This is a genomic window from Shewanella spartinae (assembly GCF_019457555.1).
Lineage (GTDB): Bacteria > Pseudomonadota > Gammaproteobacteria > Enterobacterales > Shewanellaceae > Shewanella > Shewanella loihica.
Window position 1 is genome coordinate 2,647,650 of sequence record NZ_CP080418.1, and the last position, 115,343, is coordinate 2,762,992.

The 115,343-nt window shown below is 54.6% G+C and carries 101 protein-coding genes (2 of these 101 cut by a window edge); 33 read left to right on the top strand and 68 right to left on the bottom strand.

What is annotated here, in order from left to right; translation table 11 throughout:
* From dnaX to K0I31_RS11710, 6 genes are all read right to left on the bottom strand, one after another.
* Positions 1-847, bottom strand: partial view of a DNA polymerase III subunit gamma/tau gene (gene dnaX / locus K0I31_RS11685; protein WP_220078493.1) — the start only. Its footprint begins 2,357 nt before the window's first position; 847 of the gene's 3,204 nt are visible here — the first part of the coding sequence; it begins with the start codon at positions 845-847; the stop codon falls past the left edge of the window.
* 383 nt (positions 848-1,230) lie between these two features.
* Positions 1,231-1,785, bottom strand: coding sequence for an adenine phosphoribosyltransferase (gene apt / locus K0I31_RS11690; protein ID WP_083764354.1), 555 nt, complete (start codon positions 1,783-1,785; stop codon positions 1,231-1,233).
* A 159-nt stretch (positions 1,786-1,944) separates the two neighbouring features.
* Complete coding sequence (locus tag K0I31_RS11695; protein WP_220078494.1) at positions 1,945-2,313, bottom strand: YbaN family protein; 369 nt, start codon at positions 2,311-2,313, stop codon at positions 1,945-1,947.
* Between the two features lie 332 nt (positions 2,314-2,645).
* Complete coding sequence (locus tag K0I31_RS11700) at positions 2,646-3,389, bottom strand: HvfC family RiPP maturation protein (RefSeq protein WP_220078495.1); 744 nt, start codon at positions 3,387-3,389, stop codon at positions 2,646-2,648.
* The gene (locus K0I31_RS11705; protein WP_220078496.1) at positions 3,390-4,226 is read right to left on the bottom strand and encodes an HvfB family MNIO-type RiPP peptide maturase; all 837 of its coding nucleotides are present in this window, start codon (positions 4,224-4,226) and stop codon (positions 3,390-3,392) included. It abuts the gene before it with no gap.
* A gap of 102 nt (positions 4,227-4,328) precedes the next feature.
* Positions 4,329-4,769, bottom strand: coding sequence for an HvfA family oxazolone/thioamide-modified RiPP metallophore (locus K0I31_RS11710; RefSeq protein WP_011866039.1), 441 nt, complete (start codon positions 4,767-4,769; stop codon positions 4,329-4,331).
* A 442-nt stretch (positions 4,770-5,211) separates the two neighbouring features.
* Between K0I31_RS11710 and dusC the strand changes: the two genes are divergently transcribed.
* Together dusC and K0I31_RS11720 are read left to right on the top strand one after the other, a co-directional pair.
* Positions 5,212-6,141, top strand: coding sequence for a tRNA dihydrouridine(16) synthase DusC (gene dusC / locus K0I31_RS11715; protein WP_220078497.1), 930 nt, complete (start codon positions 5,212-5,214; stop codon positions 6,139-6,141).
* Between the two features lie 252 nt (positions 6,142-6,393).
* Positions 6,394-6,750 carry a TraR/DksA family transcriptional regulator gene (locus tag K0I31_RS11720; RefSeq protein ID WP_220078498.1) on the top strand — a complete coding sequence of 119 codons (357 nt, stop codon included), beginning with the start codon at positions 6,394-6,396 and terminating at the stop codon, positions 6,748-6,750.
* Between the two features lie 205 nt (positions 6,751-6,955).
* Here K0I31_RS11720 and K0I31_RS11725 read toward each other — a convergent pair whose 3' ends face one another.
* The 7 genes from K0I31_RS11725 to rnm form a co-directional block, all read right to left on the bottom strand.
* Positions 6,956-9,634, bottom strand: a complete 2,679-nt coding sequence (locus K0I31_RS11725) for a TonB-dependent receptor (protein WP_220078499.1) — start codon at positions 9,632-9,634, stop codon at positions 6,956-6,958.
* Positions 9,635-10,224: 590 nt separating this feature from the next.
* Entirely contained in the window at positions 10,225-11,139 is a 915-nt protein-coding gene (locus tag K0I31_RS11730; RefSeq protein ID WP_220078500.1) for an exo-alpha-sialidase, read from the bottom strand.
* Between the two features lie 391 nt (positions 11,140-11,530).
* Entirely contained in the window at positions 11,531-12,397 is an 867-nt protein-coding gene (rluB, locus tag K0I31_RS11735; protein ID WP_220042662.1) for a 23S rRNA pseudouridine(2605) synthase RluB, read from the bottom strand.
* The gene (scpB, locus tag K0I31_RS11740) at positions 12,397-13,008 is read right to left on the bottom strand and encodes an SMC-Scp complex subunit ScpB (RefSeq protein ID WP_220045285.1); all 612 of its coding nucleotides are present in this window, start codon (positions 13,006-13,008) and stop codon (positions 12,397-12,399) included. Before scpB ends, rluB begins: the two co-directional genes overlap by 1 nt.
* Positions 13,009-13,023: 15 nt before the next feature.
* The gene (locus K0I31_RS11745) at positions 13,024-13,812 is read right to left on the bottom strand and encodes a segregation and condensation protein A (RefSeq protein WP_011866046.1); all 789 of its coding nucleotides are present in this window, start codon (positions 13,810-13,812) and stop codon (positions 13,024-13,026) included.
* Between the two features lie 163 nt (positions 13,813-13,975).
* Positions 13,976-14,596 carry an L-threonylcarbamoyladenylate synthase gene (locus K0I31_RS11750; RefSeq protein WP_011866047.1) on the bottom strand — a complete coding sequence of 207 codons (621 nt, stop codon included), beginning with the start codon at positions 14,594-14,596 and terminating at the stop codon, positions 13,976-13,978.
* Positions 14,593-15,453, bottom strand: a complete 861-nt coding sequence (gene rnm, locus K0I31_RS11755; protein WP_220078501.1) for an RNase RNM — start codon at positions 15,451-15,453, stop codon at positions 14,593-14,595. Before rnm ends, K0I31_RS11750 begins: the two co-directional genes overlap by 4 nt.
* Positions 15,454-15,898: 445 nt before the next feature.
* On the opposite strand from rnm, the gene K0I31_RS11760 reads away from it, so the two are divergent.
* From K0I31_RS11760 to K0I31_RS11795, 8 genes are all read left to right on the top strand, one after another.
* On the top strand, positions 15,899-17,452 hold the full coding sequence (locus K0I31_RS11760) for an anthranilate synthase component 1 (protein WP_220078502.1): 1,554 nt from the start codon (positions 15,899-15,901) through the stop codon (positions 17,450-17,452).
* Positions 17,449-18,057 (top strand): aminodeoxychorismate/anthranilate synthase component II, encoded by a 609-nt coding sequence (locus K0I31_RS11765; protein ID WP_220078503.1) that lies wholly within the window; start codon positions 17,449-17,451, stop codon positions 18,055-18,057. The genes K0I31_RS11760 and K0I31_RS11765 overlap by 4 nt, the downstream gene beginning before the upstream one ends.
* 2 nt (positions 18,058-18,059) lie before the next feature.
* The gene (trpD, locus tag K0I31_RS11770) at positions 18,060-19,109 is read left to right on the top strand and encodes an anthranilate phosphoribosyltransferase (RefSeq protein WP_434086899.1); all 1,050 of its coding nucleotides are present in this window, start codon (positions 18,060-18,062) and stop codon (positions 19,107-19,109) included.
* A complete protein-coding gene (gene trpCF, locus K0I31_RS11775) occupies positions 19,109-20,560 on the top strand; it encodes a bifunctional indole-3-glycerol-phosphate synthase TrpC/phosphoribosylanthranilate isomerase TrpF (RefSeq protein WP_220078504.1) in 1,452 nt (483 codons plus the stop codon). The genes trpD and trpCF overlap by 1 nt, the downstream gene beginning before the upstream one ends.
* Before the next feature lie 51 nt (positions 20,561-20,611).
* The gene (gene trpB / locus K0I31_RS11780; protein ID WP_220080834.1) at positions 20,612-21,820 is read left to right on the top strand and encodes a tryptophan synthase subunit beta; all 1,209 of its coding nucleotides are present in this window, start codon (positions 20,612-20,614) and stop codon (positions 21,818-21,820) included.
* Positions 21,813-22,616 (top strand): tryptophan synthase subunit alpha, encoded by an 804-nt coding sequence (gene trpA, locus K0I31_RS11785; protein WP_220078505.1) that lies wholly within the window; start codon positions 21,813-21,815, stop codon positions 22,614-22,616. Before trpB ends, trpA begins: the two co-directional genes overlap by 8 nt.
* A gap of 292 nt (positions 22,617-22,908) precedes the next feature.
* On the top strand, positions 22,909-23,514 hold the full coding sequence (locus tag K0I31_RS11790; protein WP_220078506.1) for an HAD family hydrolase: 606 nt from the start codon (positions 22,909-22,911) through the stop codon (positions 23,512-23,514).
* A 93-nt stretch (positions 23,515-23,607) separates the two neighbouring features.
* A complete protein-coding gene (locus tag K0I31_RS11795) occupies positions 23,608-24,138 on the top strand; it encodes a CIA30 family protein (protein ID WP_220078507.1) in 531 nt (176 codons plus the stop codon).
* A gap of 89 nt (positions 24,139-24,227) precedes the next feature.
* Here K0I31_RS11795 and K0I31_RS11800 read toward each other — a convergent pair whose 3' ends face one another.
* Entirely contained in the window at positions 24,228-25,412 is a 1,185-nt protein-coding gene (locus tag K0I31_RS11800) for a cyclic di-GMP phosphodiesterase (protein WP_220078508.1), read from the bottom strand.
* A gap of 386 nt (positions 25,413-25,798) precedes the next feature.
* Between K0I31_RS11800 and K0I31_RS11805 the strand changes: the two genes are divergently transcribed.
* The 3 genes from K0I31_RS11805 to xthA are packed head-to-tail and all read left to right on the top strand — an operon-like array spanning position 25,799 to position 27,476.
* A complete protein-coding gene (locus K0I31_RS11805) occupies positions 25,799-26,344 on the top strand; it encodes a septation protein A (protein WP_011866058.1) in 546 nt (181 codons plus the stop codon).
* Complete coding sequence (locus tag K0I31_RS11810; protein ID WP_011866059.1) at positions 26,344-26,643, top strand: YciI family protein; 300 nt, start codon at positions 26,344-26,346, stop codon at positions 26,641-26,643. The genes K0I31_RS11805 and K0I31_RS11810 overlap by 1 nt, the downstream gene beginning before the upstream one ends.
* A 23-nt stretch (positions 26,644-26,666) precedes the next feature.
* Positions 26,667-27,476: an exodeoxyribonuclease III gene (xthA, locus tag K0I31_RS11815; RefSeq protein ID WP_220078509.1), complete on the top strand. Its 810-nt coding sequence runs from the start codon at positions 26,667-26,669 to the stop codon at positions 27,474-27,476.
* Positions 27,477-27,551: 75 nt separating this feature from the next.
* Here xthA and K0I31_RS11820 read toward each other — a convergent pair whose 3' ends face one another.
* The 7 genes from K0I31_RS11820 to K0I31_RS11850 all read right to left on the bottom strand — a co-directional run bounded on the left by K0I31_RS11820 (position 27,552) and on the right by K0I31_RS11850 (position 35,321).
* Complete coding sequence (locus K0I31_RS11820; protein WP_220078510.1) at positions 27,552-29,000, bottom strand: methyl-accepting chemotaxis protein; 1,449 nt, start codon at positions 28,998-29,000, stop codon at positions 27,552-27,554.
* Positions 29,001-29,071: 71 nt separating this feature from the next.
* Entirely contained in the window at positions 29,072-29,566 is a 495-nt protein-coding gene (locus K0I31_RS11825; protein ID WP_144202875.1) for a DUF1097 domain-containing protein, read from the bottom strand.
* A gap of 234 nt (positions 29,567-29,800) precedes the next feature.
* Positions 29,801-32,044, bottom strand: coding sequence for a xanthine dehydrogenase family protein molybdopterin-binding subunit (locus tag K0I31_RS11830; protein WP_220078511.1), 2,244 nt, complete (start codon positions 32,042-32,044; stop codon positions 29,801-29,803).
* Entirely contained in the window at positions 32,041-32,547 is a 507-nt protein-coding gene (locus tag K0I31_RS11835; protein ID WP_144202869.1) for a (2Fe-2S)-binding protein, read from the bottom strand. The genes K0I31_RS11830 and K0I31_RS11835 overlap by 4 nt, the downstream gene beginning before the upstream one ends.
* 79 nt (positions 32,548-32,626) lie before the next feature.
* Complete coding sequence (locus tag K0I31_RS11840) at positions 32,627-33,373, bottom strand: NTP transferase domain-containing protein (RefSeq protein WP_220078512.1); 747 nt, start codon at positions 33,371-33,373, stop codon at positions 32,627-32,629.
* Positions 33,370-34,500 carry an XdhC family protein gene (locus tag K0I31_RS11845; protein WP_220078513.1) on the bottom strand — a complete coding sequence of 377 codons (1,131 nt, stop codon included), beginning with the start codon at positions 34,498-34,500 and terminating at the stop codon, positions 33,370-33,372. The genes K0I31_RS11840 and K0I31_RS11845 overlap by 4 nt, the downstream gene beginning before the upstream one ends.
* 176 nt (positions 34,501-34,676) lie before the next feature.
* The gene (locus K0I31_RS11850) at positions 34,677-35,321 is read right to left on the bottom strand and encodes an MBL fold metallo-hydrolase (RefSeq protein ID WP_220078514.1); all 645 of its coding nucleotides are present in this window, start codon (positions 35,319-35,321) and stop codon (positions 34,677-34,679) included.
* A 186-nt stretch (positions 35,322-35,507) separates the two neighbouring features.
* Between K0I31_RS11850 and K0I31_RS11855 the strand changes: the two genes are divergently transcribed.
* From K0I31_RS11855 to K0I31_RS11865, 3 genes are all read left to right on the top strand, one after another.
* On the top strand, positions 35,508-36,797 hold the full coding sequence (locus K0I31_RS11855; protein ID WP_220078515.1) for an alpha/beta fold hydrolase: 1,290 nt from the start codon (positions 35,508-35,510) through the stop codon (positions 36,795-36,797).
* 885 nt (positions 36,798-37,682) lie between these two features.
* Positions 37,683-38,255, top strand: coding sequence for a hypothetical protein (locus tag K0I31_RS11860; protein ID WP_220078516.1), 573 nt, complete (start codon positions 37,683-37,685; stop codon positions 38,253-38,255).
* A gap of 975 nt (positions 38,256-39,230) precedes the next feature.
* Positions 39,231-40,322, top strand: coding sequence for a type II restriction enzyme NmeDI-related protein (locus tag K0I31_RS11865; RefSeq protein WP_220078517.1), 1,092 nt, complete (start codon positions 39,231-39,233; stop codon positions 40,320-40,322).
* Between the two features lie 50 nt (positions 40,323-40,372).
* Here the strand turns inward: K0I31_RS11865 and K0I31_RS11870 are convergent, their stop codons facing one another.
* The 8 genes from K0I31_RS11870 to K0I31_RS11905 all read right to left on the bottom strand — a co-directional run bounded on the left by K0I31_RS11870 (position 40,373) and on the right by K0I31_RS11905 (position 49,729).
* On the bottom strand, positions 40,373-41,500 hold the full coding sequence (locus K0I31_RS11870) for a DNA cytosine methyltransferase (protein WP_220078518.1): 1,128 nt from the start codon (positions 41,498-41,500) through the stop codon (positions 40,373-40,375).
* 726 nt (positions 41,501-42,226) lie between these two features.
* Positions 42,227-43,090, bottom strand: coding sequence for a DODA-type extradiol aromatic ring-opening family dioxygenase (locus K0I31_RS11875; protein WP_258406484.1), 864 nt, complete (start codon positions 43,088-43,090; stop codon positions 42,227-42,229).
* The gene (locus K0I31_RS11880; protein ID WP_258406485.1) at positions 43,065-44,096 is read right to left on the bottom strand and encodes a glutathione S-transferase family protein; all 1,032 of its coding nucleotides are present in this window, start codon (positions 44,094-44,096) and stop codon (positions 43,065-43,067) included. Before K0I31_RS11880 ends, K0I31_RS11875 begins: the two co-directional genes overlap by 26 nt.
* Before the next feature lie 78 nt (positions 44,097-44,174).
* Positions 44,175-44,615 (bottom strand): DoxX family protein, encoded by a 441-nt coding sequence (locus tag K0I31_RS11885; RefSeq protein WP_220078519.1) that lies wholly within the window; start codon positions 44,613-44,615, stop codon positions 44,175-44,177.
* A 283-nt stretch (positions 44,616-44,898) separates the two neighbouring features.
* On the bottom strand, positions 44,899-45,807 hold the full coding sequence (locus tag K0I31_RS11890; RefSeq protein WP_220078520.1) for a LysR family transcriptional regulator: 909 nt from the start codon (positions 45,805-45,807) through the stop codon (positions 44,899-44,901).
* A gap of 219 nt (positions 45,808-46,026) precedes the next feature.
* Positions 46,027-46,407 carry a cytochrome c3 family protein gene (locus K0I31_RS11895; RefSeq protein WP_220078521.1) on the bottom strand — a complete coding sequence of 127 codons (381 nt, stop codon included), beginning with the start codon at positions 46,405-46,407 and terminating at the stop codon, positions 46,027-46,029.
* 67 nt (positions 46,408-46,474) lie between these two features.
* Positions 46,475-48,133 (bottom strand): HAL/PAL/TAL family ammonia-lyase, encoded by a 1,659-nt coding sequence (locus K0I31_RS11900; protein WP_220078522.1) that lies wholly within the window; start codon positions 48,131-48,133, stop codon positions 46,475-46,477.
* Between the two features lie 36 nt (positions 48,134-48,169).
* Positions 48,170-49,729 carry a flavocytochrome c gene (locus tag K0I31_RS11905; RefSeq protein WP_220078523.1) on the bottom strand — a complete coding sequence of 520 codons (1,560 nt, stop codon included), beginning with the start codon at positions 49,727-49,729 and terminating at the stop codon, positions 48,170-48,172.
* Positions 49,730-49,924: 195 nt separating this feature from the next.
* Between K0I31_RS11905 and K0I31_RS11910 the strand changes: the two genes are divergently transcribed.
* The gene (locus tag K0I31_RS11910) at positions 49,925-51,448 is read left to right on the top strand and encodes a sigma-54 interaction domain-containing protein (protein ID WP_220078524.1); all 1,524 of its coding nucleotides are present in this window, start codon (positions 49,925-49,927) and stop codon (positions 51,446-51,448) included.
* 113 nt (positions 51,449-51,561) lie between these two features.
* On the opposite strand, the gene K0I31_RS11915 is transcribed toward K0I31_RS11910, so the two are convergent.
* Positions 51,562-52,719 (bottom strand): porin, encoded by a 1,158-nt coding sequence (locus K0I31_RS11915; protein WP_144202830.1) that lies wholly within the window; start codon positions 52,717-52,719, stop codon positions 51,562-51,564.
* 315 nt (positions 52,720-53,034) lie between these two features.
* On the opposite strand from K0I31_RS11915, the gene K0I31_RS11920 reads away from it, so the two are divergent.
* Positions 53,035-53,229 carry a DUF4250 domain-containing protein gene (locus K0I31_RS11920; RefSeq protein WP_041407236.1) on the top strand — a complete coding sequence of 65 codons (195 nt, stop codon included), beginning with the start codon at positions 53,035-53,037 and terminating at the stop codon, positions 53,227-53,229.
* 46 nt (positions 53,230-53,275) lie between these two features.
* Here K0I31_RS11920 and galE read toward each other — a convergent pair whose 3' ends face one another.
* From galE to K0I31_RS11940, 4 genes are all read right to left on the bottom strand, one after another.
* Positions 53,276-54,286, bottom strand: coding sequence for a UDP-glucose 4-epimerase GalE (gene galE / locus K0I31_RS11925; protein ID WP_220078525.1), 1,011 nt, complete (start codon positions 54,284-54,286; stop codon positions 53,276-53,278).
* Between the two features lie 27 nt (positions 54,287-54,313).
* Complete coding sequence (locus tag K0I31_RS11930) at positions 54,314-55,873, bottom strand: sodium/sugar symporter (RefSeq protein ID WP_220078526.1); 1,560 nt, start codon at positions 55,871-55,873, stop codon at positions 54,314-54,316.
* A gap of 96 nt (positions 55,874-55,969) precedes the next feature.
* Positions 55,970-57,163 (bottom strand): galactokinase, encoded by a 1,194-nt coding sequence (galK, locus tag K0I31_RS11935; protein WP_258406486.1) that lies wholly within the window; start codon positions 57,161-57,163, stop codon positions 55,970-55,972.
* Between the two features lie 40 nt (positions 57,164-57,203).
* Positions 57,204-58,310: a UDP-glucose--hexose-1-phosphate uridylyltransferase gene (locus K0I31_RS11940; RefSeq protein WP_220078527.1), complete on the bottom strand. Its 1,107-nt coding sequence runs from the start codon at positions 58,308-58,310 to the stop codon at positions 57,204-57,206.
* A 477-nt stretch (positions 58,311-58,787) separates the two neighbouring features.
* Here K0I31_RS11940 and K0I31_RS11945 point away from each other — a divergent pair, with 477 nt between their 5' ends.
* Entirely contained in the window at positions 58,788-61,997 is a 3,210-nt protein-coding gene (locus K0I31_RS11945) for an NPCBM/NEW2 domain-containing protein (RefSeq protein ID WP_220078528.1), read from the top strand.
* A 98-nt stretch (positions 61,998-62,095) separates the two neighbouring features.
* Here the strand turns inward: K0I31_RS11945 and K0I31_RS11950 are convergent, their stop codons facing one another.
* Together K0I31_RS11950 and K0I31_RS11955 are read right to left on the bottom strand one after the other, a co-directional pair.
* The gene (locus K0I31_RS11950) at positions 62,096-62,566 is read right to left on the bottom strand and encodes a DMT family transporter (RefSeq protein WP_220078529.1); all 471 of its coding nucleotides are present in this window, start codon (positions 62,564-62,566) and stop codon (positions 62,096-62,098) included.
* A complete protein-coding gene (locus tag K0I31_RS11955) occupies positions 62,566-63,126 on the bottom strand; it encodes a DMT family transporter (RefSeq protein WP_220078530.1) in 561 nt (186 codons plus the stop codon). The genes K0I31_RS11950 and K0I31_RS11955 overlap by 1 nt, the downstream gene beginning before the upstream one ends.
* Positions 63,127-63,254: 128 nt before the next feature.
* Here K0I31_RS11955 and K0I31_RS11960 point away from each other — a divergent pair, with 128 nt between their 5' ends.
* Positions 63,255-64,154: a LysR family transcriptional regulator gene (locus tag K0I31_RS11960; protein ID WP_220078531.1), complete on the top strand. Its 900-nt coding sequence runs from the start codon at positions 63,255-63,257 to the stop codon at positions 64,152-64,154.
* A gap of 70 nt (positions 64,155-64,224) precedes the next feature.
* On the opposite strand, the gene K0I31_RS11965 is transcribed toward K0I31_RS11960, so the two are convergent.
* The 3 genes from K0I31_RS11965 to K0I31_RS11975 form a co-directional block, all read right to left on the bottom strand.
* Positions 64,225-65,808 (bottom strand): tryptophan halogenase family protein, encoded by a 1,584-nt coding sequence (locus K0I31_RS11965; RefSeq protein WP_220078532.1) that lies wholly within the window; start codon positions 65,806-65,808, stop codon positions 64,225-64,227.
* A 113-nt stretch (positions 65,809-65,921) separates the two neighbouring features.
* Positions 65,922-67,940, bottom strand: a complete 2,019-nt coding sequence (locus K0I31_RS11970; protein ID WP_258406487.1) for a glucosidase family protein — start codon at positions 67,938-67,940, stop codon at positions 65,922-65,924.
* Positions 67,941-68,402: 462 nt separating this feature from the next.
* Entirely contained in the window at positions 68,403-69,278 is an 876-nt protein-coding gene (locus tag K0I31_RS11975) for a helix-turn-helix domain-containing protein (RefSeq protein WP_220078534.1), read from the bottom strand.
* Between the two features lie 333 nt (positions 69,279-69,611).
* On the opposite strand from K0I31_RS11975, the gene K0I31_RS11980 reads away from it, so the two are divergent.
* The 3 genes from K0I31_RS11980 to K0I31_RS11990 all read left to right on the top strand — a co-directional run bounded on the left by K0I31_RS11980 (position 69,612) and on the right by K0I31_RS11990 (position 76,365).
* Positions 69,612-72,416 carry a TonB-dependent receptor gene (locus tag K0I31_RS11980; protein WP_220078535.1) on the top strand — a complete coding sequence of 935 codons (2,805 nt, stop codon included), beginning with the start codon at positions 69,612-69,614 and terminating at the stop codon, positions 72,414-72,416.
* Between the two features lie 280 nt (positions 72,417-72,696).
* A complete protein-coding gene (locus tag K0I31_RS11985; RefSeq protein ID WP_220078536.1) occupies positions 72,697-74,271 on the top strand; it encodes a PEGA domain-containing protein in 1,575 nt (524 codons plus the stop codon).
* 150 nt (positions 74,272-74,421) lie between these two features.
* Positions 74,422-76,365, top strand: a complete 1,944-nt coding sequence (locus K0I31_RS11990; protein WP_220078537.1) for a glycoside hydrolase family 97 protein — start codon at positions 74,422-74,424, stop codon at positions 76,363-76,365.
* A 139-nt stretch (positions 76,366-76,504) separates the two neighbouring features.
* Here K0I31_RS11990 and K0I31_RS11995 read toward each other — a convergent pair whose 3' ends face one another.
* Entirely contained in the window at positions 76,505-78,511 is a 2,007-nt protein-coding gene (locus K0I31_RS11995) for a DNA topoisomerase III (RefSeq protein WP_220078538.1), read from the bottom strand.
* Between the two features lie 163 nt (positions 78,512-78,674).
* Between K0I31_RS11995 and K0I31_RS12000 the strand changes: the two genes are divergently transcribed.
* Entirely contained in the window at positions 78,675-78,950 is a 276-nt protein-coding gene (locus tag K0I31_RS12000; protein ID WP_144204485.1) for a hypothetical protein, read from the top strand.
* A 159-nt stretch (positions 78,951-79,109) separates the two neighbouring features.
* Here K0I31_RS12000 and K0I31_RS12005 read toward each other — a convergent pair whose 3' ends face one another.
* From K0I31_RS12005 to trmJ, 20 genes are all read right to left on the bottom strand, one after another.
* A complete protein-coding gene (locus tag K0I31_RS12005) occupies positions 79,110-81,227 on the bottom strand; it encodes a methyl-accepting chemotaxis protein (protein WP_220078539.1) in 2,118 nt (705 codons plus the stop codon).
* A gap of 230 nt (positions 81,228-81,457) precedes the next feature.
* A complete protein-coding gene (gene purF, locus K0I31_RS12010; protein WP_220078540.1) occupies positions 81,458-82,972 on the bottom strand; it encodes an amidophosphoribosyltransferase in 1,515 nt (504 codons plus the stop codon).
* Between the two features lie 87 nt (positions 82,973-83,059).
* Complete coding sequence (locus tag K0I31_RS12015; protein WP_011866100.1) at positions 83,060-83,548, bottom strand: CvpA family protein; 489 nt, start codon at positions 83,546-83,548, stop codon at positions 83,060-83,062.
* A 218-nt stretch (positions 83,549-83,766) separates the two neighbouring features.
* A complete protein-coding gene (gene dedD / locus K0I31_RS12020; protein ID WP_258406488.1) occupies positions 83,767-84,465 on the bottom strand; it encodes a cell division protein DedD in 699 nt (232 codons plus the stop codon).
* Positions 84,466-84,471: 6 nt separating this feature from the next.
* Positions 84,472-85,770, bottom strand: a complete 1,299-nt coding sequence (folC, locus tag K0I31_RS12025; protein ID WP_220078542.1) for a bifunctional tetrahydrofolate synthase/dihydrofolate synthase — start codon at positions 85,768-85,770, stop codon at positions 84,472-84,474.
* A gap of 58 nt (positions 85,771-85,828) precedes the next feature.
* Positions 85,829-86,614 (bottom strand): tRNA pseudouridine(38-40) synthase TruA, encoded by a 786-nt coding sequence (truA, locus tag K0I31_RS12030; protein ID WP_220078543.1) that lies wholly within the window; start codon positions 86,612-86,614, stop codon positions 85,829-85,831.
* A gap of 261 nt (positions 86,615-86,875) precedes the next feature.
* On the bottom strand, positions 86,876-89,569 hold the full coding sequence (locus K0I31_RS12035) for a FimV/HubP family polar landmark protein (RefSeq protein WP_220078544.1): 2,694 nt from the start codon (positions 89,567-89,569) through the stop codon (positions 86,876-86,878).
* Between the two features lie 200 nt (positions 89,570-89,769).
* Positions 89,770-90,786: an aspartate-semialdehyde dehydrogenase gene (locus K0I31_RS12040; protein ID WP_220078545.1), complete on the bottom strand. Its 1,017-nt coding sequence runs from the start codon at positions 90,784-90,786 to the stop codon at positions 89,770-89,772.
* A gap of 2 nt (positions 90,787-90,788) precedes the next feature.
* A complete protein-coding gene (locus K0I31_RS12045) occupies positions 90,789-91,919 on the bottom strand; it encodes a 4-phosphoerythronate dehydrogenase (RefSeq protein ID WP_220078546.1) in 1,131 nt (376 codons plus the stop codon).
* Between the two features lie 144 nt (positions 91,920-92,063).
* Positions 92,064-92,495, bottom strand: coding sequence for a nucleoside-diphosphate kinase (ndk, locus tag K0I31_RS12050; protein ID WP_011866107.1), 432 nt, complete (start codon positions 92,493-92,495; stop codon positions 92,064-92,066).
* 201 nt (positions 92,496-92,696) lie between these two features.
* Entirely contained in the window at positions 92,697-92,888 is a 192-nt protein-coding gene (iscX, locus tag K0I31_RS12055) for a Fe-S cluster assembly protein IscX (protein ID WP_220078547.1), read from the bottom strand.
* Positions 92,889-93,007: 119 nt separating this feature from the next.
* Entirely contained in the window at positions 93,008-93,343 is a 336-nt protein-coding gene (gene fdx, locus K0I31_RS12060) for an ISC system 2Fe-2S type ferredoxin (RefSeq protein WP_011866109.1), read from the bottom strand.
* 8 nt (positions 93,344-93,351) lie between these two features.
* Positions 93,352-95,214: a Fe-S protein assembly chaperone HscA gene (gene hscA, locus K0I31_RS12065; RefSeq protein ID WP_220078548.1), complete on the bottom strand. Its 1,863-nt coding sequence runs from the start codon at positions 95,212-95,214 to the stop codon at positions 93,352-93,354.
* Between the two features lie 72 nt (positions 95,215-95,286).
* Entirely contained in the window at positions 95,287-95,808 is a 522-nt protein-coding gene (gene hscB, locus K0I31_RS12070; RefSeq protein WP_220078549.1) for a co-chaperone HscB, read from the bottom strand.
* Between the two features lie 15 nt (positions 95,809-95,823).
* A complete protein-coding gene (iscA, locus tag K0I31_RS12075; protein WP_011866112.1) occupies positions 95,824-96,147 on the bottom strand; it encodes an iron-sulfur cluster assembly protein IscA in 324 nt (107 codons plus the stop codon).
* A 14-nt stretch (positions 96,148-96,161) separates the two neighbouring features.
* Complete coding sequence (gene iscU, locus K0I31_RS12080) at positions 96,162-96,545, bottom strand: Fe-S cluster assembly scaffold IscU (RefSeq protein ID WP_011866113.1); 384 nt, start codon at positions 96,543-96,545, stop codon at positions 96,162-96,164.
* Positions 96,546-96,581: 36 nt separating this feature from the next.
* Entirely contained in the window at positions 96,582-97,796 is a 1,215-nt protein-coding gene (locus tag K0I31_RS12085; RefSeq protein ID WP_220078550.1) for an IscS subfamily cysteine desulfurase, read from the bottom strand.
* A gap of 77 nt (positions 97,797-97,873) precedes the next feature.
* Entirely contained in the window at positions 97,874-98,335 is a 462-nt protein-coding gene (gene iscR, locus K0I31_RS12090) for a Fe-S cluster assembly transcriptional regulator IscR (RefSeq protein ID WP_011866115.1), read from the bottom strand.
* Between the two features lie 196 nt (positions 98,336-98,531).
* On the bottom strand, positions 98,532-99,353 hold the full coding sequence (gene cysE / locus K0I31_RS12095; RefSeq protein ID WP_011866116.1) for a serine O-acetyltransferase: 822 nt from the start codon (positions 99,351-99,353) through the stop codon (positions 98,532-98,534).
* A 4-nt stretch (positions 99,354-99,357) separates the two neighbouring features.
* Entirely contained in the window at positions 99,358-100,116 is a 759-nt protein-coding gene (gene trmJ / locus K0I31_RS12100) for a tRNA (cytosine(32)/uridine(32)-2'-O)-methyltransferase TrmJ (protein WP_220078551.1), read from the bottom strand.
* Between the two features lie 157 nt (positions 100,117-100,273).
* Here trmJ and suhB point away from each other — a divergent pair, with 157 nt between their 5' ends.
* The 6 genes from suhB (at position 100,274) to K0I31_RS12130 (ending at position 104,840) form a co-directional block, all read left to right on the top strand.
* Positions 100,274-101,077 carry an inositol-1-monophosphatase gene (gene suhB / locus K0I31_RS12105; RefSeq protein ID WP_220078552.1) on the top strand — a complete coding sequence of 268 codons (804 nt, stop codon included), beginning with the start codon at positions 100,274-100,276 and terminating at the stop codon, positions 101,075-101,077.
* Between the two features lie 347 nt (positions 101,078-101,424).
* Positions 101,425-102,597, top strand: coding sequence for an NnrS family protein (locus K0I31_RS12110; protein ID WP_220078553.1), 1,173 nt, complete (start codon positions 101,425-101,427; stop codon positions 102,595-102,597).
* 107 nt (positions 102,598-102,704) lie between these two features.
* On the top strand, positions 102,705-103,109 hold the full coding sequence (locus tag K0I31_RS12115) for a phosphate-starvation-inducible protein PsiE (RefSeq protein WP_011866120.1): 405 nt from the start codon (positions 102,705-102,707) through the stop codon (positions 103,107-103,109).
* 315 nt (positions 103,110-103,424) lie between these two features.
* Positions 103,425-103,727 (top strand): PilZ domain-containing protein, encoded by a 303-nt coding sequence (locus K0I31_RS12120; protein WP_011866121.1) that lies wholly within the window; start codon positions 103,425-103,427, stop codon positions 103,725-103,727.
* Positions 103,728-103,840: 113 nt separating this feature from the next.
* On the top strand, positions 103,841-104,509 hold the full coding sequence (locus K0I31_RS12125; RefSeq protein WP_011866122.1) for an AAA family ATPase: 669 nt from the start codon (positions 103,841-103,843) through the stop codon (positions 104,507-104,509).
* Positions 104,496-104,840: a hypothetical protein gene (locus tag K0I31_RS12130; protein WP_011866123.1), complete on the top strand. Its 345-nt coding sequence runs from the start codon at positions 104,496-104,498 to the stop codon at positions 104,838-104,840. Before K0I31_RS12125 ends, K0I31_RS12130 begins: the two co-directional genes overlap by 14 nt.
* 35 nt (positions 104,841-104,875) lie before the next feature.
* On the opposite strand, the gene K0I31_RS12135 is transcribed toward K0I31_RS12130, so the two are convergent.
* A complete protein-coding gene (locus K0I31_RS12135) occupies positions 104,876-105,118 on the bottom strand; it encodes a YecH family metal-binding protein (RefSeq protein WP_041406649.1) in 243 nt (80 codons plus the stop codon).
* A gap of 157 nt (positions 105,119-105,275) precedes the next feature.
* Here K0I31_RS12135 and K0I31_RS12140 point away from each other — a divergent pair, with 157 nt between their 5' ends.
* The 3 genes from K0I31_RS12140 (at position 105,276) to K0I31_RS12150 (ending at position 109,236) form a co-directional block, all read left to right on the top strand.
* Complete coding sequence (locus K0I31_RS12140; protein WP_220078554.1) at positions 105,276-106,973, top strand: sensor histidine kinase; 1,698 nt, start codon at positions 105,276-105,278, stop codon at positions 106,971-106,973.
* Entirely contained in the window at positions 106,970-107,680 is a 711-nt protein-coding gene (btsR, locus tag K0I31_RS12145) for a two-component system response regulator BtsR (protein WP_220078555.1), read from the top strand. Before K0I31_RS12140 ends, btsR begins: the two co-directional genes overlap by 4 nt.
* 119 nt (positions 107,681-107,799) lie before the next feature.
* On the top strand, positions 107,800-109,236 hold the full coding sequence (locus tag K0I31_RS12150; protein ID WP_011866127.1) for a carbon starvation CstA family protein: 1,437 nt from the start codon (positions 107,800-107,802) through the stop codon (positions 109,234-109,236).
* A 135-nt stretch (positions 109,237-109,371) separates the two neighbouring features.
* Here K0I31_RS12150 and K0I31_RS12155 read toward each other — a convergent pair whose 3' ends face one another.
* The 7 genes from K0I31_RS12155 to tgt form a co-directional block, all read right to left on the bottom strand.
* Positions 109,372-109,911, bottom strand: coding sequence for a YaeQ family protein (locus K0I31_RS12155; protein ID WP_220078556.1), 540 nt, complete (start codon positions 109,909-109,911; stop codon positions 109,372-109,374).
* A 68-nt stretch (positions 109,912-109,979) separates the two neighbouring features.
* Positions 109,980-110,891: a precorrin-2 dehydrogenase/sirohydrochlorin ferrochelatase family protein gene (locus K0I31_RS12160; protein ID WP_220078557.1), complete on the bottom strand. Its 912-nt coding sequence runs from the start codon at positions 110,889-110,891 to the stop codon at positions 109,980-109,982.
* A 70-nt stretch (positions 110,892-110,961) separates the two neighbouring features.
* The gene (locus tag K0I31_RS12165; RefSeq protein WP_011866130.1) at positions 110,962-111,279 is read right to left on the bottom strand and encodes a putative signal transducing protein; all 318 of its coding nucleotides are present in this window, start codon (positions 111,277-111,279) and stop codon (positions 110,962-110,964) included.
* 172 nt (positions 111,280-111,451) lie between these two features.
* Positions 111,452-112,399: a protein translocase subunit SecF gene (gene secF, locus K0I31_RS12170; protein WP_011866131.1), complete on the bottom strand. Its 948-nt coding sequence runs from the start codon at positions 112,397-112,399 to the stop codon at positions 111,452-111,454.
* 13 nt (positions 112,400-112,412) lie between these two features.
* Positions 112,413-114,263 carry a protein translocase subunit SecD gene (gene secD / locus K0I31_RS12175; protein WP_220078558.1) on the bottom strand — a complete coding sequence of 617 codons (1,851 nt, stop codon included), beginning with the start codon at positions 114,261-114,263 and terminating at the stop codon, positions 112,413-112,415.
* A 39-nt stretch (positions 114,264-114,302) separates the two neighbouring features.
* Positions 114,303-114,635, bottom strand: a complete 333-nt coding sequence (yajC, locus tag K0I31_RS12180; RefSeq protein ID WP_041406650.1) for a preprotein translocase subunit YajC — start codon at positions 114,633-114,635, stop codon at positions 114,303-114,305.
* Positions 114,636-114,662: 27 nt separating this feature from the next.
* Positions 114,663-115,343: the 3' portion of a tRNA guanosine(34) transglycosylase Tgt gene (gene tgt, locus K0I31_RS12185; protein ID WP_011866134.1), read on the bottom strand. 444 nt of this gene lie beyond the right edge of the window; only the last 681 of its 1,125 coding nucleotides appear in the window; its start codon lies beyond the right edge, outside the window; it ends in the stop codon at positions 114,663-114,665.

The window sequence follows — 115,343 nt, forward strand, 5'->3', positions numbered from 1 at the left end:
GCAGTACCTCATGGGGATCGGCGCCAAAGGAGAGCACTTCTCCGGTCACCTTCATCAGCTGATCCACGTCGCCATCACACAGGGCTTTGAGCAACACAATCACATGGTGCTCATCTATGGTGCCTAGCATGGTCTGCACCTGAGTGAGCCTGACTTGACCAGCCCCGAAGGCGATGGCCTGATCCGTCAGACTCAAGGCGTCACGCATACTGCCGTTAGCGGCCTTGGCGAGTAGTTTTACCGCGCCATCGTCATACCCAACCTGCTCCTGCGCCAAGATATGGCCAAGCTGCACGCAGATCTCATCGAGTGTCAGACTCTTAAGGTTAAATTGCAGACAGCGGGAGAGTACGGTTACCGGCAGGCGCTGGGGATCTGTGGTCGCCAGCAAGAACTTAACATGCTCTGGGGGCTCTTCCAGCGTCTTCAACAGCGCATTGAAGCTGCTGCGCGAGAGCATGTGCACCTCATCGATGAGATACACCTTGAAGCGGCCGCGTGTGGGGCGATACTGAACGTTGTCCAGCAGCTCACGGGTGTCGTCAACCTTGGTGCGCGACGCGGCATCCACCTCGATAAGATCGACAAAGCGGCCCTGGGCGATCTCGACACAGCTGGCACACTGGCCACAGGGCGTGGCCGTTACCCCTTGCTCACAGTTCAGTCCCTTGGCAAATAGCCTGGCCAGACTCGTCTTACCTACCCCTCGGGTACCGGTAAACAGATAGGCATGATGTAGACGGTTTTGCGATAAGGCATTGGTAAGGGCATGCAGCACATGTGACTGACCGACAACTTGCTCAAATGTTGCAGGGCGCCATTTTCTGGCTAACACCTGATATGACATGGAACTCCCCAAGGTTGGTAACTATTACGAAGCACACTTCATTAATCAGCAAACAATAACATGCCAAGGTCCATCTCGCTAGCAAGCTAAGCGCTTAGCGCGCCTTAATTTATCTTTGTTAAGCCAGCTTGCTTCATGTTTAACCTATCACCCGCTTTGCCCGCCCAAATGAGGCCTAATGCTAAGCCATCTTGAGCCACTCTTTAGTCAGTCTTTAGCGAGTTGACAGGGCAATGCTAGCCATCTCCCCTCGCCCTTCAGTCCCATTCGATAGACACCAGGCTCACATATCTCATCGCCTAACATCACAGGGGCAGATAGCAAAATGCCGCGGCATAGCCACGGCACTTAGATGCTCGACATGAGCGATCCATTAGATGGTATTACTCGCCTTCAAACTCACACAAGGTCATCAGAGAAAGCCCCATCTCGGCTAGACGATGCTCGCCGCCAAGCTCTGGCAGAGAGATCACAAACGCCGCATGCTCAACCTCACCACCGAGCTGACGGATAAGCTTTACTGTCGCTTCGATAGTGCCGCCTGTAGCCAGCAGATCGTCGACAACTAATACCTTATCGCCCGGCTTAATGGCATCCGTGTGGATCTCCAGCATGTCATGGCCATACTCCAGCTCATAACTCTCAGAGATGGTTTCGCGGGGCAGTTTACCCGGCTTACGCACGGGCACGAAACCGACACCCAGCTCTAACGCCAGCGGCGCGCCGAAGAGGAAGCCACGCGCCTCGGTGCCCACTACTTTGGTCACGCCAAGATCCTTATAGCGCTCAACAAACAGGGCAATCGTCGCCTGATAGGCCGCTGGGTCTTCCATTAAACTGGTTACATCGCGAAACATGATCCCTGGTTTCGGATAATCTGGAATTGTCTTAATGCTCTGCTTGATCAAGGCTAACTTGTCTGTATTCATTACTACCATCTTTTTCGTTTGAGCCCTTAAAAAGGACAAACTGGCCATAGGGCCAGTTTTGACTAGAATTTTCGGCTAAAGCTTAAGCTCCTTTGATATGGGTTGCAACAGCGAATGTCACAAAGCTTAACCAAACTCACCGCCAGGGTTCACAACCTAAGTCCACAATCAGTCGTCTAATTCGGGAATTTGCCTGAGATAAAGCAGCAAGCCTGTCAACATGGCCAGCAGCATCAGCTTCACCCACAGCAGCGGCACCAAGATGATACTCACGCTAAAACTTAAACAGGTAGCGACATAGGCCTTGCGCTTCAAGCCGCGGCGAATGGCGCGCTCGCTATGCCAGTTCTGCAGCGCATCGGCAAACCAAGGGTGGGTCATCAGCCAGTCATGCAGGCGCGAACTCGAGCGGGCAAAACAAAAGGCCGCCAGCAAAATAAAAGGCACGGTCGGCAGCAGCGGAAGGGCAATGCCAAGCAGGCCGAGAAACAGACTGCTAAGGCCTAGGAGTAGATAGAAGCCCCGCTTGATAACCATGAATTCCTCGCATAAAAAACCACTCAAGAATGAGTGGTTAGTATACCCGACTTAGCCCGCTAAGCTAGCTGCTTAACCGCTTAAGGCTAATGCTTAAGGCTAACGCTTAAGAGATCAGGTTTAGGTGTTTCAACCATGACAGGGTAGCTGGCAGCGTAGGCAACATCATTACCAGCAAGAAACCAAGAAAATAAACAAAATTAAACGGGTCTTTAAACGGCTGACTCATACTTTCCTCACTCATGATTGACAACTTTTATTGATCTAGATCAATTTTCGCCGCCATTATAGTGACAAGCCAGCACGATAGAAAGGCCTAATTTGGACAAATTTTATCTCGCGGCGACCACTATGCCCCGCTCGGCCATATCCAGCAGCAACTGCCGACAACCCTCTACTATCTGAGGCCTCGGCATCTGCCGATAAAGCGCCGCGAGCCAGTCGCATAGCGCGGCAAACTCCACCCCCTCTTGCTGCTCGATATAGGCCAGCACCTGGGCCGCAAGGGGGTTGAGCTGCAAGAAACAGACTTCATCGTCAGCATCCCGGTAGATACAGAAAAAGTTAGGCTGCTCGCTTGGCGCCTCGGGGCGATAGTCGGGGCTGATACGCTGCACCTCAAAATGGTATTGGGCCACCCTGGCGGCCAAGCTTAACCCCAGGGGCTGGGTTTCCAGTCTCTGCTCGTCAAGACGTTGCGACTGTTTGTCATCGGCCGCTGTGGCCACCACCAGCTCCAACCATTCGTAGTGAGCCAGCTCCAGCATGAAGGCAGGATCTTCCTCGCTCATCTGATACTCGTTTTGCAAGAACAGCAAAAACTCCTGAGCGATTTCGATAAAGATCGGCGTCTGGCAATCATGGGTCACAAAAAACTGCTGCACCAGCGCCTGCCAGTCATCTTCTTCATACAAGGAGCAGAGCACAGGAAACCCGCTGGCGACAAACCCCTTCACATTATTAAAAAACAGTTCGCGATAGATCCCCATACGCCTGGCATCGGTGCCTTGAGGCAGGGGCGATGAAGGGTCTTTGATGTAATCGATAAACGACTGCTGAACTTGGGTAAAACTCATCTAGGCGCTCCGATGGCTGGGTTGTAGAGCCTTAGTCTGATAGTCATGTATCTTGTTGATCTCTTTGAGCAACTCTGAGGTGGCTGGAATATTAAAGTCACGCTCAAGCAAGGTTGGAAACACACCATGGGTCTGATAGCAGATCGCTAACAAACGCCACACGGGGTCGATCACCTCGCTGCCATGGGTATCGACCTTAAGATCTTCTGCCTCATCGTAATGACCGGCAATATGCAGATAGGCGATACGCTCACTGGGCATGGCCCTTAAGAAGGCTTCGGCGTCATATTGATGATTGATCGCGTTAACATAGATGTTGTTTACATCCAGCAGCAGGCGGCAATCTGCCTCTTCCAGCACGGCGCTGACAAACTCGCACTCACTCATCTCGCTCGCGGGCGAGGCGTAAAAAGATACGTTTTCCAGAATAAAGGGACGCTCTAAGATATCCTGCACCTGCTCGATACGCCTTGCCACGTGTCGCACCGCCTCATCAGTAAAGGGGATTGGCATCAAGTCATACAGATGGCCCTTGCCCGAACAGTAGCTTAAATGCTCCGAATAGATCTCTATGTCGTGATGATCGAGAAAGTGCTTCACCTGTTTAACGAAACGGGTATCTAGGGGCTCAGGCCCACCGATAGAGAGCGACAGTCCGTGGCAGAAAAACTTGTGCTTCTCGGTTAACTGCCTAAATTGACGGCCAAACTTACCACCAAGTGTCATCCAGTTCTCGGGCGCCACCTCGAAAAAATCGATGGCACCAGGGACAGACTGGCAAAACTCATCTAGCATCTCGCGGCGCAGGCCGAGCCCCACCTTAGCTTGTGTCATCATCACCTCACCTCTAGTGAACAAATTGACGCATTTACCTTATGTAAAAAGAATTAGGCCAGTGAAAACTGGCCTAATCGACATGGGCAATTGCCTTAAGGCCTATTACTTATGGCCACCACACTTGCCTTCTTTGCCCTTCTTCATATCTTCGCCACACTTGCCCTCTTTGGCCTTCATGTTCTCGCCACACTTACCTTCTTTGGCTTTCATGTTTTCGCCGCACTTACCCTCTTTATGGGCCTTCATCTGGGCGCCGCATTTACCTTCGCCACACTTACCTTCTTTGGCACCTTTCTTCATGCCTTCGCCACATTTACCCTCTTTGGCTTTCATGTTCTCGCCGCACTTACCTTCTTTGGCGCCTTTCTTCATGTTCTCGCCGCACTTGCCTTCGCCACACTTACCTTCGCCATCGGCGATCTGGTAACCAGCTTGCATTTCACTGTAACCAAACGGATTAGCTTGAGCCTGCGCCGCAAACGCGCTACCAACAAACACAGTGCCTAACGCTACAGCAACAGCAGTATTCTTAACTAATTTCATAATCTCTTCCTTTGTTGATCTCTTATATGCAATGGTTTGCCAACATCAGTGCGTTGCTGGCTCGGATAATATGACCCGGCCCCCTAGATTTTTATTTCAAAAAACTTATCAGGCATCACATTTATGACCCAAATTATGTGTTAGCGCAAGCATCTAAACAGCAGTAATCGATTGATCTCACGTCTTTATTGACTAAAAATCGATAAGCCAGTCATCAATAACAAAAGATGCTCGTATCTGACTCATAAGTTTGGCTGGGCGCAGCCGTTATCCCCACACCTTCCCGCACGCACACAGGCTTTGTATCTGCCAGGCGCTTGGCGTAGAATAAGCGCCCTTTTACCCGGCCCGGGCAATGCAGTACTCAAGCAGTACGTACACCATGGCCGACAGGTTCACCTTTTTAGGCTCTGCGCCTTGAATTAATGAGAAAACGAGAATCATGCGTGTCATCTTAGCCCCGATGGAAGGCGTTGCCGACGCCCCGATGCGAGCCCTGCTAACCAGCGTTGGTGGCTATGACATGGTGATCAGCGAGTTCATTCGTGTCGTCGATCAGCTGCTGCCGGAAAAAGTCTTCTACCGACTCTGCGCCGAGCTTAAATACCAATGCAGAACCGCCTCGGGCACTCCGGTGCGCCTGCAATTGCTGGGTCAGGAGCCCAACTGGATGGCCGAAAATGCCATTCGCGCGGTCGAGCTCGGTTCTCGCGGCGTCGACCTTAACTATGGCTGCCCAGCCCCTATGGTCAATCGCAGCAAGGGCGGCGCGGCGCTGTTAAAAGAGCCCGAAACCATCTACCGGGTGACCCAGGCCGTGAGGCAGGCGGTGCCCAAGGACAAGCCTGTGTCGGCCAAGATCCGCCTGGGATGGGATGACAAGAGCCGCTGCACCGAAATCGCCCAGGCTATCGAGGCGGCCGGCGCCACCGAACTCACGGTGCACGCCCGCACCAAAGAGGAAGCCTACCGACCGCCAGCGCACTGGGAATATATCGCGCAGATAAAATCTGTCACTCGCCTGCCCATCATCGCCAATGGCGAGATCTGGGGCAGAGAAGATTACCTCAAATGCCGCGAGGCCAGCGGCTGTGATGACGTCATGCTCGGGCGCGGCGCCCTGACCATCCCCAACCTGGCCCACGTCGTTAAAGGCGAGCAGGCACCTATGCCCTGGCCCGAGGTGCTGGCGCTGCTGCTGCAATATTCAGAATTTGAGATAGTCAGCGAGAAAGAGAAGTACTATCCGGCGCGCATCAAACAGTGGCTGAGGTTTATCGCCCGCCACTATGAGGAGGGCGAAGCCCTGTTCCGCCAGGTACGCGTACTGAAAGATACCCAGAGCATCTTGTCCCTGCTACGCAGTTGCTAGCAAGATACTTGTGCCTGACGGTCGCATCTGTAGGCTCTATGATGCTTCAGGGCATCAGGCACTGCTAACCTTCAAGCCTTCCCTATCTCAAGGCGCGACAAATAGCCAGCCCAGTCGCGCCTTAACTGGTCTGATCTTCACATCCCTCAACGCGATTCACCATAAAAGTCACCGACTTTTGATCTTAGTCATAGCCAATACGCCCAAGCGGTTTAGACTGATTATCTAAGAATATCAACTAGGCAATGATTTGTGAGCAGATCCCATATCAGACATGAACTGTCGGTGCTTGAAGCGAATCTCAGGAAAGAGTTAGGTACCCTGCTGGCATTACATCAAATAACGCTCGATACCCAGCAACTCTCGCTGACCTCCCTCATCGACGAGATGACCGCAGCCAAACTGACCGACGAGCCCCTGTTTATCAAGCTGACCCAACTCGATGCGGCGCTGTGCCAGCTGGATCTGGGTCTCTACGGCTTGTGCTCAGACTGCGAGGCCGATATCGAAGCCGAGCGGCTCAACGCCAATCCGCTCGAGCAGCGCTGCACCCAGTGCGCCGCCGATTACGCCCACGAGCACAGACACGAGCTCAGGCTCACCCACTAAGCCACATCCCTAAGCGGGCTGCTTGCTAATCGAGCGGTTCGCTCAATCGCGCCAATTGAGTTAGTCGCGCTAGCCAAGGTTAGTCGCGCTAGCCGCGCCAGTAGACGCTTAATTTAAAAGACAGTCCACTTAATAACGCCCATAAAAAAAGCCTCCTGAATCAGGAGGCTTTTATCGTTAAGTCACAGGGAGGGTGAATAACGATTTAGAACTTCTGGTTAATACGCAGATAGAAGGTACGACCCAATACATCGTATAGGTTGGTGTTCACATCGCGATAACCCGCATAGTCATACCAAGTCGGTGCTTTCTCGTCGAACAGGTTGTTCACACCCACTGTGATGGTACCGTTCCAATCATGGGTATAACCCACCTGGAAGTTATGCTTGAAGTAGCTTGGTGTGTCGATGATGTAGTCGTAACCAAGGTCGCGCCACATTGCACCTGACTGACTACCGATATACACGGTTGTCCAAGCCGCGCTGAAATCGTTGTAGTACCAAGCCGCGGCGAAGTTACCACGCCAATCAGGATAGTCTTGCGTACCTGAGTAATCGATCTTCTCTGATTCGGCATCGGCCTGCTCTTTAAAGTCGAGGATGTGAGTAACATCTAGCTTAAGGTTGAAGTCACCGAAGCCTGTCTCGAAGTTGTATGAAGAAGCAAAGTCAAAACCAGATGTTTCCAGCGATGCCTTGTTCACATAACCACTTTCAAGGTACTCAATCTTACCATCTGGGCCACGAGTCACGAAGTCAGAGCCACCGTTGATCTTCTCATCACGGATCACGTCTGATGCGCTAACGGCTTCAATCTTGTTGTCATAAGTGATTGAGTAATATGACAGTTCAACACTCCACGCATCGGTCACGTTCCAGACGCCACCCAATGTCAGTGAGTTACCCTCTTCCGCTTCTAGATTCGGGTTACCACCAAACCAAGTCTTGTGCTGGTTACCTGTAGCACAGTAGTTGGCGTCAGAGTTGTTGTTGGCTTCACACCAAACCGAATCGTAGGCCTTCTCGAAGCTCAGAGATTGCGACGAGAACATCTCACCCATATTTGGTGCGCGGAATGAATCACCGTAGCTAGCACGAAGCAGCAACGAATCGACAGGGCGCCAGCTCAAACCAAACTTAGGTACAACAGCATCGAACGTAGAAGAGTTAGTCACCTGACCTTCTGCCCCCGTCAAGGTACCTTCCTGCTCATAACGCTCATAACGTAGCGCCGCTGACAGTTCGAAGTTGGCAGGTAGTGCCATCTGGATTTCGGTATAGGCAGACTGACGTGTACGCTCAGCATCAACATCGTCACCACCCGAACCACCAGAGATAATGCCAGAAGCCGACTCTGGATCAGAGGTTTGCTTGAAGTTGATCATCTCATACTCTAAACCACCTACGATGGCCACTGAGAAATCACCTTGTTCATACAGCATGGTGCTGGCAAGACCGTCGATCTGCGTGCTGTCGAACTTACCTTGGTATACCCCTGTGTGATTAGCGGCAGAATACAGTGCAGTCATCTGCTGCTCCCACTCTGCATAGCTCATACCTGAGGTATTGAAGACATCATAGTTGCCAGTATCGATCTCGCTCTGAATGATGTTGTCATTGATCAGGTTGTAGTTAAAGGCGTTAGTGGTCGATGCAGAATGCTGCGCGTTCAGCTCCCAATCGATACCATTACCCACGTCGGCATAACCCACGAAGCCACCTAGGATATCGAAACTGTTTGTTTCGGTTAGGGTGTCACGCTCACCAATCTGAACAGAGCGCATGTACAGCGTCATGTCCTTACCCGTTGGGTTATATTGGTTATCCGCGCTCATCACAGGATAGTTAGTCGATACGGGTGTACCGGCATAACGTGTGTTGGTTTCGCTCAAAGATGCGGTACCACGACCACGGAAGCGAATGTTATCCGTGATGTCATAGTTAAAGTTGGTCATGAAAGAGTTGCGGGTCATGTCGCCAAATAGCTTGGTTACCGCGCCATAGCTGTATAGACAGCGACCATTGTTCTGACCATCTGTGGTATCGGCAACGTTATCGGTATCGGCACACATCTCAGAGTTTGAGTAGAATGCATAGATATCATCGCCATCGGCATCTTTCTCGCCGGTGTTATAATAGCCATTCGGCACAGAGCTAAAAGAGCTGTAGTCACCATAGCTAGGATCATCCATGTTCCAGATGTCACGGTCCATCACAGCCTTAGTGTCATAGTACTCATAGGTAAAAGTCACATTACCTTTCTCAGAGTTGAAGCCAGCCGCAATAGAGAAACGATTGGCATCACCGCCTTCTACGCTAGGCTGCTCTGTGCTGAAGTCGACTTGGAAGCCATCAAACTCTTTCTTGGTAATGATGTTAATTACACCTGCTACGGCGTCTGAGCCATAAACTGCAGATGCACCATCACGCAGGATCTCGATACGTTCAACGATTGCTAGTGGAATCTGAGATGTATCTGCCTCGGCACCCGAGCTAGAGCTGGTACCAGGCATACGACGGCCATCAAGCAATACCAAGGTAGCCTGAGAACCTAAACCACGCATGTTGACTGTTGAAGTCGCACTCGCACCCGAACCATAACCCGAAGTACCACGCCAAGAACCAAAGGCGTTGATAGAAGAGTTATTCAATACGTCGGCAACAGTTTTTTCACCGGTCAACGCGATATCTGCCGCACTTAATACAGTCACAGGAGACGAAGTCTCCATATCAACTTGCTTAATACGCGAACCAGTTACTTCGATGCGTTCAACTTTATCGCTTTGCTCTTCAGCAATTGCGATACCAGAAAATGCAATGCTAGATGTCGCGGCGGCAAATAAGCCTACGCGAACCGCTTTTGCTGTTAAGGTCAAAGAGTTCATATGTTTCCCTCACAATACGAAACCAGACAATCTGAGTTTCGATCATTAATTTATTTTTTATTTTTAAAATAAGAAGAATGTCCTTCGGTGAAGATATTGTGAAAAAAGATAAAATAAGTCAACGCAGTTAACATGAAAATAACCACAATGATAAACATTGATACAACTCGATAATAAAAACCGATAACCCTCAACCGCCAAAAACAACACATACACTTGATTTACAACGAGTTTTCATAACAACCAAGATTATCAGAAAATGTAAAAATGAAAAAACAATCAGACGATACAAATTAATACGCCTGTACCAAATATGTTTAATAGTTTAACGAAAGATCAATTAAATATAAAAAACAACCACAAAAGTAACAATGTAAAATAATGTATCTCGACAGTAAGAAATGGTAAACAACAATTTTAACAACAAAAACATTAAAATTTATCTATTACGCACCTTAACCTTTACCTTAAAAATAAATTAAAAATCCACAGAATTAGAAAGAATTGACATTCAGGATATTTGACTAAACAAAATGCGAAAATACAGAAGTGATAAAGACCAAATGATGTCTCACTCGGTCTTAAATAGGTTAAAGGGCAATTTTAGCGAAATAAATGGCGCAGTCGCCTTCGTGGGAGGAGTAATAACTGACCATCAAGATATTGTCACAGAGCACGACACCGGCATAACTGGTGTCGCCGCCCGAAGGCAGGGTGAGCAACTCCGCTATTTGCGCGCTTTGTCTGTCGATCGCCACCAGAGCGGTACGCACACGACCATCATAGAGGCGCACCACGCCATAAAGCTGACCTTGATAGAGAAAGGTTACGGGTCCCCCTACGCGGCAATTCGCCGTTTGCCAATGCCACTGGGTATATGGAGGCGCTGACTCGCCCAGCAATGCACGCTCATCGGTCTGCCACAGTGGATCCCGGCGCAGCAGACAGATGGCTTTGTCTGCCTCGTCGAACACTAGACCTGACTCATTGACATAACCGGCCTGACTAAGCTTCTCCACTAAGGGATGAAAATCGGTATTAGCGTCGCTCTTATACAGCGCCGCATAGCCATCATGTTCATGACAATAATAGGCTATGCCATAGAAATGGCCCTTATGGGGCGTGATGCGCCACAGCCACTCTCTCTCTTTTACCAGCGCCCTTGGCGCAGACCAATGTATCCCATCATCAGACTGCCAGCAGTAAGAGCGCATGCCTTCACCCTTGCCCTCATGCATAGCGGCGCCGCCAAACAGGAATAGGCTATCCCCCTCGACCACCAGCTTACCGTCCCTGAGGTCGGCAAAATCGGCCTCGATGAGGGCAACACTATGCCAGTCTTGTCCATCATTATCGGTGCATAGGATCCGCAGCGCACCATCAGGTGAGACATGGGCACCGGCTTCCCTGAATACGCAATAGAGTTTGCCGCGAAAGAGAGCAAGATCGGTAAAGGCATTGTGAGCCGACTTATCCCATATTTTGGTGACTGAGCATAATTTCATCTTGCGCTTCCTGTTGCTAATAAGCTTCATCATGGCTGACGACGACAGATGACTCAAGTCTGTGAGGCTTAGGGAAGGTGCGAATCAGTCCAGTGCTTGCTCTGCGTGTGCTTAAAGTGGGTAGATACAAGGCACAGTTTGCAGCGAATGGCCCTAGTCCTTCGCAAGAACTGTAACGCAGCAAATACCACTGTAAGCCTCGCCCTGCGGGGCTTTGATAGCAACACCATTTCGGCGTTATTCAACTTCAGCAGTCCTCAGTTGAATGCCTTGAACTGCCGCTGCTATCAAAGCCAGAGCTGTGCGACGACTTGTTCGCACCTTCCTTAGGCAACACTAGAAAAAGGCATAAAAAAAGCCGCACAAGGCGGCTTTTACTACAATCTCTATTTTAGCTTCTTTGGCGTGGCGTTTTACCCGCTGTGGTCTTGTGCTTACGCACTGCGCGGCGGATCTTGGCGCTTTTCACCTTGGCGCGGGCCACACTGTGTTTGTCTGTGCCCAGCAGGGTGCGCGTCTCCTCATCCATGCCGGCCAGCTTACGCAGATAGTTCACCTGCTCGATTGGCAACTCGACCCAACCACCGCGAGGCAAGGATTTAGGCAGATCTATCATGCCGTAGCGAATACGGATCAGGCGGCTCACCTGCACTTCCTGGGATTCCCATAGGCGGCGAACCTCGCGGTTACGACCTTCGGCCAGCGACACATGCCACCATTTATTCATGCCCTCGCCACCAGCAGGCTTCACCTTGTCAAAATGGGCTGGGCCATCTTCCAAGGTTACGCCGCTGCGCAGACGCTGAATGCAGGCGTCGGTCACCTCACCAAAGGTACGCACGGCGTATTCACGCTCCACCTCATGGGACGGGTGCATCAGGCGGTTAGCCAGCTCACCGTCTGAGGTAAACAGCAACAAGCCTGAGGTGTTGATATCCAGGCGACCTACCGCCACCCAGCGAGAATCTCGGGTCTTAGGCAGACGGTCGAATACCGTCGGACGCCCTTCGGGATCTTTGCGACTGCAGATCTCCCCTTCAGGCTTGTGATAAGCGATCACGCGGCATACCAAGTCGTCTTCCGACTTAATCGATACCGTACGACCATCAATACGCACCTTGGCATCGGCCTCAATACGATCGCCAAGTTTGGCAATTTCACCGTCTATACTAACTCGGCCTGCAGCAATCCATGCCTCCATCTCACGACGGGAGCCATGGCCTGCACGGGCCAAGACTTTCTGCAATTTTTCACTCATTAGGTAGACTCTTCATCGGTTTGAGGCGCTGTATTGTCAGGGGTCGACTCGACCGCCTGGGTTTGTCCAAACAGCGCCGCTAGTGACTCGGCATCGGATAAGGGAGGAAGGTCCGCTATCCTGTCCAAGCCAAAATAGGCTAAAAATTCATTTGTGGTCGCATAGAGCGCGGGCCTGCCCGGTACCTCTTTATGACCAACAATCTTAATCCAGTGTCTATCGGATAGACTCTTGATGATATGGCTTCCCACCGCCACACCACGTACAAACTCAATATCGGCGCGGGTAACCGGCTGACGATAGGCGATCACCGCCAGGGTCTCCAGGGTCGCCCGGGAATATCTCGGCGCCTTCTCCTGCCACAGTGGCTGCAGATAGGGACTCAAGGTCTCGATGGACTGAAAACGATAGCCGCCCGCCACCTTGACTAACTCTATGCCGCGCCCCTGATAATCCTGCTGCAACTCCTCTATGGCGGCCTTCACCTTGGCGCGGGAGACACTAAAGTTTGCCAGCACACTTTCATTTAAGTGCTTGATAGAGACAGTCCTAGCCATCACAAACAGACTGGCTTCAATCAACTGCTTGAGTTGATCCGGGTTTATTTGCAGTTTCTTACTCGACAATCAATAGGCCCTAACATGTATGGTCGACAGCGGCTGCGCCTGAATAAGGTCGACCAAAAGCTCTTTTACCAGCTCCATCAGCGCAAGAAAGCTCACGACCACGCCGGCTCGCCCCTCAGAAACATCAAACAGCTGCTCGAAAGGCACATAGGACTTGCCTTCTAGCATAGCCAATATTTGCGTCATGCGTTCCCGTGTCGACAGATGTTCACGCTGCACATGGTGATGCTCAGTGGCCTCGACCCGCTTTAACACGGCGGCGAAGGCACCGGCCAACTCCACCAGGGAAACCGACGGCGGCACTAATACCGGCTTGATATCAGGCGCGGGCAACACCTTAGCCTGAAACACATCTCGCTCGAGTCGCGGCAAGGCATCTAGCCTTTGCTGCGCGTCTTTAATCACCTCGTAGGCCTTAAGCTGCCTGATCAGCTGGGCACGAGGATCGGCCTCATCTTCCTCTGCAAGCTCGGGTCTTGGCAGCAAGAGGCGCGACTTGATCTCGGCCAGGGTTGCGGCCATCACCAGATAGTCGGCGGCCAGCTCCACCCTCGCCCCCTGCAACAGCTCGATATACTCAAGATATTGATCCGTCACCGGCGCAATGGCCATCTCGACCACATCCAGTTTCTGCTTACGGATCAGATAGAGCAGCAGATCCAGCGGGCCTTCGAAAGACTCAAGAAACACCTCTAGCGCCTCGGGCGGAATAAAGAGATCCGCCGGCAGCTCCTTAACGGGCTCGCCCCTGACCACGGCCAAAGGTAAACTTTGCTGAGTCCCCTGCATCCGCTCTCCAAGTCAGCAGACAGGCAATTTCCTGCCACAGGCTAAAGGTTAGATCATAACGATAAATTACCGCCATTTAGGGCGAATAATCACCCGTTTCTGGCGAGGCTAATCGACACCAAACGCGCGATTATACCTGCAAATTTGACCAATAGACAGGGCTTTAGCCAAACTGGCTAACATCACCTGCACCTTCACGTAAAATCTCGATATCGCCCTCTGAAAGATCGATAACCGTCGTCGGTTTCTCACCCAGATAACCGCCATGTATAATCACGTCTACCTGATGCTCGAGGATGTCACGGATATGCTCGGGATCTGACTCGGTAAACTCTTCACCCGGCAGGATAAGACTGGTAGACATCAGCGGTGCATCGAGTGCCTCCAGCAGCGCTAGGGCAATCACATTGTCTGGCACGCGAATACCGATTGTCTTCTTCTTCGGGTTCTGTAGGCGCTTAGGCACCTCTTTGGTGGCCTTGAAGATGAAGGTAAAAGGACCAGGAGTGTTGTGCTTGAGCACTCTATAGGCCTGGTTATCCACCCTGGCATAGGTCGCCAGCTCAGACTGATCACGCACCATCAACGAGAAGTTGTGATCGTTCTCGATCTGACGAATACGCACTATGCGGGTCATCGCATCTTTCTCACCCAGCAGACAACCTAGGGCATAGCCAGAGTCTGTGGGATAGACCACCACGCCGCCCTGCTTAATCACATTGACCGCCTGATTAATCAGACGAACCTGAGGATTTTCCTCGTGTACATAAAAAAATTGACTCATGGGTTTCCCATCCAATTATCCATTTGCCACACCCAATCGACACCTTGGGGTTGGAACATATTTCTACCTAACTCGAGCCAGCTACCGGGAAAATGAAAATCGCTTCCCAGCGAGGCATGCAGTTCATTTAGCCGACTCAAGGCAATTAAATTGTTACGATCGTCCAGGGTCTGCTGACCCAGCACCACTTCCATGGCATCGCCACCGGCGGCCTTAAATTCACGTACCAGACGCTTTAACCATTTGGCCGACAACTTGTAGCCGCTGGGGTGTGCCAGCACGGCGACGCCGCCCGCCTCATGAATGATGGCGATAGCGGTTTCCATGTCAGACCAATTGTTGGGCACATAGCCTGTCTTGCCCCGGGCCAGGTATTTCTTAAACACGGCGGCGGCATTGGTGGCATAGCCGTTGTCCGCCAACCAGCGCGCATAGTGGCCGCGACTCAGCGCCGCACCTTCGGCTAACGCCTTAGCCCCTTCATAGGCGCCGCTGATACCCGCCTTCTCCAGGCGCACGCCTATCTCCATCGCCCGCGCCTCACGCAAGGCACGCTGCTGGGTCAAGAAGGCATCCAGCCCCTGATGTTCAGGATCAATATTTAAGGCGACGATATGAATATCGAAATTATTCCAGCGGGTAGAGATCTCGCAGCCGTTAATCAGAGTCAAAGGCTCTGCTTGACTGTCGTTGAAGCTGTGGGCTTCCTTAAGACCGGCTAAGGTATCGTGATCGGTAATGGCCAGCATCTGCACCCCATTGTCCAGGGCGCGGGTCACTAATTCTGACGGGGTTAACTGGCCGTCGGATGCCGTGGTGTGGCTGTGAAGATCGATTAAACGCGTTTCATCTGTCATCCCTTTATTCTACTCGACTTTGTTATTAGAAACATCTAATTGGATGAAAATGGACGAAATTGCATGAGATTCGTTAAATCTTCTCGGTAATCACTGCAGATTGTGATCCCAAAATGATAAATACGCCAAATAGAAAAATATTCAATTGACAAGGCAACGGAGGGGATGTTTTTATATAGCCATCAACAAGATTTTACCTTTACATGAGATAGACACTGAAATGACGACGCAGCTATTCAACAACATCAACTGGTGGTGGCACTTCCCAACATAGCGGGTGGTGTGAATTTCTGTGCTCATGTAAAAGAGACAAGATTTAAACAAAAAGCCCGCACTCGATGCGGGCTTTTTGCATTTAATCGCCTAATTTTATTAATAGATTTATACACGACTAACCCAAACGCATAAACAAGTTAGTCTACTATCGGCAAGTAGGAGCGCAAATATGGGGCAAGAGTTTCTGGCCAGCGTCAACACCATAAAGGAGCGGATCACCTATCATGATGATCCTCTCCAGCTGTATCAGCACCTGACGCAGGATGCGGCACATACCATGTTGCTGGAGTCGGCTGAGATCGACAGTAAGGACCACCTTAAAAGCATCATCATGACCCACGCCGCCCTGGCCATACGTTGTGAAGGTTACCAACTTAGCTTCACCGCGCTGAGCGACAATGGTCAGGCGCTGCTGGTTCCCATTGCCCGCTTCTTCGGCGAAGATGAAAGCCTGGTCGATGGAAAGACACTCAACTTACTCCTGCAAAAAGACACCTCGCTCCTGGATGAAGATGCCAGATTAAAATCTACCTCACCGCTCGACGGCCTGCGCAGCCTGATAAAGCATATCGACATGGGCAATGATGCCCAGTTCGAGAGCCTGTTCCTCGGTGGCGTGCTGGCGTTCGATCTTATCGACACGGTAGAGCCGCTGCCAAAGGTGAACCAAAGCACCAATACCTGCCCTGATTACCTCTTCTACCTGGCCGAGACCCTGATCCTGGTCGATCATCAAGCGCGCAGCGCCGATATCATCAGCCATGATTTTACCCAACAGGCAGATGTTAAGGCGGCATTAGCCGAGCGAGTCGCCCAGCTGCACCAGGCCTGCAGCAGCCTTCCCGATATCGCCCCGCTCTGCCCTGTGGATGCCGAGACCCAGGTTAATGTGTCAGATGATGAGTTTAAGACCATAGTGACAGATCTTAAGTCTCATATCGTCGCCGGCGATATCTTTCAGGTGGTGCCATCGCGCAGCTTCAGCCTGCCTTGCCCGAATGCCCTGGGCGCCTACCGCGCCCTGAGACTAACCAATCCCAGCCCCTACATGTTCTACTTCAGAGGCGATGACTTTACCCTGTTTGGCGCCTCGCCAGAGAGTGCCCTCAAATATGAGGCCAGCACCAACCAGGTGGAGATCTACCCCATCGCCGGCACCCGCAAACGCGGCAAGACCGCGAGCGGCGAGATCGATTTCGATCTCGACAGCCGCATCGAGCTGGAACTGCGTCTGGACAAAAAAGAGCTGTCCGAGCACCTGATGTTGGTGGACTTGGCCCGTAACGATGTGGCCCGCATCAGCCAGAGCGGCACCCGCAAGGTGGCCGAGCTACTGAAAGTGGATCGCTACTCCCATGTAATGCACCTGGTCAGCCGGGTCACTGGCCAGCTTAGAAGCGATCTCGATGCCCTGCACGCCTATCAGGCCTGCATGAACATGGGCACCCTAACCGGTGCCCCTAAGGTAAGCGCGGCCCAGCTTATTCGCGGCGCCGAAAAGACACGTCGCGGTAGCTATGGCGGGGCCGTAGGCTATCTCAACGGCCTTGGTGACATGGACACCTGCATAGTGATCCGCTCCGCCTTCGTTAAAGAGGGCACGGCCCATATTCAAGCCGGCGCAGGTGTGGTGTATGACTCAGATCCCCAGGCGGAAGCCGACGAGACCCGCCAGAAGGCCCAGGCGGTCATATCAGCCATCAAGATGGGAGGCGGACAATGAAGCTCTACCTACTGGATAATTTCGACTCTTTTACCTACAACCTGGTGGATCAGTTCCGCAGCCTGGGCTTCGAGGTGGTGATTTACCGCAACGACTTAGATGCCCAGTTTATCGCCGACAAGTTACTGCAAGAGCAAGGCAAGGCGGCGCTGGTGTTGTCACCCGGCCCGGGAGCGCCCCATGAAGCGGGCTGCCTGATGGCACTTATCGGCCTGTTAGCTGGCAAGGTGCCCATGCTGGGGATCTGTTTGGGCCACCAGGCGATGATCGAACACTTCGGCGGCAAGGTGGAACGCGCCAAGCAGGTGGTTCATGGCAAGGCCAGCCCGACAGAGCATAACGGCCAGGGGATATTTGCCGGTCTGCCCTCGCCGCTACCAGTGGCCCGATACCACAGCCTGGTGGCGACACAAGTGCCAGACTGCCTCGAGGTGATCGCCACCACAGAGGAGATGCCTATGGCCATCTCCCACAAGAGCGTCAAGGCGGTGGGCTTTCAGTTCCATCCCGAGTCTATCTTGACCACGCTCGGCAGCCAGTTGCTGACCCAGACATTGACCTACCTGACCCAAGATGCCCAACTAAGCAGCGGCCAAGGAGTATAGTAATGAGTGAACTACAGCCGATTTTCGACAGGCTTTATCAGGGGCAAACCATCAGCCGCGAAGAGACCAAGGCGCTGTTTAGCGAGATAGTCGAGGGCAAGATGGATCCCGTGGCCATGGCCGGCATGTTGGTCGCGATGAAGATGCGCGGCGAGACCATAGATGAGATCTCAGGCGCCGCCGACGCCCTGCTGCAAGCCGCCAAGGCGTTTCCCGCCCCCAGTGAGGCGACACGCACCCAGGGCATAGTGGATATCGTGGGTACGGGCGGTGACGGTCACAACACCATCAACATCTCGACCACCTCAGCCTTCGTGGCCGCCGCGGCGGGCGCCAAGGTGGCCAAGCACGGCAATCGCAGCGTATCAAGCAAGTCTGGCTCGTCTGATCTACTGGCGCAGTTTGGTATCGATCTCACCATGGCGCCCGAGACCGCAAGAGACTGTCTCGACGACTTGGGGCTCTGTTTCCTGTTCGCGCCCCACTATCACGGCGGCGTGCGCCACGCGGTGCCTGTACGTCAGGCGCTGAAGACCCGCACCCTGTTTAACGTCTTAGGTCCATTGATCAATCCAGCCCGGCCCGACTACATGCTGCTGGGGGTCTATGATCCTATGCTGGTGCGTCCTATCTGCGACGTACTCAAGGCGCTGGATGTAAAACGCGCCATGGTGGTTCACGGTAGCGGCCTGGATGAGGTTGCGGTTCACGGCGAAACCTTAGTCTGTGAGCTGAAACAGGGCGAAATTGTCGAATATTACCTTTCACCCGAGGCCCTGGGGCTCAGCCGCGCCGAGATAAGCGATCTCGCCGGCGCAGGACCTGCAGAAAACGCCGAAATCACCCGCGCCATATTGCAAGGCAATGGCCAGTTGGCGCACACTGAGGCGGTAGCTGCCAATGCGGGCTGCGCCCTCTATGTATCCGGCTGCTGTGACAGCCCACAGCAAGGCACGGCGCTGGCGCTACAGACCCTCGCCAGCGGCAAGGCATACACCTTACTCGAGCAGCTTGCTAGCGCGAGCCAAAGTGACAACCTAGGAACAAACTGATGCAAGCGAGTGTAAACAGTCAAACTAGCGCTTCTAAAACAAGCAGCAACGTGCTGACCCGTATCGTCGACACTAAACCGACTCATATCGCCGCCCTGAAACAGCGCTTCCCCGAGGCCTCGCTAACGCCCAAGGTGTCGGATCGTAGCCTGTACCAGGCACTCAAGGCGCCCAATGCCGGCTTCATCTTCGAGTGCAAGAAGGCCAGCCCCTCTAAGGGCCTCATCAGACAAGCGTTCGATGTCGAGGCTATCGCCGATGTCTACAAGCATTATGCCGCGGCCATCTCGGTACTGACCGACGAGCAGTTTTTTCAAGGCGATATGGATTACCTGCCCAAGGTACGCGCCCGGGTGAGCCAACCCATCTTATGTAAAGATTTCTTCGTCGATCCCTATCAGGTGAAACTGGCGGCCCACCAAGGCGCCGATGCCATACTGCTGATGCTATCGGTACTGGATGATGAGCATTATCGCCAGCTGGCGAACCTGGCTGCCCAGTACCAGCTGGATGTGCTGACCGAGGTCAGCAATGAAGAAGAGCTCAAGCGCGCCATCGCCCTTGACGCCGCCATCATAGGGATCAATAACCGCAACCTAAGAGATCTCACCACAGACCTGGCAACCACAGAGGCGCTCGCGCCGCACATCCCAGCAGACCGCGTGGTAGTGAGCGAATCAGGCATCTACACTCAGCAGCAGGTAAGACGCCTGAGCCCCTTGGTAGATGGCTTCCTGGTGGGCAGCTCCTTGATGGCCGAGGCCGATCTTGATCTCGCCTGCCGCGCCCTGACCCTTGGCCACAACAAGGTGTGCGGCCTGACCCGCAGTGAAGATGTGCGCGCCGTCATTGACGCCGGCGCCCTCTACGGCGGACTAATCTTTGCCAAGAAATCGCCTCGCTACGTGACCCCAGAGCAGGCACTAGACATAGTCGAGCAGCAGCGAAGCAGTGGCAAGGGGCTGAATTTTGTCGGCGTCTTCGTCAACGAAGAGCTCTCCATCATCGCCGAGCTGGCCAAACGTTTAAACCTGTTTGCGGTGCAGCTTCACGGCAGCGAGAGCGAATATGATATCGATCAGCTCAGACTTAAGCTAAATGAACTTGATTGCCAGACCCAGATCTGGAAAGCGGTAGCCGTCAGCGTCGATAGCGACGATTGCCAGGCCCCCTCCACGCCAGACAATGCCGATCGCCTGCTCTACGACAGCAAGACAAAGGCGGCAAACGGCGTGCAGTTTGGCGGCACGGGCCATGCCTTTAACTGGCAGCAGCAACTGCCTAGTAAGGCTGATGCCATGCTGGCCGGTGGGCTTAACGCAGGCAACGCCTTCGACGCCGCCCGGCAGGGCTTCTTTGGCCTGGACTTTAACTCGGGCCTCGAGTCGGCTCCCGGCGTCAAGGATGCGGAGCTTATCAAGCAAGCCTTTACCGCCCTTAGAGAATATTAACGTTTTGCGGCGCACCGAAACGACGCCGCCCCATACAGAGAGAGCTTTATGATGACTAAGCTGGACCCTTATTTCGGCGAATATGGCGGTATGTTTGTGCCGCAGATTTTGATGCCCGCCCTCAAGCAGCTCGAAGCCGCCTTCGTCGATGCGCAGAACGATACGAGCTTTCAAGCCGAATTTACCGATCTGCTGAAAAACTACGCCGGCAGACCGACCGCCTTGACGCTGACCCGTAACCTCAGCCCCAATCCTCTGGTGAAGATCTACCTCAAGCGTGAAGATCTGCTCCATGGCGGCGCCCACAAGACCAACCAGGTATTGGGTCAGGCCCTGCTGGCCAAGCGTATGGGTAAGAAAGAGATCATCGCCGAAACCGGCGCCGGGCAACACGGCGTCGCCACGGCCCTGGCCTGCGCGCTATTAGGCCTCAAGTGTAAGGTCTACATGGGCGCTAAAGATGTCGAGCGTCAATCGCCCAACGTGTTTCGCATGCGTCTGATGGGCGCCGAGGTGATCCCCGTCACCTCAGGCTCAGCCACCCTGAAAGATGCCTGTAACGAGGCGATGCGCGACTGGTCAGCCAGTTACGACAAGGCCCACTACCTGCTGGGTACCGCCGCTGGCCCCCATCCCTTCCCCACCATAGTGCGCGAATTCCAGCGCATGATTGGCGAAGAGACCAAGGCGCAGCTCCTAGAGCGTGAAGGACGTCTGCCCGATGCGGTGATCGCCTGTGTCGGCGGTGGTTCTAACGCCATCGGCATGTTTGCCGACTTTATCGACGAGCCTTCGGTAAAATTAATCGGTGTCGAGCCTGCCGGACTCGGCATAGACACGCCTAAACATGGCGCGCCCCTCAAACACGGCAAGACGGGGATCTTCTTCGGCATGAAGGCGCCGCTGATGCAAGATAAAGAGGGCCAAATTGAGGAGTCTTACTCCATCTCCGCAGGCTTGGACTTCCCGTCTGTGGGCCCGCAGCACGCCCATCTGGCGGCGACCGGTCGCGCCACCTATGAGTCGGCCACAGATGATGAGGCGCTCGCCGCCTTCCAACTGCTGGCCCGCAGCGAAGGGATCATCCCCGCGCTGGAATCGGCCCATGCCCTGGCCTATGCCATCAAGCTGGCCGAGGCCGCCACCGAGGAGACGCTATTGGTGGTGAACCTCTCAGGCCGCGGCGACAAGGATATCTTCACCGTCGCCGACATCTTAGAGAAACAACAAGCAAACAACGAGGAGAGCGGCAATGAGTAACCGTTATCAGGCAGCATTTGCCGCACTTAACGCAAGCGGGCGCGGCGCCTTCGTGCCTTTCGTCACCATAGGCGATCCCAACAGAGAATTGTCGCTGAAGATCATCGAGACCTTAGTGGAAAACGGCGCCGATGCCTTGGAGCTGGGCTTTCCCTTCTCCGATCCCCTCGCCGATGGCCCTGTGATCCAGGGGGCAAATCTGCGCGCCTTAGCTGCGGGCACTACTCCGGGTGGCTGTTTCGAGATCATCACTGCGGTGCGCGCCAAGTACCCAGAACTGCCCATCGGCCTGCTGCTATACGCTAACCTAGTCTATGCCAACGGCGTCGAAGCCTTCTACGCCAAAGCCAAGGCCGCCGGCGTGGATTCTGTGCTTATCGCCGACGTGCCGGTGGAAGAGGCAGCCCCCTTTATCGCCGCAGCCAAGGCACACGAAGTAGCGCCAATCTTTATCGCGCCGCCCAATGGCGATGCCGAGACGCTGCGCCAGGTCGCCGAGCAGGGCCAGGGCTACACCTACCTGCTATCACGCGCCGGCGTCACGGGCACAGAGTCGAAGGCAGGCATGCCGCTTGATGATATCCTGACCCAGCTCAAGGCCTTCGATGCCCCGCCGCCCCTACTGGGCTTTGGTATCGCAGAGCCGGCTCAGGTCGAGGCTGCTATAGCTTCGGGCGCGGCAGGCGCCATCTCGGGTTCTGCCGTGGTGAAGATCATCGAGGCCCATCAAGACGACGAGCAGGCCCTGCTCAGCGCCCTGGGCCAGTTTACCCGTGAGATGAAGGCGGCGACCTAAGCCTAAACGTCTAACCCCCTTCTCATCCAATCTAAAGTCCCCGCACCAGCGGGGATTTTTTTATCCGCTACTCCCCATTACTGATCCATTAGTCGCCGGGCGCCGTATATCCTCAATCAAACCAAAAGGGAGCCGGCGCTTGAAACGCTCGCTAATGTCAACCTGACAGGAGTGACAGGCGGCTACTGGCTATACTTATAGCTATTAAGCCAGCGACTTTCTAAACAACAGCCTTCTTAACATCAGCCTTCTTAACAACAGCCTTCACCTTCAATCTAGATAAGGACACACCATGCAGAGCTTTAATAACTTGTTTAAGGGAGTGATCTTCGACCTCGACGGCACCTTAGTGAGCAGCTCCCTCGACTTTAAGGCCCTCAAGCAGGCGGTCGGCTGCCCGTTAGACCAGGATATTCTCGCCTTCGTACAGCAACTGCCAACAGAGCGTGCCAAGAAGGCCCATAGCATCATCACTCAGGCCGAGCACTTAGATGCCCTGAGTGCCAGGGCGATGAGTGGCGCCTTAGCCCTGCTGGATTTTTTGTTGCTGCAACAGATCCCCACGGCAATCGTCACCCGCAACAGCCGCCAGGCGGCCGAATTAAAGATAGAGCGCTGCGCCCTGCCAATCGATCTCATTCTCAGTCGCGACGATGGCCCGGCCAAGCCAGATCCCAGCTGTCTGCTGGCGCTAGCAAAGTTGTGGCAGCTGCCGCCGTCGCAGATAGCCTATGTGGGCGACCATCACTATGATATCCAGGCTGCCAAACGAGCGGGCATGCCATCTGTGCTAGTCAGCGAGCAGAGAGCCTATGGCGAGCAGCATGGCGCCAGCTACATCTTCAGGGATCTCATGGCGCTGCACAGGGCCTTACCCTCCATCTCTCTGTGCGCCTGAGCTTGCAAACAATAAGCAGCGCACATGAAGATGCTACTTGGCTTGACCTTGCTAGGCCCTTACCTTCTCACTATCCAAGGAGTCGATACTAAGATGGAAACATTAGCCTTACTGACTCACCCAGGTCACTGGCAAATCGTCAACGATGGGGTAATGGGCGGCCGCTCCCAGAGTGAACTGAGTGAGTTCCTCAACGCCAATCAGCAATATCGACTGCGCTTTAGCGGCAATGTCTCTCTCGAGAACAACGGCGGCTTCGCCTCTGTGTCGCGCACCCTGAGCCAGGAGGAGCAACAGATTTTACAACAGGCTCATCCAGGCGGCATTCGCCTCACCACCTTAGGCGATGGCAAGCACTACCAGCTCAGGCTCAAAGTGCTTAAACAGGGCGAGCTGGTCAGCTACAAGGCAAACTTCGATACCCAGGCGGGCAGACTCGAGCAGTGGACCTTTGCCCCAGGGGAGTTTATCGAAACCTTTCGCGGCGCGGATTACCCAACGCGGCCCTACCCAGACCTGACTCAACTGGTCGCCGTTGGTCTCTTGATTGGCAATGGCCAGGCGGGAGATTTTGAGCTGCAACTCGCCGAGCTGGCTATTCAATACACACAGGCCTCTCAATGATCCAGGAAAACCCTATTAACTCAGGTCGTTAAAGAGCTAGGGGTTAAGTGGCTAAGGCGTTAATAAGCTAGCGCTCGTCCAATAAAGCGCTAGCCCTCGTGGGAGAGAAACTCGATGATCTCATCCATGTTAAGGTCGAAATCATCCGCGCGCACATTCTTGACTATGATGTCATCACGCATCGCCGCCAGATCGATATTGGCGGAGATCTCGAAATGATTGGGATTCAGGCTATAGAAGGGCTTCACCTTGGGGCGGATAGGGTCTTGATGGTTATGACTCTCGACAATCGCCAGACGGTTAGATTCCAGCTGCACCAGAGAGCCCACGGGATAGACTCCCATGCACTTGATGAAGTGATCCACCAACTCGGCGTCCAGCTCGTTATTCTCCCCCAGGGCGCGCAGTATGCTAAAGGCCTTCACCTGAGGATAGCCCGCCTTATAACAGCGATTGGCGGTCAAGGCGTCGAAGATGTCACAGATGGCGATCATCCGGCCAAAACGGGAGATCGCTTCGGCACTGACGCCAAAGGGATAACCCTTGCCGTTGAGCTTCTCATGATGCAGCCTGGCGACCTCAAGGCTCAGCGGGCTGATGTTGGGCGTATTCTCTATGATGCGAATGGAGTGATTGGCATGAGTCTTCATCACCTCGAACTCCTCGGTCGTCAACCGACCCGGCTTGTCGAGAATGCTTGGGGGGATCATGATCTTACCCACATCGTGCAGGAAGGCGCCGATCGCCAGCTCACTCACTATCTCTTTATCTATCTTGAGATAGCACGCAAAAATCGTCATCAGCACAGAGACGGCCACCGAGTGTTCCAGCAAGTACTGATCTTTATGGCGAATGTTGATCACGCAGGCCAGCGCATCGGGATTATCGAATATCGCCTCGATAGACTGATCCGTGACCCGTCTCACCGGCTCCAGCGTCAGGGGCACGCCAGCTTGGGCATCGTCAAACAGGCGTCTCTGTATCGCCTTAGACTCGTTGAACAACTGCTTGGCCTGACTCAGTCGCTGTTTAAACAGTCCAGGCGTTTTCGTTAGCTCGGCGGCTTGTTTAACCTTGGCTGGTTCAGCTGGTGTCACACGCTGTTTGCTGCTGTCGACTAACAGCTTCTCAATGCCTTTACGCTTAAAGCCATCGATCACCTGCTGTTTAGTGATCCATCCCTGCTCCGCCAGTTGAAACTTGTTCTTGGGCTGAGTGATCTCAACCACATACATGCCAACGGCCAGTTCAGAAACATCCAGTTCCACTTTCATATGCTGTACGCCTGCCCCCAGGAGGAAATTCGCTGCTTGCTCTGAGACGCCAAGGTTTTCATAAACCTACTTGGAATCATCTGCAAAAATGTAACACAAGCTTAAACAAAAAACTGCGCCTCAATAGCATCAAGATTTGAGACAAATCAAAAATCTCACTAATAATCATTAACATACAAACAACAAATGTGCATTAAGACTAGCCTGACTGCGCAAAAGAGCAACAGCCAGGTCACTTGATTATCAAACACCAGGTGTGCGCTAGCCCAGATTAAGGGAATTTCATCCCAATTGCGCCGCTTTCACCGCGCCCCAACGTTTGCCCCACTCAAGAGGCATGTTACACTGCCAGCCATCTATATCCCTTGTTTGGTGAACTAGCCTACATGAAACAACTGCTCGACTTTTTACCTCTGGTGATCTTTTTCGCCGTCTATAAATTTTTCGACATCTATATCGCTAGCGGCGCCCTGATCGTGGCCACCGCCCTGCAGTTGGTAGTCACCTATCTGCTCTATAAGAAGATAGAGAAGATGCACCTGATCACCTTCGCCATGGTGAGCTTCTTCGGCACCCTCACCTTGGTCTTTCACGACGATGCCTTTATCAAATGGAAGGTCACTGTGGTCTATGCCCTGTTCGCCCTGGCGCTGGCCCTGAGCCAATATCTGAAGAAGCCGATCCTCAAGGGGATGCTGGGTAAGGAGCTTATCGTCGCCGACAAGATCTGGTCGCGGGTCACCTGGTATTGGGTCACCTTCTTCCTCGCCTGTGGCCTGGTTAACATCTATGTCGCCTTTAACCTGTCTCAGGAAACCTGGGTCAATTTCAAGGTGTTTGGCCTCACGGCCCTGACACTGATCAACACAGTGATCACTGTGGTATACCTCTACAAACACATGCCTGAAGAACATAAAAAGGAACTCAAATAATGTGGTACATGATCTCATCTCAAGATGTTGAAAACAGCTTAGAAAAACGCCTTCAAGCCCGTCCTGACCACCTGGCACGCCTGCAGGAGCTCTCTGACGAGGGTCGCCTGATGATCGCCGGTCCACACCCAGCTATCGACAGCGACAACCCAGGCGAAGCCGGCTTCACAGGCTCTCTGGTGGTTGCCGAGTTCGACTCACTGGAAGCGGCGCAGGCCTGGGCAGACCAAGACCCATACGTGGCCGCCGGTGTCTACCAAAGCGTCATCGTAAAACCCTTTAAGCGCGTACTCCCTTAACCAAAATCGCAGGAAGCAAGCACTTGAAAATAGTTTCATTTAACATCAATGGTCTCAGGGCCAGACTGCACCAGCTACAGGCGCTGATCGACAGCCATAGCCCGGATATCATCGGCCTGCAGGAGACCAAGGTCCACGACGAGGCCTTCCCCCTGGCCGAGGTCGAGGCCATGGGCTATCAGGTGCACTACCATGGTGGTAAGGCCCACTATGGCGTGGCCATGCTCTCCAAACTGCCACCGGTCAAGGTACAGAAAGGTTTCCCCACAGATGATGACGAGGCCCAGCGCCGGATGATCATGGGCACCTTTACCCAGGCCAACGGTCGTCAACTGACGGTGCTCAACGGTTACTTCCCCCAGGGCGAGAACATCAGCCATGAAACCAAGTACCCGGCCAAGCGCAAGTTTTACCAGGACCTGATGCTCTATCTGCAGCAGCACCATAGTCCAGATGAAGATATCGCCATCATAGGCGACATCAACATCTCGCCAATCGATTTGGATATCGGCATAGGTGAAGTCAACGCCAAGCGTTGGTTGAAGACGGGTAAATGCAGCTTCCAGCCCGAAGAGCGTGAGTGGCTGCGGACGCTGCTGGACTGGGGATTAGTAGACACCTTCCGTCAGCTGCATCCGACACGCTCTGAGCGCTACTCCTGGTTTGACTATCGCAGCAAGGGCTTCGACGATAACCGCGGCCTGCGCATCGACGTGATCCTGGCAACGCCTTCTCTGGCCGAGCGTCTGACCGAATCTGACGTAGATTATGATCTGCGCGGTATCGACAAGCCATCCGATCATGCGCCCATCTGGAGCTGCTTCAAAGATTAGTTCGTGATGGATCGAAAAAGGCGCCGAGGGCGCCTTTTTTATTGAGTCACTTTTATAGACTATTGATTCATCTAGCTACTGCAGGCGATATTGCGACAGTATTCCATCCAGCTCAGTGGAGGATTGCTGCAGCTCGCTGGCTAGGACGACCGAACGCTCGGCGGTCTCCTTGATGGTCTGAGACTGGTCACGGATCTCATTGAGCTGGGAGGCAATATCACGCGCCGACACGCTCTGCTCCTCCGCCGAAGCCGCGATCTGCGAGCTCATGTCGAACACCTGATCGATAGAATCGGCCATGGTATCCACATCGCTGCCCACTGACTCTATGGCCGCGCGGCCAAGCTCGGCCTGCTCGACGATCTCATGGGTAATATCCGCCAGCTGACCCGAGCCCGACTGCAAGCCCTCGATCATCGACTGTATCTCCACCGTCGCCTGCTGGGTGCGTCCCGCCAGGGTGCGTACCTCATCGGCCACCACGGCAAAGCCACGGCCCTGCTCACCGGCACGCGCCGCCTCGATGGCCGCATTCAGCGCCAGCAGGTTGGTCTGCTCGGAAATACCGTTGATGGTGGTCACCACGGCGCCAATCTCTGTGGCGTTGCCCGACAGCTGATCCACCGCGCTGGAGGCCGCATCAATCTGGCCGGTCAACTGGCCGATACGGCGCACCGCCTCGGCGATACGCTGCTTACTGTCAGCAGCGGCCGTCGCATTATGCTTGGTATGATCTGAGGTGTTGGCCGCGTTATGGGACACCTCTTCGATGGCGGCGGTCATCTGATCCATCGCCACGGCGACGGTATCGAGAAACTGATGCTGGAACTGCGCCAGCTCATCGTTCTGTTTTGCCTGCAGATTAAACTCATCGGAAGCATTGGCGAGCGTTCTGGCGTTGTTGCCTATGGCCTTGACCATCTCACTCATGTTGTCCGCGTTTCTGTCGATCTCCCTGGCGATAAGGCTGAAGTCATCCTTACCGAAGAAATTGAGTCTGAAGGAGAGATCGCCATCGGCTAAGCGCTTGATGGCGATATACATGTCCCACAGGCCGCCGCCCAGGGAGGTGGAGATCCAGTAACTTAGCTGATACAGCGGATAGAGGGCGATAAGGGCGACCCACAGCATCCACCAGGCATCGCTCTTGCCTTCGGCCTCCCAGGCGGTCACCTCCTGGCTCAGCTGCAGATATTGACCGGCGACCGGCGCGCTGGCGGTCACGCTATCACCGCGGCGCGACTGCTCATCGCGAGATGCCAGCCTCAGGCCGTTGTCCTGGGCAAAACGCCCCAGCGCCTCACCACTTAAGCCCATCTGGCTCGCCACCTTGGCATAGGCATCGACGCTCGCCTGTACCCGGGCCGCCGAACCGGCGTGAAGTTGGTTGTTAGCGGCATTAAGGTTCAGCAAGGCGATGGTCAGGGTAATGGCCGTCACCATAGAGCAGACCACCCAAAATTTACCGTTAAGACTGAGTTTGATCAGCAAGGCATCTATCTTTCTAAACTGGATAGCTTTCATGGAAACCCACTTGTTTATCAGGCTAAATTGACAATTTCTTTCGACCTACAGAATCAAGTTAAGCACAATTTTTATTGTTGAGCCTTGATTAGACGTAACTTTATGGCAGGTATGGTCTTGGCGGTAAAAGCCACCATCTGCCCCGTTAGGAGTGTCATGGCATAACCCAGCAGCGCACCTATCACGAGTGGTGGCAGTATGCTTGCCATATCGCCACCCAGGGCGAAGGTGATGCAGCAGCCGATGAAGGCGCCGGGAATGAAGGCGAGTCTTTGATAACTGGCTTGCAGGCACATCAGACTAGTGACGATACCCGTCAGCAGATAACCCACAAGCGGCGTATCGAAATAGCTACCACCGGAGATCACCACCCAGGCCCAGAACACACCGGAGAGATTAGTGAACCAAGTCATTAACACTCCTTGAAAACCCGCCTTTGGCTGAGCGAAGAAAGTGCTACACGCGAGAAAGCCAACCCAAGTGACTAAGTGAAATGCATCGGCGACCCCTGCCCAAACGGCAGCAAGTAGCCCTGCAGATAATGCGACCTGCATACGATTTTCCATGTATGACCCCTCATTACATTGGAATATTATTTTTGGTTAAATTACTCCAAATTGAATGACAAAAACAGGATCTAGGCCAAATAAACCGGATTAAATGTTATTGAATTGAAAAACCGGCACCATTTGTAGTAAAAGAACCAAAAATCGTGTCACAAATGCATAAGAACGGCGAGAAAAAAGCCAGTCGATATAACGACTGGCTCTAATGGTCTACAGCGTATCTATGGATAGCGACTAGATCTTGAAATGATCACTCAGGGGCAGATCGCGAATGCGCCTGCCACTGGCCGCAAAGATAGCGTTGACGATACTGGGCGCGATGGGCGGCACACCCGGCTCGCCCACCCCGGCGGGCGGCGCCATAGATGGCACCAAGATGGTCTCTATCTCGGGGCATTGACTCAGACGCAGCAGCGGATAGTCATGAAAGTTAGACTGCTCTACCCGTCCATCCTTAAAGCTAATGCGCCCCATCAGGGCGATGCTCAGACCAAACATCACGGCGCCTTCGAGCTGAGAGGCCACCCGGTCGGGGTTGACCAGGGTGCCGGCGTCGATGGCGATAACCGTCTTAAGCACCTTAAGCTGCTTATCCTGAGTCACCTCAACTAGGCTCGCGGCCGCCACATAGGCGGTAAAGCTGCGGTGCACCGCAAAGCCCCACCCCTGGCCTGCTTCAGGCTTAGCCATCTGCTTCACCTTCTGCTCCACCGCTGAGATCACCCCTTTATAACGGGCGGTGTCCACAGGGTGACGCTCTAACGTCTCGCCATAGTTGCCATAGTTGAACTGCTGATCGCTAAAGGTCTCCTGCCTGTCCTTACCCAGCAACTCGCGCCACATGGTATAGGTATCCAGGCCGCGTTTGTTCGCCAGCTCATCGACAAACACCCCGATGCCGAAGCCATGCTGAATGTTGCACACAGAGCGCATCCAGCCGATACGGGTATGGGCGCTGGCTTTTACCGACTCACAGCGCAGGCTGTCGATGGCCAGAGGCACATCCACGAAGCCCAGATCCAGCTCGGAGGCGCTGGGTTCATCCACACCCTCGGCGAAGGTAGAACTGATACTGGGGAAGCCAGTGCGCTGCAATATGGCCTCGACCGCCTTGTCGCCGACTCTGGCCTTGAAATACTGGGCGCTGATGGCATGCAGGTAACCATTTTGCAGCTCATCTTCCCGGCTCCAGCACACCTTGACCGGCCGCCCGGTTTTTTGGGACAACAGCGCCGCCTCGACGCAGAAATCTGGCTTAGACTTGCGACCAAAGCCGCCCCCCAGCAGGGTCACATGCACTGTCACCTGCTCGGCCTGCAGCCCCAAGGCTGCGGCAACTGTGCCCTGGGCACTCTGAGGCGTCTGGGTCGAGGCCCAGATCTCGGCGCCCTTGTCGGTCACGCTGGCGGCCGCCGCCGGTGGCTCCATCATGGCATGGGCCAGATAGGGCACGCTGTAGACCGCCTCTATGGTCTTGTCCGCCGGCCAGCTCTGGCTCTGCTCGCCGAGCTGCCTGACGGGCTTGCCACTCTTCTGCACCGCGCGCTTCAGCTGCGCCAGATAAGCGCTGGAATCGTGCCCATGGTTTGGTGAGTCGCTCCAGCTAATATTAAGCGCCTTACGCCCCTGGGCCGCACTCCAGGAGTTAGTGGCCAGCACGGCGACGCCGCCCAGCGGCTGAAAGCTTGGCGCCCCCTGATGTCTCGGCAGGGTAATAACATCCACCACGCCGGCGACGGCGCGTGCCGCCTTATCATCGAGCTTGTCCACCTTGCTGCCCAGCACCGGCGGGCGCACTACGCTGGCATAGAGCATGTTTTCCAGCTGAATGTCGTAACCATACTCGGCGCTGCCGTCTAAAATCGCCTCCATATCCACTATGGTGTGGCCCTTGCCGATATGGGTAAAGGCCTTGGCGGACTTGAGTTTAAGGCCGGTCACCTCGGGCAGCGGCAACTTGGCGGCTGCCATGGCCAGCTCACCGAAGCTGAGGCTGCGGCCGGAGGCCGAGTGAGTGACCTTGTTATCGGCCGTGCTCAGCTCGGCTATCGGCACCTTGAGACGTTCGGCCGCGGCCTGCTCCAGCATGGTACGGGCCATGGCGCCCATCTCACGCATCTTGTCGAACCCCTTGCGTATGCTGCGGGAGCCATCGGTGTTCTGACTGCCGTAGCGTTTGTCCGCCAGCCCCTGCACCACCACTACCTTGTCCCAGTCCGCGCCCAGCTCGTCCGCCAGCACCTGAGGGATGCCGGTGCGGATCCCCTGCCCCATCTCGGAGCGGTGACAGGTGAGATAGACCCTGTCATCTTCGCCGATGGCGATAAACAGGTTGAGGCGCGCCTCGCCGTTTTGGGCCAGCGCCATCGGACTCCAGGCAAGGCCACTGGCTCCGAGGGCCAGACCGCCACCGGCGGCGCCGAACAGCTTTAATACGTCCCGGCGACTGAAATTTTGTACCGCGCTGAACTGACTCATGCCTCGACCTCCCTTTCGCTCACATCCCTTTCGCTCAGATCAAGCTGAGCCGCTGTGCCGCTCGCCTGTTTGATCGCCGCCTTGATGCGGGTATAGGTGCCGCAGCGACACAGGTTGCCCACCATAGCCTCCTCTATCTGGGCGTCGTTTGGCTGAGGATATTGACTCAGCAGCGCCGCCGCCGACATCAACTGCCCCGCCTGACAGTAGCCGCACTGGGGCACATTATTGTCGCGCCAGGCCTGCTTAAGGCCATCGGCCGCCAGCCCCTCTATGGTGGTCACCTGCTTGCCCTGCACCTGCTTTAGGCTGGTCAGACAGGCCCTGGCGGGCTCGCCATCGACATGTATGGTGCAGGCGCCACAGAGTCCGGCGCCGCAGCCATATTTGGTGCCAGTCAGCCCCAGGAGATCCCTGATGGCCCAGAGCACGGGCATATTGGGATCGGCATCTAAGGTGTAATCTTTTCCGTTTATCTTGAGTCCTAGTTTCGATTGGGACATCAGTTTCTCCTTGTTGACCAATAGGCTATGGTTAACGGCCTTGCTTTAATATGAATAGCTTTAATTTGAGTCAGTTGTGTCATTGGGCGCCCGCCTTGCTCCTCGCCAAATACGCCATTAGCTGAGATCGGGTATCGATATCGACGCTGGCATCCTCCATCGCCATGGCGATGAGGCTGCCCTCCTGGTAACGTCGAGACAAGAGGGCCTTGGCGCCGCGATCGCCGCGAAGACTCGACAACGCCTCATAATCGTCAAAATGAAACAGCGCCGGCGCCCCCAGAGTTAACTCATAATAGGCACAAACCCGGGTGTTTGCCCGGGCGCGGGCGCGAAACAGCCCAAGGTAATCATCAGCCCCCAGTAGCAGCTGATCCCCAAGGGCAATCAATAGCGTCTCGGCGCGCTTCGACCTGGCCTCCTTGGCCGCCGCGGCGATAGAGTGACCAAGCCCCCCTTTCCAGTCAGGGTTATGCACTAGCTTAGCCGATGGCGGCAAGCAGGCTGCCACCGCCTCATGGTAGGCACCGGTGATCACACAAAGACTCGCGCCTAATCTGGCTGCCACCTCACTTAGCGCATGAAATTGGTGACCTATCAGGGTCGTCGGGGATGGACCGGCAACGTAATGAGCCACTATGTTTTTAGATTCAGTCGGCTTAGGTTCTGACGAAGCACTTGCTAGGTCATTAGCGATTAAGTCATCACTCGCCAAATCATCATTTGTTAGGGACTGCGCCAGCTTCACGCCGCCGAAACGCTGGCTCTGCCCCGCCGCCAGCAGGGCGATCATCACCTTACCTTGGATACAGGTATCAGGCTTCACGCCATCACCTCTTTGAGGGCGACCCGCTTGGCGCCGTGCAGCACGCCGTGACATTCGGACAATATGGAGAGGGCTATCGAAGATGGCAGCTCGCCCCCCAGGGCCAGTCCGGCCGGCGCCGAGAAATAGGCGTTAAAGCTTGCCGCGTCGAGCCCGGCAAGGGCCAGCACTCTGTCACGCCTATGGCCCGGCCCAAGCAGCGCTAGGTAGCTAAGCTGCTGCGCATGTTGATGAATTGCCGCCAGGGCCTGGGCATCCAGCTCTAGGTTATGCTGCATGACGATGGCGCCATCGAGGCGAGTCCAGAATTTCTTGGGCAGCTCGTTGACCGGTAGCTTGATGATGTTGGCGCCGACAAAGTCATACTCCCTGGCATAGCTGGTGCGACGGTCGACCACATCCACTCGCCAGCCCAGCTGCTGGGCAATCTGACACACGGGCTGGGCGTCCAGGCCGCCGCCGAAGATCGCGATGCGATGACGCTCACGCAGGGGAACGACTAAACTCGCAGACTCACCTTGTACCGACTCACCTGGCACTGACTGGCCTTGCACTGACAGGCCCTGCACTGACTGGCCCAGCACTGACTGGCCCGGTAAAATGCCGGGGCGGGGAAAGTCGCTCAATTGCCAGCCCGCCTTGGCATCATCCAGGGCCTGCTGGCTGGTCCACACCTGGGCGCCAACTGAATCTGAGGAGCCAGCAGCGCTAGGCGACAGCGAAGCATCGACAAGATCTAACTGATAATGGCATCGCCCCTGGCTGGCGAGCGCGGCCTTAAGCGCCTGAAAATTCAGATAATGATTGGCGACGCACAGGGGCACCAGCATGAGATGAACGAGTCCGCCACAGCCCAGCTGATAACTGGCATCGGCCTCGTCGGTGGCATCGTAACAGACGCTGGCGGCCTGCCCCGTCTGGATCACCTTCTGGGCCCGGCGGCGCAGGTCGGCCTCCAGGCAGCCGCCGCTCACCAGGCCGACACTCTTACCCATACCGTGGATCAGCATCATGGCGCCCACCTTTCGATAGGCCGAGCCCTCCACATGGGTCACCACGGCCAGCACCCAATCATCTTGGGGCGCCGCCGACCAGGCGTTGAGCAGATCTTCGATGTGATGTGACATATCCCTGTGTCTCTTAGGCAAAATTAAGGGCTAATGCCTTAACCTAGCAGACACAGAAATAAAAAACAGACTCAAAGCGTTGCAAAAGATTTCACAACGAAAAAACGGCGATTCGAATGAACCGCCGTCTTAAAACAAGTATTTAGAATCCTGATTATCAAGATTAGTTAGTGAGATCAGTTCAGCAGTTGATCCGCCACGAAGGGGTTTTGCTGCCGCTCGGCGCCGAAGGTCGAGATAGGCCCATGGCCGGGAATAAAGCTCACCTCACGCCCCAGCGGCCAGAGCACCTGGGTGATGGAATTTATCAGATCCGTATGACTCGACTGAGGAAAATCGGTGCGGCCGATAGAGCCCTTAAACAGCACATCACCCACCCAGGCCAGCTTGTCGGCCTCACTGTAGAACACGATATGGCCCGGCGTATGCCCAGGGCAATGCAGCACTTCCAGGGACTGTGCGCCCACTGTGACGCGATCGCCCGAAACAAGATACTGGGCCGGCTCGAAGGCGGCCACGGGCAGAAAACCAAAGTGCTTGCTCTGTTGCGGCAGGGTCTCAAGCCAGAAGGCATCGTCCTTATGGGGGCCTATGATGGGCACACCCGCCGCGTCGGCCAACGCCTTGGCGCCGCCCACATGGTCGATATGCCCATGGGTGAGCAAGATCTTCTCCAGGGTCAGGCCGTGATGGGCCAGCTGCTGCTGGATCCGCTCTATGTCGCCACCCGGGTCGACCACGGCCGCCTGTTTGGTTTTTTCACACCAGATGATGCTGCAATTTTGCTGAAATGGCGTCACAGGCACAATTTGATACTTCATCTTATTCTTTCCACTTTCATCCACCCCGGCATAGGTTAAATCATCGGGTTGGGATTCTCTAACGGCACTGACAAAAAGATTGATCTAGGATAACCTATCCGCGTCATTTAGTACCCTATTGCCTGACATTAGCGCACATTTATTCATCAAAAAGCATTACCAACAAGAATCAATTAAAGGCTCATCATGTCCGATCTACAACGCCTCGCCGGCATCCATTGCCGCAAACACTTTTTTTCGCTGCCATTGGATCACCAAGCCCCAGATGGCGAGTGCATCACTGTCTTCGCCCGGGAGTTAGTGGCGCCTGAACACACAGATAGCAATCTGCCTTATCTGGTCTACTTCCAGGGTGGTCCGGGCTTTGGCGCCATCAGACCCGCGGCCAACGGCGGCTGGATAAAGCGCGCCCTGCAGGAATATCGCGTCTTGCTGCTGGATCAGCGCGGCACAGGCCTCTCGAGCCCGATCAACTATGCCTCACTGGCCCATCTGGACTCACAAGCCCAGGCCGACTACCTCAGCCATTTTCGCGCCGACAGCATCATCCAGGATGCCGAGCTTATCAGGGCACAGCTGATTGGCGATGAGAAGTGGAGCATACTCGGTCAAAGCTTCGGCGGCTTCTGCGTGCTGAAATACCTAAACGATGCGCCCCATGGCCTGCATGAAGCCTATATCACGGGCGGCATCCCTTCGCTGACCCGCAGCGCCGATGAGGTCTATCAGGCCACCTACAAGCGAGTGCTGGCCAAGAACCAGGACTTCTTCGCCCGTTTCCCAGACGCGCAAGCACTGGTTAAACGCCTGGCCGCCTACCTGCAACAGAACGAGGTGCGCATCGCCACTGGCGAGCGTCTCACGGTGGAGATGCTGCAACTACTTGGGATCAACATAGGCATGGAGCAAGGCGGCGAGCCCGTCTATTACCTGCTGGAACAGGCCCTGATAGAGACGACCCAGGGCACTCAGGTCAACCCACTGTTTTTGGCTCACTTCTGCCAGCTGCTGGACTTTAACACCAACCCCATCTTCGCCCTGCTGCACGAGAGCATCTATTGCCAGCAAGACGCCTCGAGCTGGGCGGCCCATAGGGTAAGACAGACTTATAACGAGTTTAACTATCAGGCGGACAAGCCCTTCCTGTTTACCGGTGAGATGGTCTACCCCTGGTTCTTCGACCAGTTCACTAACCTCAAGCCGCTGAAACACGCGGCGCACCTGCTGGCCGACAAGGCCGACTGGCCCATGCTGTACGATCCCGCCAAGCTGGCCGACAACCAGGTGCCTGTGGCCGCGGCCATCTACAGCGAAGATATGTTTGTGGAGATGAATTACAGCCTGGAGACGGCGGCTCAGGTGGGTAACCTGCAGTACTGGCTCACCTCTGAATATGAGCATAATGGCATCCGTATGGATGGTGAGCATATTTTGGATAGGTTGATTGGGATTAATCGAGGGGAACGACTCAGGTAAATCTTCTAGGGGGCGTATCGCTCGCCCCTTTTCCCTGCTCTATCTCTTGATCATTTCCTGTTTCATTCGGCGGCTCGAACATCGAGGCTTTTTCACATTTCTAGCATGATTACTTTCGCCGTTGGTGGTGTTGGCGTTTGTTGAGATGATTTGAAGGTCGCACCTTCATGGCTGTTAATTGCCTGCGGCAGGCTTATGTGCAGATACGCCTGTGAGACGCCGTGAATAAATCCCTTTAGGCTCTACCGAAACATCCCTGTTTCGGAAGCTCACCGGCGTATCTACACTCGGTATCCAACGTCTCTTCGATTTGGCTTCATTTGCTACGGGTAGTAATTTGTAACTGTTCATTTGTTAAGTGAATTGGGAGTCGAACCTTTATCTCTATCAGTTGCTGCCGCAGGTGCGGTTACATTTGCTACACGCCGACTCTTTGTTTTAAAGGGAGTCCTCCATGGAGGCTCGACGATGGCATCTGACCTACATGGATATTGGGAATGCCAAAAAATGTTAGGAACATTTTTGGCCCTGCCATCGACGTCCGCAAATGTATCTACACCGAGTATCTATCGTTTCTTCGATTTAGCTTCATCTGTTTCTCGTTGATATAAGCTATTATTTTTAAGGAAAACAGCGCATAAAATATGACGCGTCATGTTGAATACCAACTATAGATTAGATTAAAGTTTCACCAGTCAAGGACAGAGCTAGGCCAACTCGATTCAAACATCGACTACGCCATACAGGGAATGAAAAAACCAACAAGCACCAATCAAATCCCTCAATAAGTTAACTCTGACCCCATTGAATTAAGAAAACAGCCGGAAATCAGGCGGCTGTGCTTTATGGACAGTCTTGGCACATTAACACAGTGGAGCATTCAGTTTGATTAAGTTAAGAATGTTAGAGGCGTTGTGTTCGCTATTATTCGGCGCTGCACTGTTTTACAGTGCAGCGCCCGGGGATACTGGTGTCTCTTTTTTCCCTATGTTGCTGGATTTGGAGCCGCTCTACATATGCTTTGCTATCTGGCTGATATTATCCGGTCTTATCGCTTGGTATTTCGGGCCTGCTAAATGGCCGAATATGTTGATTTTTGGGACCATAGGCATGTTGTCTATTGTCGTGTTATATCCTGTTGAAAAAAGAGTCTATCAGCCCCCAAGCAAGATAGTTGCCGCGGCGAAACAGTATTTGGATGACAACAATGTCTTATATAGCGATTTCGAGGCAATTGAACGGACTAGAAGCTTGTTTGATCCTTTTAGACCTCATTATTGGACTATTAGTGTTTACGCCAATAATAAATTTCCCAGTGAAGTAGAAACTGATGATTCCTGGGATCTAGAAAAGCATGGGCAGTTTGCGGTGTATGTTAGAGAATCATTTTGGGGAACTCTGGATATTAAAAGTGGAACATGGTCATCCGATCCCTCATTTTTTTGGCATAAGAAGTAAATTGCATAAATTATGGATACCATCCAACAACACTTCAACATCACTCAAGCCCGTCTCTAGAGCGCAAAAGAAATTAATCGGGCTAGCCATATGATATGTGGAGTCAGTGATATGTGGGGTCAGAGTATACTTTATTTGATTACCATATTTTTCCTCACCCCCAGCTTTAGAGTTCATGCTCTATCGCATTTCTAGCATGATTACTTTCGCCGTTAATGGGATTGGCGTTTGTTAAGGTGATTTGAAGGTCGTACCTTCATTGCTATTAATTGCCTGCGGCAGGCTTATGTGCAGATACATTTGCTACACGCCGTAAATCCGTCCGTGGAGGCTCGACGATGGCATCCCTGCCATCGACGTCCGCAAATGCATCTACACCTAGTATCTATCGTTTCTTCGATTTAGCTTCATCTGTTTCTCTTTGATGCAAGCTATTATTTTTAATACAGAAAGCGCATTAAAAATGTGACGTGGCATGTTGAATACCAGCTACAAGATAGATTAAAGTATCACCAATCAAGGACAGAGCTAGGCCTACTCGAATCAAACATCGACTACGCCATTCAGGGAATGAAAAAAACCAACATTCGCCAACCAAATCCCGCAAAAAGTTAACTCTTACCCCATTTATTTCTTTCACCATTAACGCGATGAAAAATTCCAGAGAACCGCGATTCATTGCCGTAGAACTTGACTGATACTACGCGTATAAATCGATCTTCCCGCAGGAGACGAATAGCTAAGCTGTTACTAGCCCCAATCGTCACCAGAAGGGACAAGACGTTGCGCAACACACTTAGGCATGATGAAACCGCCGATAAGAGGGAAGCACGACTGAAGGCGATGGATGTGAAATAAAGTAGATTGAAGCTATAACAATACTATCAGACAGACGTTTTATTATTAAATAACAGTGCTTTACTAATTAATGACTTTACTTTAACCTGCAATTGGTTACAAAGGGGAAGATTATTTATGCAGTACAGTGACTACACGGCAACAAACCTCGCAAGGGCAATCGATAGTCTAGACCGAAGAACGATCTACGACTACCCAACAAAAACAACCAAAAGCAGATTGAGAATCCTTCAAGTTACGTTACCTGAAGGGCCAATTTTGATAGAAAGAATAACCACACCCAAAGGGAAAAAAGAGCAAAAGAAAGAAGAGATCAGTATTTCCGTGGATATGATCCAGCGCCTGGCCAATGCGATCAAACCAAACAGGCCTGTTAACGTGGATCGGGTATTCGGTGGTAGTTATAATACGCGCTCAGCTTTAGAAACCTTGTTGTTACACACTGAGTATTTCTATCTGTGTTACCCAGGCAGAATTCAATACGTTGGTCAAAGCACTAAAATAAAAAACGGCCACAAACATCTCATTTATTGTCCAGATAACCCACATAGCGCAGGGATCATCGAAACACAAGAAGTACATAGTATGTGTATTATCGAAGCAGACCGAGATATTCAAATTGATGCACTTACATCTAATAAACCACAGCTTAAAGGAGCAGAGGCGGAGCTACAACGCGAGCACGAACAGATGCAGGTACTCTTGGTAAAATGCGCCGAAGCGCTTGGGTTGAAGGCATGGATTGCCAAGAATGATCATGGTGTCCAATACAATGGGAAGCGACTTATCGAGCAAGAAAACGTAATCAAAGACCTACGGAAAGTCGCAGCACTGCAAGGTTATATGGGAGCACCAAAAGCTGGGGAACTCATCGATTGCATTTGGTTCGATAAGGAAGGCCGAAATATACCGGCAATCATTGAGATCGAGCACAGTACCGGGGTTACTTCCGGACTAACCCGGATGAAAGGATTTATGGAAGCAGCTCCACGGCTGATGGATATGACCTATGTTATAGCGGCGCCTGATGACAAATACAGAACAAAAATCAACCAGAAAGCCAACGAACCCCAATTCAGAGAGCTGAACATTAAGTACCTACCTTACTCAGCAATTCTTGATTTATACCACCTAACAAGACGGAGTATGTGTGGGATAGACAATATCAAGTTCCTGCATACATTTTTAGAAGATCCATTAGCAGGCTGAAAAAGCTTCGCCTTAAATGCGAAGCTTCCTCGGTCAAATTAAGAAATAACTCATTTTATTCGATGAATAAAATCATTAATAGTCTTAGCTACCCCCAAAGCCGCAACATACGGTACACCATTACCAATGGTCTTGAACTTATCGCTCAACGTCATGGTGGCAGGCAGCTCAAACTCTTTAGGCAGAGACTGGATAGCCAATGCCTCTGCAGCACTTAAACGACGGGCTTCGTAGGGATGAAGGTGAACTTCGTTATTGCCATACGCAGCCGTCGGAGAGTAACGCCAGCGGTGCAGGCGCTTGAACGACTTTTTACTGGTATCACCTTCATCGACAAGCTTGAACTTCTCTGACTTAGGCTTGAAGAAAGCATCTGCATTGGGGTGGTTGAGAACATCGTTTTTCTCAAACCAATGCTCTATCGTCAACGGTTGGATAACACCTTCGGGCATAGGGGATTCAACACTTTCGTTAAACCGTGCAATCTCCGGCCATGACGGTACTTTCAGCGCCTCGTCACGCCCGTATTCCATATGGGACTCCCAGTCGAACAGCGAGTCTGGAATGGCCATTGCTTCAAGAGATTGAGTATCAAGCTTGGAAGCTACATTCTCCTTCCTGATCCCGAACATCAAAATACGGTCACGATCCTGTGGTGCGCCATACTGGATACAATTCACCAGATGGTCGGTCAGCACATACCCCGCATCACGCAGATCAGATTTAAGCTGCTCGTAAAATTCGCGGTGGCGCTTGGTGCGCCAAAGGCCCTTAACGTTTTCGAACAAGAAAAAGTCCGGCTTGTGCTGGATAATAGCATCCACGTAGGTACGCGAAAGGCGCCCATTTTCACCCTCGTGCCCCTTGTTCTTACCTCCTACGGAAAAATCAGGGCAAGGCGGGCCGCCAATAAAACCGACCATTTCACGCTTAGACTGTAGCTGACTGACTTGATCCTTTAGCCGCCCAACATATTCACCGTCACCGATGAACTCCTCGATACTACAATGGTAATGGCCAAACTTAGGCTCAGGCAAAGACATGACCTTTCGCGAGTGTTTGTATGCGTCAAGGAACGGCAGGTGATATTCATTCACAGCCGCTGTTTCAAACCCAGCCTTCTCGAACCCTAAATCCAGAAAACCTGAACCTGTGAAAAAAGAAAATATACTCGCCATAAAAAGCCTTAAAACAATAACCAAAGCGATAACAAGGATGGGGGATTCTACACTGTATGTACGTACAATACAAAGGTGCTAATACTAGCCTAACATACCTTTTTCTTAGACCTTCACTATTCCTTCCTTAGCTGTCTTCCAGCTCTTATGACACATGACGGCCAGATCACATATAGTACACTGCGAAGGGGAGCATGGCTTGGATATGTCGAGGCAGAGTAGACTTTATTTGATTACCATATTTATCCTCAACCTCGCCCAGATTTAGACTCCTTGCTCTATCGCATTTCTGTCCAAGAATATTTTAAAGCTGGACTGTCCTGTAACGTCAAATCGAAGAGACGATAGATACTGGTGTAAACACATTTGTGACCTTCCTATGTATGCCAAAAAATGTTCCCGACATTTTTTGGTATTCCCTCTTTCCTTGAAGGTCAGATGCCGAGGTAGAGCTCACAGGGAAGTGCTCGAACAACATCCATGTCTAAAGGCCAGTTCGGCATCCATGCCTCTCGTTCGTATGCACGAAGCTAGGCTTCACTCACCGTATCACAAATGTGTTTGCACATGGGGCCTGCTGCAAGCAATTCAACACCATGAGGGTCAAGGCTAGCATCGGCGAAGTAAAAACCTTTACGGCTAGATGTTTCAAGCCAAAAAGAAAAAGCCTTCATTCGAAGGCTTTTTCTAATCAAAAACAACTTACGGCAGGTCTATGCCGGGAAATCACTCGAGCCAGGCGTAGGTGTCTAGGGCGAGGATCTGTAGTTCGATGCTTTGGTGTAGTCGCAGAGGGGGCTTGGTGGCCTCATTAACTCCGTCGCCCTGCCCTGCGCCTAGGGCGACGTAGAAGGGCATCAGGTGTTCTATGCTGGGGTGGTTGAACCGGGCGTGTGGGGCCTGGCGCTCGACATCCAGCAGAGCGGGCAGATCTCCTTGGGAAAGCTTATCGGCGATCCAATTCACGAAGCTCTGCATCTTTTCTACCTTCTGCGGGTCGCCGGGGCGGCGAAACAGCTCGCCCAGGTTGTGGCTGATGCCGCCCGAACCCAGCACCAATACGCCGTCAGTGCGCAGGGATTTTATCGCCTGTCCCAGGCGGTAGTGATAGTCAGCGCCCTGGCGGCTGTCGATAGAGACCAGCACCAAAGGGATATCCGCCTCGGGATAGAGACGGCAAAGCGGCGTCCAGAGGCCGTGATCCCAGCCAAGCTTGTCATCTAACTCGGCGTCAAACCCGGCGGTTTGCAGAAGATCCGCGACCTCGGCGGCCAGCTTAGGTGCGCCAGGGGCCGGATAGTTAACTTGGTAGAGGGCGTCGGGAAAGCCATAGAAATCATGCACTGTGCGCGGGGCATCGTTTGAGGTGATACGCACCTTGCCACCTATATCCGTGTGGGCCGAGAACACCAGTATCGCCTTGGGCCTTGGCAGCAGCTGGCCCAGCTCGGCGAGAAAAGCGGCGTTGTCGCTGTCATCCAGGGCCAACATGGGCGAGCCGTGGGAGACGAACAGGCTCGGCATTACACCTGCACTGGTTGCAGTCTTTAGCCGCTCACTCACTTCAACGGAAATCTGTCTTGAACTCATATTTGTGCTCACTTTTAAACTCTTTACTGAACTCATAAGCTAACCTGGGGCCGACAGGCACTATGCCTGTTGGATTCAGCGCCTTGATCGAATAATAACCCTGCTTGATATGCTCTATGTTGACCGTGGCGGCGATGCCATCGAGGGCATAGATGCGCTGCAGATAGGCCTGTAGCTGCGGCTTCTGGGCGATCAGCTCACGGTTGCACTTGAACAGGCCATAGTAGGCGACATCGAAGCGCACCAGGGTCACGAAGGCGCGAATATCCGACTCGGTCAGCTGCTCGCCAAGCAGGTAGGATCGACCATCGCTCAGGGTCTGCTCCAGCTCATCGAGCAGGCTAAAGATGCCTTGATAGGCCTCTTCGTAGGCAAACTGACTGGTGGCAAAGCCCACCTTGTAGACGCCATTGTTTAACTCGTGATAGAGACGCTCATTCAGGCTATCGATAGCTTGATGCAGCCCCTCTGGATAGAGGTCCAATGCCGGATTTAGCGCCGAGTCGGTAAGGTGATCGAAGGCGGTGTTTAACATGCGTATGATGTCTGCCGATTCGTTATTCACTATCACCTGGCGCAGCTTATCCCAGAGCACGGGTACGGTCGCCCTGCCGGTAAAGCGTGGATCCACCTGGGTATAGAGCTGATGCAGATACTTGTGGCCATTTAGGCTGTCGCTGTCACCAGCTACCTTGCTATCAGGCGCGCCGCCAAACTGCCAGCCCTGCTCCGAAAGCACGGGGTTGACCACGCTGACGCTGATATGCTCGTTAAGGCCCTTGAGCGCCCGCACCATCAGGGTACGTGAGGCCCAGGGGCAGATATAGGCGACATAGAGATGATAGCGGCCAGACTCCGCCTTGAAACCGCCCTCACCCGTAGGACCTGCCTCGCCTGTCGGTGTTATCCAGTTGCGAAAGCTAGAGATCTGACGCACGAAACGCCCCTCATCATCCTTCGCCTGCACCGGCTGCCAATCTCCATTCCAACGACCATCGACTAACATCTGCTTCTCCTTCTAAACCCGTAACAGGATGCGGGGCATAGTCTCCTACACCCGCCCCTACCGTAAAATTGGCTAACCTTAGAGACGACCGGTCAGTAGCTTGTCGACCGAGTAGCGTCCGCCGCCCTGCACCGCCAGGGATAGCGAGGCCGCCAGCAATATCAAGGCAAACTCGTAGCCATTGTTAGAGACAAACAGGCCATTGCCCACGTGCAACGTCATGGCCACCGCCATGGTGAAGGCGGTCAGCGCCGCGGCGGGACGGGTCAGCAGACCCAGCACCAGTGCCAGACCTCCGAAGAACTCGGCGCTACCGGCCAGCAGGGCCATCAGGTAACCGGGTTCGAAGCCGACGCTGGCCATCCACTGTCCAGTGCCTTCCAGGCCATAGCCGCCGAACCAGCCGAACAGCTTCTGGGCGCCGTGAGCGGCAAAGATGAGTCCTAGGGGTAGACGCAGTACCAAGGGGGCCAGTCCTACATCGCTGTTAAGTAGTTTGATTAACGTTTGCTTGTTCATAATGCTCTCCTCAAAGATGTTTGGTTTGCAGCCTTTGGCTTGGATTAGGTATTAGCCATTCGCTGCCGATGAGGTAAATGTAGCTCTCAACGTTAAATTGATAAACATCACTATCATTTAATGATTAACAACAAAATGGCGATAATTGGCCTGGACGGCAGATGAGCTTGGGCTCGGAAAGCTTGAGAACGAGAAAGCTGGTTAATGCAAGAAAGCTAACTAGAGCGAGAAAGTTGGCCAGAGCGAGAAAGCTGGCTAATGCGAGGAAGCAGGCGTGAGCCAGCTAGTCGTCTATCGCATCCCAGTAAGGGGTCTTGCCATAGTATTGGCTCAGGGCGTCGACGAAACAGCGCACCTTGCTGGCGAGAAACTTACGGTGCACATAGACGGCGTACAGGCCGAAGGGCTCTGGCGTGTAGTCGATGAGGATCGCTTTGAGCTTACCACTACGCAGGGCCTTGCTCACCAGAAAGGTGGGCTGCACCACAATGCCGCGACCGGCGATGGCGGCCTCCACCAGCATGTCGCCGTTGTTACAGGCCAGATCGCTTGGGATCTTCAGCGCCGAGAAGTGCTCGCCGAAACGACCGAATGCCGCGCCAAGATCCGAATAGCTAAAATGCAGGTAGTTGTGATGGATAAGATCCGCCGGGGTCTTGGGCTCACCGCGCTCGGCAAGATACTCGGGGGAGGCGCAGACAACCAGCTTGATCGGGGTGAGCTTCTTGGCGATAAGCGAAGAGCTTGAGAGCTGACCGATGCGCAGCGCCACATCGACGCCATCCTCCAGCAGATCCACCTTCTTGTCCGTTAGGGTGATATCCAGCCTGACATCCGGATGTTGCTGCTGAAACTGCACCAGGGCACTGGGCAGATGGTGAATACCGAAGGACATGGGGGCGCTGACCTTAAGCAGACCCGAGGCGGTCTCGCTGAGGTTGGTCAGGGCGTTGTCCATCTCCTCGATATCGATAAGCACCTGCTGACAGCGCTCGAAGTAGGCCCTGCCCGCCTCGGTCACGTTGACCCGCCGCGTGGTGCGATTGAGCAGACGCACCTTGAGATGCTCCTCGAGCTGAGACACATACTTGCTGACCAGCTGTGAGGAGAGCCCTAGCCTGTCTGCCGCCTTGGTGAAGGAGCCCTCCTGCACCACGGCGGTAAAGGCCTTCATGGTATCGATTCTATCCAAGATAAGCTCCCCTATTCGTTCTTAATCAGTCGCCAAATTAGTCATCAGATGTTGATAATCAAAGACAAAGTAGCCTATTTACTAGAATAACTGAAGGTAATTGCTGGGAAATTGCGGGGAAGAGGCAAAGAAAAAGCAAAGAAAAAGGCCACAGCAGCGGGAGCGTGCGCTGTGGCCCTTGTCCCCAGACTCGGCACTGGGCGCCCTAGCCGAACTTGGCTAACGTTTCATCTTAGGGTACTTAAACTCATGACACTGGTTACAGTACACCTTGCTCTCCTTGTGCTCCTGATGACAGTAAGTACAAGGAAGATCGCTGCCATAGTGCAGGCTGTCGTGGGGGTTTGGCTCAACGCTGTGGCCTGCCCCCTCGGGGCGCTTGGTCAGCTCCGCCATCTCGGCCGCCGTGCCGTGGCAAGACTCGCAAGCACTCATCTTAGGAATGCTCTTGCGTTTCGCCTCCCCATGACAGGCGCTGCACTCGATCTTGCCCTGCTCGTTGGTCATGATCTCTTGGTGATAGTCTTTTAACTTCATGGCCTGTGCGCCCGGCGCGCTCAGTAGCGCCGCCAAACAGAGGACCGATAATACTCTTAACATCTTGAATCCTTATTGTGGGGCGACCAGCGCCCCAGCTAATAACTTGCTTAGGCTAACGCCCAATCCATCAGTACTTGACGATGAAGTCGTGTGACGCCTGAATGTCTGGCGTGAACGGACGGTCAAGCTCGACGAAAGGCACCTGCTGACGATACGCCTGGTACATGGCTTTAGTCGCCTTACCTAGCTTAAGGTCGGCGTTGTCGGCCTTGCGCAGGTCGACCGCCTGGGTAGAGTGCAACAACTCCAGGCCATACATGGTGTTGATGTTGTCGACTATCTGGATCAGGTTGTCGCTCGCCAGCTTAAGGTTGGTAAAGGTGTCTTCGATGTTACCGGCGATCTGAATGCCGTCGAATGACACTGGGGTTGCCAACATCTTGTTACGCACCTGCATATCCACGAAGGTCTTCTGGATGGCGCCGAAGGCGTGACCATTGTTACCCGGCGCGCTCAGGAAGCGTGGCAGATGGGTAAAGTGATCGTCCGACAGGTGAATGGTGCGCATGGCGCTATTGTGAGACACATGGGTCAGGGCCACACTCAGTTGCTGCACCGCCAGGGCCACAGGGAGCGGCTCGAAGTTAGTAGTCGGGAACACACCGCCCTTGCCTTCGACCAGATACTTGGCCACCTGAGAGTTTTCGGCGTACTGCTTGCTTGCGCCCAGGATCACCCCAGGGTTATCGTCTGAGTGGTTGATCTGAATGTCGATCACCTGACCGAGATCAGACAGCGCCTTCTGGGCACTCGCCAGGGTATAGGCGGTGGTGCGATAGCTCAGCGGGTCTTGCAGCGGACGCTCGCTGTTGAGATCCCACAGGTAGCTGCCAGAGAGTGAGCCCAAGATATCCTCAGTGGTCGCCTTCAGATAAGGGAAAGGACGAATATCATTGGTCTGTGGCAGGAATGGCGCCACGTTACCGTTTAGCCCTTCCAGGCTCAGGCCAAACACGGTTGGCGAGACCTGCAGCAGATGCTCGGCGTCCTGATAACCTTGCATGGCGTAGGCCACGGCGACCGAGTTGTTCGACAAAATAGAGAGCGCATCTTTACCGATAGGCTTAAGCGGCTTGACGCCTGCCTTGCTCATCGCATCGACACTGCTCATGCGCTTGCCTTGATAGAACACGTCCCACTCGCCGATCATCGCCAGGCCCACGTGGGATGCCAGCAAAATGTCCGCCTCGCCTACTGTGCCCAGCGATGGAATCACAGGCGTGATCCCCTTGTTCAGGTAGGCCTTGTAGATCTCGGCCACATAGGGCTGCACGCCGGTGTGACCAGACAAGATGGTATTGAGGCGTACCGCTAGGGCGACACGGGTGAGTCGCACCGGCATCGGCTCGCCAACGCCCGCGCTGTGTGCTCTTAGGGTGCTGTAGTTAAAGGATTTAGAGGCCGCCATCACCTCGGCGCTTAGCTCGCCGTTGGCATCGAACAGCTTGTGGTCCTTGTTCAAGCCAACGCCTACTGTGAGACCATACACAGGCTTACCCAGACGCGCCGCTTCCATCAGCAGATCGTGAGCCTTCACCAAAGCGGAGGCCGCCTGAGGCGCGATATCTACCTTGGCACCATCGGCGATTGCCCAGGCCTGAGCCTGAGTCAGATGCTGACCGTCCAGCACCACGGTATCGCTTGCCATGGCGGCGCCAGAGGTCATCGCCAGGGCGCTAGTTGCCAGGGCGGTAGTTGCCAACAGAGTGTTTACTTTTTTCATCATCAATTCCTTAATATTTTTCTCGGCTGCACACCTGTGCTAAGCCTGTTTTAATTCGATTGCCGCGCTCGCCGCGCAGATACGACCGGCGTTTCTGCCCGTCACCACACCTTCTGCCACGGCGCAGGCGCCGAGACGGCTCGCCCCATGGATGCCACCCGTCGCCTCGCCGGCGGCATACAGGCCGTCGATCGGCTCGTTGCTCACCAGATGCAGCACCTGAGACTGGGTATTCACCTTCACGCCGCCCATGCAGTAGTGCACCTTGGGCCACATGCGCACGCCGTACCAAGGGCCCTCTTCCAGCGCCATGGCCTTCTGCATGGGGCGACCAAACTCCTTGTCTTCGCCGGCTTTTACCGCGTCGTTCCAGCGCGCCACCTGGGCCTTCAATGCCTTGGCGGGGATCTGATACAGAGCCGCTAACTCTTCCAGGGTGTCCGCCTTCTGGATCACCTTGTACTTAAGGCCCCACTCCAATGTCTGGGCCTGGGCCGCGCCCTTGGCATTGGTAAAGCCCACGGGATAGACGGGATTACCCTGGTCATCACGGCGGGTCATGATGGCATCGGCGCGAGCCTTACGGTCGGCCAGCTCGTTGAAGAAACGCTCGCCGGTACGCACATCCACCACTATGCCGCTTGGATAGGTGGCGATGGTGTTGAACTGAGAGGCGGTGCCGAAGCCCTTCTCGTCCGGTGATGCCCAGGGGCCGAGCTGGATCTGATCCAGATGGATCGGGTTGGCGCCGATCAACATCATCTGCTTGAGGGCCTCGGAGGTCGCGCCGGGATGGTTGGTCGAGTCGAGATCGCCATTTAGTTCAGGCTGCTGCATTTGACGATACTCGAGATCGCGGGAGAAGCCGCCGGTGGCCATGATCACCCCTTTGCGTGCGCCGATAAGACGTATTTTACCCGTGCGCTCCTGCGGGAAATAATAGCCATCGCGAACTTGGACACCGATCACGCGACCGGCCGGATCTTTCACGAAAGATTCGAGCTTGGTCTGATTTCGCATCTCGATACCATGCTGCTTCGCCGCCTTGATCAGGGGGCGAATGATGCCGGCGCCAGAGCTCTGCACCGTCTGTAACACGCGCGGCAGCGAGTGGCCACCGAAGTGCTGCACAAAAGGCTTCCACTCGACGCCATAGGCCTCCAGCCACTGACAAGACTCGGCGGTGCCGTTACACACCAGCTTGAGCATCTCGACATCGTTCATGCCGCGACCCGCCTTGAGCATGTCGGCCACCATGGTATCGACCGAATCCTTGATCCCTTCCTTGGCCTGCAACTTAGAACCGGCCACCGCCATGGCGCCGCCATTGATGGTGGAGTTGCCGCCAAACACGGGCATCTTGTCGATCACCATGACGCTGGCACCGGCCTCTTTGGCCTGCAGCGCCGCCGACATGCCGGCGAAACCGCTGCCGATCACCAGCACATCGACTATCTCATCGAACCTGGGCGGCGTGTCACCACTACACTCGGCCGCCTGGGCGCTCATGGCACCCAGTCCCGCCACACTGACGGCCATCGCGGCGCCGCCTTTTAACAGCTGGCGACGACCCGGGCTTATCAGATCTTTCTGTTTCATTTTTAATTTTCCTTTCGACCATTTGAGCAAAGTAGAATCGGGGGAATTCGCCTCGATTTCATGCAGATAAGATTGCACCCGGCATGCCAACTACCTAAAAAGAGGGGGATAAGCAACAATTTATGAAGGGGGGCACAGAATCACGAAATATGATGATCTACAATCACGAAACTTCGTGATCACCGTGACATTTCAATGCAAAAACAATTCTATTTCGAAGCCACCCAGCGACTCTGTAGCAGCCTGGAGCTGGAGCAGTCCCTGCGGGCCTACTTCGAATATGTCAGGCAACACCTGCCCATCGACGGCATCTACCTCAATATCTACCGCCCCGAATATGGCGACATCCAGTTTCTGGCCCATGTGGATGAGGCGCAGACCACGGCGCTGAATAAACAGGTGAAGATCTCCGCCGAGATGCAGGCCCTGCTGAGCCAGCCCGACCGTCCGGTGATCCGCATAATCAACGATCTCGAGCACGATCAGGTGACAGGCTTCGTCGCGCCCCAGGTGATCCCCAATATCCAGTCGGTAATTCTGCTGCGCATGCTCAGCGGTAACACCCATCTGGGGGTGGTGGGTTTCTATGCCAAGCAGAAGGCGCAGTTTTGTCATCGCCACGCCGAGCTTATCGAGCCCCACAAGGACACCCTGTCGCTGATCACCGCCTTTAATCTCAAGGGGCGTAATCTGCTCAGGGCCAATCAGGCGCTCACCCAACAAAACCGCCTACTCAAACAGGCCTTCAACCCCTGCGGGGTGATCGGCGCCGATTCTGGCCTCAAGCGGGTAATGACCCAGGTGGAGGCGATCGCCAAGCTGCATACCAGCGTGTTGATTCTGGGGGAAACCGGCTGTGGTAAGGAGGTGATCGCCAACGCCGTTCACTGCAAGTCACAGCGGGCCGACAAGCCCTTCATCAAGGTCAACTGCGGCGCCATCCCAGAGAGCCTCATCGACTCTGAGCTGTTTGGCTATGAGAAAGGCGCCTTCACCGGCGCCGAGCAGCGTAAGGCAGGTTTCTTCGAACAGGCCAACGGCGGCACCATCTTCTTAGACGAGATCGGCGAGCTTCCCCTGTCGGTACAGGTACGCCTGCTGCGGGTGCTGCAGAACGGCACCATCACTCGGGTAGGCGGCTTCGATGCCATCAACCTAGATATTCGGGTGATCGCCGCCACCCACAGAAACCTGCAGGCCATGGTGAAGAAGCAGACTTTTCGTGAGGATCTCTGGTATCGCCTGGCGGTCTTTCCTATCGAGATCCCCTCGCTGCGTCAACGCCGCTCGGACATTCCCCTGCTGGTGCAGCACTTTATCGAGGTGCTGGCGGCCAAGTTTAATCTGAACAAACTGCCCAGGGTCAGCAGTGAACAACTCGACAGCCTGAATCACTACCACTGGCCGGGCAACGTGCGTGAACTGATCAATGTGCTGGAGCGGGCCATGATCGAAGCCCCCGAGGGACCGCTTAACTTCAACCTGACTCAGGTGGACAAGGTGGAACCCGCGGCCAGCGGCAAACATGAGACCATCATTATCGATCCCAGCCACGCCAGCGATAAACTGGTGCCCCTGGATGTGATGGTGAGTAAGTATATCGCCCATGCGATGCGGATCACCGGCGGTAAACTCTATGGGCCGGGCGGCGCCGCCGAGATGCTGGACATCAACCCCAATACCCTGCGCAGCAAGATGAAGAAGCTGGGGCTGTGCTAATTGCTTTGGCATTAGGAGCTTAGTGTTAGAAACTGGCGCTAGGCTTTTAAATATCAGAGACCAAAAAAAAAGCACTCCGAGGAGTGCTTTGAACCTTGCAGGGAACAATCAAACTAGAAGAAGTAGCGGATACCGACGGCGTAGCTGTTGTCTTGTGCCGCCTCGAAGCCTTTATCATCCATGTCGCTGAAGTCGAACTTGGCTTCGGCAAACATCACGGTATCGCGGCTGTAGCGATAGTGCAGGCCTAGCACGGCAAACTGACGTGTCCAGTTACCCTTGATGGCCGTAGTCTCGTCGGTATCCAGATCCTGATAAGAGATCAGGAAGCTAGGCACGAAACCATTGTCATAGTGGTAGGCCACCAGGAACTCGGCGCCGGTAGAGTCATAAAGCTGACCGGCCACCAATTCGTTTTGCTTGCTCTGATGGGCGTTGAAACCGACATAGAGGCCCTTGGCGTCGCGGCCCGGCGCATACTGGTAGAAGGAGCCATACTGGGCGCCGATACCTATGATCTCGTTGGTATCATCGACGCTAACTCCGGCCAACTCACCCTCGAAATCGCCGCGGTTAAAGCCGGCAAGTACCTTGAACTTATCGGTCACATGATAGGTCAGGTTGGCGCCATAGCTGGTGTCGAAGCTCAGGTGAGAGCCATCGTCCACCGCCTGACCATTCTTATCAAACAGGGCGACGTCACCATTTTGCTTGGCGGCGTATTGCAGCGCGATATCCAGATCGCCGAAGCTGTTACGATAGATGAAGGCTGAATCGGCACGTCCCGCGCCCGTTAGGCCACCGTCACCGAAGGTATAGGCGCCAACCGAGTAGCCGGTATAGACGTTTAGCACGTCTGTGGTGTAGGCCACGTCATAGTAGGCGCCCCATTGCTTACCAAAGCTCAGGCTACCCCACTTGGCGTGAGACAGGCCGACATAACCCAGGCGGTTAAACAGGAAGTCTGAGGTCTTCTGCGCGCCCAGCTGGCCGCCCACATACTTGAGCGAGTCGTCGCTGGTGACCATGTTGATGCCCCACTCTGTGTGAGCGAAGCTGCGCCAGCCGTTCTTCTCCTGGCGGTCGAACCGGAAGCCGACACGCGAAAAATTATCGACCACGGCGGTATCGTCACCATCGTTAACCGCGGCGAAACCTAGCCAGCCCATCATATTCAGAGCATTGGTTTGATCCTTGTACAACTCGATAGCCTGCGCCGAGCTGGCCATCAATACAGATGGGATCAACAGAGCCAATAACTTCTTATTCATCACATTTTCCCTTTATCAGTGTTTACGCTGTTTTTTTGTTAGCTTGGGTATTCCCAATGACCTCTCTCTACCAGCAGCTAACGTGCCAGCACTGGATAAAAGGGCTGTATCGACAGGAAGTTAGAATAAGATCAAACGTTCACGAAATATCGTGATACGTCATCACTAAATATCGTGTTAACAGTTAAATATCGTTGTAAATAGTTATGGAAAGAGGTGTCATCAAAGGGCGAAGCCGAGTAACAGCGCCGTTGTCAGCCCATAAAAACTGGGCTAAACCTATAACAGATGCATACTCAGATGCAGGAGGACGAGATGGATTACCACTTAACCCAGCTAAGCGGCGATATTCTGGTGGGCATAGTCAACGAGCAGCTCAGGCTGAACTGTCATGATAGGCAAGACCTCTTCTACCAGCTGGACATTCCCAGCGCCCAGCTTGAGCAGAAGTTGGCGGCCTCTGGGTTCGAATATGACCCCATCAGCAACCAATACAAGGCCTGTAAATAGCGATTAACCTGCCAGCGAGTTAAGAAGCTGTAAACCAAGAAGCAATTTAGCTATATCCCAGGGGATTGCGACACTGCCAGCGCCAGCTGTCTTGCATCATCTGCGTAAGATCTCTCGCCGCCCGCCAGCCGAGCTCCTGGGCCGCCTTATCTGGACAGGCATAGCTGGCGGCGATATCCCCGGGCCGGCGCGGCGCCATATGCAGCGCAATGTCTTTACCGCTCGCCTGCTCGAAGGCCCTTACCATCTCAAGCACAGAATAGCCCTGCCCCGAACCCAAATTAAAGATATGACAGCCCGCCACCCCATGTAGGCGCGTCAGGGCCGCCAGGTGCCCCTGCACCAGATCCACCACATGGATATAGTCGCGCAGACCTGTGCCATCGGTTGTGGCATAGTCGCTACCAAATACCGACAGATAGGGCCGGCGCCCCATGGCGACCTGGGTGATGTAGGGCAAGAGGTTATTGGGCTCCCCCTTGGGATCTTCGCCAATCAGCCCGGACTCGTGGGCGCCTACTGGATTAAAGTAGCGCAGCAGGATCACGCTCACATCTTGCTGCGCGCTGGCCCACTCGGCGCACATCTGCTCCACCACCAGCTTGGTCTGGCCATAGGGGTTAGTGCTGGAACAAGGCGCCGACTCAATAATGGGCAATGTTGGATTGGCCCCATAGACGGTGGCCGAGGAGGAGAAGACCAGAGTCTTCACCCCATGGCGCGTCATGGCGCTAAGCAGGCGCATGGAGCCGACCACATTGTTGTCGTAATATTCCAGTGGCAGCCGGGTCGACTCCCCCACCGCCTTGAGCCCGGCAAAATGCATCACGGCATCTATGGCATGGCGCTCAAACAGCGCATCCAGCGTCCGCTCGTCACGAATATCCCCCTCGACGAAGGTGAGTTTGGCCGCGGTGATCCGCTCGACCCGCACCAGGGACTCGAATTTGGCCCGCGACAGGTTATCCAGCACCACCAACTGATGCCCGGCGCTCAGCAGCTCGACGCAGGCATGGGAGCCAATGTAGCCGGCGCCCCCTGTGACTAAGACGTTCATCTTTTCACCTTTCATCAATTCAATATCCTACCACCAGGTGACATAGAGAAAGTTGAGGATCACCACTACCCCGAGGGCACTGAGGTTGAAGGCTCTGCCCGTCTTGAAGCTGACGCCGCAGAGCGCCACACTCGCCCCCTCTTCGAGAGAGCGCCCCATGAGGGAGACCAGCACGCTAAGGGCCAGACAGAGCAGGAACACCAGGCCGATGCGATCCATGAAGGGCAGCTCGGGCCAGTAGAACCTCAAGCCGAAGGAGAAGATGGCCGAGCCCAGCGCCGCCGCCAGCGCCCCTTGAGAGGTCGCCCTGCGCCAGAACATGCCCGTTAGGAAGATCACCACGATCCCTGGGGTGAATACCCCGGTAAACTCCTGAATATATTGAAATGCCTGCTCGAACTCACCCAGCAGCGGCTGGGCCATCACCAGGGCGATCAACAGGCTTATCAGGCTAGACAGCCTGCCCACCAACACATAGTGCCCCTCGGATTTGGCCGGGCGCAGCATGGCATAGATATCCATGGTGAATATGGTCGAAATGCTGTTGGTCATGGAGGCCAAGGAGGAGACGATGGCGGCCACCAGGGCGGCAAACACTAAGCCCTTCACCCCGGCGGGCATCAGGGCCATCATGGAGGGATAGGCCTGATCCGGCGACTCCAGTCCGGGATAGAGGAGCACGGCGGCTATCCCCGGCAACACCACAATGAGCGGCATCAAGAGCTTGAGGTAGGCGGCGAAGGCGATCCCTTTCTGCGCCTCGGCCACGCTCTTGGCCGCCAGGGCGCGCTGTATGATGTACTGATTAAAGCCCCAGTAGCTGATGTTCATGATCCACAAGCCGCCTACCAGCACAGAGATCCCCGGCAGGCTCATGTAGTGGGGGTTACTCTGACTCAGGATCATCTCGAAATGTTCCGGCAAGGCGCTGGAAAGCCTGTCGAACCCGGCCCAGACGCCCTGCCCGTCCGCGACCCTGTCCAGCGCCAGATAGCTGAGCAGCAGGCCGCCGAAGATCAGCAGCACCACCTGAATGATGTCTGTGTAGGCCACCGCCTTGAGGCCGCCATAGAGGGAGTAGGCCAGGGAAAACAGCGCCAGGAACACCATGCCATAGAGCCAGTCTATCCCCGCCACCGTCTCGATCGCCAGTCCGCCGAGCCAGAGCACGGCGGTGAGGTTGACGAAGATGTAGACAGACAACCAGAACAGCGCCAGTGTGGTCTTCACCCGCTTGTCGAAGCGCTGCTCCAGGTACTGGGGCATGGTGTAGATCTCGTTCTTGATGAAGATGGGCAGCATATACTTGCCCACCAAGATCAGGGTGATCGCCGCCATCCACTCGTAGGAGGCGATGGCCAGACCGATGGCATAACCAGAGCCCGACATGCCGATGATCTGCTCGGCGGAGATGTTAGAGGCGATTAAAGATGCGCCGATCGCCCACCAGGGCAAGGCCTTGCCCGCCAGAAAGTAGTCCTTTGTGTCTCGCTCATGACGTTTGTCCTGGCGGGAGATCCACAGCGCCAGCCCCAACAGCCCAAGGGCGTAGACCAGCAAAATGCCAATATCCAGTGTCTCTAACATAGTCGTCTTCTCTTATTCTTATGACTTTTTCTATGGCGAGCCCCTGGCCCGCCCCCAAACAGGCTTAAGCACTTAGGCCTTTAGGCGCTTAGACGCTTAGGCGAAGGCCCCCGCCCCGCTTTGGCACAGATAGATGTCCGCCGTCAGCCCTGTCTTTGCCTGATACTCGGCGGCGATTGTCTCGCGCACCTTGGCTATCTTGTGCTCTGGCAGCAGAGCGACCACACAGCCACCGAAGCCGCCGCCAGTCATGCGCGCGCCGCCATCCATGCCCAGCACCTCGCTCACCAGTGCCACCAGACAGTCCACCTCAGGGGTGCTCACGGCAAAATCATCTCGCAGCGAGCGATGAGAGGCGGCCATCAGACGGCCGATGCGGGCGCTATCGCCTGCGCTTAGCGCCTCAGCCATCTCCAGCACCCGGGCGTTTTCACTCACCACATGGCGGGCACGCCGAAACAGAGTGGACTCGAGCGAGGCTTCTGCCTGACACAGTTGCTCGTAGCTCACCTGCCGCAGCGAGCTCACGCCGAAATGCTGCGCCACCTGTTGGCACTGCTCGCGCCTCAGGTTATATTCGCTGCCCACCAGCGCCCGCTTCACGTTAGAGTTGATGATCATCAGGCTTAGGCTGCGCGGTAGGGCTACCTGATTGATAGCGAGATCGCTGCAATCGAGCAGCATGGCGCGCTCCGCCTCTCCCATCGCCGAGACCAGCTGATCCATGATGCCGCAGTTACAGCCAACGAACTCGTTCTCCGCCTGCTGGCCCAGCTGCGCCGCCTTGATGCCGTCGACCTTGAGATCGAATAGCCCGGCGAAGGCCTTGATCAGCGCCATCTCAAGAGAGGCCGATGAGCTAAGCCCCGCTCCTTTAGGTAGATTGCCGCTAATCATCAGGCTGGCGCCCCTGAGAGGTGGCTGACCCGTCTCGGCCAGATAGGCGCTTAGCATCTTCACCGTACCGCGCACATAGTTGCTCCAGGGCGAGACGCTATCCAGTGGCATCTGCGCCATTGCCTGGTCATCGAGCGAAAAGCTAACCTTCTCGTTGTCCATGTCTCTCGCCACCACCTGGATCTGGCTATCATCGCGCTGTGATGCAGCCACTAAGGTGCCCCTGTCGAGCGCCACAGGTAGTACCCAGCCCAGGTTGTAGTCGGTATGATCGCCTATCAAATTGACCCGCCCCGGGGCATAGGCCACCAACGCAGGTTCTTGGCCGAAGGCCTGGGTGAAGGCCTTCATCCAGGCGTGAGTAAGAGCTTGAGTTAACTCGCCATTTTTCATCTTTCTGTCCTTTTGTTTAAAGCATGGCTTTATCTGTGTTTTATTGGCTCTGCTTGTCGTGGCTCTGCTTGTTGTGGCTGTTCTTGTAATGGCTACTCGTGTAGTGGATTGGGGATTGTTCCCTCAGACGTGCGGCGGCCTGCTCTGGGGTGATGTCCCGCTGGATCTCGGCCAGCAGCTCATAGCCCACCATGAATTTTTTCACGCTGGCGCTACGCAGCAGCGGCGGATAGAAGTGGGCATGCAGGCGCCACTCGGGGTGGTCCTGGCCATCAAACGGCGCGCCGTGCCAACCCATGGAATAGGGAAAGGCGCACTGGAACAGGTTGTCGTAACGCACGGTGAGCGCGCCTATGATCTCCCCCAGGCTTTCACGGGTTTCGGCGGTCAGCTCGGTCATGCGCCTAATATCAAATCTTGGCAGCACGAGGGTCTCGAAGGGCCAGCTGGCCCAGTAAGGCACAAGCGCCACCCAATCATGGTTGCTTACCACAATGCGCACTTCTTGCTGTAGCTCGCGCTCGACATACTCGCCCAGGAGATTGCCATGATGCTGCTGGTAGTAATCCGCAAGGCGCTGCTGTTTCGTCGCCACCAGGGTGGGAAGGTGGTTATGGGCCCAGATCTGCCCATGGGGATGGGGGTTAGAGCACCCCATGGCGGCGCCCTTGTTTTCAAATACCTGCACCCAGAGATACTTCCGCCCCAAAAGCTCGCTCTGGCTCTGCCAGGCGGCGATCACCGCCTGCATCGCCTCGGGGTCGAGCTGCGCTAGCGTCAGGCTGTGATCCGGTGAGAAGCAAAGCACGCGACTCTCCCCCTCTACCGTCTCGAAGCGAAACAGCGGGTCCTCCCCCTGAGCCTTGGGACCGTCACTATTGAGGGCCGCGAAGTCGTTTTGAAACACGAAGGTGGTGTCGTACTTAGGGTTTTGCTCGCCATTGATGCGTTTATTGCCTGGACAGAGGAAGCACTCGCTGTCGTAGCTGGGCGCGGTGGTTAGATCCAGCGCCTCGGTCTGTCCCTGCCAGGGCCGCTTACTTCTGTGGGGTGACAGCAACACCCACTCGCCGGTGAGGGGATTGAAACGGCGATGGGGGTGTTCATCGGTTGAAAACTGCGGCTTAGCCAGGGTCTTTTGAAACATAATAGCGATCTACATCCTTGGTTCTTAAGTGATCGCTATGCTCGGCCAGTTGCCCCTTACAGTCATTCCTGAAAAGGGGCTTTTATTTCCCATTTTCTTGCCTGATCCGTATGAGCCCCTCTCTACCGCGCAATCTTAATTCGATTCCGTGCAAACAAAATGACTATCTTAGCCCGACAATCGCCGCCAAAACTTTACGACCAAAACGTTGCGGCTAAAGCTTTGCGGCCGGAGCATAGCGGGCCAACTATTGGCGGCAAAATCAAGCTGTCAGCAAAAGGTGTTAAAAAGCCCAAAACTGATTTTTCAATAATGATTGACGTATTTTCGAGGTGATCCCTGACAACTTGGGATGCTTGGATAGTCTGGCTTATCAAAAAGAAAGCCACCGATAATTATTGCATAGCCAAACTGTTGATTCGGCTGAAGTTGCTGAGGTTAATCATCATGTATAAATGACTCATCAGGAGTTTAACAATGAAAATAACCCCAAGACCCTGTGTAACTCTCACCCTGGCTATCGGCCTCGCGCTGGGCACCCTGCCCAAGGCCGGTCTGGCCGATGGCCTGATCCGCGACCCTAGGATCAGGCCTGACACCCAGATCACGGTTAGCTCCAGCGATCCTCAGCTGGATCTCGCCATCGCCCGTTCGGTCGATTACATCTACGACTATCTGGTGGTCGGCCCTCAGCAATACCCCACCACGGAAGAAGCCGAGCGGATCACTAAGTTTCGCGACGCTGGGGTACCCGCCGTCCCATCTCTGTGGGGCAGCTACCATGGCACACCGACGGCCAATGCCACGGGCTACAGAGAAAACTTCTGCCTGCGGGATGTCGCCCATCAGACTGAGGGCGCGGCCCTGCTTAGCCTCAACGAAGAAAATATCGACATGCTGACCCGCTTCGCCTTCGACGCCCTGCAGGATAAACGGGTCGAAGTCAGCGACCCCAATCTAGACCCCTTAGATCCCTGGGCCTCGGCGCGCCCTAAGAGTTTCTGGCAGGAATACTGGACCCTATGGTCCTACAACTTCTACGGCGCGCCTTACTATATGGATGCAGGTTTTCAGGAACTGCCGGCGCCGCTTGAGCTGTTAGAAAAAGTCTATCGCATGTACCGATTCACCGGCGATGAGCGCTGGTTATCCCAGACCTTCATGGACTATGGTGAGCAGCTGCTCAATGAGTTCGCCAGTCGTTACGACTTTAACGGCAACGGCATAGTCGACAACCGCGGTAACGAAGGGATACTGCCCACCCTGTGGGAGTTTGAGGGCGCCAGCCATATCGGTGACAACGAGCTTAGCTTTAGCCTGTCGCCAGACCAGCAAGGCGGTGCCCTCGCCATAGACAAGAGCTATTTCGCCCGCCTCGGTGTGCAGGACATGAGCCTAAAGGTGAGATTTAGAAACGGCCGCGACGACTACCTCAGGGTCAGAATAAACAACCTGACTTCCGCCACGGGCGAGGCACCTATCCTCTCTAACGACTACCTGTTTATCGAAAATACCCAGCCGACCCAAGATCTGCTGCTCAGCTTTAACCGAGCGCCTGGCGTTACACTGACCACACTCACCGACGGCAAGACCCCCTTGGTGCCGGGCACTGACTATAGCGTCAATGGCAATCAGGTAACCCTTAGCAAAAGCTATCTGGATAGGATCATAGACAACAGTTCCTATCGTTATAAGTTCTCCTTCGGCTTCGAGTTTAGCGATGCCAGCCAGGCCCGCCTGGTGGTAGAATCTGGCTCCCACAGCTACGCCGATGCCATCTTGAGTCAACACAGCGTCACCTTGGACTGGAACAATCTGCAGGATGTAAATCTAACACTGGATTTCAGCCAGACGCCCACGGAAAACCGCGATCTTTATCGCATCGAGAACAACATGAACCGCGTGGTCGAAGCCGGTGATACCCTGGGCGTTCAATACCAGGCCATACTGGCCTATGAGCAGATGCTGCGCGCCAAGGCGCTACTGGTGAACGACAACCAAGAGGCCGCGACGCTTATCGCCAAGGCCGACCAGTATCATGTCAGTGCCCAGTCACTGCTGAGCGATTTCCAGACCCGTTGGTACGATGCGAGCCAGATGACCTACGCCAGGGCATTTGACGGCTATGGCAACGCCATCTTCGGCTGGGGCCATGAAAACAGCTTTTTCATGCCGATGAAAGATTTGCTGGAGCCTGGGGCTAAGGCCGACGCCTACCTAAGCTTTATCCACGACAACTCGGAAAGCCTCAACGAAGAGGCCAAGACCTACCTGCCCGAGGCCTTCTTCAACTATGGCCAGAACGACCGTGGCTGGTATTGGATGCAGACGGGGCTCAAACGCTTCTTCGCCGATCGCAGTGACGATCAGGTGATCAAGACCTATCCGGAGATCGCCTTTACCAACGTCTCCAACCTGGTGACCCATATGATGGGCTTCGAGCCCAATGTACCCCAGCACAGTGTCAGCACCCTATCGCGACTGCCGGCGAGCCTTGGGCATGTCGTGGTAGCCAACCTACCCCTTGGCCAGAGCCTGATGCAGACCAGCGACTATCACAGGGAGATAGACAGCCTGCTCACTCTGCGTCACGACGGCCAGCACAGCACGACACTGAGCCGTAGTACAGGTAGCGGCGAGCCGCTGACCTGGCGCGCCCAGTTTATCGGTAGCTACCCAAGTCTCTATGTAGATGGTCAGGCCCTGACCGCCAGCCAGGCAAGCATAAACGGCGTCACCCTCTCCTATGTGGATCTCGACCTCAACGGCGGCCAGAGCATTGTTGTCTCGACCTCAGAAGATGGCACCGAGCCGCCGGTCGAACCACCGGTAGAGCCGCCTGTTGCCTGGACACCACTGACAGATCTTACGCCCGTCAGCCAGCAGAGCGACTGGGGCAGCATCAATTTTAATAAGAGCGTGGACGGTAACCCCCTGAGGGTAGGCGGTCAGCAATACGATAGCGGCATAGGCACACATGCAAGTGGCGAGATCATCTACGACCTGCAGGGACAGTACCAAGGCTTTACCGCTCTGGTGGGGGTCGACGATGAGGTGGGCAGCAACGGCTCGGTGCGCTTCAAGGTCTATCTTGACAATCAGCTGGCGTTCGACTCAGGCGTGAAGACAGGCAGTGACGCCGCCAGTGCGCTCGATCTTGATGTCGTGGGAGTCTCGCAGCTTAGGCTGGTTATTGAGGATGGCGGCGATGGCATCAACAGCGATCACGCCGACTGGCTACAGCCCCGCCTGACCCAGAAGGTAACAGTGCCGCTGACCAGCCTCACGCCCCTAAGTGCCAGCACAGGTTGGGGCAACATGCAGTATGACAAGAGCATAGAGGGCAATCCGCTTACCCTGGGCGGCCAGACCTTTGCGACTGGCATAGGTACCCACTCCACCAGCGAACTTGTTTACGACCTAAAGGGCCTCTATAGCGACTTCGAGGCCAAAGTCGGCGTTGACGATGAGACCGGTAGCAATGGCAGTGTGGCCTTTGAGATCTACCTCGACGGCCAGCTCGCCTACGACTCTGGCACACTGCTTGGCAGCGATTCACCCCATGCCATCGCCGTCGATGTCAGCGGCGCCCAGCAGATGCGTCTGGTCACCACAGACGGCGGCGATAACATCAACTTCGATCATGCCGACTGGGCCGTGCCTGTGCTGATTCAAAACGGCCATTAATCTTCAGACGGTTTTGGCCACTTGGCGAGTGCGGCGATTGTCCCACTCGCCTTTTTACTGACGAACAAACACAGGCATGAACATAAGACGATAACCATTCAGTGTTTAGTCTCTCGCTGCTCCAGCTCAAACTCCTGCCGCTCGACACTTTTCGCCTCCATCCGGCGAAAAGCGAGCACACCGGCGAAGATGATGATCACCCCAAGCAGCTGCAGCGGATTGACCGCCTTGACCACAAGGTCGAACAGCACGCCGCTCAGCAACTGACCCGAGATCACCAGCAGGCTGCAGAGAGTCGCGCCCAGTCTTAGGATAACCAGGGTATTGAGCACCACAAATACCGCGCCCACGACGCCGCCTAGCCAGGCATAGAAGGGGGCATCGAGCAGGCCTGCGATGGGCGGAGTCGGCATAGACACCAGCAACAGACTCAAGAAGATAAAGCCCACGCCATGGTTCCAGAGCGAGGCATAGTAGGCATCGCTTGCCTGTCCCAGACGACCGTTGAGGATGCGGCAAAGGCCGATACAGACGCCGTTAAGCAGCGCAAGCAGAATAAGCGCTAACATCACGCGCCCTCCTGAGCCAGCAAGACAATCAGTGCGCCCAGGGCCATCACAGTCAGGGCCGCACCCTGCCCCCAATTTAGTCGGCGCCTCGCCATACCAAACAAGCCCATGCTATCGCACACCAGGCCGAAGAGGATCTGCCCCGCCATGATGAAGGCGATGCTGGCGCTCAGCCCTAGGGCGCTGTTGACCGTCATGGCTCCCAGCACCACGGTGAAGGCGCCGGGCAGCCCGCCCAGATAGGCCCACCAGGGCGCCGCCTCGTTGCGCCTTGTAAGGGCACCTTGTCTCAGGCGCACCGCGCCCAGCAATAGGAGGGCGACTAGGGTGCCGACACCATGGGCGACCCAGGAGGCCAGCAGCGGCGAGCCATACTTGGCCAACTCGCTGTTTAGGGCGATCATCACCGCCAGGGCCACTCCGCCCAGCAGCCCAAGCATCAGGTTTAGTGGCGTGCTTGCCTGTGTCTTAAGGTCAATGTGAGCCTGGCTTGTCGGTTCTTGTGGCATCAGTTGTGCCGATTCTTGTGGCATTAATTGTCGCATTAGCTGTTTCGTCATCGTCTCGTTCCACGCTAAATAGCGTCTTATTAGTCATCTTAATCTCGATGGCGCCACTTTAATCTGTTTCTATAAAATAGATAATCCGTTATATTCGAAACTCTTTGTTGCCATAATGGAAACTATATTTGGATATCTACGCCAACATTCCCCTGTTTGTCTCGGTCGTCGAACTGGGCAGTTTCTCCGAGGCCGCGCGGCGTTTAGGCATCAACAAGTCGGCGGTGAGTAAGCGCATCAGCGCCTTAGAGCAAGCCTTAGGGGTCAAGCTTATCCAGCGCACCACCCGCAGACTGCACCTCACAGATGCCGGCAGGCAGTATTATGAATATGTGCACCAGGCCGCCTCTCTGATGCAACAGGCCCAGGATGCCCTGGCCAGCCAACAGGGGGCAGTACAGGGCAACCTAAAGGTGAGCCTGCCCAACGTCTTCGGTCAGCGTCATATCGCGCCGCTGCTGAGCGAATTTAGCCGCCAATACCCGGCCATCAACTTAGAGGTGAGCCTGGACGATCGCGTGGTGGATCTGCTTAAAGATGGCCTAGATATGGTGGTGCGAATAGGCGATCTGCCAGATTCCAGCCTGGTCGCGGTCAAGCTCGCCCCCTGTCACAGCCTGCTGTGCGCCTCCCCCGACTATCTTGCGCGCCAGGGCGATCCCAGAAGCCTTGCGGATCTCAGGGGTCACAACTGCCTCTTCTATTCGTACTTTCGCGGCGGACTGGAGTGGAGTTTTGAGCGGCGCGGCGAGGTGAGCCGAATCAAGCCCCGGGGCAACATCAAAGTTAACAACAGCGAGGTGATCCGCCGCCTGCTGCTCGATGGCATGGGGATCGCCCTGATGCCCAGGTATCTGGTGGAAGAGGAGTTGGCAGCGGGCACCCTGGTGCCAGTGCTCAGCGATTACCAGGCGCCGACACATGGCATCTACGCCCTCACTCCGGAGCGGCAACATATGCCCGCCCGCCTCAGGGTGTTTATCGATTTTCTCAAGCAGGCGTTGGCAGAGCGCGGCGCGAACTGGTAACACCTTTCCAGCCTTACCTCGCTTAAGCCTGATATTCGGCCTGAGAATAGCCCTGAGACTAAGCCAGAGATTAGCCCTGAGTTAGCGCCTCGATAAAGGCCCTGTGATCCGGCAGCTTCTGCGCCAGAAAAGCCTTGGCGTGGGCGATCTTATCCAGCTGCGCCCTGGCCTGCTGGCGCGCCGCGTCATCGAGCGCCTTTGACTGGGTACTGAAGCCCATGCCATAGAGCAGATAGAGATAGTTATCCACCCCAAACACCTCGAACTGAGAGAAGAAGTCGTCGGGATGGGGCGAGAAGTGGTGCCACAGGGCGAGTCGCCGCGCCAGCTCCTCGGACGTCGGCTGGGCGCCCAGATGAGTACGATAATCGCGCCAGAAGGCGGAATCACAGCGGTCCGACAGCTGATAATGCAGCGCCACGAAGTCAATAACCGCCTGCCAGGCGTGGCCGACGATACGGTTAAACCTGGCCTCAAGCACAGGCAGTGTCTCACTGTCTGTGGGGAATTTTCGTGCAAGTAATGACGCGGCGAAGTCAGTCAGCAGGATAGAGGTCGCCTCCAGGGGCTCGAGAAAGCCCTGGGCCAGCCCAAGTGCGACGCAGTTGCCCTGCCAGAACTTTTGCAGGTGGCCTACCCGCATGGTGAGGCTGCGAAACTCGCCGGCACTTAGCAGCTGGTCACCCAGATACCGCTGGAGCTTTCGGCGCGCCTCATCGTCGCTCAGGTAGCGGTCGCAATAGACCAGCCCCACGCCTTGCCGCTTGGGCAGGGCGATATCCCAGATCCAACCGGCCTGATGGGCGCTCGCCTGGGTATAGGGCGGCAGCGGCGCATCGGGCGCGCTGGCCACCTGAGTCACTAACGCCTTGTTCATCCAGAGCTTATCTGCAAGAGAGGTAAACTCGACGCCGAGGGCTTTCTCCATCAAGAGGCCACTAAAGCCTGAGCAGTCTAGGTAAAAGTCGAAACAGCGGCGACCGCCCTCTCTCAGGTGCAGCGCCACTATCTTCCTATCATTTTTACTGCCATTACCCACTTCAGCCCTGTCCGTCTCAAGCCTGCCTGTTTCAACTTCGAGCAGATGATCCTGAATATGCTCGACGCCGAAACGCTCCATGGCATTCTCCCTGAGCAGCTCGGCAAATTTGGCGGCGTCGAAGTGATAGGCATAGGCGTGGGCCCCCTGATAGGGTGCGGAGGCGAGCGTCTTGGGCGCCTTTTGCGCCTCGCAGCTAAAGCTCTGGGGCGACAGGGCTTCATCGAACCCCATGGGGCTAGCCCCTTTTGCGAACTGCTCGAGCCAGAAATCACTAAGATCCACACCAAAGGGACTCGGCGGGTCGAACAGGTGATGAAAGGCGCTCATCTCGCTGCCAGGCTTTCGGTGACGCCAATTGATGAACTTAATCGATTGCTTGAAGCTGGCATCGCAGCGCCTGAACAGCGCCGTCTCCTCAATGCCGAACGCCTGCAGGGACTTACGGATCATAGGCACAGTGCCTTCCCCCACCCCTATGGTGGGGACATCGGGCGATTCGATAAGGGTAATGCTCACCTTAGGGCTACGTCCCTTGAGCGCCAGGCCCAGATGGTTGGCAGCCAGCCAGCCGCTGGCGCCGCCGCCGACGATGGCAATGGATAAGATGCTCACAGCTAGGGCCTCCGATTTGGACTAAGGCGATTCAGACCTGACTCGCAACAAGTTGAAGACGCGCCCTCCCGCTCCGGTATAAGGACAGAAAGGCGCTTGTTAGCGATAACAGCTTAGAGCGAGAGCGACACAGGTCCCTTGCCGTCCCAGCTGAACTTCTGCTCCTTGCCGCCTGGCTGCTGGACGCTGATCTGATAGGCATCATCGCCCTTGGCCTGGGTGCGATTAACGCAGAGATCTACCTTACTGTTAAAGGCGCGGATCCCCCTTAAACACATCTTGTCCCAGCCGGTCGGCAGATAGGGGGCGACCTTGAGACGATTAAAGCCTGTGGGTTCAATGCCGAAGATCCCCTCGGTCACGACACGGGCGTAGAGGGCGCTCTCGGCCGAGAGGTGGCGCTGGTTACCCTCGGGCCAAGCCTCGACCGCATAGGGCACATGCTCGCCCAGCAGGCGTTTGCGCGAATAATACTTAAAGTAGCGCATGGCGGTGTCTGTCTCCTGGGCGCTGAAGATCCCCCTGAAGGCGTACAGGGTCGCCCTGTCCCAGAAGGTTTTGTTGCCCGCCTCGCTGTAGATCCCCTCTGGGCTCCACAGGTAGTCCGACAGCAGGGCATCCAGGGTCGCCTGCTTACGGTCGAAGATGCCGAAGGTTAGCGGCAAGGCGATCCAGGCCCTCAGCTTGTCGTTGCCCTGATAATACTGATAGGTATCGAAACCCTGCACGTTCGCGCCAAAATAACCCTCGATGGCGGCCTTTAGCGCCTCGGCTCGCTGACGATAGTCGCTGGCCAATTCAGTGCGGCCCAGCTCCTGATTCAGGTAGGCCGAGGAGATCAGTGCGCCATAGGTCAGCATGTTGGTGCTGAGGTTCACCTCTCCTGCGGGGAAACGACCCTCCAGCTCGTCGCTGTCGGAGGCGATCACCCCATCTTGGGTCTGCTTCTTGTAGCTAAAGTCGATACACCAGTCGATGAGAGGCAGTAGCTCTCGGGCCTGCTGCTTGTCACCATAGGCCAAGGCGAAACGGCTGGCACCATAGGCGATCATGGCGCAATCGCCCCTGTCACCGGCGCCGTTCCAGTAATCGTCCCCCTCGGCGATGATAGAGGATGGGATCGCCCGACCCTCATCGTTCATGTAACGGGCAAAGTGGGCAAAGCTGTTGATGGCCGACTCGTTGCCGCGTTTATCCCCCAGGAAGGGGAAGAAGGGGTTGATATACTCCGCCTGATCGTTAGCCCAGATCGCCGCGTAGTAGCGACCGCCGCCGGGGCCATGCATCAGGCCTCCCTTGGTCCTGAAGATAGACTCGGCGCTGCGTAGCTTGGCAAACTCGAACATCTTGTTGAGCACAGGATCTGGCGTCTCCAGACGAAGGTTTTGATTCAGCTGGGCGACATAATCCTTACGTGCGCTTATCTCCTGAGCTGGCGTTAGCTCTTGTGCTGGCGTTAGCTCTTTCGCTTGAGCTCGCGCCTGGCCAGGACCCGCCTCACCGGCTTGCTTGTCGGCTCTGTGGGCCTCGAAGGTCACGAAGAGCTCTAGGTCGCTGCCGGGCGCCAGGCTGAACTGCCCCGCCTTATCGCTGCTGGCCTGGATAAGATAGCGGCCATAGACCCCCTTATCCGCATCCGTCTCGACCCTGTAATCTAAAGGCTTAAACTCCAGCACGACGGCCTGCTCGCCCTGGTTAGTAAACCGCAAGCGCTCGATCATCTTAGGCCCTGTGGTGCTGGGCGACAGGGTGCGACTGAGGCGGACCTTGCTGCCCTGCCCATCAGATAGCTGGCTGGTTAGATTCAGGGTGCCATCTATGGTCACACGCTCAAGCGACTCTTTCACAAGCGGCTTACCGCCAAGCATGATCTCGGGCGAGACACTCAAGGGAAAATCATGGATCAGGCTGGCATGGGTGTCGTTAGGAATGGTGCGCAGCATGGGCCAGACCAGCTTACGCTTCAGGGTCAGCTGTCCCTGCTCGTCGCTGCCGTAGTAGATGATGGCCGAGATCTGCTCGCCGCTCATCTCGATATGATCCTCATGCTTGTCCTGTACCTGCCAGGTGATCCCCTCATCGCCCAACTGCCAGCGGTCATTCAGGGTATTGGCGAGATCGTTTAACTGCATTTGGGCCTGAGGGGCTTCTGGGGCGACTTGCTGATCGCCTGAACGGGGCGCTTGGTAAGAACAGGCCGATAGGATGGAGATTGCGCATGCCGATAATAAAATGCTTTTTTTCATACTCTTCTCGGTATTAATAACGTTTTTATCTTGTGTCATTCGAATATTTGGCTATTTATAATAGTCAAAATATAAAATAAGCCGACAAGGCTTAACCCAATAATCAAAGACACTCGGTTATTACTATTCAGTATTATTTTTGATAAGTGGCTCATGCCGATAAATATCCAAGGAAATAGAGACTCTTGTTAAATAGCCTTCTCTATTTACCCGCTAAGCTTTTATTCGCTGCGCCTTTGTTGATTAGCCAGTCTGGACGGGCTAAGCGCGAGCGCTTTACAGATTGAAGCACGCGAGGCCAGCAACAGGCTTACTAAAAAACAATGACACGTTCTCGAAAAATAACCCTCATCCCACCCGGCGACGAAACTCCAGCGGCGACATGTTGAACTCGCGCTGAAAGATGTCATAGAAGCGGCTCACCGAGCCAAATCCCGCCTCCAGCGCTATGTTCAGCACAGGATTCTCGGTATCGATCAGCAAGGCCTGGGCATGCTGCAACCGTAGCTGGTTAATATATTGTTTTATTGAGACTTTCATTACGCGATTGAAGAGCTTCATCGCATAGTTCTTGTGCAGCCCGGTGGACATGGCCACGTTTTCTATGGTGATCTTCTGATCATAATGGTCGGCGATATAACGCAGCATGGTCTGGATATGGTTAAGCCCACCAAACACCGGCTTGTCGACCTCATGGCCGCTACGATGGGCCAGATTAAAGGTGCTGTAATGCTCTATCGCCATGCGGCGGATACGGTTGCGGATCTCGTTGATCACCTGGCTGGCGAGCAAGGGCTCCTGACTGGCGATATCCGCCTCCCAGATCTGCGTCAGCTGGCGATCGCACACATAGAGGCTGTCAGACACCATCACCTCGCCGTGGAGCAGCTGGCTGACAAACTCGCCCGGCAGCATCCAGGTAAGAAAGGCCTGCAGCGGAATGTAGATATTGACTATCTCACCGTCGCCATGACAGGCGGTCATCTGATGGGGGATCGAGGCCCAGAAGATGATCATCCGCCCCTCTGGCACGGAGATCTCCTGACCGTTAATCAAATAATCGGCTGAACAATCAAAGAGGTAGTTAATCTCTATGTGTCCATGCCAATGGCTGTGGGCCATCACCTCTGGCCGCTTGCGATGAAAGCCAAACTTATTGTCCTGCGCCTGCGCCGTTAACGGACTGGCTTCACTAAACGAAATTTTCTCGACCCATTCGAACATAAGGATAACCCCAGTTAACCCACCTTAAGCGAAGCTAACTCAAATACATTTGATTAACAAACATAAGTTATTTTTCGGGAAGTTATACCTGATTTTCTGGAAGGTTCAGAGTGAAACTTACTCAAGTAGCGAGCATGAAAAAGCCTGATGTTAAATATTCGTTAGGATATTTTCTGGAAATCATAGGCACTATTTCGGGAAGTTTCCCTTCCAGTCTCGGGGATATAAATATCAGGGTGAACTGATTTCAAAAATTAGTTTATTGAGCCTGATAAGAATTAATTCAGCCCAAACAATAAAGCTCAAAAAGCCTGAAAACACGAAGGGAACACTATGAAAAGAAATTATCTTGCCTTTGCGATTAGCCTTGCATTGGCCTCTTCACTTCCCGCCTACGGGGCCGAGGACGAAGAGAAGCAACAAAATGATGAGACCGAGATGGAAGTCATCGAGGTACGGGGGATCTTAAGCAGTCTGAAAGAGGCGCAGTCGATCAAGAAGGAAGCCGACAACGTGGTCGACGCCTTGGTCGCCGAAGATATAGGTAAATTCCCCGACAGCAACGTCGCCGAGGCGATGCAGCGTATCCCTGGGGTAAGCGTTAACCGCCTGCGCGGCGAGGGTCAGAGCGTGACCGTCCGAGGCCTATCCGGCGACTACAACGTCACCACGCTCAACGGCAGAAAGATCGCCTCGGAAACCGTGGGGCGCGACTTTAACTATGATCTGATCGCCGCCGAGCTGATTGGTGGCATTCAGGTCAACAAGACCCAGCAGGCCTCTCTACCCGAAGGCGGCATAGGCGCCATCATCAACATCGACACCCTCAAGCCCCTCAACGTGGGCAGTAAGGTGGCGGGCTCTATCGAGGGTTACTATAACGAGCGCGCCGGTGAGACAGATCCCCAGGCCTCGCTGCTGATCAGCGAGACCTTTAACGACGACGAGCTGGGGATCTTGATCTCCGCTAATCACACCTCCTCCTTCACTCGCTTCGACAGCCACAGCGCCCAGTGGGGCTGGAATGAATGGAGCGAGGCGGAGCTGATGCCAAACGGCGATCCTAACGTGTCGGGCCGCTTCCCCAGCTGGCCTAACATCATGGTGAGCACGGATCAGCGCGAGCGCAGCGGCGGCACCCTGGCGCTGCAGTGGCGCCCGACCCCGAACCTGGACATCAACTTTGATGCCCTTTATACCAAGTATGAGATTGAATCTACTGGTAACATGATCTCCCTGGCCCTGTTTGAGGGCACCAACCTGGACAACATCCAGGATGTGCAGTTTGGCGCCGATGGTCACACCAACAGCATCACTATCGGTGAGCCGGGCAACATGGACTCGCCGGCCATCGCCGAACTGCTGGAATCGCAAAATCCCCGCGACAGCGATGCCATGCAGGTGGGACTGAACCTCAATTACATCTGGGACAACTTTAACTTTAACTTCGATGTCGCCTACTCGGAGGCGGAAGATGCCTCGGCGGCGGTCAGCTGGGTGGTGGTGCGCACCGCCATCGACACCCTCACGGTCAACTGGGATAACGGCGAGCAGGTGCCCGACATCTCCTTCGGCGATACCGTGCTGGATGAGAATATCGACTATGGCGCCTGGTATGCCCGCATCGACGGCGACAAGGTGAAGGACAAGACGGGTAACTTTAACTTCAACGGCACCTATGAGCCGGACGATGGCATCATCAGCAAGGTGCTGTTCGGCACCGGCTATAACATGCAGGATAAGGGCAAGACCTACTGGAGCCAGGAAAACCCCAGCGCCTACACCTTCCGTAACGGCACCACAGAGAGCGAGTGGATCAACGCCCCCGACAGCGAGAAGGTGGATATCGCCGGCAACACCCTCTGGGGGCCGCTACCGGCGACTGCCCTCAATCCGGGCAACTTCAACGACTTCATGGGCAGCTCAAACGCCAACCTGCCCAACACATGGGCGGGGATCAACATTCCCGGGCTGTTCGACTATTATCGCTCGCTGGACAGCGAGGCATTCGATCAATACCTGGTGCCCAGACCTAACCTCACCGGCGGCAACACCTATGGGGTGAAAGAGGAGACCATTCACGCCTACGCCGAGCTGATCCTCGATGATGAGATTGCCGGCATGCCCTATATGCTCGACTTCGGTCTGCGCTATATAGACACAACCGTCACCTCCTGGGGCTACTCACAGGATCCCGCCAACATCGCCTTCGATGAAAACGGCCTGTTTACCGACGCGGTGGATACCGTCGGCCTGGTGGAGTTTGAAGGCAACTACAACAAGTTGCTGCCGAGCTTCAACGGTAAGCTGGGGCTGACCGATGATTTGGTCTGGCGTCTGTCGCTGTCACAGGCGATATCACGTCCGCCGCTGACCAACCTGTCGCCGGTTACCTCTATCTGGCAGAACGAGGAGAAGACGCCGCCGGAGAACTTCATCTATGAGAACGATCCAGGCCTGGAGCCCTACTATGCCGATCAGCTCGATACCACGCTGGAGTGGTACTACAGCGATAGCGGCACCCTCAACCTGGCCTTCTACTACAAGGAGCTGCACGGCTTCGTGATCTACGAACCGACACGGGAAACCATCAATGGCGCCAGCTTCGAGGTCACCCGCCCCTACAATGACGATGAAAACCAGTCGCGTATCCGGGGTTATGAGCTGAACTGGCTACAGACCTTCGACGACTTCCTGCCTGATGCCCTCGCGGGCTTCGGTGTGCAGGCCAACTATACCTATAACAACAGCGAGTCGGGTGAATACACGGACGATGGCGAGCAGTTGCCGTTCAAGGGATTGTCTGATCATCAGTACAATGTGGTCGCCTTCTACGAGAACCATGGGCTTAAGGTCAATGTGGCCTATAACTATCGCTCCGAGTACAGCCTGGGCAAGCAGTGGTATTGGTCAAATGCCCTCAACGACTGGACCTCAGAGACCCTACAGGTCGACGAATGGGGCCAACTGGATATGCAGGTGGGCTATGACGTCACAGACAATATCACCCTCACCTTCGAGGCCAACAACCTGCTTGACCCCGATTATGTGCAGTACTTGAACGGGGACAAGAACCACGTGGACTATATCTCCAGCTGGGGTCGTAGTTATCGTGCGGGGGTTCGCTTCAAGTTTTAATCTCCCTTGTTAAATGATTCGCTCAAAGACAATTTAAGCAATCGTTTTGTTCGCCCATTACCACTAGGTGATGGGCTTTTTTTACCCCCATCCCTCGCCGCAAAATTTAGCTTATCCAACTGATATTCCTGAATAATTAATAGTGTTTCTCGAAAACTACTTTAGGCCTGATTAGCCCTTGAATGGGCCAGCCTGGATGGCTTAAGTTTTAGTCGCTCATGGATATCAATCCATCACCAACACAATCACCTACTTCTTCATCGACAGGGAGATTCTTCACATGGAAAGACATTTAAGCAATAAGCCAAACAGGCAACTAAGCAATAAGCCAAACATACAGTTAAGCAAGCACGGAGCATCCCCCTTACTGAGCCTACTCTTCTTAGGTATCATAGGCCTGAGCCTAGCGGGCTGCGGCTCAGGTGGCGATGACGGCCAAACTAGCGAGCCAGCGGTTACACCACCGGTAGCCACACCGACACCAGAGGGGAGCCTCACAGTATCTGCTAGCGAGAGCGGCGCTGCCATCTACCTAGATGGGCGCTTCACTGGCAAGCTGACCCCGGCCGAGCTTACACTCGAGCCCGGCGAATACACCATAGGCGTGGGGCTCAACCAGAGTGAGCAGTATCTTAGACGCACGGTTCAGGTAGAGGCCGACCAGACCATTAGCCTGGCGCTGGATGAGAGCGATCGCCAGCCGCCCAAGGCCTGGAAGGCGCTGTTTATCGGCGTGGCCAAGGTGCAGGCTCAGGGTGCTAGATGTGTCAGCCAATACCAAACCGAGCAGCTCGACGCCGGCTTTGACTTCTTTCGCTGGAGCTTTAAGGAGCGCGTCGAGCCCTACAGCTACCACACCATGGATTGGCAGTTTGAGCGCCTGGATATCACGAATGAGGTGGTGACCCTCAGCAATGACAAGCTCATCGGCCCGGCGGAGATCGAGCCCTATCTGACGAGCGTCGACAAGGGCGACTATGACCTTATCGTCAGCTTCTTTCGCGGCGGCGCCGGTAGCGACGAGTGCTATATCGACGACTTCAAGGGCATCGCCTGGTATGACTATCGCGTGCTCAACTCAGACGCCTCCTACTACACCATACGCTTCTATGATGATGTTAGCGGGCGGATCGAGGCGGCCAAGGCAAATGACAGAGACCCGGGCATGTACATCCACGAGTGGCTGCACACCACGGCGGAGTGGTTCTTTCCCGATCAGGGCTATGCCCAGCCCAGCAGCGACGGCCAGGTGGTCCACGCCGCCGAGGTATACGACTACAGCTGGCCCTGGATGAGTTGGTATAGAGACCTTATTCGCGGCCAGGTGAAACAGCAAGCCAGCTATGTGGGCATAGGCCCGGACGCCCTGCTCGGCTGTAGCGTCAGCGAAGACGCCTTAGGCCTGTGCTCGAGCGCCGCAGGTCAAGCAGCATCAGACGCCTCGAGTCAGACGGCGCCAGAGGCCTTGATTCAAACATCCTTGCTCTATGACAAGATCGCCGGACAACAGGTGCCCTGGCAGACGGTGAGCCGACCCTATCGAGATGGCCGGGTCACATTTGGTCAGCTCCCGTCCGGTGAGCAGCTCTGCCTCAATCGCCACACCGTCAGCTACCTGCTCGGCGATGGCGCCCTAGCACTCACCTTAGATGAAAGCCTCTGCGGCGAGCCGTCCAGCGCCCGTCTCAGCTTTACGCCTTGGCTAGCAGAGGAGCAGTCGTCGCGTGTAATCACGCTGCCCATTGACCAAGCCAGCAGGCTTTTAACCAGCAAAAAAACCTTTATTGAAGGTGAGCACCTCAGCTTAGATGAGATCTTAATTGAGCTAAGAGCACTGATGGCGCACTCGCTCTAGGAGTATCTATCTAACACGCAGCAGGCGGGGCGAAACAGAGGTTATTTTTCGGGAAACATTAGCCCCGTTTTCATGCGCCCGGGCGTCAATCGACATGCTTCAATGACTTACCTTCGGGAATTTCCCCGTATGAATCAGGAGTAATGAAACATGTTGCAGCGTTTTTTGACGGCGCCCCAGGCGTATAAGCAGCTGATGTTGGCAGGAGTACTAACGCTTCCCAGCGCACTGGCCATGGGCGAGACCTATCAACTCAGCTCCCCGGACGGCAGCATCTTGGTCGATGTCATCGCCGAGGAGCAGCTCAGCTATCGCGTCAGCGTCGACGGCCAGACCATCCTGGCCCCATCACACATCGCCATGACCTTTGCCGATGGCACGGCCCTCGGCAACGCGCCTCAAGTTGTTGAGGTCAAGCGCAGTGCCATCTCAGAGCAGCTCACCCCGGTTATAAAGGTGCGTACCGCCAAGATAGACAACCAATACAACCAGTTGAACCTGAGCTTCAAAGATAACTACCGGGTGGAGTTTCGCGCCTTCGATGAAGGGGTCGCCTATCGTTTCAGCGCCCAGCAGTCAGGTAAGAGTGCCCTCACCTCTGAGCAGGCCGAGTTTAACTTCGCCAAGGGCACCTTCGCCTACTTCCCCTTCGAGAAGAAGTTTGCCAGCGCCACCCAGCCCAGATTCACCCCCATCGCCGCCAAGGGGATAGACAAGGAGGAGCTGGGTAGCCTGCCGGCCCTGTTTGTGGTCAATGGCGTCAATGTACTGCTGACCGAGACAGATCTGCAGAGCTATCCCGGTCTCTGGCTAAGGGGCAAAGGTGATGGCAATCTCTATGGCGTGCACCCATTCGAGCTGGATAAAGATGAGCAGTACACAAAGGATCTGGGCATCGTCAGTAAGTCTCGCAGCTATCCCTGGCGCATCCTAGCCATCGCCCGCAGCGACGCCGAGCTGCTCGACAACCAGATGAGCTACACCCTGGCCGAGCCGTCGCGCATCGAAGACACCTCCTGGATCAAGCCCGGCAAGATCGCCTGGGACTGGTATAACGAGAACAACCTCAAGGGGGTCGACTTCAAGGCGGGGATCAATACCGAGACCTACCAATACTACGCCGACTTTGCCGCCGACTTTGGTATCGAAAACATCCTTATCGACGATGGCTGGTCATCACAGGAAGATGTGCTTACCGTGCTGCCAGGCATAGACATGCAGGCGATCATCGCCCATGCCAAAGAAAAGGGCGTCGGGGTGCAGCTGTGGGTGCCCTACTCGGCGCTGGACAAGAATCTGGAAGAGGCGTTTAAGCTCTACGCCAAATGGGGGATCAACGGCGTCAAGATAGACTTCATGGACAGTGACAGCATCAAGCGGGTGGATTTCTACTGGCGAGCCGCCGCCATGGCCGCCAAGTACAAGCTGATGGTCAACTTCCACGGCGCCTACAAGCCCGCGGGGATCCACAGAACCTACCCCAACGTGATGACCCGCGAGGGGGTCAGAGGACTGGAAAACAACAAATGGTCTGAGGTGACCTCGACCCACAACCTGCATCTGCCCTTCATCCGCATGATAGCTGGCCCGCTGGATTACACCCCGGGCGCCATGGCCAATGCCCAGCAGAAGAACTTCAACAAGGTTTGGTCTCGCCCCATGAGCCTGACCACCCGGGCGCAGCAGATCGCCATGTATGTGATCTACGAGAGCCCGCTGCAGATGCTCGCCGACACCCCAACCAGCTACCGCGCCGAGCCTGAGATCCCGTGCTTCATCGCCGCCATTCCTACGGTGTGGGATGACTTCAAGGTGCTGCATGCCAGCATAGGCGAGTATTTCACCATAGCGCGACGCGCAGGTGATGACTGGTATATCGGCGCCATGACCAATACCCAGGCGAGAAGCCAGCGGATCAACCTGGACTTTCTGGGAGATGGTGAGTATGAGATGCAGCTGCTGCAAGATGGCATCAACGCGGGTAACTTCGCCGAAGACTATAAGCTGATCAAGAAAACTGTCACCAAGGGCGACAGCCTAGATCTCAACATGGCGGCCAACGGCGGCTATGCCATACAGCTGATCAAGCGTTAAACGCCCCACCCCAAGGGTCTGAGTTGCGTCACATTCTATGCGTTCAGGCCCTTACCTTTTCTCTTGCTTACGCCCTTGCCTATGCCCTTGTCTATGCTCTTACTTATGTTCTTGCTTAGATTCTTGCTTAGCCTCTTAATTAGGCGCTTGTTTTAGCCCTTGTTTTAGCCGCGGCTCTAGTTGCAGTCTTTTTCGCCCCGCTAGCCTTGCCTTTGGCACCTGTCGCCCCGCCGCGTCGATTGCCGTAGCCACGCTTCTTAAACGAACGCTTAGGCGCCTCAACCCCTTGCAAGGCCTTGGGCAGCTGGGCACCGGCCTGCATGATAAGCCCATTGAGCGACTCGACTAGCGGCGCCATAAAGCTCAGGTACTTGGCCTCTTTACGGCTGATGGCGTCAAGGTGACTCTCCCACAACGCCGTCATATCAGGCGTGGTGGCAGATTCGGGTAGGCTATTGATGAGGCCGCGACCGACCGGGGTCGAGACGATAGACTTTCCCTGGCGCGTCAGAAAGCCACGCTTGAACAGCAACTCGATGATCCCGGCGCGGGTCGCCTCTGTGCCCAGGCCGTCGGTTTCCTTGAGGATCTTACGGATCTCAGGGTTAGTCACGTAGCGGCTGATCCCCGTCATGGCACTCAGCAGGGTGGCATCGGTAAAGGCCTTGGGAGGCTGGGTCTGCTTCTCGATAAGCTCTCCCAGGCCAGAGTGCAGCTCTTGCCCCTTATGTAGCGGCGGCAGCAGGGCCAAAGCCTCATCGCCGTCGGCCTTGTCATCGCTGCGCTTAGGGAACAGCTGTTTCCAGCCGGGGGCGATCTCCTGCTTAGCCTTGGTATGAAAATGGCCGCCGGCGATCTCCACCTCAACCTGAGTCTCATGGTAACGATAGACGGGGTAAAACTGCGCCAGATACTGACGGGCCAGTTGCAGGTAGATCTGTTTCTCGGCCTGACTCAGGGCGCTCAGGGTGGCTACCTTCTCGGTGGGCACTATGGCGTGGTGGGCATCCACCTTGGCATCGTTCCAGGCCTTGGAGACTATCTTAAGATCCGGCGCGGCGCACTGGGCGGTGAGTTCGCCAGCCCCCTTGAGCACGGCGCCGATCACGACGGGGGCCAGGGCCAGCTGCTCCTTGGGCAGATAACGGCTATCGGAGCGCGGATAGGTGATCAGCTTATGTTTCTCATACAGTGACTGACAGGTATCGAGCACCGTCTTAGCACTCATGCCGAATCGCTTCGCCGCATCTATCTGCAGCGACGACAGGTTATAGGGTAAGGGTTGCCCCTGCTGCTTATCTTTGGCCTGCAGATCCGTGACCTTGGCAGGCTGCTCTGTGATCCGCCCTACCACGTTTTCCGCCAGACGGCGCGACAGCACCCGCCCCTCCTCATCCATGTAGGGCTGACAGGCCTCGCTGGGTTGCCACTTGGCCTTGAAATGCGCCTGTTCTTGGGTATAGAGATTGGCCAGCACCTCGTAGAAAGGCTTGCTGACGAAATTCTCAATGGCCTCATCGCGGCGCACCACCAGGCCTAAGAGTGGCGTCTGCACCCGACCGACAGAGAGCACTCCCTGATAGCCCACCTTGCGGCCCTGCAACGTATAGGCGCGGGTCATGTTCATGCCATAGAGCCAGTCGGCGCGGGAGCGCGCCAGCGCCGAGGTCGACAGGGGGATAAACTCTCGGTTGCTACGCAGCTGCCCCAAGGCCCGTTTAACGGCCTGGGGATTGAGGTCGCTCACCAGCAGGCGCTGGGTCTGTTCTAGCTTGTCGCCCTTGACCCCCAGATAGGCGATCACCTCATCCACCAGCAGCTGACCTTCACGGTCAGGGTCCCCGGCGTTCACCAACTGACAGGCCTGCTTGACCAATTTTCTCAGCACACTGAGCTGACCACGGGTCTTGCTCTTGGGGGTCATCTTCCACTGCTGCGGCACTATGGGCAGATGGTCGAACGACCACGACTTGAAGGCGGGATCATAGCTGTCGGGCTCGGCTTGCTCCAGCAGGTGCCCTATGCACCAGGAGACGGTATCGCCATTGGCCGCCGTGATATAGCCCTCGCCCTTCTTGTGGGGTTTAGGTAACACATCGGCGATTGCCCGCCCGAGACTGGGCTTCTCTGCTATGTATAGGATCATACTGACATCAATTACTGTATAAATTAACAGTAACTTTAAACCACTCGCGGCCCTGGCGCAAATAGGAAAAACAATCTCATGCTTACGTGTAAATTTAGTTGAGAATCATTCTCACCAATGCCTAATCTAAAGGCTAGTCTAAGGGCAATTCACGGAGGCCGATATGCACACACGACTCAAGACCCCACAACGACCCGAACGCCTACTGATTTACGCCACGCTGATGACGACGGCGCTGCTGTTACTCTCGCTGTCATCCTCCCTCTTTCCCTGGCGTCTGGATCCCCTAGTGCAATTTAGCCTGCTGCTGTTGCTAAGCTGCGCCGGCACCCTGTTTGCCCTCGCCCGGCATGGCGCACACCATAGACCGGCCCTTGGGCTACTCTTCGGCCTCTGGCTAATGGTGTGGGTAAGCCAGGGGTTGCTAATGCCGGTGTGATCGCTAACCTGCGCTTGCCTCTATAAGCTAAAACTTAGCTCTGCCGCGGCCGCTGCCCCTGCCACAGCCACAGCCGCGGCATTCGATGCGACTGCCATCTGACCACAAAAAAGGCGCCTCCCAGGAGACGCCTATATTACAGATATGAAAACCTCAGCTTTAGGTCTTTAACTTACCCAGCTGCTGATGTTGCTGCTCTACCAGGCCCGCCAGGCTGGCACTGCTCTGCTGGGCCTCGTCGGCGAGTCTCGCCAGCTCGGAGGCTGAATCTGAGATACCTGTGATGTTACGGCTGACCTCTTCGGTCACTGCACTCTGCTCCTCTGCGGCGGTGGCGATATGGGTCACCTGGCTGGAGACCTCCTGAATTTGATTCACAATGGTGTTGAGTGAACTCAGGGCCGACTCTGTCTGGGCCACGGCGCGCTGGGCGCCATCCACCCCTTGGTCGATGATCTGCGAGGCACTGTTGACCTCGCGCTGCAGCGCCTCGATCAACTTGCCTATCTCATCGGTCGAGCTCTGGGTCTTGGAGGCCAGCGCACGCACCTCATCGGCGACCACGGCGAAGCCCCGGCCTTGTTCACCGGCGCGGGCGGCTTCGATGGCGGCGTTAAGTGCCAGCAGATTGGTCTGCTCGGCGATGGCGCTGATCACCTCGAGGATCTTGCTGATGTTGGTGCTGCTTTCCGCCACCTTACCCACGGCCTCCTTAGCCAGCAGGGATTCTTGAGACATATGAGTCACATAGCCCATGGCCTGGCTCAGGCTGTCTTCACCTGCCTTGACGTTGAGGGTCATCGCCTCGGTTTCCGACGCCGTCTGCTCAGACGCCTTGGCCACCTCGAGCGCGGTGGCGCTCATCTCGTTGACCGCAGTCACCACACTCTCGATATCACTGTACTGCCGATTGACGCTGTTGTGTGTCTGCTGAGCTATCTCCGCCGCCACCTGACTCTCGGCCTGCGAGCGTGACGCCAGCTCCTTAAGCTCGCCAATTAGCAGCCTCAACTTATTGATAAAGCCGTTGATGCCACCGCCTAGGGCGATGAGTTCGGCGTGGGACTCCACTGTGACCTGCTGGGTCAGATCCCCCTCGGCGCTGGCTAAGTTCTCCACCCGGCTCTGAATCACCTTAAGCGGCGCGACAATAGATCGGATCACCAGGCTGATGGTAACCACGGCGATCAGTGAGACGATGACGCCTACGATCAGCAGCAGGCTGCCCAGAGAGCTGGCCATGGCAGACATCGCCTTATCCATGGCATTCGCCGCCTGATAGGCATCGGCCTTGGCCACCTCAATCACCAGCGACCACTGCGCCTTGGCGAGCGGGATCTCGATGGGATAGGCAACTATGATGTTATCGCCCTGCTCGAGGTAACCGCCCTGGCGATGTAGCCCGGTCAACTGACTGGCAAGTGACGGGGCGACAGACTCACCCAGTGGCCGCGCCTTCTTATCATAGTGGCTGGCCGCCACCACCAAGCCTTTCTGGCTCAGCAGGGTCACCTTGGCCTTGCCCTGATACAGGCTGGCCGAGAGCTCGTCGATCAGCTTCTGAAACACGGGCAGATTAACATCCACGCCGATTACGCCGCGAAAGCTGCCGCCCACCACCACAGGCACGGTTAAGGAGGTCATCAGCGCCGTGTTGCCTGGGCTTATCTCATACAGGTAGGGCTCCATCAGGCAAGGCTGCTTAGTGTCCTTGGCGCACAGGTACCACTCTGCCTCGCGCACGCCAAACTCCTTGAGGGTGGCATCGTACTTCTCGCTGGCGTCATCCACCTGCTGATGCTCGACGCTGCCATCGTCGCTGCGGGTGTAATAGATCTCCAGGGTACCCACCTCGGGCACGCTATGACTGATCTTCTGGGTATAGTCGCCGTCGCGGCCATCGTAGCCGTTGGGCTCGAACTGGGCATACATGGAGGAGAGCTGACTGTTCTTTCGCAGCACGCCGGCCACCGACTCCTCTACCCCTTCCCGAGATAGCGGCTGGCTAGCGGCGCTCTGCTCTATCATGCCGGCAAACGAAAAGGGGATCCGATAGGCCTCATTGATAAAACCCGCCACCCGCTCACCATACTCACCGGCCCGGGCGCTGAGGCGCTGGCGAGTTTCATCATGCAAAGCGCCTTGCACCTGGCCCGCCAGTTGCGCGTTTTTATCGCTGAGCGACCACCAGAGGCTGAAGGAGAGGATGGCGACTATGATCAAAAACAGCGCTGAGGTGATCCAAAGCAACTTAGTACTGATGGACAAGTGTTTCATTTATCACTCCTAGGGATGACGGCAGGCTCGAGGCTTAATACTTTCACTCATTAAACATAGCACTAAAGCATTAAAACACCATGCTATCAGGTATTTAATTACCCTTGCAGAAAAAGTGATGTAGCAAAATGCCCCATAAATAAACCGAGCACTTCTATAAAAATACCGACCACTCCCATAAAAAAACCGACCACTAGGGGTCGGTTTTTAGCGGACGCATGCGCTATCCCTTAGGGATGACAGACGTTATGTAGCTCTAAGTTAGTGCCGATATCCTTGATGCGATTGGCCTTGGCATCGTCGTTACGTAGCTGGGTCAGGTGATCCAGATAGGCCTGATCCACATCGTTGGTAATATAGTTACCGTCAAATACCGAGGTCTCGAAGCGTTTGATATCCGGGTTCTGCTGACGTACGGCTTCGATCAGGTCTTCCAGATCCTGGAAGATGATGCCATCGGCACCGATCAGCTTATTGATCTCTTCGGCGTCGCGACCATGGGCGATCAGCTCGCTCGAGGTCGGCATGTCGATACCATAGACGTTAGGGAAACGGATCTCAGGAGCCGCCGAGGCGAAGTAAACCTTCTTGGCACCGGCTTCACGGGCCATCTCGATGATCTGCTCTGAGGTAGTACCGCGCACGATAGAGTCATCCACCAGCAGCACGTTCTTGCCCTTAAACTCGGCGTTAATGGCGTTTAGCTTGCGGCGAACCGACTTCTTTCGCTCCTGCTGACCCGGCATGATGAAGGTACGGCCGATGTAACGGTTCTTCACGAAGCCCTGACGGTATGGCAGGTCCAGGTTACGGGCGATCTCTAGGGCGATATCGCATGAGGTTTCAGGGATCGGGATCACCACGTCGATATCGTGATCTTCCCACTCTTTCTTAATCTTCTCACCCAACATGGTACCCATGTTGACACGGCTGCCGTAGACAGACACCTTGTCGATGGTCGAGTCTGGACGGGCAAAATAGACATATTCGAAGATACAAGGTGAATAGCTTGGCGACTGGGCACACTGGCGGGTATAGAGCTGACCATCTAACGAGATATAGATGGCTTCGCCTGGAGCGACATCACGTACCGTCTCGAAACCTACGGCATCAAGGGCCACGCTCTCAGAGGCCACCATATATTCGGTGCCCTGCTCTGTCTCGTTCTTACCCAGTACCAGTGGACGAATGCCGTAAGGATCGCGAAACGCCACCAGGCCCTGTCCGATGATCATCGCCGCCACGGCGTAGGCGCCGCGTGTCAGCTCATGTACCTTAGTGACCGCCTCGAAGACTTCGTCGGCAGTGAGGTACTGGCTCTTGGTGTGTTGCAGCTCGTCGGCCAACAGGTTAAGCAGGACTTCAGAATCTGAGGTGGTGTTCACGTGACGACGTTGCTTCACCAGACGCTCGTGCAGCTCGACCGTGTTGGTCAGGTTGCCGTTGTGCGCCAGAGAGATCCCGAAAGGAGAGTTAACATAGAAAGGTTGCGCCTCAGACGCGCTCGAGCTACCCGCAGTTGGGTAACGCACGTGACCTATGCCGGCGGTGCCTTGCAAGCGCTGCATATGCTTAGGTTCAAATACGTCTTTTACCAGACCATTGGCCTTACGCAATCTAAACGCATTGCCATCAACGGTGACAATGCCCGCGGCGTCTTGGCCACGATGCTGTAGCACTGTGAGTGCATCATAGATTGTCTGATTAACCGATGTTCGGCCAACTATTCCGACGATACCACACATGGGTAGGTTTCCTCATTTTAAGATGTTCTGATAATTATTATCTGCGGCCATGACCTGAGGTTAAGGCACGCCTATGCTTACGCATTCTTATATTTTAGGTACAAAGCTTGAGGTGTTTTCCACGTAGTCGAAGAACCACTGGATAACCACTCCGAATTCGGGAACCAGTTGCGAGCTGGCCCACCAGTCTGTCTTGGGCGCCCCGGTAAAGGCGTCCAGGAAAAAGAGTATCGCGCTAACGATGAGTGCGCCACGCAGAGCGCCAAAACAGAGGCCCAGCACCCTGTCGGTACCAGACAGGCCCGTCTTGACCACCAGTTGGCCGATAAGATAGTTAACTAAGGCACCGAGAATAAGGGTCGAGATGAACAAGATTGCGATGGCAATGCCGTTACGCACCATTTCATCTTGCATCTGGGTCAGGTAGACGGCGAGATCTTCATAAAATTGACTCGCCACGAAGAAGGCGGCAAACCAGACCACGAGTGACATGGCTTCCTTAACGAAACCACGAAGCAGACTAATTAAAGTCGAGATTGCGATGACCGCAATAATGGCATAATCGATCCAAACCATTGAATAAGGTGATCCAGCATTAGCATTAAGACGGCGGGATTTTACCAGAGACTGAAGACATTCTCACCCCCTAGCCTAATTTAAAAGTGATTTAGTTTATCCGCAATTACGGACACTGAGTTCTGGCTTGAGGCTATTTTCCCCCTGTAGCGCAGACAAAAACGCCCAGGACAAAGCCTGGGCGTTTGGAAGTGATAACGGTAGAGCAAAGCAGTGAGTTAGAGCAGCGGATTATAATCGACCACCGCCGACTTAAGGCCGGTAAACTTATCCAGCTTGGTCTGCAACTTCTGTAACTTGCTCTTGGAGATATCCGGGCCGACAAACACCTTAGTCAGCTGACCATCCACCGGCTTTTTCGGCACAGTATAGGCACGGTAGCCCTCGCCTCGCAGTCGCTTGACCAGGGCGTTCACATTATCCGCATTCTTAAAGCTACCCAATTGCAGGGTATAGGCCGAGCTTGCGACCTCAACCTTAGATTCAGTCGCCTTAGCTTGCGTGACTTTCGCTGGGGTTTGCCTAACTTCACTGGTTTTAGGCTCGCTGGTTTTAGCTACGCTGGTATTAGAGGCGTCCGTTTTCGCCGCGCTTGTCTTATCATCCGCGCCATCATTCGTCCCCTGCTGCTCGGCTGAGGCTTGGCCGGCGCTTTCATCTTGAGCGTTCACCTGGTTGTCGAACTGAGCCTGCTGCTCACTCAGGTCTATAGCCGTAATACTTTCCTGCTCATCGAGGCGGGACTCGGCCTGGGGCCGCAGTGGGATCTCGGCAAACTGCTCTTCCTGATGCTGCTTCTTACCATCTAAGATATCGGGCAAAAAGATCACCCCCAGGGCCACCAAGACTATGATGCCCACCAGACGGTTTTGAAACTGGCTCGATACCTTCTCTTGTTTGACTTCTACTTCATCCACCTGCATTTAACTTAGGTCCAATTGCTTAAACTCTGCCACAGTGTAAAAGGAGCCAAACACAATTACCACATCGGATTGGCCAATCTCTGGCTTTAACGCCTGGTATGCCTGCTCAACAGAGGCAAACCCATAGGCAGCTTTGTCGCCGCTCAGATAGCTGAGCAGATCTTGCGCCTTAGCGCTGCGCTCACAGTTTAGATCCGTCAGATACCAGACGTGGATCTGAGCCTCGAGCAGGCCAAGCACGGCGCGGCAATCCTTATCTTTTAACATGCCGCACAGGGCGAAGATACGCTTACCCTTGTAAGCCTCGAGTCGCTGGGCCAGATAGGCCGCCGCATGGGGGTTATGGGCCACATCTAAAATGATCTTAGGCTGCTCGCTGACCACCTCCAGACGACCGGTTAACTTAGCCCCGCTTAGCCCGGCATCGATAGATGTGCGAGCCGCTTGAGTCACAAACTGTTCTGCCAACAATTGCTGCACCACAGCCAGGGCGGTTGCCGCGTTGGCCAAAGGCAGGGTCGGTAGTGGCAGCCCTTCTATTGAGAGCCTAGGCAGAGAGATTTGCGGCTGTATGGTTTCGCCTAAGGTAAAGCACCACTCAGTCTCACTCGCCTTGTAGCTAAATTCGTGATTCACCCGTACCATCTTGGCGCCGATAGACTCGGCGTATTCAACAACGCTTACTGGCAAGTCTGGGTCGCCAATCACCACGGGACGGCCAGCGCGCATGATCCCCGCCTTCTCGCGGCCCACCAACTCCCGGGTATCGCCCAGGTATTCCTGATGGTCGATGTCGATGGCGGTGATCACCGCAATATCGGCATCGATAATATTGGTGGCATCCAGGCGTCCGCCAAGCCCCACCTCAAGTAACACGAGATCCAGCTTCGCCTGCTTAAACAGGTAGAGTCCGGCCAGGGTGGCATATTCGAAGAAGGTCAGCGAGGTATCGCCGCGCGCGGCATCTATGGCACAAAACGCCTCGATAAGCGCCTCATCGCTGGCATCTACCCCATCGATGCGTACCCGCTCGTTATATTTGAGCATGTGAGGCGAGCTGTAGACTCCAACGCGCTGCCCGGCTTCTCTCATGATGGCTTCTATCATGGCGCAGGTGGTTCCCTTGCCATTGGTGCCGGCAACGGTCACCACCGTGGTGCCCTCGAGGCTATCGAGCCCCATGACCTTGGCAACGGCCGCGACACGGCCAAGGCCCATATCTATCTCTGTGGGATGAATTGCCATCAGATGATTCAGCCAGTCATTAAGGCCAGATTGTGCGTTGGGTACAGGTGTCATATCAGAATCTTTCTAACTCTTTGTTATTCAGTGTTGTTATTCAGAAATATAGTTGGGGTTAGTCGAGCATAAACAGTGGCCCCAGGGCCAGTTTAGGCAGGGCATAGTGCTCGGGATAGGTCACATCCACTAGATAGAGACCGTTAGGTTTAGCGGTCGCCGCCGCCTGAGTGCGATCCTTCAGCGCCAGCAGATCCTTAATCCAGCTCACGGGTTGACGGCCATAACCCACCTCGAGCAGGGAGCCGACGATATTACGCACCATGTGATGCAAGAAGGCGTTGGCCTTGATGTCGACGCAGATATACATGCCCTGGCGGGTCACATTGACCTCGTGAACACAGCGAAAAGGAGTGTTCGACTGGCACTGGATGGCGCGGAAACTGGTAAAGTCCTGCTCACCCAGCAGGAACTGGGCCGCCTCATGCATCTTGCTCTCATCTATCTGCCCCGGATAGTGGCTCACGCCAGAGCGGAGAATGCCGGGTCTGAACTGATGGTTATAGATCATGTAGCGATAACGGCGGGCGGTGGCGGTAAAGCGGGCGTGGAATTCGTCATCCACATCCTTGGCCCAGCGCACGGCGATATCATCCGGCAGGTTGACATTGACCCCTAGGGTCCAGGCACTCTCTTTACGCACGGCATTGGTCTCGAAATGCACCACCTGGCCCGTAGCATGTACACCTGCGTCGGTACGTCCGGCGCATTGAATCGAAATAGGTTCGTTGGCAACGAAAGATAGGGCTCTCTCGAGCTGGGCTTGTACCGAATCCACCTCGGCCTGACGTTGCCAGCCAAAATAACGGCTGCCATCATATTCGATACCTAATGCTACGCGCATGAAATACCTGTCCTCATGTTTAATTACTCACGTTTAAATAAATCTGTTCGCTAGGCGGCGGATTCTAGCACAAGCTAGGTGTTAACTGGATAGTAAATGGCGCGTTAACTGGATAGTTAAGGAGAGAGTTAAGTGGAGAGTTAACTGCACCGATAGTCAACCTCCAGGCTCGCCGCCATCAAAAATATGCTCGCCGCCATAAAAAAACGGCGCCTAAGCACCGTTTTTCAAATCGCTTTTCTATTTTAGAGCGCGTCAGGGTTAGAGCTCGTCTAGCAGCTTCTTGGCTTCCTGCTGCTGACGCTCGTTGCCGTCCAGCTCGACCTCTTTAAGCAGCGCCTTGGCGCTGTCCATATCGTCTATTTCTATATAGGCGCGTGCCAGATCCAGCTTGGCATTGACCGCATTCTCTTCGTCGTCCACATCGACCATGGCGGCGTTGCCCATCAGGCTATCGAGCTCGCCCATGTCAACATCCAGCTCCTTGTACTTATCGACATCCAGCTGCTCCTCGTCGGCCTCATTGAGCAGTCTGTCGATATCGATAAAGCCGTTGTCTTGCTGGAAGGCGGTCAGATCGTGCTCGGGCACGGCTCTGGCGGGACGCTTCTTCTCCGCCGCATCAAGGGCAGCCAAGGCCTGATCTACGGTCAGATTATCATCATCGTCCAGCTGCAGCGAGATACCATCGTCATCATCCTCAACCGGCTTCTCTTGGGCGCTTGGCGCATCGCTGGTCAAGGCTGATTCCCACTCCAGCATGTTATCGCTGCTGCGCTTGTTCCCCTTGAGATCACCGAAGAAACCCGATTCACCCTTTTCGACCTTAGGCTCTTCCGCCTCTTCGACCGATTCGAGATCGGCGAGCAGCGCGTCGAGATCCACCTCGCCGTCATCTTCGGCCTTAATCTCTTGCTCGGCTTCCGCCTCTACAGCCGGCTTATCTTCACCCAGGTCGAACTCGAGCGGCGCGTGACCGGCCGATTTGCTCTCTTCCTGCTCTGCGGCTAACTCGGCTGCAACGTCAAGTTCTGGCCCTGTCTCCTCAGGTGCAGCCTCCTCAGCTTCAGCCTCGGCGAACTCAAGATCGGCGACTTCGGCTTCTGGCTCGCTTGCCGATGCAGCTGGTTCAAATTCGGCCAGTAAGGCATCAAGATCCGCCTCTTCAACCTCATCGTTTTCCTCCTCAAGCTCGGCGGCGATCTGACGCGCTATCTCATCATCCTCGCTATCGGTCGCTTGGGCTGCCGGCTCGGCATCGAATCCGGCCAGCAAGGCGTCGAGATCTGTCTCATCGACATCGCCCTCATCACCTTTGGCCTCGATCGCCTCTTCGAGCTCCTGGGCAATCTCATCGGCCAAGGTTTCCTCGGACGCTGCTGTCGCTGCAGGCTCGGCGGCTTCTTCTGGCTTAATCTCTTCTAAGCTAGTCTCTTCTGCGTGAGTCTCTTCTACGTTAGCCTCTTCGTTTGCTGTTTCTGCCGGCAGGTCAAACTCCGCCAGCAGCGCATCCAAGTCTTCCTCTTTAGCGTCTTCGCTTGGCGTCTCTTGCTCAAATTCGGCCAGCAGTTCGTCGAGATCTGTCTCTGTGGTCGCCTCTTCTTCAAAAGTTGGCGCCTCGAAGGCAGTTTCTTCGATGCTCTTCTCTTCGACATGTGTCTCTTCGACTGGCGCTTCTTGCGGGGCATCTAGTTCGGCAAGCAGGCTGTCGAGATCATCTTCCTGAGTTGTCTTGGCTTCTTCCTGCTCCTGCTCACCCATGGCCTCGGCCCAGAGATCGTCCAGCGATTGACCTTCATCCTCAATCGGTGACATCACCTGCTCATCACCCGCATCCACTACCATCTCGGCAGCTTCTTGAGGCAGCTCATCACTCAGATCCGCCTCGGGCTTAAGCTGAGTCTCATCGACCTTCATCAAGGAATCCAGCGAATCGGCCTCATCATCTGTATCCAGATGCACAGCCATCATCTCTTCGCTATCTTCAGGCGCTGGCGCGACAGGCTTATCGTCCATCGGCGGCGTTACGGGCGCGCTCGACTCGACCGCCTCGCTCTTGTTGTTGCGACGCTTGATAAACAGCCATACCAATACCAACAGCAATAGCGCCGGAATGGCCGCGAACAGACCGAGATAGAGGGGGTTATCCATCATGGTGCGCCAGCTGTCGTCCACCTCTTTAGGCTTTGCCGGTTGAGTCGCGGCGGCCAGCTGCTGACGAAGCTGCTCGACCTCACTGTTTAGCTGCGCCTTCTGCTCTTTTTGAACCAGCAGCGCCTCTTCCAGCTCGGCGATACGGCTGCTTTGTTCGTCTATCTTAGCCTGCAGCATCTCGCTGTCGTTGTTGCCCAGGTTTAACTTATCTTGTGCCCTGGCCAGCTCGTCGGTGAGCGACAGGTTCTTAGCCTGCTCGGCCTCGAGCTTGGCGGTTAGCGCCTCGATCTGCTTCTGCTGCTCGGCGCTAGGCTTATCTGTCTGAACCATCTCTGGCTGACGAGCTTCTGACGCCTGAGCCTGTTTAGTCTGTGTCGCTACCGGCTTAGGCTTAGCTGCCGTCTGTGGCTTCTGACGCCAGCCTTTATCATTACTCTCTGCCTGCTGTTTCGCCAGGCTCTTAGGAATAGCCAGCATCACCTCTTTAGATGGGATCAGCAGGATCATCCCCTTCTCTAGGCTGTTGTAGTTGTCGCTGGTAAAAGCATGAGGATTGGCTTCATAAATCGCTGCCATCACCTGATAGATGGTCACACTCGCATCGGGACGGGTTTTCTGAGCAATACTCCAGAAGGTATCGGATGCCGTAGTTGGGCCATATTGGCGCAGGGTCTGGCGACTTTCGCCATCTGGGCCGGTAATATTGAGAGGTTCTGCGGCAGATAAAAGACCCGAAGTCGACGAGAGAACAAGCAGAGCGCTGGCTAGCAAACCAGCAAGATGCGATGTGCGAAAGTTCATCAATTCTTCCCTTTCAAGCGATGATGGACTGCCATTTGGCAGTGTGCTTTAGGCAATTGTATTTATTGAGATTACTATAAACCAGTTTTAGATGGCCTGCTACTGTTCACATTTCAAAAACAAGTGATCACATAAAAAAAGCCTGCAAACTGCAGGCTTTTTCTCCACTTATGCACTACTTAGCCCCTTAGGGCCAGGGATCAGTAGTAGTCTCTGACCAAGACTTCGGCTATCTGCACGCTATTGAGCGCCGCGCCTTTTCTAATGTTATCAGACACAACCCAGAGGTTGATGCCGTTAGGATGAGAGATATCTTCGTGCACGCGGCCAACGTATACAGGATCGGTTCCCGCCGCTTCTGTCACTGCCGTTGGATACTCTTCGTTAGACTCGAACAGCTCCACGCCAGGCGCATCACGCAACACGGCCTTAACATCCTCGGCGCTCACCGGCTGCACGGTTTCGATATGCACAGCTTCAGAGTGACCATAAAATACCGGTACACGCACCGCAGTTGGGTTAACCACTATCTGGTCATCGCCGAAGATCTTCTGGGTTTCCCAGACCATCTTCATCTCTTCTTTGGTGTAGCCGTTGTCCATAAACTTATCTATCTGTGGCAACACGTTAAAGGCGATCTGCTTTGGATAGGCCTTAGGCTCTACCGGCAGCCCCTGAAGCAGCTTGGCGCACTGATTGGCCAGCTCTTCGATGGCTTGCTTGCCCGAGCCAGATACCGACTGGTAGGTCGCCACATTGATACGTGAGATCCCGTAAGCATCATAGATAGGCTTAAGGGCAACCAGCATCTGGATAGTCGAACAGTTTGGGTTGGCGATGATGTTGCGATTACGGAAATCGGCTATCGCCTGTGGGTTCACCTCGGGGACGACCAGAGGGATATCGATGTCGTAACGGAAGTGCGAGGTGTTATCGATCACCACACAACCGTGCTCGGCGGCGATGGGGGCCCACTTGGCCGACACGTCACCGCCCGCCGAGAAGAAACCTATCTGTGCCTGAGACCAATCGAAGGTCTCCACATCCAAAATTTCGACCTGTTTACCATGGAAAGTTACCGTGTCGCCCGCACTACGACTACTGGCCAGAGGATACAAGTTGGCAACGGGAAAGTTGCGCTCTTCGAGGATCTCAATCATTGTTTGACCCACGGCTCCCGATGCACCTAAAACGACGACGTTAAATTCCTGCGACATAATTACAGACCGACTCCTGAAAAACCTAATTCGAGCAACCAATCTACATCAGAACCCGCGGTATTGGCTAGCATTAACGCGCTAAATTCACGTCGATGCTTATGATTTTTTCTCATCAGGTCGAAGCCTTTGTCATTTTGAAAGCGCTGGCGAAACAGTTCGTCGTCATCACGTAGGTCATAGACCAGACGCACCAGGCTGAGCAAGGCCTTTTCATCGGGCACAGACAAGGGCGACAACTGATGACTCCAGAGCACTGGTAACAGGCTGGCAAGGGACTTGTCGACCGCCCTGCCCAGCTGCGCCATCAAGGCCTGATACAGCATAAAGGTACCGCGAGCCTTCCCCTCCAGGCTATAGCCGGCTATGTGTGGGGTGGCTATCTCAACCAGCGGCACCAACTCGGGCATAGGCTGAGGCTCCCCCTCCCAAACATCCAGCACCAGCTTAAGATCGTTGCGCTGCTGTTTCACCTCGATAAGCGCGCGGTTATCGATCACCTCACCGCGGCAGCAGTTCAGCAGCCAGGTATCTTCACCGAGTGTGTTCAGGCGCGCCTTGTCAAACAGATAATGGGTGGGATGCTCGCCATCTCGAGTTAGGGGTACGTGCAACGAGATCACATCGCAGCGCTCAATAAGCTCATCTAACGAGACAAACTCACGCTCATCGCCCGCCTCTTCGAGCAAGGGATCGTTAAGCAAGGTTTTGACCCCATAGGCCTCAAGGCACTTTTGCAGCGCCGTGCCCGTATTACCCGCGCCGACTATGCCGACCGTCTTGTCCTTTAGCGGACTGTGAAAGCGCCTGGCCAGCTCCAGCATGGCATTGAAGGCGTATTCGCCGACGGCCACAGCGTTACAGCCCGGTGCATTGGTACAGAAGATGCCGCGCTGTTTAAGATAGTCCAAATCCAGATGGTCCATGCCTATGGTGGCGCTGCCCACGAAGGAGAGCTTGTCGCAGCCGTCCAGCAGACTCTTATTCACCTTAGTGACGGAGCGCACCAGCAACACATCGGCATCTTTTACCTGAGCCTGGGTCAGGGTGCGGCCATCGACAATCACCACCTCACCAAGATCGGCAAACAGGGCTTCGACATAGGGCATGTTTTCATCGGCTACAATTTTCATCGACTTCTCTTCACAGTTTACTTGGGGCTACTTTATCGTATTATTTCGCCGTACTATTTTGCCGCACTATTTTTTTGCAGTAAATTTCGGGCACAAAAAAGGAGCCCTAAGGCTCCTTTTCGAGAGTTTTGCATCAGACTCGAATTAACGAGTACGTGGGCAAAGTTCTTCAGCGCTGAAGAAATAAGCGATTTCACGCTCTGCAGAAGCAACGGCGTCAGAACCGTGAACGGCGTTCTCGTCGATGCTGTCGGCGAAATCAGCACGCAGAGTACCACGAGCCGCTTCAGCTGGGTTAGTTGCACCCATGATTTCACGGTTAGCCAGAACAGCGTTTTCGCCTTCCAGTACTTGAACCATGATAGGACCAGAAGTCATGAACTCAACCAGTGCGCCGAAGAAAGGACGCTCGCTGTGCTCGGCGTAGAAGCCTTCAGCTTGTTCTTTGCTTAGGTGAACCATTTTAGAAGCGATGATTTTCAGGCCAGCGGTTTCAAAACGGTTGTAGATAGCACCGATGTGGTTTTTAGCAACGGCATCAGGCTTGATGATAGAAAAAGTACGTTCGATAGCCATGTCTAGCTTCCTTCATTAAACAGGTTTTTAAAAATTCGCGCGGATTATACGAAATTAAATCCGAAAAACCTACCTTTATAGCGAGATGAATGAGACATTCATCAAACCGTCATCTAGGCTGGCGCGATCCGGCTAGCAAACTGGCATGTGCAAATCGAAACCAGCTAGTAAGCAAGCGAGACTTTAAACCTCGATACTGGCTCAGTACTCGTTGATCCAGCAGGCCTGAATCGCCTCCAGGATCCGCTCGTTGCAATGGTTGGGGTCGTCGTCAAACTCATCCAGTTCCAGGATCCATTCCCGCAGATCGGTAAAGCGGATCTTGGCGGGATCCACATCGGGATGGGCCTCGAGCAGACTGAGCGCCACATCGAGAGAATCTATCCATTTCATTGTCTTACCTCTATCGCAAATGCTTATCCCTTAAGTTTAGCCCCTAGGCAGATGGCGGGATCAAAAAAGCCGGTCTGATAGACCGGCTTTCTTTGAGATTGCTAATACATTAAGCAGGCTTAGCCTTCACTCACCATGTTGATGGTGTATTTAGGGATCTCTACCACCAGATCGCTGTCAGGCACCTTAGACTGGCACGACAGACGGCTCTCAGGCTCCAGGCCCCAGGCCTTATCCAGCATGTCATCTTCCAGCTCATCGCTCTCTTCGAGCTCATCGAAGCCTTCACGAATGATCACATGACAAGTGGTACAGGCACAGGATTTCTCACAGGCGTGCTCTATGGTGATGCCGTTACGCAGCGCCACATCCAGCACAGTCTCGCCCACCTGGGCCTCGACTACCGCGCCGTCCGGGCATAACTCTTCATGGGGTAAAAAAACTATTTGAGGCATATTGTTACCTATATATTGTCAACCGACTGGCCCTTGAGCGCCAATCGAATGGAATTATCCATACGTTTCGCGGCAAAGTCCTGGCTGGCATCGTCCAGCGCAGCAATTGCCTTCTCGATGGCGTCAGTATCCGACTGGCTCGCCACCTGTGCCAAATTGGCCATGCCCGCCTGGATGGTCGCCGCTTCCGCTTCGTCCAGCAGATCGCCATCTTTGGCCAGCGCCGCCGACAGGGACTCTAATACCCTGGCCGCTTCTACCTGCTGCTCCGCTAACATGCGGCGCTCGATATCCTCTTTGGCATGGGCCATCGAATCTTTGAGCATGGTGCCGATCTCTTCGTCGGTCAGACCGAAGGAAGGCTTCACCTGAATGCTCGCCTGTACGCCAGAAGATTTCTCCATGGCGGTCACGCTGAGCAAGCCATCAGCATCGACCTGGAAGGTGACACGAATATGTGCCGCGCCGGCTGCCATAGGTGGAATGCTCTTGAGGGTAAAGCGTGCCAATGAGCGGCAATCGGCCACCAGCTCACGCTCGCCCTGCACCACATGAAATGCCATGGCCGTCTGACCATCCTTAAAGGTGGTGAACTCCTGGGCACGGGCGACCGGAATCGTGGTGTTACGAGACACCACCTTCTCCACCAGGCCACCCATGGTTTCGATTCCCAGGGACAGCGGGATAACATCCAGCAGAAGCAGATCAGATTCCGGCTTATTACCCACCAGGATATCAGCCTGAATCGCGGCGCCGATGGCGACCACGCGATCGGGATCGATTGAGGTCAGCGGCGCCTTACCGAAGAAGCCTTCGACGCGCTCACGCACCAGAGGCACGCGGGTCGAGCCACCCACCATCACGGTTTCCAGCACTTCATCATTGCTGATCCCCGCATCGCGCAAAGCGCGGCGACAGCTGGCGATGGTCTTCTTCACCAGAGATTCGATCAAGGCGTCAAACTGCGCCTTGTCGACAACTTGTTCATGAACGTTGCCCTGCTCCAGGGTCAGACTCGCAGTCACGCTGGCCTGTTCGGTCAGGGCCTCTTTCACACGGCGACTCTCGATTAAGAGTGCGCGGCGCTCACTGGCGGTAAGGCTGGTGAGTTGCCAGCTCTCCTGCAGGTGAGCGGCCAGGGCGTGGTCGAAGTCATCTCCACCCAGCGCCGAGTCGCCGCCGGTCGCCAGTACCTCAAACACGCCTTTGTTCAGGCGCAGGATCGAGATATCGAAGGTACCACCACCCAGGTCATAGATGGCAATCACCCCTTCCTGTCCCGAGTCCAGACCATAGGCGATGGCCGCCGCCGTCGGCTCATTGAGCAGACGCAGCACCTTGACACCAAGCAGGTTTGCCGCCTCTTTGGTGCCCTGACGCTGGGCGTCATCGAAATAGGCCGGCACAGTGATCACCACGCCTTCTAAGGCACCACCAAGGGTCTTCTCGGCGCGATCAACTAGTGGCCTTAAGATGTCGGCAGAGATCTGAATGGGATTAAATTGCCCCGCCTGGGTGTTGAACAGTGGCAGGCCATTTTCGCTGGCAGAGAAATGGTAAGGTAGAGAGTCATCCTTGGCCTGAATATCACTCAGGCTGCGGCCCATGAAACGCTTCACCGAGACCACGGTATTGAGCGGGTCCTGGGCGGAGAAACGCTCGGCATCCACGCCTACCTGCACCCCGTCTTCGCTGTAACGCACCACGGAGGCCAGGGCATGACGACCAGATTCGTCGGCCAGGGTATCGGCTACGCCGCTGCGTACGGCCGCCACCAGTGAGTTGGTCGTACCTAAGTCAATGCCTACCGCCAGCCTGTGCTGGTGCGGTGCGGCGCTCTGTCCGGGTTCAGCGATCTGCAAAAGTGCCATATCTTTCCAACTTAAAAAAATAAAGGCTCAGTCGACCGCAATCGACGACAGAGCCATAAAAAACATTCGCGCTTAAAAGAGAGCGTCTTCGGCTCGCTCGAGTTCCGCCTGCAACTTATCCATAAACTTGAGTTTACGCACCAGGTCGGCGGCCTGCTCCAAGACTGAAGCCTCTTCACTGCCTATCTTTTGCGCCAGCTGCGCCGTGATGTCGCTGCGATACTCGCCAAAGGATTGATGCAGGTGCTCGATAGCCTCATCGGGATCATCGCAATCGCTAATCTCCTCCAGCGCCTCGCGCCACTCCATCTGCTGCATTAAAAACATTGTGTCTTTAACCGTGGTGGATTCGTGACTGAGGTCGATTCCCTTGAGGCTGAGCATGTGCTCGGCGCGCGAGATGGGATGTTTCAGGGTGTTATAACCATCGTTAACCTGGGCGGTGTGCTGCACCGCCAAGCGCTTGTCCTGCTCGCTGGCATTGGCAAACTTGTCAGGATGCACCGCACGCTGCAGTTCGCGATACCGCTCTGAAAGCACAGCGGTATCTAGCTCAAACGATGGCGATAAACTAAACAACTCAAAATAGTTCATGTATCTCGATTCGCTCTAAACGGTGAAGCTCTCGCCGCAGCCACACTCCCCTTTCGCATTGGGGTTGTTGAACTGGAAGCCCTCGTTGAGTCCCTCTTTGACGAAATCTAACTCGATCCCTTGCAGGTAGATGAAGCTCTTGGCATCGATGATGATTTTCACCCCATCGATCTCATAAACTTCATCGTCGTCGTTGAGTTCGTCGACGAACTCCAGCACGTATGCCATGCCGGAGCAGCCGGACGTTTTCAGTCCCAAACGTAATCCGATACCTTTACCGCGGTTGGCCAAGAAGCTTCTTACTCGATCGGCCGCCGCCGGTGTCATCGTTATTGCCATTATTACTCCGACTATTACTTTTCGTGCTTAGCCTTGTACTCGTCTAACGCTGCCTTGATGGCGTCTTCAGCCAAGATTGAGCAGTGAATTTTCACAGGCGGTAGGGCAAGCTCTTCAGCAATATCCGTATTTTTAATCGCTTGCGCTTCTTCAATCGTCTTGCCCTTCACCCACTCGGTGACCAGAGAGCTAGACGCGATAGCGCTACCACAGCCGTAAGTCTTGAACTTGGCATCTTCGATGATACCATTGTCGTCGATCTTCAGCTGAAGCTTCATTACGTCACCACAGGCAGGCGCACCTACCATACCGGTAACCACTGAAGGGTCGTTCTTGTCGAATGAACCTACGTTACGCGGGTTCTCATAATGATCTATTACTTTTTCACTGTAAGCCATGATTCTGCTCCAATCTCTATTCGTTTATCGGCCGGATTAATGGTGTGCCCACTGCACTGTTGACAGGTCAACACCATCTTTAAACATCTCCCACAATGGAGACATCTCTCTCAACTGACCGATAGACTTGGTAATGGTCTCGATCGCATGGTCAATCTCCTCTTCAGTCGTGAAACGACCGATAGAGAAACGGATTGAGCTGTGCGCCATTTCATCGTCTAATCCTAATGCACGAAGCACATAGCTAGGCTCTAAACTTGCTGAGGTGCAGGCAGAACCAGAAGAGACCGCCAGATCTTTCAGCGCCATCATCAAAGACTCACCTTCGACGAAGTTAAAGCTGACGTTCAGGCTGCCGCAGTATCTTTGCTCTGAATCACCGTTGATATAGGTTTCTTCGATATGCTTGATGCCGTCCCACAGTCTGTCGCGCAGACGACGGATACGGGCGTTATCGCTCTCCATGTCGGCCTTGGCAATCGCCGCCGCTTCACCCATGCCCACAATTTGGTGAGTCGCCAGGGTACCACTGCGCATGCCACGCTCGTGTCCACCACCGTGCATAGTCGCTTCCAGACGAATACGTGGCTTACGACGGACATACAGGGCGCCAATGCCTTTAGGGCCGTACATCTTGTGAGCTGAGATTGACATGAGGTCAACCTTGCTCTTCTGCAGGTCGATAGGTAGCTTGCCGGCACTTTGTGCCGCATCCACGTGGAAGATCACCTTCTTGGCACGGCATAGCTCGCCGATGGCGTCGATATCGTGGATCACGCCGATCTCATTGTTAACATGCATCAGGCTGAGCAGTATGGTGTCTTCACGCATCGCCGCTTCGAGCTTCTCGATAGGGATGATACCGTTTGACTCAGGCTCAAGGTAGGTTACCTCGAAGCCTTCACGCTCTAGCTGACGACAGGTGTCCAGCACAGCCTTATGTTCTGTCTTGCTGGTGATGATGTGCTTGCCTTTCTTATGATAAAAATGCGCAACACCCTTGATGGCCAGGTTGTCAGACTCGGTAGCACCCGAGGTGAAAACGATCTCGCGTGGATCGGCGTTGATCAGCTCGGCGACCTGGTTACGGGCGATATCCACCGCTTCTTCGGCCTGCCAGCCATAACGGTGAGAACGTGAAGCGGGGTTACCAAAAATCCCGTCCATCGTCATGTATTGCATCATTTTCTCTGCCACGCGCGGATCGACCGGCGTCGTAGCAGCATAATCTAAATAAATAGGAAGCTTCATCTCACACTCCGTACTGAGTAGTCATGGCGCGACCACTTAACCACGTACATATAGTAATAATTAATAACAAAGTTAACTTACAGGGTTACCCTTTGTTCCTGTTGCATCTTGTCTTGCTTGATTGAGATAAATTGCACATCTCGCTTGTTCATCAGACCCGCAAGGCTAATGCCATTTAAAAAATCTGAAATCTGTTTGCTCAAATCGCCCCAGAGCGAATGGGTTAAACATCGGGTGCCGCTCTGACAATTTCCCAAACCTTGACAACGTGTGGCGTCAACCGACTCATCTACCGCCCTAACCACCATGCCCACGGAAATATCGCTGGCGTCGAAACCGAGACGATAACCGCCACCGGGTCCTCTGACGCTGGAGACTAATCCATGCTTACGTAATTTAGCGAAGAGTTGTTCAAGATAGGAAAGGGAGATTCCCTGACGCTCGGAGATGTCAGCTAATGGGACCGGGCCAGAAGTAGAATGCATTGCAACGTCTAACATTGCCGTTACCGCATACCGACCTTTTGAAGTTAGTTTCATAGCTACCACTGCTCTCTAAAATGCTTGGGTCAATTCAACCATACTTGACTATTTTAGTCAAGTATAAAACCTAGCAGATTAGTCAGGTATTAAGGACGTTATCGGAAACAGGAAATACCCTGCTTCGTTGCTGGGGTATTTAACCTGTTTCAAGGCAAAGATTCAACGCTCAGAGGGCAATAAATCTCACTCTTTATTAAATAATGGGATCAAACTCATCTATCGCCTGCTGGCGCTTCTCGGCCGCGGCCTGCTCGGCGTCGCTAAATTCACCCACTTCAAGCTCGGGAAGGCGCTCGGTACAGACGCTGCCGCCCATGCTCTGCACGGCCTGACACACCTCTTGCACCTTAGAGTCCATCAGGTGCATATGATCCAGCATCTTGCCGATGGCATTGGCCACAGGGTCCGGATTATCGGGCGATACCGCGTAGGCATCGAAGCCATATTTCTTGGCCATCTCGGTGCGGCGCTGAACATGCTCCTTGGCCTCTTCGCTGGGTCTGGCCACCTCACGGGCGGGGATCCCCACCACAGTGGTATCTTTAGGTACCTCTTTGACCACCACAGAGTTAGAGCCGACACGCGCCCCATCGTGCATGGTGATCGGCCCCAAGATCTTGGCGCCTGCGCCCACTACTACATTGTTACCCAGGGTCGGGTGACGTTTGCCCGCCTGCCAGGTTGTTCCCCCCAGGGTCACGCCATGGTATAGGGTACAATCGTTGCCTATCTCGGCGGTCTCCCCTATCACCACACCCATGCCGTGGTCGATAAAGAAACGGTCGCCTATGGTGGCACCAGGATGGATCTCCACCCCGGTCAGCCAACGGGAGAAAGTTGAGATCATGCGCGCGGTGAGACACCACTTGGCCTTCCAAAGCTTATGGCTGACACGGTGGATCCAAATCGCCTGCATACCAGGGTAGTTGAGCAGGATCTCTAGGGTACCGTTTGCCGCCGGGTCTCTGTGATAGATGGAGGCTATGTCATCTTTAATTCTGGAAATCACGCCCATGGCTCTATTCTTCCTTCGTTGACTGTGCGTCTTGTGTGGCCTGCTGTGCCAATTCAACCTTCTTGTCGACCGAGGTCAGGATACCGCGGAGAATGTTCATCTCCTGACTCTCGATTCTCGCCCGGCTAAAGAGGCGTCTGAGCTTAGTCATCACCTGCCCCGGATGTTGCTTGATGATAAACCCAGTTGACAGCAGGGTCTTCTCCAGGTGAACGAAGAAGTTTTCCTGCTCTTTGGCCAGGGGATACGCCTGTTCTTCTACCGTCTCGGGATCCATGGCAAGGTGCGCCACGCGCGCCTCATAACAGATGATCTGCACCGCCTGGGCCAGGTTCAGCGAGGTGTACTCAGGATTGGCCGGTATGCTCACATGATAGTTGCACTTTTGCAGTTCGTCGTTGCTCAGGCCGTTACTCTCGCGGCCAAAGACGATGGCCACTGGGCCGTTAACGGCGGCTCCGGCGAGCTTCTCACCCGCCTGACGGGGATCCAACATGGGCCAGTCCAGGGTACGGCTGCGGGCACTGGTGGCGATCACTAGGCTGCAGTCGGCGATGGCATCTTCCAGACAATCGACGGTCACCGCATGCTTGAGGATATCCGACGCCCCGGCGGCAAGCGCCACAGACTGGCCATCGGGTGCCACCTTGGGCTCGGCGAGATAAAGCGTGGAAAGGCCCATGGTTTTCATGGCACGGGCGGTTGAACCTATATTACCTGGATGAGTGGTTCCTACGAGAACGACACGAATATTGCTAAGCATGAAACAAGTTTGATTTCTTTCTATAGAACAGTGGATTGATGGTACCACAGCGCAAGGGGATCCCTTAATATAAAAATCTATATTTGATATAACGCTTGAAAAGCGTATAATACGCGCCGATTATTTATATCTGTTCTTTAACATCCAGGGGATTGTAATGCATCCGATGCAGACCATCGCCGTGCGCGCCGCTCGCGCCGCCGGCCAAACAATTATGCGTGCCTATACCGAACTCGACCGTGTAGAAGTTAGCGCAAAAGGTATCAATGACTACGTGACTAACGTAGATAAAGAAGCTGAAGCTGCCATTACATATCAAATCCGCAAGTCGTACCCTGACCACACCATAGTTGGTGAAGAAAATGGTGAGAACAAGGGTCAAAACAGCGACTACATGTGGATTGTCGATCCTCTGGATGGCACTAACAACTTTGTTAGAGGCATCCCTCATTTCGCGGTATCTATCGCCGTACAACACAAAGGCAAGACCGAAGTTGCCGTCGTCTACGATCCTGTTCGTGACGAGCTGTTCACCGCCGTGCGCGGTAAAGGCGCCAAACTAAACGATTTCCGTATTCGCGTAAGCAAGGCGAGCGATCTCGATGATGCCATCGTGGGTACAGGTTTCCCCTTCAAGGCGAAGCAACACACTGAAACTTACATGAAACTTTTTGCTTCTACCTTTAGCCAATGTGCCGATCTGCGCCGTGCAGGTTCAGCCGCCCTGGATCTGGCTTATGTAGCAGCGGGTCGTATGGACGCCTTCTTCGAGATCGGTCTCAAGCCTTGGGATATCGCTGCTGGCGACCTGATCGTCCGTGAAGCCGGCGGTACCGTCACCGACTTTACCGGTAACCATGGCTACATGGGTTCAGGCAACATCATCGCTGGTAGCCCTAAGGCGACTGTTGCCATGGTGAAGAGCTTCCGCCCTCTGCTGAGCGATGCCCTTAAGCGTTAATCCCCGGATTAAATAGCATCGCACGCTAAAGACCGCCTTCATGGCGGTTTTTTTATGTCTGAATTTTAAGGCATCTGTTAATCGATTTTGTTTATGTCTTCGAGTAGCGCTTTTCTCTATGTCTGTCCTACGTTCAACTGTTAGTTGCAGTCAGCTTTCCTCAAGAGTGCCCCTTGTTAAAAGCCGCCACGCGAAATTGCTGTCCCAGACGAAGAAGCCGCCTTCATTCAAAGCCGGTGCACGGAATCAATCCTGGTTAATTAAAAGCGAGCAGCGCTTATTTACATGCATATAAATTACACCTTATAATATCCTACATATTTACTCGGATATATAATGAGACGCGTATGCTTAACATAGACGAACCCGCCCATCTCCAACCCAAACTCGCCCTGCTACGTTTGGGATTTCGTCCCTTCTTCCTGTTTGGCGCCCTATTCAGCCTGGTCGCCCTGGCGCTGTGGGGCAGCTTCCTCACCGGTCGTCTCGGCTTCACGCCCCACGGTAATCCGCTATGGTGGCACGGCCATGAGATGTTATTCGGCTTCGTGATGGCGATTGTCGCCGGCTTCCTGTTAACCGCCTCGCAGACCTGGACCGGCCAGAAGAGTATCAAGGGCTGGCCTCTGGGCGCCCTCTTCCTGCTATGGCTGGCACCGCGCATCTTGCTGGCAAACAATCAATGGGGCACGTTTGAGGTGGTCGCCATGCTGGATCTGCTGTTCGCTCCGGCGGCCGCGCTGGTACTGGCGAGACAGGTGATCGCCGTCAGGCAGTGGCGCAACTTTGCCTTCATCCCCATCCTGCTGTTGCTTACTGTGGCCAACGCCCTGAGTTACTACGGCGTCAGCAGCCAAAACAGTCTGCTGGTATCCCACGCCTTTCACGGCGCCACCATCTTGATGGTCACCATAGTGGCCCTCATCGGCGGCCGGGTGATCCCCTTCTTCACCGACAGAGCCACACAGTGGCAGCGACTGGACAACATCTCCTGGCTGGAAAAGCTCACCTTCGTCAGCCTGATGGCACTCTTTATCGCCATGCTTATCGGTCAGTCCCTTGCAATAATGCTCTGCGCCGCCGTGGCTGGGATCACCCTACTGGTGCGCTGGTCCCGTTGGGGCGTGCAATCGACCTTTGGCGTGCCGCTGCTCTGGTCGCTTCACCTGAGTTATCTCTGCATTCCTGTGGGTCTACTGCTGATCGCTGTGGGGGCCAGCGTCTCTGCCGGTTTGCATGCCATGACGGTGGGGGGGCTCGGCGGCATGATCCTGGCGATGATGGCCAGGGTCTCGCTAGGTCACACGGGTCGCAACCTCATGCCACCTAAGGTGATGACGGGCGCTTTTGCGCTGATCCTCATCTCGACCATCACCCGCGTCTTGGCCAGCCTGTTCCCGACGCAGTTTATGCTCTGGCTGACTATAGCACTTGTGGCCTGGATCTTTGCCTTTGGCACTTTCGTTATCTGTTATGCCCCTATTTTGCTCACGCCAAGGGTAGATGGCAGACCTGGCTAGGCCCTAACAGAGGCTAAAGCGTCAGATTGTGAAAAGCATCACACCCAGACGCTGGCGTAGCGCTCAATACTTGTTACCATCTATAAAAACACAATTGAGCGCTATTTATGGGAAAACTCTACACGCAATATGGCTCTAAAAGCCTCAAAGCAATAGAACATTTTGTTTTAATTATCATCGCCATCGCCACCATAGTGGCCATAGGGCAAGAGATAGCGCACATCATTAAGATGGGAGAGGTGGCACTGGCGGATCTGCTGCTACTCTTCATCTATCTCGAGGTGCTGGCCATGGTGGCCAACTACGCCGAGTCGGGTAAGTTGCCGGTGCGGATGCCGCTCTATATCGCCATCGTCGCCCTGGCCCGGTACCTGATTCTCGATATGAAGGGAATGGAAGACTGGCGCATTCTGGCGATCTCAGTGTCTACCCTGGTGCTTGCCAGCACGGTTATCGTGATCCGCTGGGGTCAGCTAAAGCTTCCCTATCCGCGCAAAGAGGACGACCACTAGCCTGTTTATGAGCCAGTGAGCTCTAGGCCTTCAATGGCAGACAAGTTACGGGGCGGTAAGCTATTAAGACGGTATGCTATTAAGACGGTAAGCGCCGCCCCTCTTATCATTAAATGCCTGACTCGGCCGACATAGACTCCCCAAGCGTTACTGCGTTCCTATTCACTCCTCATCGCTCCTCACTAGCCTGTTTACCCATTAGCTCGCCCGCAAATAACTAACCGTTATTCATGTTGTTATAACTATTATTTCCCTCATAAACTGTGCTACGTTTAAAGGGCTTTACCCCTATCTCTAACAGCAAGGAATACTCTGATGGATCAAAGCCACGAAGATTTTGAAGAACGCCGTCAATCCCTGCGGGTTGACATGGAAGCCGAACGCATACTGATCTCATGGACAGATGGCTTAGGCGTGGTGCACACAGATGATGCTATCTGTATGGATCTGGCACGTCGTGGTGTGCTGATTGAATACAAGCAGGCCTTTACCCTGGGTGAACTGCTCACGGTGACCTTCAATCCCAACACAGATAAACAAAACAGCATCAAGGCTCAGGTGTGTCGCTGCAGCGAATGTGCCCCGCACCGTTTCCAGGTTGCGATGCAAATTATTTAGGCTTTTCAGTGAACTAAAAACGGGAGTTCAGGCAGTATCCATAACTCTGTTCTATACTAAACAGCACAAGTTCTGCGACATAAATCAGTGCCAATGCTTGAGGGAGACACGCTATGATTCTGCTTGTTGGGGGTGAGAAAGGCGGCGCGGGCAAGAGTTGCCTGGCCCAGAATATCGCCGTACATATCACTCAAAAATTCAATGCCAACGTATTGATGGTCGACTGTGATCCCCAGCGCACCACCTCAGACTGGATCCAGGCCCGTAACGAAGATGCCAGCCTGCCCGCGATCAACTGTATCCAACTGTACGGTAAAATCCGTAATGATCTGCTTGGGTTAGACCAAAGGTTTGACTATGTGATCGTCGACTGTGGCGGTCAGGATAACCTGGCGATGCGTGCGGCCATGTCGGTAGCCACCTATGTGGTGCTCCCACTCAGGCCAAAGCGGCGCGATCTCAAGACCCTCCCCCATATGGAAGATATGCTCAGCACCTGTAAGATGGTTAACCCTAAGATGGTTGCAACCGTGGTAATGACACAATGCCCAGCGCTACCCAGCCAATATAAACGCATATTGGAGGCCAAAGAGGTGGTTGAGTCATTTGGGCTGAGGGTATTGGACGCGGTAACCTTTAGCCGCAACGTCTACGATGACAGTGAAGAACAGGGATCGTCGGTCATCGAAATCGAACCGGATGGAAAAGCCGCCGCCGAGATACGTGCTATCGCCGATGAACTGTTTGCGATACCACCAGAAAATTCCTATGAGCTTAACTGATCTTAAACGTCGTAAATCCAAACCTCGCAAGAAATTGTCGGTTGAAGATTTTATCGAGGATGCCAACAACTATGCGTTTGGTCAGCCGAGCCTTGCCAATCGCGTCAAGAAATCGCGCAAAACCAACACCACGGTCAATCAGAAGAAACAGGCGAGTCGCATCTTTCGCCACGCCACCTTCACCCTGACCGAGACCAGCATAGCCCAGCTCAATACGCTGGCGAAGGAGAGCAAGGTCGCCAAGTCGCGGCTGATCCGTATGATGATCACCGAGTTCGCCAGCAAATCCAAGGCCGAGCTAGAGGTGCTAATAGAGCTCAGCCAGGACTAGTCATTCGTTAGTGACTATTCGTTGATGACTCGTTGTTAGTGATTACAGATACGATCGGCTGCGGTGGCAATCCCCTCGGCCGACTCGGTAAACTTACCCTTACGCTCGAGAAACGCGATCAGCTCCTGGGCATCCATCTCGCTGGCCGAGCAAGTATGATAACGAGCCTGCTCACCAAACTCCTTATGCATGAGCTGAGTCAGCTCCCCCTTAGATATTGCGCGGCCCAAGGACAACATAAGTTCCATCACCTGATGGCCATGAATTGAATCTGACATACTCTTCCTAAAAGACATAAAATAGATATCTCTTTATAACCTATCTCTGTGGCAGAAACTTTGATCCCGAGCCCAAAGCCCGCCCTTGTCCTAAAACCAGCGCCGGTGCTATGCTGAGGATCACTAAGGCCTCTCCCACACGAGTACCCAAGTTTCTATGCCTTTGATCCTCCTGCTAACCCAACAGATGTGCCTCTACCTGGTCATAGTGTACCTGCTGAGTAAGACGCCACTGTTCAAGCTATTTGCCGAGACGGCAACCCGTCTGCCTCATAAGATCTACATCTATCTTATCTTCTCGGGTTTCTGCATCATGGCCACCTATTTTGGCGAGCAGACCAACGATGCCATCGCCAATACCCGCGCCATGGGCGCCGTGCTCGGCGGCCTGTTAGGCGGACCCGTTACCGGCTTTTTGGTGGGCCTAACCGGCGGCCTGCACAGATACAGCATGGGCGGCTTTACCGACTTGGCCTGTGCCATCTCCACCACGTTAGAGGGCCTATCGGCGGGCATAGTCGGCTATTACCTGCGTAAGCAAAACCGCAGCGAGATGGTCTATGCGCCGCTGCTGGTCGCCCTGGTCACCTTCTCCGCCGAGATGTTACAGATGGCGCTGATCCTGGCCATCGCCAAGCCCTATGGTGATGCCCTAGCCCTGGTGAAACAGATAGCCCTGCCCATGTTGACGGTCAACTCCATCGGCGCCGCCCTCTTCATGAGCATGGTGCGGGATCAGAAGACCATGTTCGACAAGCTCTCCTCAGCCTTCTCCACCAAGGCACTTAAGATTGCCGAGCGCAGCGTGGGGATCCTCTCCAAGGGGTTCGATCAGGAGGGCAGCACTAAGGTGGCGCAGATCATCTTAGAGGAGACCAATGTCGGCGCGGTGGCGATCACCGACAGGGAGAAACTACTGGCCTTCATCGGCATCGGCGACGACCATCATATTCCCGGCACGCCCATCTCCTCAAAGATCACCCAAGATGCCATAGAACAGAACTGTGTCATGTTCGCCGACGGTGTGGAGACCCCCTATGCCTGCTCCATCTCGCCCCAGTGTCGCCTCGGCTCCAGCCTGGTGATCCCCCTGAGGTGCGAGTCTGAGGTGATAGGCACCATCAAACTCTATGAGCCCAAGAATAAGCTGTTTCTCAACATTAACCGCACGCTGGGTGAAGGGATCGCCAGGCTGATGAGCAACCAGATCCTCTACGGCCGCTATGAACTGCAACAGAGCCTGCTGACTCAGGCGGAGCTCAAGCTGCTGCAGGCGCAGGTCAATCCCCATTTCCTGTTTAACGCGCTCAACACCATCGCTGCCATCATAGGCAAAGATCCCCTGATGGCGAGGCAGCTGCTGCAACACCTGTCGCAGTTTTTGCGCATCAACCTCAAGCGCACCACGGGCCTAGTGACCCTCAGCGACGAGCTGGAACATATCGACGCCTACCTCACCATAGAAAAGGCAAGATTTATCGATAAGCTCAGCGTGCATATCGACATTCCCGCCACGCTGCACCACTACCGCCTACCGGCCTTTACCCTGCAGCCCATCATAGAGAATGCGGTAAAGCATGGCACCTCACACCTGCTGGAGCCCGGGGAAATCTGGGTCAGTGGCAGAGCCGAGCAAGATTTATTAATATTGGAAGTAAAAGATAATGCAGGTCTGTATCGGGAAGAGCTCAATGCAGACACCTCAGGATTAGGTATGTCCATCGTCCATAAGCGGATTCAGAGCCTGTTTGGCCCCCACTATGGCGTTAAGATCAACTGCGAGAAGGACCGTTTTACTCAAGTCATTATTACCCTGCCGCTAAATGATGTGGCACAAACGGAACCCATAGCGTGATCACTTGCTTAATTATCGACGATGAACCCTTTGCCCGCGAAGCCCTCAACGACCAACTTCAAGCCTATCCCGATCTCGAAGTCATAGGCCAGTGCAGCAACGCTATCGAGGGAATGCAGGCCATAGGCAAACTCAAGCCGCTGCTGATTTTCGTCGATATCCAGATGCCCAAGATCAGCGGGCTCGAAATGGTGGCCATGTTGGATCCCGACAGCATGCCCAGGGTGGTGTTTGTGACGGCCTTCGATGAATACGCCATCAAGGCCTTCGATAATCATGCCTTCGACTATCTGCTCAAACCCGTGGATGAGGCACGCCTGGCCACCACCATATCCAGGGTGCGCCGGGACCTGCACCAGGTGCCACTCGATGCCGTGTTGCCAACGATGCTCGAACATGTCCCCTGTTACTGCGGTAACCGTCTCAAGGTGATCAACGTCGAAGAGGTGGAGTTTGCCTTTAGCGATCTCAGCGGCATCCATGTCACCACGGCGCAGGAGCAGGTGCACACCCATCTGACCCTCAAGGTGCTGGAAGAGAAGACAGATCTGGTGCGCTGTCACAAGCAGTATCTGGTCTCACCCCAGGCGATCAGCGAGATCGTTATCTTAGAAAACGGCGCCGAGGTGCTGACCCACTCGGGTAAGACGGTCCCTGTCTCCCGCCGCTTTCTGAAACCGATAAAACAGCACTTCGGCTTTCACTAATACAGTTACCGGCTCGATTTTACCGCTTAATCTGCTTATTCGACCACTCACCTAAATGTCGGTTTCCTTAAATTGCCGACAGGTTACACTCTTGTTAACTTTAAATGGGAGTACTAATTATGATGTGGTTTCTAATGTGTGTCGGCCTGCTACTCGGCGGATACTTCATCTACGGTAAGTTTGTTGAGAAGGTGTTCGGTATCAATACCGCTCGCCAAACCCCCGCCTTTACCAAGACAGACGGCGTCGACTATGTGCCTATGTCAAAAGGTAAGGTCTACCTGATCCAGCTGCTGAACATTGCTGGCGTCGGCCCCATCTTCGGCCCTATCTTAGGTGCCCTCTATGGTCCCGCCGCCATGTTGTGGATCGTGATCGGTTGTATCTTCGCCGGTGCGGTGCATGACTACTTCTCTGGCATGCTGTCGGTGCGCAACAATGGCCAGTCTGTGCCAAACCTTGCCGGTAAGTACCTGGGCAACAGCGCGAAGCACTTCATGAACGTGTTTGCCATCATACTCCTACTGCTTGTGGGCGTGGTTTTCATCTCGGCGCCTGCTGGCCTGCTCGGTAAATTGACCGGTTGGGACGTTAGCCTGTTCCTTGGCATCATCTTCACCTACTATCTGATCGCCACTATCGTGCCGGTCGACAAGATCATTGGTCGCCTCTATCCCTTCTTCGGCGCCCTACTGCTGTTCATGTCTGTGGGTCTGACCATAGCACTGATCGTCTCTAGCGAGCACACCCTGCTGCCAGGTTTCAGCGCCGGTGACTTCCTGTCTAACCTGAACCCTAACGACATGCCACTCTGGCCTGCCCTGTTCATCACCATCGCCTGTGGCGCCGTATCTGGCTTCCACGCCACTCAGTCACCGCTGATGGCTCGCTGCGTCGAGAATGAATCTAACGGCCGTTTCGTGTTCTACGGCGCCATGATAGGTGAAGGTATTATCGCCCTGATCTGGTGTGCTATCGCCCTGTCATTCTTCGGCGGTGTAGAAGGCCTGAATGCCGGCATGGCGGGCAACCCTGCAAACGTTGTGTATGAAGCTTCTACCGGCCTGCTAGGCGCTGTGGGTGGATTCATGGCTATCCTAGGTGTGATTGTTCTCCCTATCACCTCTGGCGATACCGCATTCCGCTCTGCACGTCTGATCTTGTCTGAGTTCTTCAAGATGCCACAGACTGCATTGCCTAAGCGTCTGGTCCTGGCTATCCCACTGTTTGTGATTGGTGCGATTCTGACCCAGGTCGACTTCGGGGTGATCTGGCGTTACTTCGGTGTGGCTAACCAAACCACGGCCGTGATGATGCTTTGGACCGCTTCTGCCTACCTGCTGCGTCATAACAAGCTGCACTGGATCTGTACCGTACCGGCCATGTTCATGACCACTGTGGTTATTAGCTTCCTGCTGAATTCTGCCACCTTAGGTGCAGGCCTACCTATGACGGTTTCTACCATTGCCGGTGTAGTATCGACCTTGGTCATTACCGCACTCATCATAGTGAAGACTAAGGGTCGCGGCGAAGAAGAGTTACCCGAAGAAGCCTAAACACTCCAGTAACATCCCCCAAAGTAAAAAACCAGTCGCAAGACTGGTTTTTTTATGTCTGTGTCGGTATCGCTGACAACACCAATCCTTTTAACGCTCAACACCAATCGTTTTAGCGCTCAACGCCAGAGCGCTTTATCCCTTTAGCTGCACAGGGACAATATGCACGCTGCCGCTATCGTTGGAGAGCCACACCTCACCCTCGCTGATATTATATTGCAGGCTCATGTTGCGACTGACCATCTCGCCCATCGCCTTCACTTGCTCTTCGGGCAGGTTCCACACAGCAAGGTTCTGATATCGGCTGAGGGCCTGCTCATTTTGCTGCCACCATATAGGCACGGCGCGGCCGCCATAGGTATAGAGCAACACCCTATCGGCGCGGCTGCTGGCCTTCCTTAGCCACTTCTCATCGCTCTGACCAAACTCGATCCACAGCTCTATCTCGTCGCTTAAGGATTTCTGCCACAGCTCGGGCTCACCCTCGACGCACAGCCCCTTGCTAAAGGCCAGGGTGTCGCTGGCGTTCAGGGCAAAGGCCAGCAGCCTGACCATCATGCGGGCATCGGTTTCGGATGGGTGTTGTGAAAGCGTGAGGGAATGATCTTGATAGTAGCCACGATCCATGTCGGCAATCTGCAGCTGCACTTTATAAACGGTTGCTTTGGGCGCCATAATGCTCAGTCGTTAAGAATAAAGCGCCTAGTTTACCCTAAATAGGCGCTCTTTGAGCAAGAGATGCGTTACAGTGCGCCCGGGCGCAGGTGTTTCGCCCTGGGGAAATGGGCCACCAGCTGGGCTATGGTCTCAGTTTCACCATAGACCATCACCCGCTCGCCCTTATCTAACCTGGCTGACAACTCACTGAGCGGTAACATGGGCTGACGCCCGGCGTCGCGGCGCACCAACTCAGACAGACGCTCAGGCAGCACTAAGTCACTACAGAGCCAGTCGAGACGCTGCATCATAGGCACAGCGGCCAGAGGCAGCAGATCGATTGGGGTGTGGGCCTCGAGCAGCAAGAGCTCGCCGCTCCCCGAAAGCGTACCGAACGCCTGCTCGAAATAGTTATCCGTGCGCTCGTCGAATCTGTCACCATTGAGGCGGAAGAACTGCTCCCAGAACAGCTTACGCTGCTCAAATGCCGGCAGGCGATGCTGCACCTCGGTGCGTTTATCGGCGATGAAATCGAACAGTTCACTCAAAGAGGCCGGCAGCCAGGTCTCCAAACGTGCCCTAAGTTCGCGGGCGAACACAGGCGCGGCGCCACTGGTGCTGATGGCAACCTGTAGGCGGCCCCTGTCGACGATGGCGGGGGTGATGAAGTTACAGAGCTTGGGGGCATCGACCACATTGACCCAGAGCCCAAGCGCCTTAGCTTGCAGGGCAAACTGACGATTGAGAGGCTCGTCACTGGTGGCCATATAGAGCAGATCTATCCCTTCGAGGTCATCGAGCTCGGCGAATCTCTGCTCCAGGGCGATCTGCCCCTGGTTAGCCATGGCCATCACGGCATCGCAGACATCCGGAGCGATCACCCGAATATGGGCCTGGGTGCGGCTCAACAGCTCTAATTTGCGGCTGGCAACCTCGCCAGCCCCTATCATCAGGATCTTCAGCCCATCGGCCTGGGCGAAAATGGGAAAATATTGCATCGATTAAATGACTTGTCTCGACTAAGGATAAGACAAGAGTAAAGTAAGCCTCTGCGAGCGGCAAGCACTACTAGCTGAGCTGCTCGCTGCGCTCGGCGCTGCAATGCCAGCAGAGCTCAAAGTTACCTTCATTCATCTCGTGGCATTTGACGCACTGCCACTTGGGACTCTCGCTGTTTAGGGTCTCAAGCTGCGCCCTGGCTGCCTCATACTGAGACTCCGCCACCCACAGCTCGACATCCTGTAGATCCACCGGCAACTCGCCGATCCCACCCAGCAAGGCCTCGCCTCGCAGTTCGACCCCGATACCGCAGGCCTCCAACATCCCTTTCCAAGCATGGGCCTGTAACAAGTTACCACCGGCCACCAACTTACTGCGCTCTTCCATCTTTATCCCCTACAACGCTTGCTCTTTTTGGCAAATTATCAGGTGTATTGATTAATCGCTGAACATCCTAGCCTTAAAACTTACATTTTGTCGAGTCGGGATCCGGCCAATTTGGCAATAAAAAAGCCACGCAATCGTGGCTTTTTCATGACACTGGTCGGGCAGCATGTGCCTATGGCATCAATGCATCCTGATCCGCGCCCTCTTTTTCGATCTCCACAGGCATCATATGCTCGCGGTTGATCCCCAGCTTGACCGCCAGGAAACTCGCCACATAGATAGAGGAGAAGGTACCCACGAAGATACCCATCAGCAAGGCTGTCGCGAAGCCGTGGATCATGGTGCCCCCCTTGAGGAACAGGGCCACAACTACCACCAGGGTAGTACCTGTGGTGATGATGGTACGGCTCATGGTTTGGGTAATAGAGTTGTTCACCACCTCTTCTGGGGTACCCTTACGCATCTTGAGGAAGTTCTCACGGATACGGTCAAACACAACGATAGTATCGTTGAGCGAGTAACCTACTACCGTGAGCACACCCGCCAGCACCGTCAGATCGAACTCCAGCTGGAACAGCGAGAACACACCGAGCGTGATGATCACGTCGTGCGCCAATGCCGCCACCGAACCGAGCGCCAGACGCCATTCGAAACGGAAAGAGACATAGATAAGAATACAGATCAGCGCCACCAAGACGGCCAGGCCGCCCTGCTCGGCAAGCTCTTTACCCACCTGAGGACCAACAAACTCAACACGCTTCTGGCTTACACCTGGATCGACTTTAGCTGCGGCCTCCATCACATGCGCAACCTGTAGGTCGCTCTTCACGCCTTCCTTTACCGGCAGACGGATCAGCACGTCACGGCTCGAACCAAAGTTCTGCACCACGGCACCATCAGTCTCGTCTGAGGTCAGGGCTGCGCGCAGCTGATTCAGATCGACAGGGTTCTTAAACTCCATCTCAACGACGGTACCGCCGGTGAAATCTAGACCCCAGTTTATTCCATTAACCGCCAGAGAAGCCAGAGAGCCGATCACCAAGATGAGTGATAGCGCACTGATAGCCACGGCGTGACGCAGGAAGTTGATCGTGCCTTTAATTGATAAAATCTCGAACATGGTCAACGTCCCCTTAAATAGACAGTTTCTTCACGCGCTTACCGCCCCAGATAGCGTTAACTATCGAGCGAGTACCCACGATGGCGGTGAACATAGAGGTCGCGATACCTATCATCAGGGTCACGGCGAAGCCTTTCACGGCGCCGGTACCCACGGCAAACAGGATCAAGGCCGTCATAAAGGTGGTGATGTTGGCATCGGCAATGGTTGAGAACGCGTTGCCATAACCTTCATGGATCGCCTGTTGTACGCTGCGTCCTGCACGTAACTCTTCACGAATACGCTCGTAAATCAATACGTTACCATCAACCGCCATACCGACTGTCAATACCATACCGGCAATACCCGGCAGGGTCAGCACGGCGCCAGGGATCATAGACATGACGCCCACTACCATTACCAAGTTAGCCGTCAGCGCCAGGTTAGCGATAAGGCCAAAGCCGCGGTAGTAGACCAGCATGAAGATCAATACGACCGCCATACCCCAGATCATCGCCTGCAGACCGTTGTCGATGTTCTCGGCACCCAGGCTAGGACCAATGGTGCGCTCTTCGACAATTGAGACTGGTGCAATCAGAGCACCGGCACGTAGCAAGAGGGCCAGGTTTTGCGCTTCAGAGTGGTCAAGACCGGTGATCACGAAGTTGCGGCCCAGACGCGCCTGGATGGTCGCAACCGAAATCACCTCTTCGATCTTATCCATCTTCACGCTGCCGTCAGGGTTCTTGGCACCGTTATCTTTATACTCGATGAACAGGGTCGCCATCGGCTTGCCGATGTTGTCCTTGGTCACATTCGAGAAGATAGAACCACCCTTAGAATCCAGGTTGATAGACACCTGAGGACGGCTGTATTCATCGAAACTTGGCTGTGCGCCCTGAATATGGTCACCAGTAAGCATTACCTCTTTTTGCAGAGCCACTTTACCGCCTTCACGGCGATCATAGATCTGCGAACCTGGTGATACGCGACCGGCTGCAATCGCCGCCGCATCGGCCTTCTCGTCTACCATGTGGAATTCGATAGACGCAGTCGCACCCAGGATATCCTTGGCGCGGGCCGTGTCTTGAACACCCGGTAGTTCGACGATGATGCGCTCCGCGCCTTGGCGCTGAACCACTGGCTCGGCAACACCCAACTCGTTTACACGATTACGCAAGGTGGTGATGTTCTGCTGCAGCGCTTCCTCTTTAACTTGCTTGAGGTAGATCTCGCTCATGTTCGCCAGCAGCATGAAATCGCTACCAGATGACGCATCGACGAACACCATCTCGTTAGTGCGGCTCTTGAGGAATCGTTCTGCCTTGGCTAAATTCTCGGCATCACGAAACTTGATCTCAATCCCTTTAGGGGTATTGCGAATACCCGCATAACGAATTTTTTCACCACGAAGATCGGTTCTGAAATCAGCAATTTTCGCTTCGGTCATCTTGCGGATCGCCTCGCTCATGTCCACTTCCATCAGGAAGTGCACACCACCACGAAGGTCCAGACCCAGCTTCATCGGGCTACCACCCATAGACTCCAGCCACTGAGGCGTAGCCGGGGCCAGGTTAAGCGCCACGATATATTTGTCGCCGAGTACCTCGGCAATTGCTTCTTTCGCCAGCAGTTGCTGGTCCGCATCGGCAACACGTACCAATAGCTGACCGTTTTCCAACTCTGAACGCTTCACCGCGATGCCTTTCGCCGACAGAATGTCAGTGACTTCACTCTGAGTCGAAGCATTAACTTCCGCGCCACGTGTGGCCACGACTTGCACCGCGTGATCTTCACCAAATAAATTTGGAATTGCGTAGAAGGCACCGACGGCGATGATCAACGCCACCATCAGGTTCTTCCACATTGGGTATTTATTTAACACACCATCGCCCTCTTGGCTTAAAGTGACTTAACTTTCAACTTAAAGTGACTTAATAGACCCTTTAGGCAAAACAGCCGCTATGTAATCCTTCTTGATTGTGATTTCTGAGGTTTCGTTGATCGTCAGCAACACATAATCGTTGTCATCGCTGATCTTAGCGATCTTACCCAAGATCCCACCACTGGTGAGCACTTCATCACCCTTGCTCAACGAGCTCATCAGGTTCTTATGTTCTTTTACACGCTTAGATTGCGGACGGAAAATCATGAAGTAAAAGATCAGACCGAAAATGACCAGCATGAAAACCAGTTCCATGGTACCACCCGCACCACCTACTGGCGCATCGGCTGCGTATGCATTTGAAATGAACATATTTCTCTCTTCTTATTAGCAGTAAAATTAATCGGATAACTTAGGAACTTCGCGACCTTGACTGGTATAGAACTCCTCAACAAAGGCGTCTAATGTACCTGTCTCGATAGCGCCACGCAAACCTTCCATCAACATTTGGTAGTAACGCAAGTTGTGAATGGTGTTTAAACGTGCTCCTAAAATTTCATTACAACGATCTAAGTGGTACAGATACGCCCGTGAGTAGTTCTTACAGGTGTAGCAGTCACACTTAGCATCGAGCGGTGAAGTGTCATCACGATGACGCGCATTGCGGATCTTGATAACCCCTTCACTGGTAAACAGGTGGCCGTTGCGCGCGTTACGCGTCGGCATGACGCAATCGAACATGTCGACACCTCTACGTACCCCCTCAACGAGATCCTCCGGTTTACCTACCCCCATCAAGTAACGCGGCTTATCGGCCGGGATCTGTGGGCAGACATGCTCAAGAATACGATGCATATCTTCCTTTGGCTCCCCAACCGCCAAACCGCCGACGGCATAACCGTCGTATCCAATCTCTAACAAGCCTTTAAGGCTCTCATCGCGCAGGTCTTCATACACACTGCCCTGAATGATCCCGAACAGGGAGTTAGGGTTTTCCAGACGGTCAAACTCATCGCGTGAACGCTGTGCCCAACGCAGCGACATCTGCATCGACTTGCGCGCCTCGTCATGTGTCGCCGG

Excerpts from the sequence above, each read along its gene's own strand:
- K0I31_RS11930 (WP_220078526.1), bottom strand. The coding sequence starts at position 55,873 with ATGTTAGAGACACTGGATATTGGCATTTTGCTGGTCTACGCCCTTGGG.
- K0I31_RS11975 (WP_220078534.1), bottom strand. The coding sequence starts at position 69,278 with ATGTTCGAATGGGTCGAGAAAATTTCGTTTAGTGAAGCCAGTCCGTTA.
- K0I31_RS11990 (WP_220078537.1), top strand. The coding sequence starts at position 74,422 with ATGTTGCAGCGTTTTTTGACGGCGCCCCAGGCGTATAAGCAGCTGATG.
- K0I31_RS11865 (WP_220078517.1), top strand. The coding sequence starts at position 39,231 with ATGCAGTACAGTGACTACACGGCAACAAACCTCGCAAGGGCAATCGAT.
- K0I31_RS12000 (WP_144204485.1), top strand. The coding sequence starts at position 78,675 with ATGCACACACGACTCAAGACCCCACAACGACCCGAACGCCTACTGATT.
- K0I31_RS11705 (WP_220078496.1), bottom strand. The coding sequence starts at position 4,226 with ATGATGACACAAGCTAAGGTGGGGCTCGGCCTGCGCCGCGAGATGCTA.
- K0I31_RS11730 (WP_220078500.1), bottom strand. The coding sequence starts at position 11,139 with ATGAAATTATGCTCAGTCACCAAAATATGGGATAAGTCGGCTCACAAT.
- rluB (WP_220042662.1), bottom strand. The coding sequence starts at position 12,397 with ATGAGTGAAAAATTGCAGAAAGTCTTGGCCCGTGCAGGCCATGGCTCC.
- K0I31_RS11760 (WP_220078502.1), top strand. The coding sequence starts at position 15,899 with ATGGGGCAAGAGTTTCTGGCCAGCGTCAACACCATAAAGGAGCGGATC.
- K0I31_RS11910 (WP_220078524.1), top strand. The coding sequence starts at position 49,925 with ATGCAAAAACAATTCTATTTCGAAGCCACCCAGCGACTCTGTAGCAGC.
- fdx (WP_011866109.1), bottom strand. The coding sequence starts at position 93,343 with ATGCCTCAAATAGTTTTTTTACCCCATGAAGAGTTATGCCCGGACGGC.
- K0I31_RS12160 (WP_220078557.1), bottom strand. The coding sequence starts at position 110,891 with ATGCAATATTTTCCCATTTTCGCCCAGGCCGATGGGCTGAAGATCCTG.
- K0I31_RS11825 (WP_144202875.1), bottom strand. The coding sequence starts at position 29,566 with ATGGAAAATCGTATGCAGGTCGCATTATCTGCAGGGCTACTTGCTGCC.
- K0I31_RS11895 (WP_220078521.1), bottom strand. The coding sequence starts at position 46,407 with ATGTTAAGAGTATTATCGGTCCTCTGTTTGGCGGCGCTACTGAGCGCG.
- K0I31_RS11820 (WP_220078510.1), bottom strand. The coding sequence starts at position 29,000 with ATGAAAGCTATCCAGTTTAGAAAGATAGATGCCTTGCTGATCAAACTC.
- hscA (WP_220078548.1), bottom strand. The coding sequence starts at position 95,214 with ATGGCACTTTTGCAGATCGCTGAACCCGGACAGAGCGCCGCACCGCAC.
- K0I31_RS12110 (WP_220078553.1), top strand. The coding sequence starts at position 101,425 with ATGCTTAACATAGACGAACCCGCCCATCTCCAACCCAAACTCGCCCTG.
- dusC (WP_220078497.1), top strand. The coding sequence starts at position 5,212 with ATGCGTGTCATCTTAGCCCCGATGGAAGGCGTTGCCGACGCCCCGATG.
- purF (WP_220078540.1), bottom strand. The coding sequence starts at position 82,972 with ATGTGTGGTATCGTCGGAATAGTTGGCCGAACATCGGTTAATCAGACA.
- K0I31_RS12155 (WP_220078556.1), bottom strand. The coding sequence starts at position 109,911 with ATGGCGCCCAAAGCAACCGTTTATAAAGTGCAGCTGCAGATTGCCGAC.
- K0I31_RS11920 (WP_041407236.1), top strand. The coding sequence starts at position 53,035 with ATGGATTACCACTTAACCCAGCTAAGCGGCGATATTCTGGTGGGCATA.
- trpB (WP_220080834.1), top strand. The coding sequence starts at position 20,612 with ATGACTAAGCTGGACCCTTATTTCGGCGAATATGGCGGTATGTTTGTG.
- K0I31_RS11700 (WP_220078495.1), bottom strand. The coding sequence starts at position 3,389 with ATGAGTTTTACCCAAGTTCAGCAGTCGTTTATCGATTACATCAAAGAC.
- K0I31_RS11745 (WP_011866046.1), bottom strand. The coding sequence starts at position 13,812 with ATGCAGGGGACTCAGCAAAGTTTACCTTTGGCCGTGGTCAGGGGCGAG.
- K0I31_RS12140 (WP_220078554.1), top strand. The coding sequence starts at position 105,276 with ATGCCTTTGATCCTCCTGCTAACCCAACAGATGTGCCTCTACCTGGTC.
- K0I31_RS12005 (WP_220078539.1), bottom strand. The coding sequence starts at position 81,227 with ATGAAACACTTGTCCATCAGTACTAAGTTGCTTTGGATCACCTCAGCG.
- yajC (WP_041406650.1), bottom strand. The coding sequence starts at position 114,635 with ATGTTCATTTCAAATGCATACGCAGCCGATGCGCCAGTAGGTGGTGCG.
- K0I31_RS11900 (WP_220078522.1), bottom strand. The coding sequence starts at position 48,133 with ATGATGAAAAAAGTAAACACTCTGTTGGCAACTACCGCCCTGGCAACT.
- K0I31_RS11850 (WP_220078514.1), bottom strand. The coding sequence starts at position 35,321 with ATGAAGTATCAAATTGTGCCTGTGACGCCATTTCAGCAAAATTGCAGC.
- K0I31_RS12040 (WP_220078545.1), bottom strand. The coding sequence starts at position 90,786 with ATGTCGCAGGAATTTAACGTCGTCGTTTTAGGTGCATCGGGAGCCGTG.
- iscA (WP_011866112.1), bottom strand. The coding sequence starts at position 96,147 with ATGGCAATAACGATGACACCGGCGGCGGCCGATCGAGTAAGAAGCTTC.
- ndk (WP_011866107.1), bottom strand. The coding sequence starts at position 92,495 with ATGGCTATCGAACGTACTTTTTCTATCATCAAGCCTGATGCCGTTGCT.
- K0I31_RS11790 (WP_220078506.1), top strand. The coding sequence starts at position 22,909 with ATGCAGAGCTTTAATAACTTGTTTAAGGGAGTGATCTTCGACCTCGAC.
- K0I31_RS12150 (WP_011866127.1), top strand. The coding sequence starts at position 107,800 with ATGATGTGGTTTCTAATGTGTGTCGGCCTGCTACTCGGCGGATACTTC.
- trpD (WP_434086899.1), top strand. The coding sequence starts at position 18,060 with ATGAGTGAACTACAGCCGATTTTCGACAGGCTTTATCAGGGGCAAACC.
- hscB (WP_220078549.1), bottom strand. The coding sequence starts at position 95,808 with ATGAACTATTTTGAGTTGTTTAGTTTATCGCCATCGTTTGAGCTAGAT.
- K0I31_RS11940 (WP_220078527.1), bottom strand. The coding sequence starts at position 58,310 with ATGTTTCAAAAGACCCTGGCTAAGCCGCAGTTTTCAACCGATGAACAC.
- truA (WP_220078543.1), bottom strand. The coding sequence starts at position 86,614 with ATGCGCGTAGCATTAGGTATCGAATATGATGGCAGCCGTTATTTTGGC.
- K0I31_RS11955 (WP_220078530.1), bottom strand. The coding sequence starts at position 63,126 with ATGACGAAACAGCTAATGCGACAATTAATGCCACAAGAATCGGCACAA.
- K0I31_RS12125 (WP_011866122.1), top strand. The coding sequence starts at position 103,841 with ATGATTCTGCTTGTTGGGGGTGAGAAAGGCGGCGCGGGCAAGAGTTGC.
- folC (WP_220078542.1), bottom strand. The coding sequence starts at position 85,770 with ATGACACCTGTACCCAACGCACAATCTGGCCTTAATGACTGGCTGAAT.
- K0I31_RS11795 (WP_220078507.1), top strand. The coding sequence starts at position 23,608 with ATGGAAACATTAGCCTTACTGACTCACCCAGGTCACTGGCAAATCGTC.
- K0I31_RS11875 (WP_258406484.1), bottom strand. The coding sequence starts at position 43,090 with ATGAGTTCAAGACAGATTTCCGTTGAAGTGAGTGAGCGGCTAAAGACT.
- K0I31_RS11970 (WP_258406487.1), bottom strand. The coding sequence starts at position 67,940 with ATGCAGTTAAACGATCTCGCCAATACCCTGAATGACCGCTGGCAGTTG.
- galE (WP_220078525.1), bottom strand. The coding sequence starts at position 54,286 with ATGAACGTCTTAGTCACAGGGGGCGCCGGCTACATTGGCTCCCATGCC.
- K0I31_RS11830 (WP_220078511.1), bottom strand. The coding sequence starts at position 32,044 with ATGAGTCAGTTCAGCGCGGTACAAAATTTCAGTCGCCGGGACGTATTA.
- K0I31_RS12120 (WP_011866121.1), top strand. The coding sequence starts at position 103,425 with ATGGATCAAAGCCACGAAGATTTTGAAGAACGCCGTCAATCCCTGCGG.
- iscU (WP_011866113.1), bottom strand. The coding sequence starts at position 96,545 with ATGGCTTACAGTGAAAAAGTAATAGATCATTATGAGAACCCGCGTAAC.
- K0I31_RS11915 (WP_144202830.1), bottom strand. The coding sequence starts at position 52,719 with ATGAATAAGAAGTTATTGGCTCTGTTGATCCCATCTGTATTGATGGCC.
- cysE (WP_011866116.1), bottom strand. The coding sequence starts at position 99,353 with ATGGGCGTGATTTCCAGAATTAAAGATGACATAGCCTCCATCTATCAC.
- trpCF (WP_220078504.1), top strand. The coding sequence starts at position 19,109 with ATGCAAGCGAGTGTAAACAGTCAAACTAGCGCTTCTAAAACAAGCAGC.
- K0I31_RS11765 (WP_220078503.1), top strand. The coding sequence starts at position 17,449 with ATGAAGCTCTACCTACTGGATAATTTCGACTCTTTTACCTACAACCTG.
- K0I31_RS12085 (WP_220078550.1), bottom strand. The coding sequence starts at position 97,796 with ATGAAGCTTCCTATTTATTTAGATTATGCTGCTACGACGCCGGTCGAT.
- K0I31_RS11950 (WP_220078529.1), bottom strand. The coding sequence starts at position 62,566 with ATGTTAGCGCTTATTCTGCTTGCGCTGCTTAACGGCGTCTGTATCGGC.
- K0I31_RS11905 (WP_220078523.1), bottom strand. The coding sequence starts at position 49,729 with ATGAAACAGAAAGATCTGATAAGCCCGGGTCGTCGCCAGCTGTTAAAA.
- K0I31_RS11980 (WP_220078535.1), top strand. The coding sequence starts at position 69,612 with ATGAAAAGAAATTATCTTGCCTTTGCGATTAGCCTTGCATTGGCCTCT.
- K0I31_RS11855 (WP_220078515.1), top strand. The coding sequence starts at position 35,508 with ATGTCCGATCTACAACGCCTCGCCGGCATCCATTGCCGCAAACACTTT.
- galK (WP_258406486.1), bottom strand. The coding sequence starts at position 57,163 with ATGAAAAATGGCGAGTTAACTCAAGCTCTTACTCACGCCTGGATGAAG.
- K0I31_RS11710 (WP_011866039.1), bottom strand. The coding sequence starts at position 4,769 with ATGAAATTAGTTAAGAATACTGCTGTTGCTGTAGCGTTAGGCACTGTG.
- K0I31_RS12035 (WP_220078544.1), bottom strand. The coding sequence starts at position 89,569 with ATGAACTTTCGCACATCGCATCTTGCTGGTTTGCTAGCCAGCGCTCTG.
- trpA (WP_220078505.1), top strand. The coding sequence starts at position 21,813 with ATGAGTAACCGTTATCAGGCAGCATTTGCCGCACTTAACGCAAGCGGG.
- K0I31_RS11835 (WP_144202869.1), bottom strand. The coding sequence starts at position 32,547 with ATGTCCCAATCGAAACTAGGACTCAAGATAAACGGAAAAGATTACACC.
- K0I31_RS11945 (WP_220078528.1), top strand. The coding sequence starts at position 58,788 with ATGAAAATAACCCCAAGACCCTGTGTAACTCTCACCCTGGCTATCGGC.
- K0I31_RS12135 (WP_041406649.1), bottom strand. The coding sequence starts at position 105,118 with ATGTCAGATTCAATTCATGGCCATCAGGTGATGGAACTTATGTTGTCC.
- K0I31_RS11880 (WP_258406485.1), bottom strand. The coding sequence starts at position 44,096 with ATGTTAGTCGATGGTCGTTGGAATGGAGATTGGCAGCCGGTGCAGGCG.
- rnm (WP_220078501.1), bottom strand. The coding sequence starts at position 15,453 with ATGACAGATGAAACGCGTTTAATCGATCTTCACAGCCACACCACGGCA.
- K0I31_RS12130 (WP_011866123.1), top strand. The coding sequence starts at position 104,496 with ATGAGCTTAACTGATCTTAAACGTCGTAAATCCAAACCTCGCAAGAAA.
- iscX (WP_220078547.1), bottom strand. The coding sequence starts at position 92,888 with ATGAAATGGATAGATTCTCTCGATGTGGCGCTCAGTCTGCTCGAGGCC.
- iscR (WP_011866115.1), bottom strand. The coding sequence starts at position 98,335 with ATGAAACTAACTTCAAAAGGTCGGTATGCGGTAACGGCAATGTTAGAC.
- K0I31_RS11695 (WP_220078494.1), bottom strand. The coding sequence starts at position 2,313 with ATGGTTATCAAGCGGGGCTTCTATCTACTCCTAGGCCTTAGCAGTCTG.
- apt (WP_083764354.1), bottom strand. The coding sequence starts at position 1,785 with ATGGTAGTAATGAATACAGACAAGTTAGCCTTGATCAAGCAGAGCATT.
- K0I31_RS12115 (WP_011866120.1), top strand. The coding sequence starts at position 102,705 with ATGGGAAAACTCTACACGCAATATGGCTCTAAAAGCCTCAAAGCAATA.
- K0I31_RS11800 (WP_220078508.1), bottom strand. The coding sequence starts at position 25,412 with ATGAAAGTGGAACTGGATGTTTCTGAACTGGCCGTTGGCATGTATGTG.
- K0I31_RS12015 (WP_011866100.1), bottom strand. The coding sequence starts at position 83,548 with ATGGTTTGGATCGATTATGCCATTATTGCGGTCATCGCAATCTCGACT.
- K0I31_RS12165 (WP_011866130.1), bottom strand. The coding sequence starts at position 111,279 with ATGGAAGAGCGCAGTAAGTTGGTGGCCGGTGGTAACTTGTTACAGGCC.
- K0I31_RS11870 (WP_220078518.1), bottom strand. The coding sequence starts at position 41,500 with ATGGCGAGTATATTTTCTTTTTTCACAGGTTCAGGTTTTCTGGATTTA.
- K0I31_RS11995 (WP_220078538.1), bottom strand. The coding sequence starts at position 78,511 with ATGATCCTATACATAGCAGAGAAGCCCAGTCTCGGGCGGGCAATCGCC.
- suhB (WP_220078552.1), top strand. The coding sequence starts at position 100,274 with ATGCATCCGATGCAGACCATCGCCGTGCGCGCCGCTCGCGCCGCCGGC.
- secF (WP_011866131.1), bottom strand. The coding sequence starts at position 112,399 with ATGTTCGAGATTTTATCAATTAAAGGCACGATCAACTTCCTGCGTCAC.
- K0I31_RS11805 (WP_011866058.1), top strand. The coding sequence starts at position 25,799 with ATGAAACAACTGCTCGACTTTTTACCTCTGGTGATCTTTTTCGCCGTC.
- K0I31_RS11885 (WP_220078519.1), bottom strand. The coding sequence starts at position 44,615 with ATGAACAAGCAAACGTTAATCAAACTACTTAACAGCGATGTAGGACTG.
- K0I31_RS11985 (WP_220078536.1), top strand. The coding sequence starts at position 72,697 with ATGGAAAGACATTTAAGCAATAAGCCAAACAGGCAACTAAGCAATAAG.
- trmJ (WP_220078551.1), bottom strand. The coding sequence starts at position 100,116 with ATGCTTAGCAATATTCGTGTCGTTCTCGTAGGAACCACTCATCCAGGT.
- K0I31_RS12045 (WP_220078546.1), bottom strand. The coding sequence starts at position 91,919 with ATGAAAATTGTAGCCGATGAAAACATGCCCTATGTCGAAGCCCTGTTT.
- K0I31_RS11725 (WP_220078499.1), bottom strand. The coding sequence starts at position 9,634 with ATGAACTCTTTGACCTTAACAGCAAAAGCGGTTCGCGTAGGCTTATTT.
- K0I31_RS11750 (WP_011866047.1), bottom strand. The coding sequence starts at position 14,596 with ATGAGTCAATTTTTTTATGTACACGAGGAAAATCCTCAGGTTCGTCTG.
- K0I31_RS11810 (WP_011866059.1), top strand. The coding sequence starts at position 26,344 with ATGTGGTACATGATCTCATCTCAAGATGTTGAAAACAGCTTAGAAAAA.
- K0I31_RS11845 (WP_220078513.1), bottom strand. The coding sequence starts at position 34,500 with ATGTCACATCACATCGAAGATCTGCTCAACGCCTGGTCGGCGGCGCCC.